Origin of the sequence: Erythrobacter sp. QSSC1-22B (assembly GCF_001678665.1) — a bacterium.
GTDB lineage: Bacteria > Pseudomonadota > Alphaproteobacteria > Sphingomonadales > Sphingomonadaceae > Qipengyuania.
Genome location: NZ_LZRP01000001.1, coordinates 454412 through 565815, shown reverse-complemented (window position 1 = coordinate 565815; position 111404 = coordinate 454412). Strand labels below are relative to the sequence as shown.

116 protein-coding genes and 1 tRNA gene (2 of these 117 running past the window's edge) are annotated in these 111404 nt (G+C 65.3%); 70 read left to right on the top strand and 47 right to left on the bottom strand.

Annotated features, from left to right (window positions below):
- On the top strand, positions 1 to 898 hold the 3' portion of the coding sequence (locus A9995_RS02645; RefSeq protein WP_255360146.1) for a phage portal protein. Its footprint begins 218 nt before the window's first position; only the last 898 of its 1116 coding nucleotides appear in the window; its start codon lies off the left edge, out of view; the stop codon is at positions 896 to 898.
- A 320-nt stretch (positions 899 to 1218) separates the two neighbouring features.
- Positions 1219 to 1356 carry a hypothetical protein gene (locus A9995_RS16935; RefSeq protein WP_168157309.1) on the top strand — a complete coding sequence of 46 codons (138 nt, stop codon included), beginning with the start codon at positions 1219 to 1221 and terminating at the stop codon, positions 1354 to 1356.
- A 224-nt stretch (positions 1357 to 1580) separates the two neighbouring features.
- Here the strand turns inward: A9995_RS16935 and A9995_RS02640 are convergent.
- Positions 1581 to 1655 (bottom strand) — tRNA-Asn (locus tag A9995_RS02640).
- Between the two features lie 85 nt (positions 1656 to 1740).
- Positions 1741 to 2520 carry an NAD kinase gene (locus A9995_RS02635; RefSeq protein ID WP_067608730.1) on the bottom strand — a complete coding sequence of 260 codons (780 nt, stop codon included), beginning with the start codon at positions 2518 to 2520 and terminating at the stop codon, positions 1741 to 1743.
- Between the two features lie 161 nt (positions 2521 to 2681).
- On the opposite strand from A9995_RS02635, the gene A9995_RS02630 reads away from it, so the two are divergent.
- Complete coding sequence (locus A9995_RS02630; RefSeq protein ID WP_067608727.1) at positions 2682 to 4001, top strand: GGDEF domain-containing phosphodiesterase; 1320 nt, start codon at positions 2682 to 2684, stop codon at positions 3999 to 4001.
- Here A9995_RS02630 and mfd read toward each other — a convergent pair.
- Together mfd and A9995_RS02620 are read right to left on the bottom strand one after the other, a co-directional pair.
- Positions 3998 to 7486, bottom strand: a complete 3489-nt coding sequence (mfd, locus tag A9995_RS02625) for a transcription-repair coupling factor (protein ID WP_067609493.1) — start codon at positions 7484 to 7486, stop codon at positions 3998 to 4000. The two genes, A9995_RS02630 and mfd, sit on opposite strands and share 4 nt — an antisense overlap.
- Before the next feature lie 37 nt (positions 7487 to 7523).
- Entirely contained in the window at positions 7524 to 7802 is a 279-nt protein-coding gene (locus A9995_RS02620; RefSeq protein ID WP_067608723.1) for a succinate dehydrogenase assembly factor 2, read from the bottom strand.
- Positions 7803 to 7921: 119 nt separating this feature from the next.
- Between A9995_RS02620 and recG the strand changes: the two genes are divergently transcribed.
- Positions 7922 to 9982 carry an ATP-dependent DNA helicase RecG gene (gene recG, locus A9995_RS02615; RefSeq protein ID WP_067609491.1) on the top strand — a complete coding sequence of 687 codons (2061 nt, stop codon included), beginning with the start codon at positions 7922 to 7924 and terminating at the stop codon, positions 9980 to 9982.
- On the opposite strand, the gene A9995_RS02610 is transcribed toward recG, so the two are convergent.
- Positions 9979 to 10455 (bottom strand): low molecular weight protein-tyrosine-phosphatase, encoded by a 477-nt coding sequence (locus A9995_RS02610; protein WP_067608719.1) that lies wholly within the window; start codon positions 10453 to 10455, stop codon positions 9979 to 9981. The genes recG and A9995_RS02610 overlap by 4 nt on opposite strands.
- A 66-nt stretch (positions 10456 to 10521) precedes the next feature.
- Between A9995_RS02610 and A9995_RS02605 the strand changes: the two genes are divergently transcribed.
- Positions 10522 to 12276: a DUF885 family protein gene (locus A9995_RS02605; protein WP_067608716.1), complete on the top strand. Its 1755-nt coding sequence runs from the start codon at positions 10522 to 10524 to the stop codon at positions 12274 to 12276.
- 297 nt (positions 12277 to 12573) lie between these two features.
- Entirely contained in the window at positions 12574 to 13092 is a 519-nt protein-coding gene (locus A9995_RS02600; protein WP_233998050.1) for a cytochrome c family protein, read from the top strand.
- An 85-nt stretch (positions 13093 to 13177) separates the two neighbouring features.
- Here the strand turns inward: A9995_RS02600 and hemA are convergent, their stop codons facing one another.
- Genes hemA through bchF form a run of 14 tightly spaced genes read right to left on the bottom strand, consistent with a single transcriptional unit; the run spans position 13178 to position 28487 of the window.
- Positions 13178 to 14398 (bottom strand): 5-aminolevulinate synthase, encoded by a 1221-nt coding sequence (gene hemA, locus A9995_RS02595; protein ID WP_067608710.1) that lies wholly within the window; start codon positions 14396 to 14398, stop codon positions 13178 to 13180.
- A 53-nt stretch (positions 14399 to 14451) separates the two neighbouring features.
- Positions 14452 to 15237 carry a putative photosynthetic complex assembly protein PuhE gene (gene puhE / locus A9995_RS02590; protein ID WP_067608707.1) on the bottom strand — a complete coding sequence of 262 codons (786 nt, stop codon included), beginning with the start codon at positions 15235 to 15237 and terminating at the stop codon, positions 14452 to 14454.
- On the bottom strand, positions 15231 to 16307 hold the full coding sequence (acsF, locus tag A9995_RS02585; RefSeq protein ID WP_082992423.1) for a magnesium-protoporphyrin IX monomethyl ester (oxidative) cyclase: 1077 nt from the start codon (positions 16305 to 16307) through the stop codon (positions 15231 to 15233). The genes puhE and acsF overlap by 7 nt, the downstream gene beginning before the upstream one ends.
- Positions 16304 to 16591 (bottom strand): hypothetical protein, encoded by a 288-nt coding sequence (locus tag A9995_RS02580; protein ID WP_067608704.1) that lies wholly within the window; start codon positions 16589 to 16591, stop codon positions 16304 to 16306. The genes acsF and A9995_RS02580 overlap by 4 nt, the downstream gene beginning before the upstream one ends.
- Positions 16588 to 17073 carry a photosynthetic complex assembly protein PuhC gene (gene puhC / locus A9995_RS02575; protein WP_067608702.1) on the bottom strand — a complete coding sequence of 162 codons (486 nt, stop codon included), beginning with the start codon at positions 17071 to 17073 and terminating at the stop codon, positions 16588 to 16590. The genes A9995_RS02580 and puhC overlap by 4 nt, the downstream gene beginning before the upstream one ends.
- On the bottom strand, positions 17070 to 17711 hold the full coding sequence (puhB, locus tag A9995_RS02570; RefSeq protein WP_145916766.1) for a photosynthetic complex putative assembly protein PuhB: 642 nt from the start codon (positions 17709 to 17711) through the stop codon (positions 17070 to 17072). Before puhB ends, puhC begins: the two co-directional genes overlap by 4 nt.
- Complete coding sequence (gene puhA, locus A9995_RS02565) at positions 17702 to 18463, bottom strand: photosynthetic reaction center subunit H (protein WP_067608696.1); 762 nt, start codon at positions 18461 to 18463, stop codon at positions 17702 to 17704. The genes puhB and puhA overlap by 10 nt, the downstream gene beginning before the upstream one ends.
- Before the next feature lie 22 nt (positions 18464 to 18485).
- Complete coding sequence (locus A9995_RS02560) at positions 18486 to 19901, bottom strand: BCD family MFS transporter (RefSeq protein ID WP_067608693.1); 1416 nt, start codon at positions 19899 to 19901, stop codon at positions 18486 to 18488.
- Positions 19901 to 20629 carry a magnesium protoporphyrin IX methyltransferase gene (bchM, locus tag A9995_RS02555; protein WP_067608690.1) on the bottom strand — a complete coding sequence of 243 codons (729 nt, stop codon included), beginning with the start codon at positions 20627 to 20629 and terminating at the stop codon, positions 19901 to 19903. The genes A9995_RS02560 and bchM overlap by 1 nt, the downstream gene beginning before the upstream one ends.
- On the bottom strand, positions 20629 to 21525 hold the full coding sequence (gene bchL, locus A9995_RS02550) for a ferredoxin:protochlorophyllide reductase (ATP-dependent) iron-sulfur ATP-binding protein (protein WP_067608687.1): 897 nt from the start codon (positions 21523 to 21525) through the stop codon (positions 20629 to 20631). Before bchL ends, bchM begins: the two co-directional genes overlap by 1 nt.
- Positions 21526 to 21535: 10 nt before the next feature.
- Entirely contained in the window at positions 21536 to 25132 is a 3597-nt protein-coding gene (locus tag A9995_RS02545) for a magnesium chelatase subunit H (RefSeq protein WP_082992422.1), read from the bottom strand.
- On the bottom strand, positions 25122 to 26675 hold the full coding sequence (bchB, locus tag A9995_RS02540) for a ferredoxin:protochlorophyllide reductase (ATP-dependent) subunit B (RefSeq protein WP_067608682.1): 1554 nt from the start codon (positions 26673 to 26675) through the stop codon (positions 25122 to 25124). The genes A9995_RS02545 and bchB overlap by 11 nt, the downstream gene beginning before the upstream one ends.
- Positions 26676 to 26679: 4 nt before the next feature.
- The gene (locus A9995_RS02535) at positions 26680 to 27960 is read right to left on the bottom strand and encodes a ferredoxin:protochlorophyllide reductase (ATP-dependent) subunit N (RefSeq protein WP_067608679.1); all 1281 of its coding nucleotides are present in this window, start codon (positions 27958 to 27960) and stop codon (positions 26680 to 26682) included.
- Positions 27957 to 28487 (bottom strand): 2-vinyl bacteriochlorophyllide hydratase, encoded by a 531-nt coding sequence (gene bchF, locus A9995_RS02530; RefSeq protein WP_067608677.1) that lies wholly within the window; start codon positions 28485 to 28487, stop codon positions 27957 to 27959. Before bchF ends, A9995_RS02535 begins: the two co-directional genes overlap by 4 nt.
- Positions 28488 to 28892: 405 nt before the next feature.
- Between bchF and A9995_RS02525 the strand changes: the two genes are divergently transcribed.
- The 7 genes from A9995_RS02525 to A9995_RS02495 all read left to right on the top strand — a co-directional run bounded on the left by A9995_RS02525 (position 28893) and on the right by A9995_RS02495 (position 35312).
- Positions 28893 to 29654 (top strand): B12-binding domain-containing protein, encoded by a 762-nt coding sequence (locus A9995_RS02525; RefSeq protein ID WP_168157308.1) that lies wholly within the window; start codon positions 28893 to 28895, stop codon positions 29652 to 29654.
- A gap of 15 nt (positions 29655 to 29669) precedes the next feature.
- Positions 29670 to 31091, top strand: a complete 1422-nt coding sequence (gene ppsR / locus A9995_RS02520) for a transcriptional regulator PpsR (RefSeq protein WP_067608671.1) — start codon at positions 29670 to 29672, stop codon at positions 31089 to 31091.
- A 67-nt stretch (positions 31092 to 31158) separates the two neighbouring features.
- Positions 31159 to 32064 (top strand): chlorophyll synthase ChlG, encoded by a 906-nt coding sequence (gene chlG / locus A9995_RS02515; protein ID WP_067608668.1) that lies wholly within the window; start codon positions 31159 to 31161, stop codon positions 32062 to 32064.
- Positions 32061 to 33374, top strand: a complete 1314-nt coding sequence (locus A9995_RS02510) for a BCD family MFS transporter (RefSeq protein ID WP_067608665.1) — start codon at positions 32061 to 32063, stop codon at positions 33372 to 33374. Before chlG ends, A9995_RS02510 begins: the two co-directional genes overlap by 4 nt.
- Positions 33371 to 34567: a geranylgeranyl diphosphate reductase gene (locus tag A9995_RS02505; protein ID WP_067608662.1), complete on the top strand. Its 1197-nt coding sequence runs from the start codon at positions 33371 to 33373 to the stop codon at positions 34565 to 34567. The genes A9995_RS02510 and A9995_RS02505 overlap by 4 nt, the downstream gene beginning before the upstream one ends.
- On the top strand, positions 34564 to 35046 hold the full coding sequence (locus A9995_RS02500) for a TspO/MBR family protein (protein ID WP_199797197.1): 483 nt from the start codon (positions 34564 to 34566) through the stop codon (positions 35044 to 35046). Before A9995_RS02505 ends, A9995_RS02500 begins: the two co-directional genes overlap by 4 nt.
- 11 nt (positions 35047 to 35057) lie before the next feature.
- Positions 35058 to 35312: a hypothetical protein gene (locus tag A9995_RS02495; protein WP_233998049.1), complete on the top strand. Its 255-nt coding sequence runs from the start codon at positions 35058 to 35060 to the stop codon at positions 35310 to 35312.
- Positions 35313 to 35331: 19 nt separating this feature from the next.
- On the opposite strand, the gene pufC is transcribed toward A9995_RS02495, so the two are convergent.
- The 10 genes from pufC to A9995_RS02450 form a co-directional block, all read right to left on the bottom strand.
- Complete coding sequence (gene pufC, locus A9995_RS02490) at positions 35332 to 36399, bottom strand: photosynthetic reaction center cytochrome PufC (RefSeq protein ID WP_067608659.1); 1068 nt, start codon at positions 36397 to 36399, stop codon at positions 35332 to 35334.
- Positions 36396 to 37370 (bottom strand): photosynthetic reaction center subunit M, encoded by a 975-nt coding sequence (pufM, locus tag A9995_RS02485; RefSeq protein ID WP_067609483.1) that lies wholly within the window; start codon positions 37368 to 37370, stop codon positions 36396 to 36398. The genes pufC and pufM overlap by 4 nt, the downstream gene beginning before the upstream one ends.
- Positions 37371 to 37384: 14 nt before the next feature.
- A complete protein-coding gene (gene pufL / locus A9995_RS02480; protein ID WP_067608656.1) occupies positions 37385 to 38209 on the bottom strand; it encodes a photosynthetic reaction center subunit L in 825 nt (274 codons plus the stop codon).
- Between the two features lie 117 nt (positions 38210 to 38326).
- Positions 38327 to 38509 (bottom strand): light-harvesting antenna LH1, alpha subunit, encoded by a 183-nt coding sequence (gene pufA / locus A9995_RS02475; RefSeq protein WP_067608653.1) that lies wholly within the window; start codon positions 38507 to 38509, stop codon positions 38327 to 38329.
- Between the two features lie 68 nt (positions 38510 to 38577).
- Positions 38578 to 38733, bottom strand: a complete 156-nt coding sequence (gene pufB, locus A9995_RS15870; RefSeq protein WP_082992420.1) for a light-harvesting antenna LH1, beta subunit — start codon at positions 38731 to 38733, stop codon at positions 38578 to 38580.
- Positions 38734 to 38847: 114 nt separating this feature from the next.
- The gene (gene bchZ, locus A9995_RS02470) at positions 38848 to 40290 is read right to left on the bottom strand and encodes a chlorophyllide a reductase subunit Z (RefSeq protein WP_067608649.1); all 1443 of its coding nucleotides are present in this window, start codon (positions 40288 to 40290) and stop codon (positions 38848 to 38850) included.
- A gap of 103 nt (positions 40291 to 40393) precedes the next feature.
- Entirely contained in the window at positions 40394 to 41953 is a 1560-nt protein-coding gene (gene bchY, locus A9995_RS02465) for a chlorophyllide a reductase subunit Y (RefSeq protein ID WP_067608647.1), read from the bottom strand.
- A gap of 3 nt (positions 41954 to 41956) precedes the next feature.
- Positions 41957 to 42943 carry a chlorophyllide a reductase iron protein subunit X gene (locus tag A9995_RS02460; protein WP_067609481.1) on the bottom strand — a complete coding sequence of 329 codons (987 nt, stop codon included), beginning with the start codon at positions 42941 to 42943 and terminating at the stop codon, positions 41957 to 41959.
- Complete coding sequence (bchC, locus tag A9995_RS02455) at positions 42940 to 43875, bottom strand: chlorophyll synthesis pathway protein BchC (protein ID WP_067608644.1); 936 nt, start codon at positions 43873 to 43875, stop codon at positions 42940 to 42942. The genes A9995_RS02460 and bchC overlap by 4 nt, the downstream gene beginning before the upstream one ends.
- Positions 43876 to 43994: 119 nt before the next feature.
- Positions 43995 to 45143: a methyltransferase gene (locus A9995_RS02450; RefSeq protein ID WP_233998048.1), complete on the bottom strand. Its 1149-nt coding sequence runs from the start codon at positions 45141 to 45143 to the stop codon at positions 43995 to 43997.
- A gap of 60 nt (positions 45144 to 45203) precedes the next feature.
- On the opposite strand from A9995_RS02450, the gene crtD reads away from it, so the two are divergent.
- Positions 45204 to 46763, top strand: coding sequence for a 1-hydroxycarotenoid 3,4-desaturase CrtD (crtD, locus tag A9995_RS02445; protein WP_082992418.1), 1560 nt, complete (start codon positions 45204 to 45206; stop codon positions 46761 to 46763).
- Between the two features lie 23 nt (positions 46764 to 46786).
- The gene (locus A9995_RS02440) at positions 46787 to 47599 is read left to right on the top strand and encodes a hydroxyneurosporene dehydrogenase (RefSeq protein WP_067608638.1); all 813 of its coding nucleotides are present in this window, start codon (positions 46787 to 46789) and stop codon (positions 47597 to 47599) included.
- Here the strand turns inward: A9995_RS02440 and A9995_RS02435 are convergent.
- From A9995_RS02435 to A9995_RS02415, 5 genes are read right to left on the bottom strand one after another with little or no spacing between them, the layout of a single operon-like run.
- Entirely contained in the window at positions 47549 to 47749 is a 201-nt protein-coding gene (locus tag A9995_RS02435) for a hypothetical protein (protein ID WP_067608635.1), read from the bottom strand. The two genes, A9995_RS02440 and A9995_RS02435, sit on opposite strands and share 51 nt — an antisense overlap.
- 2 nt (positions 47750 to 47751) lie before the next feature.
- A complete protein-coding gene (gene bchO / locus A9995_RS02430) occupies positions 47752 to 48645 on the bottom strand; it encodes an alpha/beta fold hydrolase BchO (RefSeq protein WP_067608632.1) in 894 nt (297 codons plus the stop codon).
- The gene (locus tag A9995_RS02425) at positions 48642 to 50405 is read right to left on the bottom strand and encodes a magnesium chelatase subunit D (protein ID WP_067608629.1); all 1764 of its coding nucleotides are present in this window, start codon (positions 50403 to 50405) and stop codon (positions 48642 to 48644) included. The genes bchO and A9995_RS02425 overlap by 4 nt, the downstream gene beginning before the upstream one ends.
- Entirely contained in the window at positions 50402 to 51403 is a 1002-nt protein-coding gene (gene bchI, locus A9995_RS02420) for a magnesium chelatase ATPase subunit I (RefSeq protein ID WP_067608626.1), read from the bottom strand. Before bchI ends, A9995_RS02425 begins: the two co-directional genes overlap by 4 nt.
- A gap of 52 nt (positions 51404 to 51455) precedes the next feature.
- Complete coding sequence (locus tag A9995_RS02415) at positions 51456 to 52727, bottom strand: DUF3422 domain-containing protein (RefSeq protein ID WP_067608623.1); 1272 nt, start codon at positions 52725 to 52727, stop codon at positions 51456 to 51458.
- A gap of 286 nt (positions 52728 to 53013) precedes the next feature.
- Here A9995_RS02415 and A9995_RS02410 point away from each other — a divergent pair, with 286 nt between their 5' ends.
- Genes A9995_RS02410 through A9995_RS16930 form a run of 3 tightly spaced genes read left to right on the top strand, consistent with a single transcriptional unit; the run spans position 53014 to position 56665 of the window.
- Complete coding sequence (locus tag A9995_RS02410) at positions 53014 to 54048, top strand: extracellular solute-binding protein (RefSeq protein ID WP_199797195.1); 1035 nt, start codon at positions 53014 to 53016, stop codon at positions 54046 to 54048.
- A 29-nt stretch (positions 54049 to 54077) separates the two neighbouring features.
- Positions 54078 to 55634 carry an iron ABC transporter permease gene (locus A9995_RS02405; RefSeq protein ID WP_067608620.1) on the top strand — a complete coding sequence of 519 codons (1557 nt, stop codon included), beginning with the start codon at positions 54078 to 54080 and terminating at the stop codon, positions 55632 to 55634.
- Positions 55635 to 55645: 11 nt separating this feature from the next.
- Positions 55646 to 56665, top strand: a complete 1020-nt coding sequence (locus A9995_RS16930; RefSeq protein ID WP_067608617.1) for an ABC transporter ATP-binding protein — start codon at positions 55646 to 55648, stop codon at positions 56663 to 56665.
- Positions 56666 to 56720: 55 nt separating this feature from the next.
- On the opposite strand, the gene era is transcribed toward A9995_RS16930, so the two are convergent.
- From era to lepB, 3 genes are read right to left on the bottom strand one after another with little or no spacing between them, the layout of a single operon-like run.
- Positions 56721 to 57683 carry a GTPase Era gene (gene era, locus A9995_RS02395; protein WP_082992416.1) on the bottom strand — a complete coding sequence of 321 codons (963 nt, stop codon included), beginning with the start codon at positions 57681 to 57683 and terminating at the stop codon, positions 56721 to 56723.
- 10 nt (positions 57684 to 57693) lie between these two features.
- Positions 57694 to 58371, bottom strand: coding sequence for a ribonuclease III (rnc, locus tag A9995_RS02390; protein ID WP_067608613.1), 678 nt, complete (start codon positions 58369 to 58371; stop codon positions 57694 to 57696).
- Positions 58368 to 59246: a signal peptidase I gene (gene lepB / locus A9995_RS02385; RefSeq protein WP_082992415.1), complete on the bottom strand. Its 879-nt coding sequence runs from the start codon at positions 59244 to 59246 to the stop codon at positions 58368 to 58370. Before lepB ends, rnc begins: the two co-directional genes overlap by 4 nt.
- A 49-nt stretch (positions 59247 to 59295) precedes the next feature.
- Here lepB and pgi point away from each other — a divergent pair, with 49 nt between their 5' ends.
- From pgi to A9995_RS02335, 11 genes are all read left to right on the top strand, one after another.
- Entirely contained in the window at positions 59296 to 60879 is a 1584-nt protein-coding gene (gene pgi, locus A9995_RS02380) for a glucose-6-phosphate isomerase (RefSeq protein ID WP_067608608.1), read from the top strand.
- A 284-nt stretch (positions 60880 to 61163) separates the two neighbouring features.
- Positions 61164 to 61337: a hypothetical protein gene (locus tag A9995_RS16925; protein WP_168157307.1), complete on the top strand. Its 174-nt coding sequence runs from the start codon at positions 61164 to 61166 to the stop codon at positions 61335 to 61337.
- A gap of 673 nt (positions 61338 to 62010) precedes the next feature.
- Positions 62011 to 62421, top strand: a complete 411-nt coding sequence (locus A9995_RS02375; protein ID WP_199797193.1) for a BLUF domain-containing protein — start codon at positions 62011 to 62013, stop codon at positions 62419 to 62421.
- Positions 62422 to 62661: 240 nt separating this feature from the next.
- Positions 62662 to 64059 (top strand): DEAD/DEAH box helicase, encoded by a 1398-nt coding sequence (locus A9995_RS02370; RefSeq protein ID WP_067608602.1) that lies wholly within the window; start codon positions 62662 to 62664, stop codon positions 64057 to 64059.
- A gap of 118 nt (positions 64060 to 64177) precedes the next feature.
- On the top strand, positions 64178 to 65542 hold the full coding sequence (gene gorA, locus A9995_RS02365) for a glutathione-disulfide reductase (RefSeq protein WP_067608599.1): 1365 nt from the start codon (positions 64178 to 64180) through the stop codon (positions 65540 to 65542).
- A 132-nt stretch (positions 65543 to 65674) separates the two neighbouring features.
- Complete coding sequence (locus tag A9995_RS02360; protein ID WP_067608596.1) at positions 65675 to 66244, top strand: TspO/MBR family protein; 570 nt, start codon at positions 65675 to 65677, stop codon at positions 66242 to 66244.
- A gap of 45 nt (positions 66245 to 66289) precedes the next feature.
- On the top strand, positions 66290 to 66535 hold the full coding sequence (locus A9995_RS02355; protein WP_067608593.1) for an accessory factor UbiK family protein: 246 nt from the start codon (positions 66290 to 66292) through the stop codon (positions 66533 to 66535).
- Between the two features lie 107 nt (positions 66536 to 66642).
- Positions 66643 to 66876 carry a hypothetical protein gene (locus A9995_RS02350; protein ID WP_067608590.1) on the top strand — a complete coding sequence of 78 codons (234 nt, stop codon included), beginning with the start codon at positions 66643 to 66645 and terminating at the stop codon, positions 66874 to 66876.
- Positions 66877 to 66903: 27 nt separating this feature from the next.
- Positions 66904 to 67554: a DNA repair protein RecO gene (locus A9995_RS02345; protein ID WP_067608587.1), complete on the top strand. Its 651-nt coding sequence runs from the start codon at positions 66904 to 66906 to the stop codon at positions 67552 to 67554.
- Positions 67551 to 68621, top strand: a complete 1071-nt coding sequence (leuB, locus tag A9995_RS02340) for a 3-isopropylmalate dehydrogenase (protein WP_067608584.1) — start codon at positions 67551 to 67553, stop codon at positions 68619 to 68621. Before A9995_RS02345 ends, leuB begins: the two co-directional genes overlap by 4 nt.
- Positions 68563 to 69723 carry a glycosyltransferase family 2 protein gene (locus tag A9995_RS02335; RefSeq protein WP_082992414.1) on the top strand — a complete coding sequence of 387 codons (1161 nt, stop codon included), beginning with the start codon at positions 68563 to 68565 and terminating at the stop codon, positions 69721 to 69723. Before leuB ends, A9995_RS02335 begins: the two co-directional genes overlap by 59 nt.
- Positions 69724 to 69738: 15 nt before the next feature.
- Here A9995_RS02335 and A9995_RS02330 read toward each other — a convergent pair whose 3' ends face one another.
- Entirely contained in the window at positions 69739 to 71025 is a 1287-nt protein-coding gene (locus A9995_RS02330; RefSeq protein WP_067608578.1) for a phospholipid carrier-dependent glycosyltransferase, read from the bottom strand.
- Positions 71026 to 71241: 216 nt separating this feature from the next.
- Here A9995_RS02330 and A9995_RS02325 point away from each other — a divergent pair, with 216 nt between their 5' ends.
- The gene (locus tag A9995_RS02325) at positions 71242 to 71457 is read left to right on the top strand and encodes a hypothetical protein (protein WP_067608575.1); all 216 of its coding nucleotides are present in this window, start codon (positions 71242 to 71244) and stop codon (positions 71455 to 71457) included.
- A gap of 133 nt (positions 71458 to 71590) precedes the next feature.
- The gene (locus tag A9995_RS02320; RefSeq protein ID WP_067608572.1) at positions 71591 to 72796 is read left to right on the top strand and encodes a PLP-dependent aspartate aminotransferase family protein; all 1206 of its coding nucleotides are present in this window, start codon (positions 71591 to 71593) and stop codon (positions 72794 to 72796) included.
- A 12-nt stretch (positions 72797 to 72808) separates the two neighbouring features.
- On the opposite strand, the gene A9995_RS02315 is transcribed toward A9995_RS02320, so the two are convergent.
- A complete protein-coding gene (locus tag A9995_RS02315) occupies positions 72809 to 73222 on the bottom strand; it encodes a DUF6628 family protein (protein ID WP_067608569.1) in 414 nt (137 codons plus the stop codon).
- 182 nt (positions 73223 to 73404) lie between these two features.
- Here A9995_RS02315 and apaG point away from each other — a divergent pair, with 182 nt between their 5' ends.
- Positions 73405 to 73803, top strand: coding sequence for a Co2+/Mg2+ efflux protein ApaG (gene apaG / locus A9995_RS02310; protein ID WP_067609471.1), 399 nt, complete (start codon positions 73405 to 73407; stop codon positions 73801 to 73803).
- 43 nt (positions 73804 to 73846) lie between these two features.
- Here apaG and A9995_RS02305 read toward each other — a convergent pair whose 3' ends face one another.
- Together A9995_RS02305 and A9995_RS02300 are read right to left on the bottom strand one after the other, a co-directional pair.
- Entirely contained in the window at positions 73847 to 75361 is a 1515-nt protein-coding gene (locus A9995_RS02305; protein ID WP_082992413.1) for a Ppx/GppA family phosphatase, read from the bottom strand.
- Positions 75358 to 77532: an RNA degradosome polyphosphate kinase gene (locus tag A9995_RS02300; RefSeq protein ID WP_067608566.1), complete on the bottom strand. Its 2175-nt coding sequence runs from the start codon at positions 77530 to 77532 to the stop codon at positions 75358 to 75360. Before A9995_RS02300 ends, A9995_RS02305 begins: the two co-directional genes overlap by 4 nt.
- A 210-nt stretch (positions 77533 to 77742) precedes the next feature.
- On the opposite strand from A9995_RS02300, the gene A9995_RS02295 reads away from it, so the two are divergent.
- Positions 77743 to 78558 (top strand): LysR substrate-binding domain-containing protein, encoded by an 816-nt coding sequence (locus tag A9995_RS02295; RefSeq protein ID WP_067608562.1) that lies wholly within the window; start codon positions 77743 to 77745, stop codon positions 78556 to 78558.
- A gap of 4 nt (positions 78559 to 78562) precedes the next feature.
- Entirely contained in the window at positions 78563 to 78844 is a 282-nt protein-coding gene (locus A9995_RS02290; protein ID WP_067608558.1) for a hypothetical protein, read from the top strand.
- 132 nt (positions 78845 to 78976) lie between these two features.
- Here the strand turns inward: A9995_RS02290 and A9995_RS17180 are convergent, their stop codons facing one another.
- Positions 78977 to 79852: a hypothetical protein gene (locus A9995_RS17180; RefSeq protein ID WP_199797192.1), complete on the bottom strand. Its 876-nt coding sequence runs from the start codon at positions 79850 to 79852 to the stop codon at positions 78977 to 78979.
- A 69-nt stretch (positions 79853 to 79921) separates the two neighbouring features.
- The gene (locus A9995_RS17175) at positions 79922 to 80638 is read right to left on the bottom strand and encodes a hypothetical protein (protein WP_199797191.1); all 717 of its coding nucleotides are present in this window, start codon (positions 80636 to 80638) and stop codon (positions 79922 to 79924) included.
- 479 nt (positions 80639 to 81117) lie between these two features.
- Here A9995_RS17175 and rpsL point away from each other — a divergent pair, with 479 nt between their 5' ends.
- From rpsL to A9995_RS16920, 36 genes are all read left to right on the top strand, one after another.
- Complete coding sequence (rpsL, locus tag A9995_RS02280) at positions 81118 to 81489, top strand: 30S ribosomal protein S12 (RefSeq protein WP_054118152.1); 372 nt, start codon at positions 81118 to 81120, stop codon at positions 81487 to 81489.
- Between the two features lie 214 nt (positions 81490 to 81703).
- On the top strand, positions 81704 to 82174 hold the full coding sequence (rpsG, locus tag A9995_RS02275) for a 30S ribosomal protein S7 (protein WP_067608556.1): 471 nt from the start codon (positions 81704 to 81706) through the stop codon (positions 82172 to 82174).
- 158 nt (positions 82175 to 82332) lie between these two features.
- Entirely contained in the window at positions 82333 to 84426 is a 2094-nt protein-coding gene (fusA, locus tag A9995_RS02270) for an elongation factor G (protein WP_067608553.1), read from the top strand.
- A 90-nt stretch (positions 84427 to 84516) separates the two neighbouring features.
- Positions 84517 to 85707 (top strand): elongation factor Tu, encoded by a 1191-nt coding sequence (gene tuf, locus A9995_RS02265; protein ID WP_067608550.1) that lies wholly within the window; start codon positions 84517 to 84519, stop codon positions 85705 to 85707.
- Between the two features lie 156 nt (positions 85708 to 85863).
- Complete coding sequence (gene rpsJ / locus A9995_RS02260; protein ID WP_061924928.1) at positions 85864 to 86175, top strand: 30S ribosomal protein S10; 312 nt, start codon at positions 85864 to 85866, stop codon at positions 86173 to 86175.
- Positions 86176 to 86516: 341 nt separating this feature from the next.
- The gene (rplC, locus tag A9995_RS02255; protein WP_067608547.1) at positions 86517 to 87404 is read left to right on the top strand and encodes a 50S ribosomal protein L3; all 888 of its coding nucleotides are present in this window, start codon (positions 86517 to 86519) and stop codon (positions 87402 to 87404) included.
- 3 nt (positions 87405 to 87407) lie between these two features.
- Positions 87408 to 88031: a 50S ribosomal protein L4 gene (rplD, locus tag A9995_RS02250; protein WP_067608544.1), complete on the top strand. Its 624-nt coding sequence runs from the start codon at positions 87408 to 87410 to the stop codon at positions 88029 to 88031.
- Positions 88024 to 88332, top strand: a complete 309-nt coding sequence (locus A9995_RS02245) for a 50S ribosomal protein L23 (RefSeq protein ID WP_067608542.1) — start codon at positions 88024 to 88026, stop codon at positions 88330 to 88332. The genes rplD and A9995_RS02245 overlap by 8 nt, the downstream gene beginning before the upstream one ends.
- A gap of 14 nt (positions 88333 to 88346) precedes the next feature.
- Entirely contained in the window at positions 88347 to 89183 is an 837-nt protein-coding gene (rplB, locus tag A9995_RS02240; protein WP_067608539.1) for a 50S ribosomal protein L2, read from the top strand.
- Between the two features lie 6 nt (positions 89184 to 89189).
- Positions 89190 to 89465 carry a 30S ribosomal protein S19 gene (gene rpsS, locus A9995_RS02235; protein WP_067608536.1) on the top strand — a complete coding sequence of 92 codons (276 nt, stop codon included), beginning with the start codon at positions 89190 to 89192 and terminating at the stop codon, positions 89463 to 89465.
- Positions 89465 to 89842: a 50S ribosomal protein L22 gene (rplV, locus tag A9995_RS02230; RefSeq protein WP_067608533.1), complete on the top strand. Its 378-nt coding sequence runs from the start codon at positions 89465 to 89467 to the stop codon at positions 89840 to 89842. Before rpsS ends, rplV begins: the two co-directional genes overlap by 1 nt.
- Before the next feature lies 1 nt (position 89843).
- The gene (rpsC, locus tag A9995_RS02225; RefSeq protein ID WP_067608530.1) at positions 89844 to 90539 is read left to right on the top strand and encodes a 30S ribosomal protein S3; all 696 of its coding nucleotides are present in this window, start codon (positions 89844 to 89846) and stop codon (positions 90537 to 90539) included.
- Between the two features lie 20 nt (positions 90540 to 90559).
- On the top strand, positions 90560 to 90994 hold the full coding sequence (rplP, locus tag A9995_RS02220) for a 50S ribosomal protein L16 (RefSeq protein ID WP_067608527.1): 435 nt from the start codon (positions 90560 to 90562) through the stop codon (positions 90992 to 90994).
- Positions 90994 to 91227, top strand: a complete 234-nt coding sequence (rpmC, locus tag A9995_RS02215; RefSeq protein ID WP_369815792.1) for a 50S ribosomal protein L29 — start codon at positions 90994 to 90996, stop codon at positions 91225 to 91227. The genes rplP and rpmC overlap by 1 nt, the downstream gene beginning before the upstream one ends.
- A gap of 10 nt (positions 91228 to 91237) precedes the next feature.
- Positions 91238 to 91528 (top strand): 30S ribosomal protein S17, encoded by a 291-nt coding sequence (gene rpsQ, locus A9995_RS02210; protein WP_067608520.1) that lies wholly within the window; start codon positions 91238 to 91240, stop codon positions 91526 to 91528.
- 56 nt (positions 91529 to 91584) lie between these two features.
- The gene (rplN, locus tag A9995_RS02205; protein WP_067608516.1) at positions 91585 to 91953 is read left to right on the top strand and encodes a 50S ribosomal protein L14; all 369 of its coding nucleotides are present in this window, start codon (positions 91585 to 91587) and stop codon (positions 91951 to 91953) included.
- Complete coding sequence (gene rplX, locus A9995_RS02200; protein WP_067608513.1) at positions 91953 to 92273, top strand: 50S ribosomal protein L24; 321 nt, start codon at positions 91953 to 91955, stop codon at positions 92271 to 92273. Before rplN ends, rplX begins: the two co-directional genes overlap by 1 nt.
- Entirely contained in the window at positions 92266 to 92844 is a 579-nt protein-coding gene (rplE, locus tag A9995_RS02195; protein WP_067608510.1) for a 50S ribosomal protein L5, read from the top strand. The genes rplX and rplE overlap by 8 nt, the downstream gene beginning before the upstream one ends.
- 28 nt (positions 92845 to 92872) lie before the next feature.
- Positions 92873 to 93178, top strand: coding sequence for a 30S ribosomal protein S14 (gene rpsN / locus A9995_RS02190; RefSeq protein ID WP_067608506.1), 306 nt, complete (start codon positions 92873 to 92875; stop codon positions 93176 to 93178).
- 11 nt (positions 93179 to 93189) lie between these two features.
- On the top strand, positions 93190 to 93585 hold the full coding sequence (gene rpsH / locus A9995_RS02185; RefSeq protein ID WP_067608502.1) for a 30S ribosomal protein S8: 396 nt from the start codon (positions 93190 to 93192) through the stop codon (positions 93583 to 93585).
- Positions 93585 to 94118, top strand: coding sequence for a 50S ribosomal protein L6 (gene rplF, locus A9995_RS02180; RefSeq protein ID WP_067608499.1), 534 nt, complete (start codon positions 93585 to 93587; stop codon positions 94116 to 94118). The genes rpsH and rplF overlap by 1 nt, the downstream gene beginning before the upstream one ends.
- A 1-nt stretch (position 94119) precedes the next feature.
- Positions 94120 to 94464 (top strand): 50S ribosomal protein L18, encoded by a 345-nt coding sequence (rplR, locus tag A9995_RS02175; RefSeq protein ID WP_067608498.1) that lies wholly within the window; start codon positions 94120 to 94122, stop codon positions 94462 to 94464.
- Complete coding sequence (gene rpsE, locus A9995_RS17295) at positions 94464 to 95381, top strand: 30S ribosomal protein S5 (protein WP_233998047.1); 918 nt, start codon at positions 94464 to 94466, stop codon at positions 95379 to 95381. The genes rplR and rpsE overlap by 1 nt, the downstream gene beginning before the upstream one ends.
- A 5-nt stretch (positions 95382 to 95386) precedes the next feature.
- The gene (gene rpmD / locus A9995_RS02165) at positions 95387 to 95581 is read left to right on the top strand and encodes a 50S ribosomal protein L30 (RefSeq protein WP_067608494.1); all 195 of its coding nucleotides are present in this window, start codon (positions 95387 to 95389) and stop codon (positions 95579 to 95581) included.
- A gap of 103 nt (positions 95582 to 95684) precedes the next feature.
- Positions 95685 to 96221, top strand: a complete 537-nt coding sequence (gene rplO, locus A9995_RS02160) for a 50S ribosomal protein L15 (protein WP_067608491.1) — start codon at positions 95685 to 95687, stop codon at positions 96219 to 96221.
- 113 nt (positions 96222 to 96334) lie between these two features.
- Entirely contained in the window at positions 96335 to 97699 is a 1365-nt protein-coding gene (gene secY / locus A9995_RS02155; protein ID WP_067608488.1) for a preprotein translocase subunit SecY, read from the top strand.
- Positions 97700 to 97731: 32 nt separating this feature from the next.
- Positions 97732 to 98382: an adenylate kinase gene (locus A9995_RS02150; RefSeq protein ID WP_067608485.1), complete on the top strand. Its 651-nt coding sequence runs from the start codon at positions 97732 to 97734 to the stop codon at positions 98380 to 98382.
- An 85-nt stretch (positions 98383 to 98467) separates the two neighbouring features.
- Positions 98468 to 99166 (top strand): SRPBCC family protein, encoded by a 699-nt coding sequence (locus A9995_RS02145; protein ID WP_067608482.1) that lies wholly within the window; start codon positions 98468 to 98470, stop codon positions 99164 to 99166.
- A gap of 318 nt (positions 99167 to 99484) precedes the next feature.
- Positions 99485 to 99853: a 30S ribosomal protein S13 gene (gene rpsM, locus A9995_RS02140; RefSeq protein WP_067608479.1), complete on the top strand. Its 369-nt coding sequence runs from the start codon at positions 99485 to 99487 to the stop codon at positions 99851 to 99853.
- Positions 99854 to 99914: 61 nt separating this feature from the next.
- Positions 99915 to 100304 (top strand): 30S ribosomal protein S11, encoded by a 390-nt coding sequence (rpsK, locus tag A9995_RS02135; RefSeq protein ID WP_067608476.1) that lies wholly within the window; start codon positions 99915 to 99917, stop codon positions 100302 to 100304.
- A gap of 122 nt (positions 100305 to 100426) precedes the next feature.
- Complete coding sequence (locus tag A9995_RS02130; RefSeq protein WP_067608472.1) at positions 100427 to 101482, top strand: DNA-directed RNA polymerase subunit alpha; 1056 nt, start codon at positions 100427 to 100429, stop codon at positions 101480 to 101482.
- 114 nt (positions 101483 to 101596) lie between these two features.
- Positions 101597 to 102022 (top strand): 50S ribosomal protein L17, encoded by a 426-nt coding sequence (gene rplQ, locus A9995_RS02125; RefSeq protein ID WP_067608470.1) that lies wholly within the window; start codon positions 101597 to 101599, stop codon positions 102020 to 102022.
- A gap of 90 nt (positions 102023 to 102112) precedes the next feature.
- Positions 102113 to 103504, top strand: a complete 1392-nt coding sequence (locus tag A9995_RS02120; protein ID WP_067608467.1) for a serine hydrolase — start codon at positions 102113 to 102115, stop codon at positions 103502 to 103504.
- A gap of 69 nt (positions 103505 to 103573) precedes the next feature.
- Positions 103574 to 105721: a prolyl oligopeptidase family protein gene (locus tag A9995_RS02115; protein WP_067608464.1), complete on the top strand. Its 2148-nt coding sequence runs from the start codon at positions 103574 to 103576 to the stop codon at positions 105719 to 105721.
- Positions 105722 to 105863: 142 nt separating this feature from the next.
- Positions 105864 to 106463, top strand: a complete 600-nt coding sequence (locus A9995_RS02110; protein WP_067608461.1) for a hypothetical protein — start codon at positions 105864 to 105866, stop codon at positions 106461 to 106463.
- 128 nt (positions 106464 to 106591) lie between these two features.
- A complete protein-coding gene (locus tag A9995_RS16920) occupies positions 106592 to 107488 on the top strand; it encodes a hypothetical protein (RefSeq protein WP_168157297.1) in 897 nt (298 codons plus the stop codon).
- A 3-nt stretch (positions 107489 to 107491) separates the two neighbouring features.
- Here the strand turns inward: A9995_RS16920 and A9995_RS02100 are convergent, their stop codons facing one another.
- The 4 genes in view from A9995_RS02100 to lpdA are tightly spaced (at most 41 nt apart) and all read right to left on the bottom strand, a layout consistent with a single transcriptional unit that may run on beyond the window.
- On the bottom strand, positions 107492 to 108127 hold the full coding sequence (locus tag A9995_RS02100) for a trimeric intracellular cation channel family protein (RefSeq protein WP_067608454.1): 636 nt from the start codon (positions 108125 to 108127) through the stop codon (positions 107492 to 107494).
- Positions 108128 to 108137: 10 nt separating this feature from the next.
- On the bottom strand, positions 108138 to 108833 hold the full coding sequence (locus tag A9995_RS02095; RefSeq protein ID WP_067608451.1) for a PepSY domain-containing protein: 696 nt from the start codon (positions 108831 to 108833) through the stop codon (positions 108138 to 108140).
- Positions 108834 to 108841: 8 nt separating this feature from the next.
- Positions 108842 to 110188, bottom strand: a complete 1347-nt coding sequence (locus A9995_RS02090; RefSeq protein ID WP_067608448.1) for an amidase family protein — start codon at positions 110186 to 110188, stop codon at positions 108842 to 108844.
- Positions 110189 to 110229: 41 nt separating this feature from the next.
- A protein-coding gene (gene lpdA, locus A9995_RS02085) for a dihydrolipoyl dehydrogenase (RefSeq protein WP_067608445.1) crosses the window boundary here: on the bottom strand, positions 110230 to 111404 show its 3' portion. It continues 244 nt past the right edge of the window; only the last 1175 of its 1419 coding nucleotides appear in the window; its start codon lies off the right edge, out of view; the stop codon is at positions 110230 to 110232.

The window sequence follows — 111404 nt, the reverse complement described above, 5'->3', positions numbered from 1 at the left end:
CCCGCTGCGCTCCCTGTTCGCTGGCGGCGTCAACAGCCGCATGACGTGGCCCGAGTTCTTTGAGCATCTTGTAGCCTCGACGCTGCTGACCGGCAACGGGCTGGCGCAGATCGAGCGCGCCGCCAATGGCCGCGTGACCGGCCTTCGCTGGATTCCATGGCAGCAAGTGACTGTTTCGCAGCTTCGCAGCGGGCGGCTGGCCTATGATGTAAACGATGGCCTGCGCACCCGGCGTTTGTTGGAAGGCGAAGTTCTCCACCTGCGCGAGCGTACCGATGATGGCATTGTCGGCAAAAGCCGGATTGCCCGTGCTGGCGAAACTGTGGCGGGCGTTCGCGCGGCGGATGAATGGGCGCGGTCCTTCCTCGCCAATGGCGCAGCACCCAGCGGCGCGCTGCAGTCCGATAGCAAGATCGACCCTGCCAACGTGGCGAGCCTGCGCAGTCAGCTTGCCGAAAAGTTCATGGGCGCCCGTAATGCAGGGCGACCGATCATCCTTGAAAGCGGGATGAAATGGCAGAGCATCAGCATGAGCCCGGAGGATTCCGAGCTACTGGAAACCCGCAAGTTTGGCGTGATCGAAATCTGCCGACTGTATCAGGTGCCACCGCCGATCATTCAAGCATACGAAAACAACACATTCACGAATGCCGCGCAGGCGGGCCTATGGTTCGCGACCTTCTGCCTCGCCCCGTGGGCGCGCAGGATCGAAAGCGAGTTCGCCCGGACGGTTTTCGCCGCTGGCAGCAATCTTGAGCTTGAACTTGATCTATCCGGCTTCCTGCGCGGCGATCCTGAGACCCGCTGGAATGCGCATAAGATCGCGATTGAAGCGGGTGTGCTGGACGCGGACGAGGTGCGCCAGATCGAGGGATGGAACCCGCGAGCAGCGGCTTGAGGCTAAACTATCGTGCGGTTTGGCATGATGTTGTCACAATTGCTGACTAGGTCTCGCCAAGTGAAACCTTGCGACCCGGTTGTCACTCCACGCACCTTGGCCCCCGCTTCGGCGGGGGTTTCTTTTGCCCGAGAGTGCCAGCGCCTCGCCTTATCAATATGGTCGCGGATCGATTCCCGCTCGGCTTTTCTGCGCCCCACTTTAGCGGATTTTGAGAACACTTCGGCAGAGGGCTCCACCTAGGAGCCGAAAATCGCGAAACCAAACCGTGGCTTGTCGCTTGGTTAATTGGGAGGCTAACCAAGAGAGAGGAATCTATCATGGAACAGCAGAACGATACAGACCGCAAGCAAGGCGGAATGAAACAGGATGACCAGCAGTCCGACCAGAAAAAGGGCGGTCAGCAGAGCGGACAGAACAATGACCGCAACCAAGACAAGAACAACCAAGAAAGCTAATTTTAGCCGCTCCTGCAGCTAGAAGGTTAGAGGGCTGTCGCGTAGCGATGGCCCTCTGGCTTGTTCGCTATGCTCCGCTCTACCGCTGCTAGACCTTAGGGCGCGCAATTTAGTGCGGTGGAAAGCGGGGTCCAGCGCCCGGTCCGGATGTGGGAACGAATGTAGGACAAGCTGGCTGCGTTCTGGCTATTATCGAGCAAAATCAACATCTTATATGTGCTGATTGGCTCCCCGAGTTGGATTCGAACCAACGACCAAGTGATTAACAGTCACCTACTCTACCGCTGAGCTATCGGGGAGCAGCCAGATCGGCAGGGCCGCGCTATATGGGGGCTTACCGGGTTTGGCAAGCGGCCCCGACGCGATTTCTCGCGCCGTTCGGGATCAGACGAGAAATTGCTCCGCAACGATGCGTTCGTCGAGCGCATGGCCGGGATCGAACAGCAATTGCAGCTCCTGCTCGCGGGCGATGTGAAGCGAGACCTCGGCGATGTCGCGGACCTCCTTCTGGTCGGCGACGACCGAGACCGGGCGCTTGTTCGATTCGAGCACACGGAAACGGATCGTGCTGCGGTCGGGCAGGAGCGCGCCGCGCCAGCGACGCGGTCGAAAGGGACTGATGGGGGTGAGCGCAAGCAGGCTGGAATCGAGCGGCAGGATCGGTCCGTTGGCCGAGAGGTTGTAGGCGGTCGATCCGGCGGGGGTAGCCACCAGCACGCCGTCGCAGACCAGTTCCTTGATCCGCACCTTGTCGTCCACCGAGACCTCGATCTTGGCGGTCTGGCGGGTTTCGCGCAGCAACGAGACCTCGTTGATAGCGCAAAACTCCTGCGTGCTTCCGTCCTGTCGGACCGCTTCCATGCACAGCGGGGCGACCGCGACGCTGCGTGCGCGCTCGATCCGGCGGAGCAGCTTTTCGGGCGAGCGGTTGTGGTTCATCAGGAAGCCGACCGTGCCCAGATTTACCCCGTAGACCGGCTTGATGATCCCGCAATCGAGCATGGCGTGGAGCGTCTGCAGCATGGCACCGTCGCCGCCGATGACCACGACCGCCTCGGCTTCCTCGAGCGGGACCCAGTCGGCCAGGCCGCGATACATCGGCGCGACCTCGTGCGCGCGGTCGGTGTCCGAGACGATCAGGGCGAGCTTTTCGAAATTGGGCATCGAGCTTTCCCGTGGTGATCGCTTGGGGGTGGACGTCCTGGCCGCAGCGCTTCCGCGTCGTGGAAATGTGCGGATGCACGCGTGTGTATGGGCGGGCGTCCCATTTGGCAACGCGGGGAAACTACTGGCGTATTTCTCCGATCCGACGGATATGGGGGGTCATGGCCAGCCTCGCCTCAGCGACAGACGACGATACGCGCGACCGGCTGACCGGTCTCGGTACGCTCGACCATGCGCGACAGACGCTCGATCGCTGGTGGCACGAATGGCCCGCAGGCGGGGGCGGTTGCCCGATCCATGTCATGTTGATTTCGGTGGGCCGGATCGATCGGGTCAACGTCGCCTTCGGCGAGACCGCCGGCGATGGCGCGCTGATCGAGATCGCCCAGCGGATTCGCCATTTTGCCGGCGACGAACTCGAGAGCGGTGTGTGGATCGCGGCGCGCAGCTCGGGCGACACTTTTCTCCTGGCACTGCGCGAGGAATGCAATCGCGAGCGCTGGCAGTGGCTCGCGGAGGCGCTGGCCGATGCCATTGCCATGCCCATCAGCGACCCCGACACCGGGCACAGCTTGCGGCTGTGGCCGCGGGTGGCGCTGATCCGCGCGGTCGAGGGCGATACCTCCGCGTCGCTGCTCGATACCCTGTCCGAGGCATCCGCGCGGATTCGCTCGTTGCCCGGCCATCGCGTGGTGTGGACCAGCGGCCAGCTCGCCAAGGACGGCCGCTCGAGCCAGCAGCTCGAGGCCGATCTGCTTGCGGCGATCGATCACGATGAAATCTCGATTCGCTTTCAGCCGCAATATGCGCTCGCAACCGACCGTCTGATCGGCGCCGAAGCGCTCGCGCGCTGGGATCATCCCGTGCTCGGGCGGGTCGGCGCCGCGACCTTGTTCACCATCGCCGAACGTGCAGACCACACCGCGCAACTTTCACGCCATATCGCCGGCAAGGCGCTGGAGGCGGCACGTGCCTGGCCGAAGGATTTGCGGCTTTCGATCAACGTCACCCCGGCCGATCTCGCTGCTGGCAGCTTTGCGCGCGAGTTTCTCGCGCTGGTCGAGACTAACGGGATCGATCCGCATTCGCTGACGCTCGAGATCACCGAACAGGTGCTGCTTGCCGATCTCGAGCAAGTCAGCGGGGTCCTCGACCAGCTCAAGGCTACCGGGATCAGCCTCTCGCTCGACGATTTCGGTGCGGGTTTCTGCAATTTCAGATATTTGAAAGTGCTGCCGATCGATCATCTCAAGCTCGATCGCTCGATGATCGAGGGAGTCCTCGATGACGGGCGCGATCTTGCGGTCTTCCGCGCCATCGTTGCCATGGCCAAGGCGCTCGATCTCAAGGTCGTCGTCGAAGGGGTCGAGACCGAAGCCCAGCGCGCACTGATCGCCCGAGAAGGGTGCGAGGTCTATCAGGGGTTCCTGCGCGCCGAGCCGATGCTTGCTGAGGACTTCCTGGCACTGGTTTCGCCCTAGGCGGGCTTTTTAGCCTTGCGCGCCTTGCGTGCGATCCCGCCGAGCCCCTTGGTCAGCTGATAGAGCCCGTTCAGACGGCTCTCGGGTGAATTCCACGCACGACTGATCACCAGTTTCATGTCGGGACGCAGCTTTGCCGTGCCCTTCAACCGGTCGACATAGGCGAGCAGCCCCATCGGATCGGGGAAATCGTCATTGTGGAAAGTGACCAGCGTGCCGGCATTGCCGACATCGATCTTGGCGATGTTCGCCTCGATCGCCTGATGCTTGATTTCGATCAGCCGAACCAGGTTTGCGGTCGCTGCGGGAAGATCGCCGAAGCGGTCGATCATCTCGGCGGCCATCGCCTCGATTTCGCTCTTGTCGCGCGCATCGTTGAGCCGGCGGTAGAGCGCCATCCGCACCGCCAGATCGGGGACGTAATCCTCGGGGATCATAATCGGCGCATCGACGGTGATCTGCGGGCTGACGCTGTCGGGTTTGGCATCGAGCCCGGCCTCGCCGGCCTTGGCGGCCAGAATGGCGTCCTCGAGCATCGACTGGTACAATTCGAACCCGACCTCGCGGATATGCCCCGACTGTTCGTCGCCGAGCAGATTGCCCGCGCCGCGGATATCGAGATCGTGGCTGGCGAGCTGGAAGCCGGCGCCCAGACTGTCGAGATCGCCGAGCACCTTGAGCCGCTTCTCGCCCACTTCCGAAAGCTGCGTATCCCGAGCGTAGGTGAGATAGGCATAGGCCCGCAATTTCGCCCGGCCGACGCGCCCGCGCAGCTGGTAGAGCTGCGCGAGGCCGAAGATATCCGCGCGGTGTATGATGATCGTGTTGGCGCTGGGGATGTCGAGCCCGCTCTCGACGATGGTGGTCGCCAGCAGCACGTCGTACTGCCGGTCGTAGAAGGCGCTCATCCGCTCCTCGACCTCGTTCGGCGCCATCTGGCCGTGCGCGGTGACCGCCTTGATCTCGGGCACCGCCTCGCGCAGCCATTTCTCGAGCTCGGGCATATCGGCGATGCGCGGCACGATGATGAAGCTCTGCCCGCCACGATGGTGTTCGCGCAGCAGCGCCTCGCGCATCACGATCTCGTCCCATTCCATCACATAGGTCCGCACCGCGAGGCGATCGACCGGCGGAGTCTGGATCGTCGAGAGTTCGCGCAGACCCGTCATCGCCATCTGCAGCGTGCGCGGGATGGGCGTGGCCGTGAGGGTGAGCATATGCACATCGGCGCGCAGCTGCTTGAGCTTTTCCTTGTGGGTCACCCCGAAGCGCTGTTCCTCGTCGACGATCACGAGGCCGAGGTCCTTGAAAGCGGTGCTCTTCGACAGGATCGCATGGGTGCCCACGACGATGTCGAGCGCGCCGCTCGCCAGCCGCTCGCGGGTTTCCTTCATCTCCTTGGCAGGAACCAGCCGGCTGAGCCTGCCGACCTCGACCGGAAAACCGGCGAAACGCTCGGAAAAGCCCTGGTAATGCTGGCGTGCAAGCAGTGTGGTGGGGGCGATCACCGCCACCTGCTGCCCGTTCATCGCCGCGACGAAGGCGGCGCGCAGCGCCACCTCGGTCTTGCCGAAGCCGACATCGCCGCAGACCAGCCGGTCCATCGGATGGCCGCTCTCCAGATCGCGCAGCACATCCTCGATGGCGCGCTCCTGATCTTCGGTTTCCTCCCATGGAAAACGGTCGAGGAACTGGTTGAAAGGCCCTGATTCGACTTCGAAAACCGGTGCCTTGCGCAGCGCGCGCGCGGCGGCGGTGCGAAGCAATTCGTGCGCGATCTCGCGGATCCGCTCCTTGAGCTGCGAGCGACGCTTCTGCCACGCCTCGCCCCCGAGCCGGTCGAGCATGACCGCATCCTCGGACGAACCGTAGCGGCTGAGGACATCGATGTTCTCGACCGGGATGAACAGCTTGTCGCCGCCGCGATAGGCCAGCATCACGCAATCGTGCTTGCTCTTGCCGACTGCGATCGCCTCGAGCCCGAGATATTTGCCGATGCCGTGCTCGGTGTGGACGACAAGATCGCCGACCGAGAGTGCCTGCAGTTCGGCGAGGAAGGCGTCGGAACTCTTGCGCTTCTTGCGTCGCCGCACCAGCCGGTCGCCGAGGATGTCCTGCTCGGTCAGGACCTCAAGTTCGTCATTGGCGAAGCTGGTATCGAGCGGGACGATCAACGCCGCGGGCACGCCCTTGGCCGACAGGCCGAGCGCTTCCTGCCAGCTGCTCGCCAGCTGGATGGTGATTCCGGCTTCCTCGAGGATCGAGACCATCCGCGCCCGGCTGCCCTTGGAATAGGTCGCCAGCAGCGGCCTGCGCCCGGCCTTGCCGACCGATTTGAGATGATCGACCAGCAGCGGGTAGACATTCTCGCCGCGCGCGCGATCGGGGCCGAAATCGCGGCCCGAGCGGAACCCGAAATCGACGACCTTGGCGCTTTCGGGCTCGTCGAAGCCGGTGCTGCGGTGGACCGGGTGGGCATCGAGCGCGCGGGTCAGCTCGTCCTTGTCGAGATAGAGCGAAGCGGGTTCAACCGGGCGGTAGCTGCCCTTGGCCTGACCGGTGGCCTGCGTGCGCGCAGCGTAATAATCGGCGATATCGCCCAGCCGCTCCTCGGCCGCCGTCATCGCCGCGCCGTCGATCACGACGATATCGCGGTCGTCGAGATGGTCGAACAGCGTCGCCATCCGTTCCTCGAACAGCGGCAGCCAGTGTTCCATCCCCGCGAGGCGGCGGCCTTCGCTGACCGCCTCGTAGAGTGGGTCCTGGGTCGCGTCGGCGCCGAACAATTCGCGGTAGCGTCCGCGGAATCGCTTGATGCTGTCCTCGTCGAGCAAGGCCTCGCTGGCGGGGAGCAGCAGATGCGATTCGATCCGCGCGGTGGTCATCTGCGTGTTGGGGTCGAACAGCCGCAGGCTTTCCAGCTCGTCGCCGAAGAAATCGAGCCGCAGTCCTTCGTCGAGGCCCGAGGGGAAGACATCGACGATCGAGCCGCGAATCGCGTATTCGCCCTTGTCCGCGACCGTGTCGGTGCGGCTGTAACCCTGCCGCTGGAGCAGCCGCGCGAGGCTGTCGCGGCCGATCTCGCTCCCGATGGCGAATTCGCGCACACCTTCGCGGATGCGGAACGGGGTCAGCACCCGCTGCAGCGCGGCGTTGATGGTGGTGACCAGCAATTGCGCGCCGGACTTGCCGGTCTGCAACCGGTGCAGCGCGGCAAGCCGCTTGGCGCTGACGGTCAGCGCCGGGCTGGAGCGATCGTAAGGCAGCGCATCCCAGGCGGGAAACTCGATCACCTCGAGTTCGGGGGCGAAATAATGCGCAGCATCGCTGACCGCGCGCATGGCGGCATCGTCGGGGGCGATGAACACCGCGCGGCCCGCTCCGGCGCGCGCGAGATCGGCCATGACCAGCGGCTGGCTGCCGCGGGCCACCTGCGCCAGCGTCAGCGGTGTCGTTGCTTCAAGAATGCGGGAGAGATCGGGCATGGTCGTGATCAGCGCGGCATGGGAGGTGGCGTTCCCGTCAGCGAGGAATGTCGACATAGTCGAGCAGCATCATGCTCTCGATCAATTCGCCCTGAAAGCGCGGTGGGACGGGCTGGGTGCCGAGCGCCCAGGCCATTACATCGACATCGTCTTCTTCGAGCAGCGCTTCGAACCAGGCCAGTTCATCGGGCTTCCATTGCTCGTGGTAGCGATCGAAAAAACCGCCGAACATGTAATCCGCTTCGCGCGTGCCGCGGTGCCAGGCGCGGAAACGGGCGCGCTGCAGGCGGCCTTGGAAGGTGAGGGCTTCGGGCATGGCGCGCGCCTATCCTGCGCGCCCTGCCAGCGCAAGCGGGGATCACTGTCCACAGGAGGCGCAAGGCTCCGCGCGATCGTGGCTTTCGCAAGCTATCCCACTGCGGCTAGACGATGGCGATGCGCCCCGATGTCCTCAATCCGCTGTTCGCCGAGACCGATACGCTCGACGGCGTCGGGCCCAAGCTCAAGAAGCCGCTGGAGAAACTCGGGCTGACGAGGGCGCGCGACCTCGTCTACCACCTGCCCGAGCGCTTCGTCACCCGGCGCGCGGTCGGCACGATCGACGAGGCGGGCGAGGGCGAGCAGATCGTGGTCAAGCTGGCGGTGATCGAGCATCGCGGCGGCCGCAATCCGCGCGCACCCTATCGCGTGCTGGCGCAGGACAGTGTGGGCAATGTCCTGTCGCTGACCTATTTCGGCCGCGCGTCCTACACCGCCAAGAAGCAGCTTCCCGTGGGCGAGAACCGCTGGGTGGCCGGCAAGCTCGAACGCTATGGCGACATGATGCAGATCGTCCATCCCGACCATGTGCTGGAAGAAGGCGGCGACACTCTGCAGCGATTGTGCGAGCCGGTCTATCGCCTGTCCGAAGGGCTGACCCAGCCCAAAATGGCGGGGCTGATCGAACAGGCGCTGGCGCGCGCGCCCGAGCTACCCGAATGGTGCGAGGCCGGACAGGTCGAGCGCGAAGGCTGGCCCGGCTGGCGCGAAGCGCTGCGGCTCGCACATGGCGGCGAGGACGCTGCAGCGCGCGACCGGCTCGCCTATGACGAATTGCTCGCCAACGCGCTGGCGCTGATGCTGGTCCGCGCGGACAACCGCCAGCGCAAGGGCCAGCCGCTCAAGGGCGACGGGTCTTTGCGCGACCGGCTGGCCTTGCCATTCCCGCTGACCGGCGCGCAGACCCGCTCGATCGCCGAGATCGAGGGCGATCTGGTTCAGGATACCCCGATGCTAAGGCTGCTCCAGGGCGATGTCGGCGCGGGCAAGACCGTGGTCGCGCTGGCGGGGATGCTGATCGCGGTCGAGGCGGGAGCGCAGGCCGCGCTGCTCGCGCCGACCGAAATCCTCGCCCGCCAGCATTACGAAAGCCTGCGCCGGCTGGCCGAGCCGACCGGGGCGCGGGTCGCGCTGCTGACCGGGCGCGACAAGGGCAAGGCGCGCGAATCCACGCTGATGGGGCTGCTCGACGGCAGCATCGATATCGTGATCGGCACCCATGCGATCTTTCAGGACAAGGTCGCCTATCGCAATCTCGCGATGGTGGTGATCGACGAGCAGCACCGCTTCGGGGTCGGCCAGCGGCTGATGCTGGCGAGCAAGGGCCGCACCGCGCCGCATGTCCTCGCGATGACCGCCACGCCGATCCCGCGCACTTTGACGCTGGCGCAATATGGCGAACTGGATGTCAGCAAGCTCGACGAATTGCCCCCCGGGCGGCAGACGATCGAAACGCGGGTGGTGCCGCTGACGCGGCTCGACGAGGTCGCCGCCGGGGTCGAGCGCCATCTGACCAGCGGTCAGCAGGCCTATTGGGTCTGCCCGATGGTGCGCGAAAACGAGAACGACGACACCGCTGCGGCGGAGGCGCGCTATGCGTCGCTCAAGGAGCGCTTCGGCAAGGATGTGGTGCTGGTCCACGGCCAGCTCACCCCGGAGATGAAGGATGCAGCAATGGAGCGTTTTGCCAGCGGCCAGGCCAAGCTGCTGGTCGCAACCACGGTGATCGAGGTCGGGGTCGATGTCCCCAATGCAACACTGATGGTGATCGAGCAGGCCGAGCGTTTCGGTCTGGCGCAGCTTCACCAATTGCGCGGACGGGTCGGGCGCGGGAGCGAGAAATCGACCTGCCTGCTGCTGCGCGGCGACAAGTTGTCGGAAACCGCGCGCGACCGACTGGCGCTGATGCGCGAAACGCAGGACGGCTTTCGTTTAGCGGAAGAGGACCTGCGGTTGCGCGGCGGGGGCGAATTGCTCGGGACGCGGCAATCGGGCGAGAGCGCGTTCCAGATCGCCGAGCTCGAGCAGATCACCAGGCTTCTGCCCACCGCACACGACGATGCGCGGCTGCTGATGGAGCGCGACGGTGGTCTGGAAGGCAAGCGCGGCGCGGCGGCGCGGGTGCTGCTGTATCTGTTCGAACGGGATTTCGGGGTGAAGACGTTGCGCGGCGGCTAGCTGCGCTGTTCGGAAAGCAGCACCGCGACCAGAGCTTCGGCGGCGGCATCGACTTCCTTCCAGGTGGCGGCGAAGTCGGACTCGCTGCCATGGTAGGGATCGGCGACCGAGCGGCCGCTGGTGCCGGGGACGACATCGAGCAGCAGGCCAATCTTCGCTGTCGATTCTGCCGGAGCGATGGCCCGGACGTCGGCGAGATTGTCCTCGTCCATCACCAGGATATGGTCGAAGCGTGCAAAATCTTCGCGAGAAAGCTGGCGCCCGCAATAGGCGCCGATCTCGATCCCCTGACGCCGCGCCTCGGCGATGGCGCGCGGATCGGGCGGTTCGCCGACATGGTAACCGGCGGTGCCGACGCTGTCGATTTTGAGCTCCAGGCTGGCGGCAGCGGCACGGTGGCGCAGGGCCGCTTCGGCCAGCGGCGAACGGCAGATATTGCCGAGGCAGACGAACAGGATCGAGGGCGTGGTCATGCTACCACCCTACTGGACCCGGGCGGCGCCTCGCAATAGGAAGCTCGCCAACAGGGAGAAACGACCATGAAATACCTCGCCGCCGCATTCGCCTTTGCCAGCGTGGCGCTCGCCCCGCTTCACGCCGCCCCAGCCGATGATTATCGCGACCTGCGCGACGATGTCTGGGAATGGACGCTCGACAATTCGCCGATGACCGCAACGCAGGTCGGCGACCGCCGCGGCGATGGCAAGCTGGTGGACATGTCGCTGGCCCGCTACGAGGCATCGATCGCCGAGACCCGCGCCTTCCTCGCCCGGCTCGAGGCGATCGACGAGGACGCGCTGCCGCAGGACCTGCGGATCGATCACGCGATTCTCAAGCGCAGTTTCGAAGACGAACTGGCGGGCGCGCAATTCGATCACGACCGCTTCGTCGTGTTCACCAATCGCGGCGGCTGGTTCGCCTATTTCGGCTCGCTACCCTATGGATCGCCCCTGTTCACGCTGGCGGATTACCAGAGCTATGTCGGGCGGCTCGAGAGCTTTGCTGCGGTAAACGAGCAGGGCATCGCGCGCAGCCGCGAAGCGGTCGCCCGCGGGCTGACTCAGGCCTGCGAACCGATGGAGGGACTCGAGGCGCGGATCGAGAGCATGATCGTCGAGGATCCTGTCGAATCGCCGCTGTGGCTGCCGTTCAAGGAACGGCCCTCGACCATTACCGAGGCGCAGTGGACGCAATTGAAGGCCCGCGCCCGGACCGCGCTAGAAACCGGGGTGATGCCGGCCTATCGCGATTTTCGTGACTTCTATGTCGAGGAATATTCCCCCGAGTGCCGAACCGGCATGCCGGGGGTGCTCGCCACGCCCCGCGGCGAGGAGTATTACGCCTATCGGGTCAAGAGCTTCACCACTACCGACATGACCCCCGACCAGATCCACCAGCTCGGCCTTTCCGAAGTGGCGCGAATTCGGGCCGAGATGGAAACGGTAGCCGAGGATGCCGGCTTCGCCAGCCGAGAAGCCTTCATCGAACATCTGCGGACCGACCCGCAGTATTATCCCGAGACCCCGGAAGAACTGCTCGAGGCGGCCGGGGCTCTGGCCAAGCAGATCGACGGCTGGATGCCCAAGCTGTTCGGCACGCTGCCGCGCCAGCCCTACACGGTGCTGCCGATCCCCGCAGCGCAGGCACCGGGCAACACCACTGCTTACTACGAAAGCGGCAGCCTCGCGACCGGGCAGCCGGGGATCTACCGGGTCAACACCACCGAGCTCGACCAGCGCCCGCTGTGGGAACTGCCTGCGCTGGGGGTCCACGAGGCGGTGCCCGGGCATCACCACCAGATCGCGCTGCAGCAGGAACTCGATATCCACCCGTTGCGCCAGCACGGCACCTTCTTCACCGCCTTCGTCGAGGGCTGGGGGCTCTATTCGGAGCGGCTCGGGATCGAGATGGGGCTCTACGACACTCCGGCCAAGGAAATGGGCCGGCTGAGCTACGAAATGTGGCGCGCGAGCCGGTTGGTGGTCGACACCGGGATCCATTCCAAGGGCTGGAGCAAGCAGCGCGCGGTCGATTTCATGCTCGACAACACAGCACTGAGCGCGGGCAATATCGACGCAGAGGTCAATCGCTACATCACCTGGCCGGGCCAGGCGCTCGCTTACAAGATCGGCGAGCTCAAGATCCGCGAACTGCGGACACGTGCCGAAACCGCGCTGGGTAGTGAATTCAGCCTGCGCGATTTCCACGATGCGGTGCTGGAGAACGGCGCGGTCCCGCTCGATGTGCTCGAGGCGCATATCGACCGCTGGATCGCCGCGCAGCAGGACAGCTGAACCCGCCGGAGTCCGGGTGTTCGGCGCCGCCTTCCGCGGTACCCACCCGGACCCGTCCGCCCTGAGGCGGAGCGAACCAGTCGCCGCCAAGCATAGCTATGCGACAACCGGCTTTTTCGCTTTGGCATCGCGAAGAAATAGGTTCATACCCGACATCGAATAACGCCGGATCGGGCACCGTTGTAATGCGGAAGCCAGGGGGAAAGACCGCTGACAAAGCGTTATTTGGAAACTGAGGGAGCCCATGGCTGCGACTGGTGCGGCACGAGGGTTGCCCGAGTTGGGAAAGGGTAATCTATGACGAGGACTGCGAAGAGTTTCGCCAAGTATTTTGGAATGGCCGCATCGGTCGCATTGCTGAGTGCCTGCGGCGGCACCGACGAACCGGCGGAGACCGAGACGGCGGCCGCCGATCCGTCCGCATCGGTCGTCGCGCCCGAACCTTCGGCGGAAGCGCCGGCGGCCGACAACACCGAAACCGTCGATGGGACTATGCTGGCATCCTTCACGCCCGATGTCGCCCATGGCGAAGAAGTCTTCATCAAGTGCAGCTCGTGTCACGTGCTCGAGGAAGGCGTGAACCGCATCGGCCCCTCGCTTGCCGGGATCGTCGGTCGCACCGCGGGCACGGTCGAGGGCTACACCTACAGCGAAGCCAACGCCAACAGCGGGATCACCTGGACCAAGGAAAAGCTGTTCCAGTATCTCGAAGACCCGCAACGCGTGATCCCAGGCACCAAGATGGCCTTCGCCGGCCTGCCCAATGGTCAGGATCGGGCCGATATCATCGCCTATCTGGAAACCGGCGGGCAGTAAGCTTCGCCTGAATGAGCAAAAGGGCGCGGACCCAGTGGTCCGCGCCCTTTTTCATGTCCGCGACAGGTAGGCTGCAGCTAGCCGTTCAAGCAGCCATTGCGCCGCGTGCCAGTTCGCATTGCGACCAGATATCGCTCAGCGCCTCGATCAGCCGGTCGATATCGCCATCCGAATGGACCGGCGATGGCGTCAGCCGCAGCCGCTCGGTGCCGCGGGGCACGGTGGGATAGTTGATCGGCTGCACATAGATGCCGTGATTGTCCATCAGCCAGTCGCTGATCATCTTGCACTTGTGCGCATCGCCGACCATCACCGGGATGATATGGCTGGGGTTGGGCAGGTGCGGAATACCCAGCATGTCGAGCTTGCGCCGCACCGTGGCCACGCGGTCCTGCTGCAACTCGCGCTCGGCCGAACTGGCCTTGAGGTGCTTGATGCTGGCGCAGGCGCCCGCCGCTACCGCAGGGGGCAGCGCGGTGCTGAAAATGAAGCCGCTGGCGAAGCTGCGGACGAAATCGACCAGATCGCGCGAACCGGCGATATACCCGCCCATCACCCCGAAGGCCTTGCCCAGCGTACCCTCGATCACGGTGATGCGATCCATCAGCCCTTCGCGTTCGGCGATCCCGCCACCGCGCGGGCCGTAGAGCCCAACCGCGTGGACCTCGTCGATATAGGTCATCGCGCCATGTTTCTCGCAGACATCGAGAATCGCGGCGATCGGGGCGATGTCGCCATCCATCGAATAGACGCTCTCGAAGGCGACCAGCTTGGGCACTTCGGGGCCGAAGTCGGACAGCTTGCGGTCGAGGTCCTCGGGATCGTTGTGCGCCCAGATCTTGTAGGGCGCGCGGCTGTGGCGGATGCCTTCGATCATCGAGGCGTGGTTGAGCGCATCGGAGAAGACGACGCAGTTCGGGATCCGCCCTGCCAGCGTGCCGAGCCCGGCCCAGTTGGAAACATAGCCGCTGGTGAACAGCAGCGCGTCGTCCTTGCCGTGCAGATCGGCCAGCTCGCGTTCGAGCAGGACGTGGTGGTGGTTGGTACCCGAGATGTTGCGGGTGCCCCCGGCGCCTGCGCCGCATTCGTCGAGCACGCGGTGCATGGCATCGATGACCTTGGAATGCTGACCCATCCCGAGATAGTCGTTCGAGCACCACACGGTCACTTCTTGCGTGGCATCGTCGACGTAGCGCGTGGCATGCGGGAAGGCCCCGCGATGCCGCTCGATCTCGGTAAACACCCGGTAGCGGCCTTCCTCGCGGACCGCGTCCAGTTCTCCCTTGAAATAGGCCTGGAAATCCATCGTCGGTACCCCTCTCCGTGCTTGTCCTCGGGTTTGATCTTTTCGTTGCGTCGTCACGATTGCGCTTCTCCCTCGCGCCGTCCGGGCAGCGCCCATGCCCACAGCGCGCCATCGCGAAACGGCAGCGCGAGAAACAGGTGTTCGAGCGCGCCCAGCGCGGCAAGCGCAAACAGCAGGCTGGCGCCCGCCGCCTCGGGGCCCGAGGGCGTGGCCAGCGCGACGCTGCCGAGCCAGCCGGTCAGCGCCAGACTGGCGAAAATCGAAAGCGCCAGCAGCGGGGTGAATCGGCGCGGGCCGAAATAGCTCTTGAGATAGGCGAGGTGCGGCGGGAGGATCTCGGTGCTCATATTGGGGACACCGAGGAAGATGTTGAGCTTGGTGCTCAGCCGCATGGCAAGCAGCAGCGCGAAGACCATGGCCCCGATCTGGTTGGGCGCGTTCCAGGTGAGCGAGACCAGCAGCAGCGCGGTGAGCGCCAGCGCGACCTCATGCCAGGCCATCGCGGCGCTGGCATGGGCGAAGCGCTCCCAGCCGCGCGCGTTCTGGGGGCAGGCTTCGCGCCGGGGCCCAGCGGCCGCGCCGGTGAGGAAGCCGATCTCGTGCCACGCCCAGATCAGCATGGCACCGGCAAAAGCACTGTAGATGCCTGTCAGCGAGACCTGGTGCATCGTGGCGACGATCAGCAGCAGTCCGCCGATCCCGCCGATCCCTGCCAACAGCAGGCTGCGCGGGAAGGTTTCGCGTTCGCGATTGTCCAGCCAGGCGACCAGCCCGGTGGCGAAGAACCACATCGCGATCGTCGCCACCAGCGGGACGATATGGCCGCTCCAGCTTACCATGCGGGTTGCAGCCGGACCTTGGCGGGGAGGGTGTTGCTCCGCGTGCGGTGGAAATAGAGCGCGGCGAAATTGAACGCTACGCCCGCGCCGCCGCGCAGCTTCTGCCACGCTCCGCTCAGCCCGCCGGCCTGCTTGCCATCCTCGATCCGCCGCGTCGCCTGCAGCAGCAGCTCCATCCGGGCGCGGAAAGCGGGATCGTCGGTGGCCAGTTCGACCGGGAAGACCTGGCGGCTGATCTGGTTGCAGATCGAGAAGACGTCGTAGTCGTATTGCGTCGGATCGACGCCCAGCGCCTCGTGGAAGACCGGCCGGGCGTGGTCGCGGACATACATGGTGGCATAGACCGAGAGCAGGAAGAACCGAACCCACAGCTTGTTCATGCCGGTCAGCAGCTTGGGGTCGGCGCGCATCAGCATCGCGAAGGCTTCGCCATGGCGGAACTCGTCGTTGCACCATTCCTCGAACCACTGGAAAATCGGGTGGAACTGCCGCTCGGGGTTGCGCTGGAGATGGCGGAAGATGGTGATGTAGCGCGCGTAACCGATCTTTTCCGAGAGATAGACGGCGTAGAAAATGAACTTCGGTTTGAAGAAGGTGTATTTCTTGGTCCGCGTCAGGAAACCCAGATCGATCCCGACCCCGGCGTCCTTCAACGTGTCGTTGATGAAGCCCGCGTGGCGGCTCTCGTCGCGGGCCAGCAGCTTGAACAGATGTTTGACGTCGGGGTTTCTGGTCCGCTTGGCGATCTCGGCATAGAGGATGCAGCCCGAGAATTCGGCGGTGAGCGAGCTGACGAGGAAGTCGATGAATTCGGCGCGCAGGGCAGGCTCGAGATTCTCGATCACGCCGTCGAAGCTGGCGTCGCGTTTGAAATGGCGTTTGTTGGGATCGCTTTCCATCTCGGCGATCAGCGCATCCCATTCGCAGCGCACCAGGCTCACATCGATCGCGTCAAGCGCGGCGAAATCGGTGGTGTAAAAGCGCGGGCTGAGCACCGTGTCCTCGACCGCCATCGCCATGGTGTCGGGTGGTGCAACGGGCGCTGCGGCCATCTGGCTGTGGGCGTTCATTTCACTCTCCCGGGGTTGAAGCTCACTTCGTAGAGTTCGCGCATGTCGAAATATGCCGCCAGCCGGGTCCAGCAGCGCAGCAGCGGACCGGCGCGGGTGACGGTGGCGGTGCGATCGAAGGCGATGCGCTCGCCAAAGCTTATCCGGATCGGTGCGCCGTGGACGCGGACGCGGTCGCCCGGATAGATGGCGATCCCGTTGTCGAGTTCGACATGCGCGTGGAAATGCTCCTCGCTCTGCTCGATCTCGATGCGGCACGGCGTGGTGAAGCTGCGCGCGCTCATGTGATGTCGCCGCCTTCGAGCAGCACCGCGAAGGCGGCGCGGTTGTCGGGCCCGAAGGCACCGATCTCGACCGAGCGACCGGTGGCCTCATCGACCAGCGACATCGACCCGTCCTGCCACAGCGTGAGGGTGAAGGGCGGCTGCGACCCGACGTCGTACATCCGGCGTTCGCGCGCCAGACCGCGCAGCACCCCGCGGATAAAGCCCCCCTGTTCGCTGCCCGCCTCGATCAGTCCGACTTGCGCTCCGCTGTCGGCCTCGGTGATCAGCACCGACCCGTCGGCGCCATCGGCGAACAGCAGCGAGCGTTGCTCGAGCGGAGCGACCGAGGCCTCGGCACGCTCGGCACTGGGGACTGCCGAGCGCTCGAGCCAGCCGATCTGTACCGCCGCAGTCATCAGCAGCGAGAAGCCCACCATCACCCCCGCGGCGATCAAAGCCGGGCGCGGGACGGTGTTCTCATGCGAATGGGCGTGGCTCATGCGGTTGCCTTTCGCGCGGTTATGGGAGTGGGGGCGACCGGCTGCGTCACAGGGCGGGGGGCGGTTTCGCTGCGCTCGACTTCGACCACCGCGTCGCAGGCGCGCGTCAGGATATCGGCGACCCTTTGCGCCCCGGGCAAAGCGCGCAGCATCGGTTGTGCGCGCGAGAAACGCAGCGGGCGGGCGTGCGGCCAGAGCATGGCGTAACCGATCCGGTGCGGACCGCACGGCACCAGCACCAGATCGCCGAACCCTTCGGCATGCGCGCGAAGCTTCGCCGATCCGATCAGCGCCAGCGGCAGGTTGATACAGGTGTTGAGCGCCACCCCGATCCGCAGAACCACACGGCGATTGGTGATCGTGTAGACCGTGGTTCGCGCGACCAGCGCCGCGAACACCGCCAGCAGGCCGATCACCAGTCCGGCCGAGACGAGCGACGCCACCAGCCCGAACAGGCTGCCGCTCGCCAGAGCCAGCGCCGCGAACAGGGCGAAATAGCCGGCGACCCAACCGGGGTGGAGTGCGGTGCGGCACAGCACCCGCCAGTCGGGCGCACCCTGCCAGAGGATTTCCTCACCCGGGGGAAGGTCGCCGGGCAGGCCCCGGATGGGTTCATGCTCGTATTCGATCACAGCCACGGCTCGTGTCGGTCCTGATTTCCGTAAAGATAGCCGCCGCCGAAATATCCGATCGTGCGCTCTTCTTCGTAGCGGGTGATTTCGACCGGGGAGGCAGGAACGGGAGCCCCGGCAAAATCGGCCGCATTGATTGCGTCGATCGACACATGTTTGCGCGAGACGGTGGCCATCGCCATCGGCGCGAGGACCGTGCCAGCCCCGGTGTCGATCGAGAGATAGCGGATCATGTGTTCGGCGCGGTCGACCCACAGGTCGGTCACCGTGCCAGCGGTCTTGCCATCGGCGGCGATCACCGGGAGCCCGCGCGGGTCGGTGCTGGCCTTGGCGACGGTGATATGGTCGTCGAGCGATATCGGCACGATCCGCGGGCGTCCGTGGGCGTCGATATCGGGCAATTTGTCGCGCTGGGCGTAGGCGGCGGGGCCGATCCCGTCGGTCAGCGGATTGCCGGTCGGCGAATAGGGCGCGCCGCCGAAATTCTCGCGCCGCAGCGCGGCGAACTTGACCGGTTCGCGCCCTTGCGTCGGCGCGGTGACTGTGCCGCGACCGAAGGGCAGGCGGAAGCTCTTGATCGAGCTGGTGTGGAGCGGCCCGCCAACGGTTTCGACCGCGCCGGTCAGCTCGTCCTCGAGGGGATAGCCCTCGCGCCGGTCCTCGCGTCGCAGCCAGAAGACCAGCGCGATGAAGAACAGCACGAAGGCCAGGAAGGCGATTTCCGCGACATCCACGGTTCCGACAATATTTCCGCTCATTGCTCGTTCCTTTGCCGCAGGATCAGGTGGGAAACTCGGTCAGCCCGAAGCGGGCCTGCGCCTGCCCGGGCGTGTTGTTGCGATCGCGTCCGACCAATGGGCCGATCACCGCGAGGGTGAGCAGCAGCAGGGCGATTTCGATGATATAAACGGTGGCATAGCCGGACGCCCGGTCCGCCAGGCCGTCCGCCGCAGCGAAGCTGGCGATGACATCGCGAAGGACGCCCCCGAAGGCGATTGCGAACCCGGCGCAGGAGGCTTGGACCGCGCCCCACGCGCCCAGCGCCAGACCGCTGCTCTTGGTCTTGGCCAGCGCCATAGCGGCAACCAGCGTGCCGACCGAGAACATCCCGACCCCAAAACCTATCCCGCCCGCTCCCAGCGCAAGCATCAGGGGTAGCGCTAGGGGCGCCGCGAACAGCACCAGCATGAAGGCAGCGATCCCCGTCACCACCCCGAAACCGGCGATCCGCAGCGGGTCGGCGCCTTGGTCCAGCCGCCGCGCCGTCAACGCAAAGCCGCCCAGCGCGCCCAGCGCCCACGCCCCGGTCAGCGCGGTGGTCGCGCCGACCGAGAGCCCGAGAACTTCGCCGCCATAGGGTTCGAGCAGCGCGTCCTGCATCGCGAAGGCTCCGGCTCCCAGACCGATCGCCAGCAGCAGGCGCCTGGCATCGCGTCTGGCAGTGAATTCGCGCCACACCTCGGCAAAGGGGACGCGTTCGGCCTGAGGGGCGGCAACCGCGGCGCAGCGTGGCTCCTGCTTCCACAGCGCGACGATGTTGAGCAGCAGCGCCAGCACCGCGCCGCCCTGGATCACGCCCACCAGCAGCGTGGGGGTGAAATCGGCCAGCCTCGTGCCGATCACCAGCGAGGCCAGCATCATCCCCACCAGCAGCATGACATAGAGCAGCGCCACCGCGCGCGGGCGCTTGTCTTCTGGAGCCAGATCGGTGGCCAGCGCGAGCCCGGCCGTCTGGGTGGTGTGCATTCCGCCGCCCGCGAGCAGAAACGCCAGCGCGCTGGCTCCGAGCCCGACCGTGAAGGTCTCGGGCCTGCCCATCAGCAGCAGGGCGAAAGGCATGATTGCAAGCCCACCGAACTGCATCATCGTGCCGAGCCAGATGAACGGCACCCGCCGCCATCCGAGCACCGAGCGATGCGTGTCCGAGCGATGGCCGATTGCTGCGCGGAACGGCGCGACCAGCAGCGGCAGCGCGATCAGCGAGGCGACCAGCCATGCAGGGATCTGCATTTCGACGATCATCACCCGGTTGAGCGTGCCGCTCAAGAGCACCATCGTCATGCCAACGCTGACCTGGAACAGCGCCAGCCGCAGCAGCCGCCCCAGCGGCAGTTCGACGCTCGCCGCATCGGCGAACGGCAGCCAGGTCGTGGCGACCCGGCTCCAGCTCGTCGATAGGCGGGCGAGGCGGTTCATCAGCGGCGCACCAGCTCGAACGCCTGCGAGGTGTAGAACCCGCTCGAAATGCGTTCGCTGCGGCCCACGCGCCAGCCGTGCAGTCCGGCCAATCTGCGGCGCAGGCGCTGCTCGTTGATCGGCACGATCGCCGGCGAACGGTTGCCGCGCGGAAACAGCTTGCCAGCGGCGTGCATCGCCCCGAGCAGCGGCGTGTGCGGGGCGAAGGTGAACAGTATCGAGCCGTGGCAGCGACGTCCCAGCAGTTGGAGCGTGTCGACCAGATCATCGGCGCGATAATGGATCAGCGAATCCATCGCCACGACATGATCAAATTCGCCCAGCGAGGGTTCGAGCATGTCGCCCACGCTCCAGTCGATCCGGCCGTGGCCGAGGAATGACGGCTCCCGCTTGCGGGCGATCTCTACCAGCCCTGCGGCGATATCGATCGCGGCGACGTGTCCGCCGCGGCAGGCGGCGTCGACGCTCAGCGCGCCCGTTCCGCAGCCTGCGTCGAGCAGACGCTTGCGGCGCAGATCCTCGGGCAGCCAGTCGAGCAGGGTGGCGCGCATCCGCTCGCGCCCGGCGCGGACGGTGGCGCGGATGCCGCCGACCTCGGCGTCGGAGGTGAGGTCGATCCACGCCTTGCGCGCGGTGCCGTCGAAATAGGCGGCCAGCTTGTCGCGCTGGGCGTCGTAGCGGGTAGGGGCTGCGACAGAGGCCGCCGTAGGTGCGGGCAGGGTGGCCATCATTCGAACCCCAGGAAATCGAAGATGTCGCGGTCCTTCATCGGGCGCGCCTCGATCGGGTCGACCCCGGCCCAGAGCAGGCTGGCAAGACGCATATATTCATTCTGCGCGGCAGTGACCTCGGGGCTGTCGTCTATTTCGAACAGCGTGCATTTCTTGAGCCGGCTGCGGCGGATGGCGTCGAGATCCTTGAAATGGGCGAGCCGCTTCATCCCGATCGCCTCGCCGAAGCGGTCGATCTCGTCGGTCGCGGCGGAGCGGTTGGCGATCACGCCCGCCAGCCGGACGTCGTAATTCTTGGCCTTGGCGCCGATCGCGGCGACGATGCGGTTCATCGCGAAGATCGAGTCGAAATCATTCGCAGCGACCACCAGCGCGCGGTCGGCATGCTGCAGCGGCGCAGCGAACCCTCCGCAGACGACATCGCCGAGCACGTCGAAGATGACCACATCGGTCTCTTCGAGCAGGTGATGCTGCTTGAGCAATTTGACCGTCTGCCCGACGACATAGCCGCCGCAGCCGGTGCCCGCTGGCGGACCGCCCGCCTCGACGCACATGACCCCGTTATAGCCTTCGAACATATAGTCTTCGGGGCGCAGTTCCTCGGCGTGGAATTCGACCGTCTCGAGCACGTCGATGACCGTGGGCATCAGCTTCTTGGTCAGCGTGAAGGTGCTGTCGTGCTTGGGATCGCAGCCGATCTGCAGCACCCGCTGGCCGAGCTTGGAAAAGGCCGCGGAGAGGTTCGACGAGGTGGTCGACTTGCCGATCCCGCCCTTGCCATAGACCGCGAAGACCTTGGCGTTGCCGATCTTGTCGTTCGGGTCGAGCTGGACCTGTACCGAGCCATCGCCGGCGGGCTGGCTGAATTTCGCTTTGGGATCCATCAGGTTCATCGGATTTCCTTTATTCGGCTGCGATCACGCCCTCGAGGCGGTCTTCGAGTTCGTCGCTGGCTTCGCGCAGTGCGGCGAGCGTTGCGTCGTCGGGTTCCCAGAGCTTGCGGTCGCAGGCTTCGAGCAGGCGGTTGGCGACCCGCGCCGAGCTCTTGGGATTGAGCGTGGCGAGCCGGTCGCGCATTTCGGGATCGAGCACGAAGGTCTCGCTGATCTTCTGATAGACCCAAGGGGCGACCTGCCCGGTCGTGGCCGACCAGCCCATGGTGTTGGTGACATGGCCCTCGATCTGGCGGACGCCCTCGTAGCCGTGGCGCAGCATGCCCTCGAACCATTTGGGGTTGAGTGTGCGGGTGCGGGTCTCGAGGTCGATCTGTTCGGCCAGCGTGCGGACCCGGGCGGGGCCCTGCGTCGCATCGAGGATATAGACCGGCGCATCCTTGCCGCGGGCCCGCGCGACCGAGCGGCTGACCCCACCGAGCCCGTCGACATATTGATCCAGATCGGTGATCCCGACCTCGACGCTTTCGAGGTTTTGATAGGTGAACTCGACCTCGGCCAGAGCGCTGCGCAGCAGCGCGCGCTGCTGCACCGGCGCGCCGCTGACGCCATAGGCATAGCCCTTCTGGACCTCGAAGGAGTTGGCGAGCTCGTCGGGATCGGCCCAGACGCCGCCCTCGATCAGCAGGTTGACGTTGGCGCCATAGGCTCCCTCGGCATTGGAGAAGACCCGCAGCGCCGCGGTTTCGAGATCGCAATCGTGCAATTCGCGATGCGCCAGGCTGTGCTTGCGGACGAAATTGAACTCGAGCGGTTCGTCTGCCTGCGCGGCCAGCAGCGAGGCTTCGGCGAGCATCCGGGCCTGCATCGGGAGCAGGTCGCGGAAGATGCCCGACAGCGTCATCACCACATCGACGCGCGGGCGGCCCAGCTCGGCCAGCGGGATCAGCTCGGCACCGGCCAGCCTGCCATAGCTGTCCAGGCGTGGGCGCGCGCCGATCAGCGTCAGCGCCTGCGCGATCTGGACGCCTTCGCTCTTCATGTTGTCGGTGCCCCACAGCACCATCGCGAGGCTGTGCGGAAAGGGCTCGCCGCTGGCGACATGGCGCGCGATCAGCCCCTCTGCCTGGGTGCGGCCCAGCTCGCAGGCGAAGCGGCTGGGGATGCGGAAGGGGTCGAAGCCGTGGATGTTGCGCCCGGTCGGCAGCACCGCGGGGTTGGCAAGAATATCGCCGCCCGGTGCTGGCGAAACGTAGCAACCGTCGAGCGCGTGAACGAGCGCGCCGATTTCGTCGCAGGAATCGAAGGCGGCATCGAGCGCGGCGGGATCGGAATTCGGATCGCCCTTGGCCATCGCCTCGATCAGCTCGGCGCGTTCCGCACCGATCGGACCCTGCCCCAGGATGTGGAGCCCGTGCGGAATCAGCGTGCGCTCGAGCTCGTAGAGCTGGTCGGTCAGGTCGGCGATTGCGGTCGGCGCGATATCGAGCGTGGCGCATTGCTCGTGGATCAGCGCGGTCAGCGCGTCGCGCTCCTCGCCATCGGGCAGCAGCCGCCAGCGTTCGAGGCTGACCTTCAATTCAGCGAACCCTTGGTAGAGCCCGGCCTTGGTCAGCGAGGGCGTGAGATAGCTCACCAGCGTCGCCCCCGAGCGGCGCTTGGCGAGTATGCCTTCGGAAGGATTGTTCGAGGCGTAGAGATAGTAATTGGGCAGGTCGCCCAACAACCGTTCGGGCCAGCAGTCGCCCGACAGGCCGGACTGCTTGCCGGGCATGAACTCCAGCGCGCCATGGGTGCCGAAATGGAGCACCGCATCGGCGGCGAAATCCTCGCGCAGCCAGCGATAGAATGCGGAGAAGGCGTGGGTCGGGGCGAAGGTGCCATCGAACAGCAGCCGCATCGGGTCGCCCTCGTAGCCGAAGGTGGGCTGGATGCCGATGAAGACATTGCCCAGCTGCAGCCCGAGCACATGGATATGCGAACCGTCGCTCTGGACCTTGCCCGGAGCGGGGCCCCATTGCGCTTCGATCGCCGCCAGATGCGGCTCGCGGCGGACGTGGTCGTCGGCGGGAATGCGCGCCGCGACATTGGCATCGGCGCCATAGCGTTTGGCATTGCCGGTCAGCACCGCCTCGCGCAGCGCGTCGACGCTTTCGGGCACGTCGAGCGTGTAGCCGTCGAGCGCCAGCCGCGTCAGCGTCGCGTGGAGCGATTCCCACACCGCGAGGAAGGCGGCGGTGCCGGTCGCGCCGGCGTTGGGCGGAAAATTGAACAGTGCGATGGCGAGCTTGCGTTCGGCGCGAGCGGCCCGGCGCAGGGCGACGAGCTGGGCCACCTTGCCCGCAAGCGCCTCGGCGCGTTCGGGGCAGCTGTGCATCGCGCGCACCGCGCCGGTGGCCTCGAAAATGCAGCGCCGCGCGCAGCCGACGCAAGGCTCGTCCGAGGCGTTGGAGCGCCCGCCGAACACGGTCGGCAGGATCGCCCCGTCGAGCTCGGGAATGGCGACCATCATGGTGGCTTCGAGCGGCAGCAGCCCCTGCCGCCGTGCGCCCCATTCCTCGAGCGATTGGAACTCGAGCGGATGGGCGGCGATATAGGGCACATCGAGCAATGCCAGCACCGCTACCGCGGCTTCGGAATCATTGTAGGCCGGACCCCCGACCAGCGAAAAGCCGGTGAGATTGACGATCGCATCGACCTGCGCGCGGCCATCCTTGACGAAGAATTTCTCGATCGCCGGGCGCGCATCGAGCCCGCTGGCGAAGACCGGGATGACCTTGAGACCCTGCGCCTCGAGCGCGGCGATCGCGCCGTCGTAATGGCCGGTGTCTTTGCCCAGCAGATAGGAGCGCAGCAGGATCAGTCCGACGGTGCCACTGGGGCCGGCCTTGCGCGGCAGCAGCCGCAGGCTTTCGGAAATCTTCTGCTCGGTGCGCGGGTGATAGACGCCGACCTCGGGATATTCGCGCGGCGCATCGGCCGGAGTCATCCCGCGGCGGGTCAGCCGCTCGCCCGCGGCATAGCGATCCACCAGCGCGCGGACCATCGCCACGACATTGGCTTCCGACCCGGCGAGCCAATATTGCAGCGTGAGGAAATAGGCACGCACATCCTGCGCGGTGCCCGGGATGAAGCGCAGGATCTTGGGCAGGCGGCGCAGCATCCTCATCTGCCCGGCGCCCGAGCTGGCGCCCGGCTTGCCGTCTTTGCCACTCGAGCCGCGCAGCTTCTTGAGCAGCGCCAGCGGACCGCGCGACGGCGCATCCATCCGGTAATTGCCCAGCCGCGTCATCCGGACGACTTCGCCCGCCGACATCATGCACAGCATCGCGTCGCAGCTCTCGCGCCGCGCCTCGATCGTAGGCAGGATCGCGCGAACGTGATCGTCGAGGAACAGCATGGTGGCGATGACGATGTCGGCTTCTTCGATGGCCAGCTTGGCGCGGTCGAGCGCGCCGGCATCGCGGTCCCAGTCGGCAGCGGCGTGGAGCGTGAGGTGGATGTTGTCGCGCCCCAGCTCGGCATCGGCCATCTCGGCAGCGGCCTTGAGGTGGTTGTCGAGCGTCACGATCGCGACGCGAACATGGGGGCGCGAGTTAGCGGGCATGATGGGCCTTTGCATCGTAGAGCGTGGCGAGATCGATCGCGTCGCGGCCCTGCTCGGCGGCATAGAGCTCCGTGTTGCGGCGGGCCTTGCCGCGCACGAAGAAGGGGATTTTCCTGAGCTCGCGCTCGGCCTCGTCGGTCCATTGCGAGCCGGGTTCGGCGGCCTCCGCGATCATCGGTTCGGGGGCAGGGGATGAGGCTGGCGAATGGGCCGAGGGCGAATGAGCGTGCAGGTGCGAGGCACCCGCGCCGTCGGAGAATTCGAAATCCTCGCGGAACATCGTCAGCAGATGCTCTTCCAGCCCCATCACCAGTGGGTGAACCCAGCTGTCGAAGATCACATTGGCGCCCTCGAACCCCATCTGCGGCGAATGGCGCGCGGGGAAATCCTGGACGTGGACCGGCGCCGAGATCACCGCGCAGGGCAGGCCCAGCCGCTTGGCGATATGGCGCTCCATCTGGGTGCCCAGCACCAGTTCGGGCGAGGCCGCGGCGATCGCTTCCTCGACCGCGAGATGGTCGTCGGTGATGAGCGGCTCGACCCCGTAGAGCGCCGCGGCCTCGCGCAGCTCGCGGGCGAATTCGCGGTTGTAGCAACCCAGCCCGCAGACCTCGAAGCCGAGCTCGTCCTGCGCGATCCGTGCAGCGGCAACCGCATGGGTGGCGTCGCCGAAGACGAACACCCGCTTGCCCGTGAGATAGGTCGAATCGACCGAACGGCTCCACCACGGCATGCGCGATGAATTGTCGCCCAGAGCCGGGGCGGGGTCGACACCGGCGAGCGCCGCGATCTCGGCGATGAATTCGCGGGTCGCGCCGACGCCGATCGGCACGCTGCCCACCGTGGGCTGGGCGAAGGTCTTCTCGAGCCAGCACGCCGCTTCGCCGGCGATTTCGGGGTAGAGCACCACGTTGAAATCAGCAGCGCCGATCCGGGCGATGTGGGCGGGCGAGGCCCCCAGGGGCGCGACGCAATTCACCTCGACGTCCAGCGCATCGAGCAGCTTGCGCACTTCGACCAGATCGTCGCGATGGCGGAACCCCAGCGCTGCGGGGCCGAGAATGTTAGCGAGCTTGCGGGCTTGCCCGCGCGGGCGGATGGTCTGGTCGGCGAGACGGCGAACCACCTGGTAGAAGGTCTCCGCCGCGCCCCAGTTCTCCTTGCGCTGGTAACTGGGCAGTTCGAGCGGAATGACCGGGCAATCGAGCTGCATCGCTTCGGCGAGCCCCGCGGGGTCGTCCTGGATCAGTTCGGCGGTGCAGGAGGCACCGACCATGATTGCCTGCGGGTTGAAGCGGGCGATGGCGTCGCGCGCCGCGTCCTGGAACAATTGCGCGGTGTCCTTGCCCAGATCGCGCGCCTGGAAGGTGGTGTAGGTCACCGGCGGGCGCTTGCCGCGGCGCTCGATCATGGTGAACAGGAGGTCGGCATAGGTGTCGCCCTGCGGCGCGTGGAGAATGTAGTGCATCCCTTCCATCGCGGTCGCCACGCGCATCGCGCCGACATGCGGGGGGCCTTCGTAGGTCCAGACCGAGAGCTGCATCGCGCTAGACCTTCAGCATGTCGCGCCGCCGCAGCGGCCGGGCGAAGAGCTCGGCGAGATCGCCCGCCTGCTCGAAGCCGTGGATGGGTGAGAAGACCAGTTCGATCGACCATTTGGTCGTAAAGCCCTCGGCCTCGAGCGGGTTGGCGAGGCCAAGCCCGCAAACGGTGAGATCGGGCCGGTCCGCGCGCAGCCGGTCGAGCTGGCGATCGACATCCTGCCCTTCGCTCAGCCGCACCGTATCGGGCAGCAGTGCCAGTTCCCGGGCGTTGTGCTGGCGGTGCAAATAGGGCGTGCCGACCTCGACCGGGACCATGCCGAGCTCGTTCGAAAGGAACCGGGCCAGCGGCACCTCGAGCTGCGAATCGGGCAGGAAGCTGATCCTTTTGCCCTCGAGCCGCTCGCGGCTGTGCTCGATCGCGCGCTTGGCCCGCTCGCGCCCGGGAGCGACCACGCGTTTGAAATGCATCTCGTCCACATCGAAGGCCTGCGCGGCGGCGTGGAGCCAGTCGGTCGTGCCCTCGGCGCCGAACGGGAACAGCGCGTCGAGCCGCGTGGCGCCACGGTCTTCCAGCGCCAGCGATGTCTCGGTGAGGAAGGGCTGGGCGAGCAGGTAGCGCATATCGGGGCCGATCGCGGGCAGATCGGCGAGATTGCGCGCGGGCAGCACGCCGACCCGCTCGATCCCAAGTTCGGCGAACAGCCGCAGGAACTGGTCCTCGACGATATCGGGCAGCGCACCGACCAGCAGCAGCTGTGTGGGCGAGCCGAATTCGAGCGCCGGCATCTCGGGCACCAGCGCGGCGAGGCAGGCATCCTCGCCCTCGGTGAAGGTGGTTTCGATCCCGCTGCCCGAATAATTGAGGATCCGGACCCGCGGCATGTGCTTGGTGCCGAGCCGCTGCGCCGCCTTGGCAAGGTCGAGCTTGATGACCTCGGACGGGCAGGAGCCGACCAGGAACAGCGTCCGGATTTCCGGGCGCCGTTCGAGCAGGCGATCGACCACCCGGTTGAGCTCGTCCTGGCAATCGACCATTCCGGCGAGGTCGCGTTCCTCGATGATGGCGGTCGCAAACCGCGGCTCGGCGAAGATCATGACCCCGGCGGCGGATTGCAGCAGATGCGCGCAGGTGCGCGAGCCAACCACGAGGAAGAAGGCGTCCTGCATCTTGCGGTGCAACCAGACGATCCCGGTGAGCCCGCAGAACACCTCGCGTCGGCCGCGTTCGCGCAGTACCGGGGCATGGCTGGCACCGCTGGTGAGCGAGGCCGCCGCCGCAGTCATGCCGTGGTCGCCGTCAGGGCGGGCGCCTGGAGCCTTGCGGCCCTGAGCTTGAGCAGGAACTGCCCGGCGTTGATCACATAGGCTGCATAGCCCGCCAACGCGACGAGCATGCGCTCTTCGACCGTGCCGATGCCGCCGAACAGCATCACCAGATAGCCGGTGTGCAACGCCAGCACGAGCATCGAGAAAACGTCTTCCCAGAAGAACGCCTCGGCGAACAGCCAGCGGCCGAAGACCACCTTTTCCCAGATCGAGCCGGTGATCATGATGGTGTAGAGCAGCAGCGTCTTCGCCACGATCGATGCGTCCGCCGCCCAGGCGCCGACGCCGCTGGCGAGATAGCGCAGCAGGAGCGCGACGCTGATCAGGAAGACGAGAAACTGCAGCGGGGCGAGTAGGCCCTGGACCAGCGTCCAGCGCGACTCGTCGCGGCGTTTGCGCTCTGCCGCAGTGTAGAGCGCCTTGGCCGGTTTCGCTGCGCCGGGGCCTTGGGCGCCGGTCGCAGGATATGTTCTATCCCCTACCATCTCGAGCGTTCACCTCCGCTGGATTGCCTTGCAGACTAACCCTGTCCGCAAGGGCGTGTCAATCTATCTTGACGACAATCTGAGTTTACACGCAGGAGGGTCGTTCCGTGCGATTTAGCCGTTTGCTTTGCGAGCCGCTTGGGGTTACGTTCGAGTCGCCGGGGCGGTGAGAATCGCAAAAATCGACCGCTCGGGCATGACGCGATCTGCGCCGGTTCCAGACTGGGAGAGTCCTGGATGGCTTGGGGTAATGAACGCAGCGCATCTGCGCTGGACATGGGGCAATCCGGGCCGAACCCTGGAGCGCGAAGTCACCTTCGCCGCCCGGTTGTGGACACTTCCGGCCAACCACCGATACGAACCATCTCGCTTGGGGGTCTGGTCGAGGCCGAGATCATCCCGCGATTGCTGCTGGCACACTGCGACGCCAGTTGCGGTGATGCCAGTTGCGGCGATGGCCGCGGCGTCGAGAGCGGCGCGCCTGGAAGCAGGTTCCAGCCGGGCGAAGCGGAACGCTTTGCCACTCGACCGCTCGAGCTCGAAGCCGACGATCTGCTGACCGAGGTCGAGGTCTTCGTGGCCCGCGGGGTGAGCGTTGAATCGATCATGGTCGATCTGCTCGCGCCGTCCGCACGCCGGTTGGGCGAATTGTGGGAAGCCGACGAATGCGATTTCGTCGATGTTACCATGGGACTGTGGCGGCTGCAGGAAGTGATGCGCGAGATTGCGTTGCGCTCCCCCAGCCTGGTGCGTTTCTTCTCCGCCGCGCCGACCGTACTGTTCACGCCTATGCCAGGCGACCAGCACAGCTTCGGCGCGCTGATGGTCGAGGAAGTCTTCGCGCGCTCGGGTTGGCAAAGCGAGGTTCTTTTCAAACCGGGACGATCGGAATTGCTGGCGAATGTTGCCGAACGCAGCCTCGATTTGGTGGGATTGACCCTCAGTTGCGATTGTCCTACCGGCACCGTTGCCGAGCTTATCGCGGCAATTCGTGCCGTGTCGCCCAATACGGAGACACGGGTCATTATCGGCGGCCCGAGGGTCAATGCCGATCCGGGCCTTGTGGCCCTGGTCGGTGCGGACGGGACGGCATCCGATGCCCGGTCGGCACTGGCTCTCGCCCAGCGGCTGGTAACCTCGACGAGTTTCTCGCTTGGTTGCGTCTGAATTCCGGAGAAGCTCTTGCTTACTCGCAAGCACAGTATTGAAGGAAGGGCTCCCTTCGGCGACGGCGAGGAAGTCTTCGGCACGCTCGATGCGGAAACTGCCACGCGGCTGGCGATGGTCGCTGGCGATATCACGCTGATCATCGAGGACAGTGGCAAGATCCTCGATGTTTCCGCCAATGGCGACGCCTTTCCCGGCGTTTCCGAATGGGTCGGGCGCAATTGGCTCGACACGGTGAGCGAGGACAGCAAGCACAAGGTTATGGAGATGCTCACCGGCGCGCGTCGGCAGCAGACCCAGCACTGGCGCCAAGTCAACCAGATCGGCAGCGCCGGCGAGATGCCCATCAAATACGTGGTCGTGCCGATCGGCGAGGGCGGACGTCATATCGCGCTGGGGCGCGACGAGCGCGAATCCGCGGTGATCCAGCAGCGGCTGCTCCAGGCGCAACAGGCGCTCGAGCGCGACTATATGCGGATGCGCCGGATCGAATCGCGCTATCGCCTGCTGTTCGATTCTTCCTCCGAACCGGTTCTGATCGTTGCCGCCGACGGTCACCGCATCAAGGAAGCCAATGCCGCGGCGCACCGCATGCTGGGCGCGAAACCAGGCAGCCTCGAAGGCGCCAAGCTGCTGGGGCTGTTCGATCGCGCCGACCGCGAGCGGCTGATCGCCTATCTCGGCTCGGCGTTGAGCGCCGGATCGGTCACTCCGGTCACCGCGTCGGTGGTCGAAGGCGCCGCCGAGGTTACCGTCTCGGCCACCGGTTTCCGCCAGCATGGCGGCCAGTTCCTGATGATGCGGCTGGCTTCGGACAACCAGTCCCAGGCACCCGAAAGCAGCGCCGCGCTCGCGGTGATCGAGGCCATGCCCGATGCCTTCGTCCTGGCCGATGGCGATCGCGCCATCGTCGCCGCCAATCTCGCCTTCGTCGAGCTGGTCGGCGCAGCCAGCCTCGATCAGATCCGCGGCCGCTCGCTGAGCGAGTTCATCGGTCGCCCGGGGATCGATCTCGAGCTGATCGAGGCGCAACTCACCAAGCACGGGTTTGCCCGCAATGTGGCGACCGTCGTCGGCGCGGGCGACAGCTCGAGGGGCGAGGCGGTCGAACTGTCCGCGGTCCAGACCATCGACGGCTCGCCGTACACCGGCTTCGTGATCCGGTCGATCGGTCGCCGGATGCGCAACCTTCCCCAGGCGGCGGACGATGTGCCGCGGTCGGTCGAGCAATTGTCCGAACTGGTCGGGCAGATGTCGCTCAAGGATATCGTCCGCGAGAGCACCGATCTGATCGAGCGGCTGTGCATCGAGGCGGCGCTTTCCTACACCTCGGACAACCGCGCGTCGGCCGCCGAAATCCTCGGCCTCAGCCGCCAGAGCCTCTATTCCAAACTGCACCGCTACGGGCTCGGAAATCTGGTCAACGAGACCAACTGACGGGTCGTCGGGCAAAGGTCTGTCAAAATGATTTGACGCATGGGGGCGTCAGGCATAGCCTCCTTTTATGGAGCGATCTGCTGCAACCACCCCTCGGGCGGCATTTCCCGCACCCCGCGACATTGTCGAACTGCTCAAGCCGATCACCTGGTTTCCTCCGATGTGGGCATTCCTGTGCGGGCTTGTCTCCTCGGGGCTGCCACTCGACGGCCGCTGGCTGTTCCTGATTGCAGGAGTTGCGCTGACCGGCCCGCTGGTCTGCGGCACCAGCCAGGCGGTCAACGACTGGTACGACCGTCATGTCGACGCCATCAACGAGCCCGACCGCCCGATCCCCTCGGGGCGAATCGCCGGCAATTGGGGGCTGCGAATCGCGATCGTCGGCACGCTGTTGTCGCTGCTGGTCGCCTGGGCGGTGGGTCCCTGGGTGCTGGCGGCCACCACGCTCGGGTTGATCTGCGCCTGGATCTACAGCGCGCCGCCGCTGCGCCTCAAGACCAGCGGCTGGACCGGGCCGGCGGTGGTCGCGCTGACCTATGAAGGGCTGACCTGGTTCACCGGTGCCGCCGTGATGGCCGGCGCACTGCCGCGGGGCGAGATCCTGCTCATCCTCGTGCTCTACAGCGTTGGCGCGCATGGCATCATGACGCTCAACGATTTCAAGGCGGTGGAGGGCGACACCCGAACCGGGATCCGCTCGCTCCCGGTCACTCTCGGCATGGTGCCGGCGGCGCGCTTCGCTTGCGCGACCATGGCATTGGCGCAGGTCGCGGTGATCGCGCTGCTGGCCATCTGGCAGATGACCGTCTCGGCGGTCGCGGTGTGCGCATTGCTGGTCGCGCAGCTGGCGCTGATGCCCAGGCTCGTCGCCGACCCCGCCAGTCGCGCGCCCTGGTATGCGGCGCGTGGGGTGACGCTCTATGTGCTGGGGATGCTCGCCGCGGCTTTGGGTCTGGGAGGGCATCTGGGATGACGGTGGGCGCCGGGTTCGGATGGATTGCGATCCTGCGGCTCGGCGCGGTGCAGGCCTCGATCGGGGCGATCGTCATGCTCGCGACCTCGTTGCTCAAACGGCTGATGGTGGTCGAATACGGGCTCGCCGCCGCGATTCCCGCCGGGCTGGTCGCCTGGCATTATGCGGTGCAATTGCTGCGCCCGGTCTGGGGGCAGGGCTCCGATCTCGGGCTGCAACGGACGCCGTGGATTCTCGGCGGGATGGCGTTGCTCGGGCTGGGCGCGCTCGCGGCGGTCAACGCCACCGTCATGCTTGCGACTGCGCCGCTGGGGGGCACGCTGCTCGCCGTGCTCGGCTTCACCATGTTCGGCGGCGGGGTCGGCGCGGCGGGGACCTCGATGCTGGCGCTGCTGGCATCGGGGGTCGCGCCCGAACGCCGTGCGGCCGCAGCGGCGACCACCTGGATCATGATGGTCGCCGGGATCGTTGTCTCTGCCAGCGTTGCGGGTGCGCTGCTCGATCCCTATTCGCCTGCGCGGCTGGCGCTTGTGGCAAGCGGGGTGGTCGCCGTCGCGCTGGTGGTCACCGCGCTGGCGGTGGTCCGGCTCGAGCGGCAGGCAGTACCGGTGGCGCACTCGCGGACCGAGCCGGTGCCCGAATTCCGCGCCGCCATCGCCGAGATCCTGACCGACGGCACCGCGCGCGCCTTCACTCTGTTAATCTTCGTCTCGATGCTCGCCTATTCGATGCAGGATCTGATCCTCGAACCCTTCGCCGGGCTCGTGTTCGATATGACCCCCGGCGAATCGACCAGCCTTGCCGGAATCCAGCATGGCGGGGTGCTGGTCGGAATGGTGGTCACCGGGATTGGCGGAAGCGGGTTTGCCGGACGCATGCCGGGCGAATTGCGCAGCTGGATCGCCACCGGCTGCCTGGGCTCTGCGGCGGCGCTGGCTGCACTGGCGTTCGGGGCGCAGGTCGGACCGGGCTGGCCGCTGACCGCTAACGTGTTCGCGCTCGGTTTTTTTAACGGGCTGTTCGCGGTCGCCGCGATCGGCGCGATGATGGGGCTGGCGGGTGCCGGAAGGCGCACCCGCGAAGGCGTGCGGATGGGTGTGTGGGGCGCGTCTCAGGCGATCGCCTTCGGGCTCGGGGGCCTGATCGGCGCGCTGGGTGTCGATTTCGCCCGTCGTGCCCAGGCGCAGGACGCCGCCGCCTTCCAGCTGATCTTCGCAATCGAGGCTGTTCTGTTCGTGGTCGCCGCGGGGCTCGCGTTGCGGGTGGCTTCACGGGAAGCGCCGCGTTTTTCGGGAGTTGTACCGACATGATCGAGGAATTCTACGATGCCGTCGTCGTCGGCGGCGGACCGGCGGGGGCAACCGCGGCCTGCGATCTGGCGACCGCTGGGCACCGGGTCCTGCTGCTCGACCGTGGCGGTCGCATCAAGCCTTGCGGCGGGGCCGTTCCCCCGCGGCTGCTCGAGGATTTCGAGATTCCCGACAGCCTGCTGGTGGCGCGCGCGCGCTCGGCGCGGATGATCGCCCCCTCGGATCGCGCGGTTGACATGCCGGTGGGCGAGATCGGCTTCGTCGGCATGGTCGATCGCGACCAGTTCGACGAATGGCTGCGGGTGCGCGCCGCCGACGCCGGAGCCACGCGCCGCAAGGGCATGTTCGAGTCCATCGAGCGCGATGAGGAACAGGGCCCACTGGTGGCCTATCGCGAGACCCGCGACGGCCCTTTGCGCAGGGTCCGAACGCGGGTGGTGATCGGCGCCGATGGTGCGCGCTCAGCGGTCGCCAGGCAAGAAATCGGCGGCGCCGAGCGGATGCCCTGCGTCTTCGCCTATCACGAGATCATCCGTTCGCCCGAGCACAGCAGCGACGGTTTCGATGCCGATCGCTGCGATGTCTTCTATCAGGGCAGGCTCTCGCCAGATTTCTACGCCTGGGTGTTCCCGCATGGCGAGACCGCCAGCATCGGGGTGGGTAGCGCCAACAAGGGCTTCTCGCTGCGCGGTGCGGTCAAGACGATGCGCGACGATCTGGGTCTGGCGCAATGCGAGACGGTGCGTTCCGAGGGCGCGCCGATCCCGCTCAAGCCGCTCAAACGCTGGGACAATGGCCGCGACGTGATCGTCACCGGCGATGCCGCCGGCGTGGTCGCCCCTGCTTCGGGCGAGGGGATCTATTACGCGATGACCAGCGGCCGGATCGTCGCCGAGGCGGCTGGCGCCTTCATCGCCAGCGGCGCTCCGGCCACGCTACGCCGCGCGCGCCGCGCCTTCATGCGCGAACACGGCAAGGTGTTCTGGATCCTGCGGATGATGCAATATTTCTGGTATTCGAGCGACAAGCGCCGCGAGCGCTTCGTCGATATGTGCGCCGATCCCGATGTCCAGGAACTGACCTGGCAGGCCTATATGAACAAGCGGCTCGTCCGCGCCAAACCGCTCGCGCATCTGAAGATCTTCCTCAAGGACACCGCGCATCTGCTGGGCCTGAGGCCGGCCGCGCAATGAGCCGCAGCTGGATCATGCCGATCGTCATCGCCGGGCTGGCGGCCGTCGTGGTCGCAATGCTCGGCGGCACCATCACCAATCTCGGCCCCTGGTACGAAGGACTGGCCAAGCCCGACTGGACCCCGCCGCGCCCGGTTTTCCCGATCGTCTGGACCACTATTCTGGCGCTGGCGGCGGTCGCCGCGGTCAGCGCCTGGCGCGCAGCCCCCACCGACAAGGTGTCGGATACGATCGTCGGGCTGTTCGCGCTCAACGGCGTCCTCAACCTGTTGTGGAGCCTGCTGTTCTTCCGGATGCTGCGTCCCGATTGGGCGTTCTTCGAAGTGATCGGGCTGTGGCTCTCGATCCTGGCACTCGTGGTCTATTGCGGGCGCCAGTCGAGGCTCGCCGGCGTGCTGCTGGTGCCCTATCTGGTATGGGTCACCATCGCCGCGGCGCTCAACTGGCAGATCGTCCAGCTCAACAGCCCCTTCGGCTGAGCAGCGGGACCGTGGAAACCTTCTTCGCGAGCGGCCATGCGGTCGATTTCGTCCTGGCCGTGCTCGCGGTGGAACTGATCGTGTTGCTGAGGCGCGGCTGGTCGCTCCGCGATGCTCTGGCCATGCTGCTGCCCGCGGCACTCATGCTGCTGGGTCTGCGCGCGGCGCTGACGGGGGCGGGATGGGTCTGGGTCGCGCTGCCGCTGGCGCTTTCGCTGCCAGTCCATCTGCTCGATCTTGCCCGCCGCAGGGCGCGGCAGAGCTGAGACCCTTGCGGCGGGCTGCCTATTCGGCGGCGACCCCGGTGCGCTCTCTTGCCATGCGGGCGTCGGCCTGGCGCACCGCGGCCGAGAACATCGTCGGCATCAGCGCGGGGTAGTCCCATGCCATGGGAACCCCGCCCATCGGCTTGTTCTGACCCTGGTGGCAGGTGGTGCAGTTGACCTTGAAGGGATCGCCCATCGCCCCCTTGCGGTTGGCTGGGAAGACGTCGGTAAGCGGCGTGATATAGCCGAAATTGATCTGCCGGACCATGTCGAGCCCGAAATAGGCGGTCGAGCGGAACGGGTTGCTGTTTTCCCACGACTGGAACGACTGCGAATTGTGGCAATAGGTGCAATTGACCCCGAGCGCTTGCGATATGTGCATCATGATCGCGTAGGTCTGCTCGGTCTCCATCGTGCTGGTGGTGTTCGCCGGGCTCGGGAATGTCCCTTTGGAGATCACCCGCGCGGTCTGCGGCAAGGGCCCGCCGAGCAGGTAGCGCGCCACCGCCGCATTGGGCAGCGAGGAATATGCCGAGTTCGACACCGGATCGTTCTGGCCGTTCTTGTTGCGCACGATCCCCTCATGCGCGGCGTCCTCGGGGAGCGTCCAATATTCGTTGGGCACCGGCTGCCCGCGGTGGCAGGTCCAGCAAGTCACGCCGGTGTTGCCGACGTGATTGGTCCAGTCCTGGTTGAGCTCGCGCGTCATCTCGAGCATCCGGCGTGAGACCGCCTTGGTGTATTTCACCTCAGACGCCATGTTTGCCGGATCGTGGCAATAGGCGCAGCCTTCCTCGGGCGCCACCCAGGCGGTGATCGCTGCCATGGTGTAATTGAACTGATCGACCGAGACATCGCCGAGGACTTCGACATTCTCATAGACTTCGCCCGCTCGCGGTCCGGCGGTGCCGGGCGGATCGTAGGGCGGGGCGGGAACCTCGTCCTCGATCACCGAGGTCTTGACCACGATCTCGTTCATCCCGGTGCCGCGATAGCCGGTCTGGTAGGATTCCTTCGGAGCCAGTTCGCAGGCGGCCAATGCCAGACCCGAAATCCCGGCGAGCGTCACGGTGAGGACAGGTTTCATTCTCCGACACTCCTGATGCCAGCGGGATCGACGACCCCGGTATCCGGGTAGGCAGGCGCGAACTGGTGCTGCTGCGCCCAGAGGTACCAATTGTCGACCACGGTGCCGGTCAGCAGGATGCCGATCCCCCCGGTCAGCGTGGTCAGCACCGCGAACCACCAGGCCCAGCGATGGATCGATTCCATCGTCGCGTTGAAACCCATGGTCCAGCGCCAGAACAGTGCCGCACGTTCGGAGGCGGTGCCGCGATCGGTGATCTGCTCGATCTCGCGCTCGCCGCCATAGCGTCCGACCGCGAGGATCGTCGCACCGTGCATCGCGAACAGCAGCGTCGAACCGTAGAGAAAGACGATCGAAAGGGCGTGGAACGGATTGTAGAACAGATTGCCGTATCGGATCGAGAAGGCCGCAGTCCAGTCGAGATGCGGAAAGATGCCGAAAGGCACCGCCTCCGCCCACGAACCCATGAATGCCGGGCGGATAAAGCCGAGCACGAGATAGAGCCAGATTGTGGCAAGGAAGGCCCAGGCAACATGCGTGCCCATTCCCAGCGCGCGGGCACGGCGATAGGTACGCACCCACCACAGCATGATCGAGGTGGTGAGGAAGAAGCCGGCCATGATCCACCAGCCGCCCTCGGCCAACGGGACGAACGGATCGAAGCCCCATTCGGGCCCCGGCGGCTCGAGCGCCAGCCAGGGCAGCTGGCGGACCAACTGGATTGGATCCCAGCCGACCGAGGCGAGCATGTTGAGCCCGATGATCTCGAACGCGAGAAAGCCGCAGATCAGCGCGGCGACCCCGGTCCAGCCGAGATAGACCGGACCGATCTGCGCCTGACCGACGAGGCCAAGCCAGTGGTTGAAACTGGTGGCGCGGATGCGCGGTTCTTCGCCGACCGGCAGCGGGACGCCCATTTCGGGGGCGCTGCGCAGCTGTACCTGGGTGAAGATGTTCTGATAGCGGGCCATGGTCGCGTTCCCCCTCAGGACCAGATCGGCAGATTGAGCCACCAGGTCCACCATTCCGGCCAGCCCTTGGTCCACAACGGGCCGGAGATGATGATGCAGATCGCGCTCCAGAAGCCGGCGTTGAGCGCCAGCAGCAGGCCGAGCCGGTGGATCCCCAGCGTACCGATCGAATATCCGATCAGGTCGCGGAAAAAGGTGTCTTCATATTCGGGCGATTTCACTTCCTCGCCCTTGGCGGGATTGACCGCCGAGAGCACCAGCGAGCCGTGTAGCGCGAGCGCGAAGGTGGTGGTGAAGAAGAACGACACCGCCAGCATATGCGCCGGATTGTAGTGGAAATGGAGGTATTGGTAGCCGGTGTTCGAGACCCAGTCCAAATGGCTGAAAATCCCGTAGGGGAAGCCGAAATGCCAGCCGCCCAGCAATATCGGACGGATCACCACCAGCGAGACATAGGCGAAGATCGCCACCCCGAAGGCGATCGGCACGTGATAGGCCATCCCCAGCTTGCGGCAGATTTCCACCTGCCGCAGCGCCCACGAACCGAAGGAGATGATCGCGCAGACCGTGATGACCTGCCAGAACCCGCCTTCACTCAGGGGCGCGAAACCCAGCCCGTGGACCAGGTCCGGCGGCTCGATCGAGATCAGCCACGGGTTCCAGGTCGGTCCCTGTGAAGCCGCGTAGAAGATCAGCGCGGTGCCCAGCGAGGCGAAGATCGCGGTGACGACTCCGAAGAAGCCGACGTAGAAGGGGCCGACCCAGAAATCGAACAGATCCCCGCCGATCAGCGTGCCTCCGCGCACGCGATATTTCCGCTCGAAACTCAGCAGCGCCATAGCCCTATCCTCCACCGCCGCGGTGCGACGGCCATCTTGTTTACCGACACCGAACCCCGGGCCTGATGCCCTCTCGAGGCGGCGACGCTGCGCCGCCGCCTCTCGCACAGGTCCTCGTCAGGTTGCCGGAGGCACGGCGACCAGCAGTGCGGCGCCTTGCGCCGAGTTGGGGCCGTCGAGCCAGTTGAAGGTGTCGGTGCTGAGCAGGATGAAATGGATCACCAGCGCCAGCACGAAGAGGAAGACGAACAGGGCGACGAGTGCCCTGCGCGGATCGAAAATAAGCCAAATTCTCCACATGGTCCTGTTTCCTTGTGCAACAGTGTCAGGTCCCGCGACGCGCTGCGCCGCGAAAGGCCGCTATCGGTTCAGAGCCACGGTCTCCACATCCACACGAGGATGTGCGCGACCACCGCCACGGCGGTAAAACCGAGGAAGCCGCCCATGAACAGCTTGTGGAATTCCTTCGCTTCTTCGGGGGTGAGGTAGGTCCTCAGCCCGAGACGATCTTCGGGATCAGTCATAGCCCTGTCTCCAGTTCTGCTTGGTGTGCGAGAGGCGATAAACCTCCGGTGTCCGCGCAGGGGCTCCCGCGTGGATGGAATGGCCCGGCATCCGGGCGATCTGGGTGCGGCGGCTCACGCGGGCTGCCCTTCGAGCAGCGCGTCGGCCAGCCGGGTTTCGGTGACGCGGGCCCCGCCAGCGGCGCGCGCGGCGCGCTCGGCGGCATCGCGGTAGCGCTTGGCGGCGGAAATGCGGATCAGCACCGGCTGCGCTTCGACCATAAGGTCGAGCCGCGCCTTGGCCGCGTCGTCCCACTGCAGTTCGGGCTGCAGCCGCGCCGGGGTGGGATCCACCTCGTCGAGCTGGGTGGCGAGCGGGAGGATATGAAACAGCGCGTCGAACAGCGCGTTGCACAATTCCTGCATCAGATAGGTTGCGCCCGAATAGCCCATGAAGGGGGTGCCGGTGTGCCGGCGGATCGCCGCTCCGGGGAAGCTGGCGGGGATGTAGATCCCGCGCCCGCCGGCCTCGGCCATATACATCCGCTCGTTGTAGCTGCCGAATACCACCAGCGGCGGCGCGGCATGGATCGCGGCGCGCACCGCGGCGTTGTCGGGTTTGACCCCGGCGGTGCGCGAGAAGGCGAAGCTGCAGGGCAGCCCCATATCGTCTTCGAGGAATTTGCGGATCCCGCGGGCGTACGTCTCGGTCGCCACGATGCCGAAGCTGGCGGTGCCGAAGAAATCCTGAGTCACCGAGCGCCACAGATCCCACAAAGGCTTGATCGTGGTGTGCTTCTCGCGGGTGATGAACGGTTCGGGGTCGAGCCCCAGTTCGGCGGCCAGCGCGCGCAGGAACAGCGTGGTGCTGTCGAGCCCGATCGGGGCCTGGAAAAACGGCCGCTCGAGCAGCTCGCACAGATTGCGACCGAATTCGCGATAGAGGCAGACATTGGCCTGCGCATCGGCGAGCCGGCGGACATCGGCGAGATGGCTGCCGAGCGGGAAGGCCATGTTGACCTCCGCGCCGATGCCCTCGATCAGCCGGCGGATCTCGGCCAGATCGCTCGCCATGTTGAACATGCCATAGGCGGGGCCGATGATGTTGACCTTCGGCTTTGCACCCTCCTTTACGGGCTTGGCCGCGGGCACTTTCTTGGGGCCGAATTCGGTCCACAGCCAGCTCAGCGCGCGGTCGGCGCATTGCCACTGGTCCTCGTCGATGGTGCGCGGCAGGAAGCGCTTGATATTGGTGCCCTCGGGGGTGACCCCGCCGCCGATCATCTCGGCGATCGAACCGGTGACCACCACTGCGGGCAATTCGGGGTCGAGCGTCTTCCAGGCGCGTTTCATCGCGCCTTCGGTGCCGGTCTTGCCGAGTTCCTCCTCGCCCAGCCCGGTGACGACGATCGGCAATTCGTGCGGCGGCAGGCCGTCGGTGTAATGCAGCACCGAAGTGACCGGCAGGTTCTCGCAGCCGACCGGGCCGTCGATGATGACCTGCAGCCCCTTTATCGCGGTGAAGACATAGACCGCGCCCCAATAGCCGCCTGCGCGATCGTGATCGAAGATCAGCATGGCAGTTCTCGCGACCGATATCCGTTCTTGTCGAGCACAGTCGAGACACGGGGCGCGGCGTATCTCGACTTCGCTCGATACGAACGAGGAAGGGCTGTTTCGTTCACGATCCCACCGCCTCGGCCGCCTTGCGCGCCGCCTCGTTGAGCGCGGCGTATTTCTTCTTGAACAGCGGCCGGTCTTGCGGGGTGTCTTCCCAGATGCCCGTGCGGTGATCGGTGCCGACGCCTTCGAAGAAGGCGCTCATCCGGTCCATCCGCGCTTTGTTAGCCATCGCAGTGTTGACCACTTGCGCCAGGCTGCCAGCGCCCGCGGGGCCCATCAGCGGGCGCGCGGAGATGAGGTTGGTGAAATAGAGCGACGGGATCGCCCGCTGCTTGGCGTGCTGGACCACCGGGGTGGTGCCGATGGCGAGATCGGGGCCGTATTCCTCGACCGCGGCGATATCCTGTTCGAGGCTGGCGCGGTACTGGATCCGTACGCCCCTGGCCTCGAGCCATTCGCGGTCCGGATCGGACCATCGCGTCCGGGGGCAGGCGGTGCCGACATAGGGCACATCCGCCCCGCTTTCGACCAGCAGCCGCGCAACCAGCAGTTCCGAACCCTCGTAGCCCGAGACGGTGATCCGCCCGGTGACCGGATTGGCGGCCAGCGCGCCGCGGATCGCGGCGACGAACCGGTCCTTGGCCGCATCGACCTTGTCGCGCGCGATCCCGCAGGTCTCGCCGATCGCCTCGAGCCAGGCGGCGGTGCCATCCGCGCCAACGGGCGCCGAGCCGATGACCGGACGTCCGGCGTGTTCGAACTCGCGGACGCTAGCGGTGTAGAAGGGATGGATTGCAGCGACGACCGCGCAATCCAGCGCGGAGTAAAGCTCGCGCCATTCCCGCGTGGGGACCACCGGCCCGGCGGCCAGGCCAAGCGGTTCGAGCAGCTGCCCGATACCGACCGGGTCGACGGGGAACATTTCGCCCAGCAGCGTTACCGTGGGCCGGTCGGAGCGGGTTTTGGGCGCGGCGACGGGGCCCGCCTCCACTTCCTTGCGAGCGTAGGCGAGCATGGCGCCTGCCAGCACGTCCTTGGCCTCGGCATGGGTGGGGATGCCGAAACCGGGCACGTCGATACCGATGATCCGGACCCCGTTGATCTCGTCCTTGAGCAGCCGCAGCGGCACCCCGCTGGCGGTGGGAACGCACAGATTGGTGACGATGATGGTGTCGTATTTTTCCGGATCGGCGAGACCCTCGACCGCTTCCTTGATGTCCTCGAACAATTTGCCGGTGACCAGCGTCTCGGAGCTGAAGGGGACATAGCCGACGGTGCGGCGCGCGCCGTAGAAATGCGAGGTGAAGGTCAGCCCGTAGACGCAGCAGGCCGAACCCGAGAGCACGGTGGCGGTGCGCCGCATCCGCAGACCGACCCGCAGCGAGCCGAAGGCGGGGCACATGCTCTGCGGTTGATCGTGCGGGCCTTGCGTTGGCTCGACCGGATAGTCTGCGGCGTAGCGGTTGAGGATCTCGCTGTTGCCTGCGGAACGCGCCGCTTCGCGCATTGTGTTAGCACCCGCATGGCAACCACCGGTGGAACCTGCCGACTCGGGCTCAACCGGCGCGAGGTCGAGCCGGTCGGGTCGGCGATCCGTGGAGGCTGCCAGTTCGTTCATTCCTCAGACCTCGTCATAGACCACCTCGAGCGAGGGCCGGATCTCGTAGGTGCCGCCGCGCATGTCCGCCTGACTCGCGGGGACCAGGTGGACATTGCCGCCGGTCTCTTCGGGCGAGAACAGCCCGAGCAGCCCGTCCTGGTCGAGCGGGTTGGGCTGGAGCGGCGGCGCGCCGTCGATATTAAGCGCGAGCTCCTCGAACAGGCTGCCCCATTCGCTGCCGGGGCGGCCGATGATCTGGTAGTTCGCCGATTTGCGGCGGATATCCTCGTTTGCGGGGATCGCGGTCAGAACCGGGATACCGACCGCATCGGCAAAGGCCTGCGCCTCGCCGGTGCCGTCGTCCTTGTTGATCAGGATTCCCGCGACGCCGACATTGCCGCCCATCTTGCGGAAATATTCGACCGCCTTGCAGACATTGTTGGCGACATAGAGCGACTGCATGTCGTTCGAGCCGACGACGATGACCTTCTGGCACATGTCGCGCGCGATCGGCAGGCCGAAGCCGCCGCAGACCACGTCGCCGAGGAAATCGAGCAGGACGTAATCGAAGCCCCAGTCGTGGAAGCCCAGCTTCTCGAGCAGTTCGAACCCGTGGATGATGCCGCGTCCGCCGCAGCCGCGACCCACTTCGGGGCCGCCCAGCTCCATCGCGAACACCCCGTCGCGCTGGAAGCAGACATCCTCGATGCGGACTTCCTCGCCAGCGAGCTTCTTGGCCGAGGAGGTTTCGATGATGGTCGGGCAGCTCTTGCCGCCGAACAGCAGGCTGGTGGTGTCGCTCTTGGGATCGCAGCCGATCAGCAGCACGCGCTTGCCCTGCTGCGCCATCATGTAGGAGAGGTTGGATAGCGCGAAGCTCTTGCCCGAACCGCCCTTGCCGTAGATCGCGATGATCTGAGTTTCCTTGGTCACCTCGCCGGTGTGGACCGGATCGGGCTCGATCCCCGCCTCCTCGCGCAGCGCCATGTCTTGATCGAACATCGTCATGCGCATTCGCTCCAGTCGAGAACCATTTTCAGGCATTCGGGATCGGTCAGCGCGGTGGGGTAGGCCTTCCTGGCTTCCTCCGCGGGGCGGACGTGCGAGATCAGCCCGCCCAGATCGAGCGCGCCCGATGCGATCAAGGCGCCGGTCGCGGCGAGATCTTCGGGCTGCCATTCCGCGGCGACGCGCAGCCGGGCTTCGGCCTGGAAGGCGGGGGCGAAAGCGAGATCGAGCCGGTTGGCGTAGAACCCTGCGAGCACGATCTCGCCGCCCCTGACGAGCTTGCCGATCAGCGTGTCGAGCCCGTCGGCAAAGCCGCTGACGTCGTAGATCGCGCGATAGTCGCCCCGGGTGTCGTCCTTGGGGGCGATCACCTCATAGCCTTGTGCGCCGGTGCGGCGGCAGGCCTGATTGTCCCACACCGTCGGGACGGGCGCGCCCATGGCGATGGTCAGCCGTGCGAGCAGCCGACCGAGCACGCCGTGACCGACGATCAGATCGGGCGGGTCGCCTCCGGCCAGCGCATGGCGCGCGGTGGCGGCGAGCGCGAACAGCACCCCGTCGACACCCAGCGTTTCGGAAATGGGGAAGGCGCGGGCGGAGGGGACCACCAGCCGCTGCGCGGTGCCGCCGAACAGACCGCGGGCCTCGGTGTAGCAATTGGCGCCCGGCACGAAGACCCAGTCGCCGATGCGGCCGGTGACATCCGCCCCGGCATCGACCACCCGGCCGACCGATTCGTAGCCTGGCACCAGCGGGTAGCCCATTCCAGGGAAACGTGGCATCTCGCCGGTCCACAGCAGCTTCTCGGTGCCGCTGCTGATCCCGCTCCAATGGGTTTCGATGACGACGTCGGATGGGCCGGGATCGGTCAGGGCCAGCGTCCGCAGCGCCAACCGCCGCGGTGCGTCCACAATTAGAGCCAGTGCATCCATCCCTCAGGCCCATCCCTTCTATGGTCGGTTAACCTGGCACCGGAGCAAGGATTGCTTCGCTGCAATGTCACCTTAGACGAACAGCATTGACTGTCAATCTAGATGGACATCACAATGTGTCAGGCTGTTGCGACAATCAGGGAAGTTATCACCGGGAGATCGGTGGCGACCCGGCGCCAGTCGCGGAAACCCGCCCGGTTCAGCATGGCGCCGATCTCGTCCGCGCGACGCGGACGGCCCGAGCGCATAGCCCAAAGATAGAGCCCGAAATAAGCGTCCCCCATCTTCCGTGCACCACGAGTCCCGGCCATCGGTTCGGCGATCAACAGCGTGGCGCCGTGCTCCAGCGACTCGTGGATGGCGGATAGCAGGTCCGCTGCCGGTGCATCGTCGTGGTCGTGCAGGATCCTGACCAGCGATATGCAGTCGTAACCGGTTGGGATCGGATCGCGGAAGAAGTCGCCGGGATGCAGCGTGGGGGCTTGCCGACTTACAGGCGTAGACTCGCCAGCATGATGGCGTAGCACGTCGGGCAGGTCGAAAATGCCCGTATTCAGAGCCGGATAAGCCGCGGCTACCGCCGTCGCAAAGACGCCGTAGCCCCCGCCGACATCGAGCAGCGAGCGGTGCCGGTCGAAGCGATAGGCGGCCAGAACCTGCTCCACGACCATGGCCTGCGAGCTCGCCATCAATTCGCTGTAGGCCCTTGTGTTGCAATCGTCCCGGGCCGCCGGATCTGGCTCCCCGGCATAAGTCCAGAAGTCCGAAAGCGCGGTCGGCGAAGACCGTTCGCGCCGCAGCAGTGCCAGCGGATCGGCAAGGTCGGCATAGAGCAGGCGGTGATGGCGGATCATCGCCAGAACCCCGGCATTCCCGCGCAATGCCGCGCCCTGTTGTCCGAGCATCCACACCCCCGGTTCGACCTCCTGCGCCAGATCGATCGCCGCCGAGGCGCGCAGCAGCAGCGCGGCGGCCTCTTCGCTAAGCCCGCAGCGCTTGCCAGCATCCGCCAGGCTCACCGGCCCCGCTGCCAGCAGTTCGATCACCCCGCTCTCGACCGCCGCCGAAAGCGTCTGGCTGTAGGTGAAACCGGCAACCAGATCGAACAGCCCGCCCGCGCGCCGCTGCGCGATTGTGCGGGTCAGCGGATTGGCCGCCGCCCAGCGCTGGAATCGCGAATTGCCGATCACCCCGTTTCGCCAGCCGATCCAGCGGCGCTTCCACCCGGCAAGCATGGAACCCGGTGGTGGGGGTTGGTCGGGTTGCATTGTCAAAAACATTGGACAGATGCTTTGTAAACGTCAATTCTAATCGGCGAGGAGGCGGCGTTGGCATCACGCGTGGTGATCATCGGAGCGGGAATGGGCGGGCTGGCCTGCGCGGTCCGCCTCGCCGCGAGCGGACACGATATCACCGTGATCGAAAAGGAAAGCCATGTCGGGGGCAAGGCGCGGCGGGTCGCGGTCGATGGCACGCCGATCGACGCGGGCCCGACGGTCTTCACCCTGCGCGACGTGTTCGACGAGGTGTTCGAACTCGCCGGTCGTTCGCTCGACGATTGTGTCTCGGTGCGCCCGGCCCACGTTCTCGCCCGCCACGCCTGGGACGCCACTGGCCATCTCGATCTCTACGCCGATCCTGCACGCAGCGAGGACGCTATCGGCGATTTCGCCGGGGCCGATGCGGCGCGCGGCTATCGCAGCTTCCGCACCGAGGCCGCGCGGATCTACGGCATTCTCGAGCACAGCATGCTGCGCGCCGACAAGGTCTCGTGGCCGCTCCCGCTGATGCGCCGCATCGGCCTCGCACGCATCGGCGATCTGCTGGCGATCCGCCCCTGTGAGAGCCTGTGGAAGGTGCTGGGCGAACACTTCGCCGACCCGCGGCTGCGCCAGCTGTTCGGGCGCTATTCGACCTATTGCGGGTCATCGCCCTTCGACACCCCCGCCACGCTGATGCTGATCGCGCATGTCGAGGCGCAGGGGGTCTGGCTGATCGACGGCGGGATGAGCGCGCTGGCCGAAGCCCTGCGGGGGGTGGCCGAGGAACACGGCGCGCGCTTCCGCACCGGCACAGCGGTCGAGGGTGTCGAATTCCACAATGGCAGGGCGTGCGGAGTGTCGGTCGAATCCGGCGAATTCATCGCCGCCGATGCGGTCGTGGTCAATGCCGATCCCTCCGCGTTGGCAAGCGGCGCGCTGGGCCGCAACGCCGCCCGCGCGGTTGCACCGATCAAGCCGGGCAAACGCTCGCTTTCGGCCATGGTCTGGCTCGCCCATGCGCGCAGCGATGGATTTCCGCTGTCGCGACACAACGTCTTCTTCTCGCCCGATTATGTGCGCGAGTTCGCCGACATTTCGCGCGGCGCAGTGCCGGGCGATCCCAGCGTCTATGTCTGCGCGCTCGATCGCGGGGCGGGCTCCGGCGCCGCGCTGACCGGCCGGGAGCGGTTCCAGATCATCGTCAACGCGCCGGCCAATGGCGACACATTCGATTTCACTGCACAGGAGGAAGAGCGATGCACTCGGGCCATGAGGCGAACCCTGGAGCGCTGCAGTTTGCAGCTGGAGGACCCGCTGCCGCACCGGCTGCTGACGCCGAACGACTTCGAGAGATTTTCGCCCTCGACGGGGGGAGCGATCTATGGACGGGCCTCGCACGGCTGGGCGGCGTCCTTCCTCCGGCAGGGCGCGCGGACGCGGATCCCTGGGCTCTATTGCGCGGGTGGAAGCACCCACCCGGGAGCCGGGGTGCCGATGGCCGCCTTGTCCGGGCGCCTCGCAGCGCAACAGGTGGCGCAGGACCTCGCTTCGATGCGCCGGTTCCACCTGGTGGCTACGCCTGGTGGTATGTCGATGCGCTCAGCGAAGACGGGCGGCACGGTCTGACGATCATCGCCTTTCTGGGCAGCGTGTTTTCACCCTACTACAAGAAGAGCGGGCGCAGCGCCCCGACCGACCACAGCGCGCTCAACGTTGCGCTCTACGGCCCGGGCGCGCGCTGGACCATGACCGAACGCGGGCAGGATGCGGTGGTGCAGGAGGCCGCAACGCTTGCGATCGGGCCGAGCTCGCTGCGCTGGACCGGCGAGGCGCTGGAGATCGATATCGTCGAACGCGACAAGCGGCTCGGCATCCCGTGGCAACGCGCAGTGCGGGGGAAAATCCGGGTCATCCCCGAGGCGCTCAACGCGACCGCCTTCGCGCTCGATCCGGCGGGGCGGCACAGCTGGCACTGCCTTGCGCCGCGCGCGCGGATCGAGGTGGAGATGGACAAGCCGGCCTTGCGCTGGAGCGGCAGCGCCTATCTCGATTCAAACAGCGGAAGCGAGTCGCTCGAGGAGGGATTCCGCGTCTGGCACTGGTCGCGCGCGCACACCCGCTGCGGTTCGGTGGTCAGCTACGAGGGAATCCGCCGAGACGGTTCGCCTTTCGCCAGCGCGCTGCGCTTCGCTGCCGATGGCACACCGCACAAGGCCGAACTGCCCCCGGTTGCGCCGCTTGCCAACACAGTGTGGCAGATGGAACGCCAGACGCGTGCCGATGGCGGCTATGCGCGGGTGCTCAAGACCTGGGAGGATGCGCCCTTTTACGCGCGTTCCACACTGGCATCGCGGCTCTATGGCGAACCGGTGACCGCGGTGCAGGAAAGCCTCGACCTCGACCGCTTCTCCTCACCGATCGTCCAGTTCATGCTCCCCTACCGGATGCCCCGGCGAGTCTGACTCGGGGGTTCCCTCCTCGCGCTCCTTCGCCGCCTTGTCGCGGGCGATTTCGCGACTGACCGACCATAGCTGGTAGAACCCGAAACCCAGCGCCACCGTCGCGGTGAAAAGGATTTCGATCCAGCCGAAGTTTTGCGCCATCCGCTCCATGCTCAGGCTCCTTCGCCCGGCACTATAGCATGGCGCGCGGCAAACCGCCGGATCAGCGCGGCGGCGTCCGCGCTGCGCTCCTCATGCGCCAGATGGCCGAGCCCTGCGAGCACCTCCAGTTCGCATCGCGGCAAAGCGGCGCAGGCCTGCCTGGCCGAGGAAAGCGGGACCGCCCGGTCCCGGTCGCCATGCGCCAGCAGGACAGGCACGTCGATTGCGGGCAGCGTGGCCTCGAGCGCGGCCAGATCCCAGTTCGCCATCATCGCCAGCGCGCCCCGGCAGTGCTCGCTATTGCCCAACAGCATCTCGTAGCAGCGCATGCCCCCGGCATCGATCCGTGACGCGGTGGCGCGCTCGATGAAGCGGCCGGTCTCCCCGGAACCGCGCGCTATGCGGGCGAAGATCGACGGGACCAGCGGATTGACGAACAGCAGCTTCGCCAAGGCCGGGAAAAGCCGCGCGGCGAGGCCGGGGAAGGGCATCAGGGCCGGGCTCATCCCGACGACGGGCACGCGCATTCCGTCCTGCACCAGCTGGAGCGCGATGGCCGCACCCGCGGAATGGCCGACCAGCAGCGCCGGCTCGAGGGCGAGGCTTTGCAGCAGGCGGGCAATTGCTGCGGAGACGCGGGGGAGTGTCGGGCCGCCAGCGATACGCCCGCTGGTGAAGGCGTGGCCGGGCAGGTCGGGTGCGACGATCGTGAAATGCTCGGCGAGCAGCAGGAGCATTCCCCGCCAGCTGTGGCTCGATCCACCGGTGCCGTGGAGCATCAGCAGCACCGGTCCGCTGCCCGCCTGCTGGACATGCCAGCGCAGCCCGCCCGCCTCGACGAAGCGGCTGGTCTCGCGATGCGGCCACTCGCGGCCCTCGAAATCCCAGCGCAAGGGTGCGCTCATGACATCTGCCGGCTTGGTCTGGCCGCTTCGACCGCGCGCTGAAGCCCGGCGGCATCCGCCAGCGGCAGCGGCAGGTAGCGGGCCCGCATCGCCCGCGCGAGCGCTTCGGCCTCGGGCCGTGGTCGCGGCGCAATATCGACCACCAGCGCAGCGTTGCCATCGGCTGCGACACCACTGGCGGCGGCGGTGGCATCGTCACGAGCCCGGGTGCGGCCGGGAGTGCCATCGGCGGCGATATTGGCGCTGCCATCGGTCAGGAAAACGAGGAAAGGGGTGGCCCCGCGCGAAGCGATGCTGGCGGCCAGCCGTCGTGCCGCGACGATGCCCGCCGCCAGCGGCGTCCCGCCACCGCCGGGTAGCTGGGCGAGCGCTCGCCGCGCGCGGGTCAGCGAGCGGGTCGGGGGCAGCAGCAGCTCCGCACCGGCCCCGCGAAAGGCGATCAGCGCCACCTCGCTGCGGGTCACATAGGCTTGCGCCAGCATCAGCTCGACCGCGCCCTTGGCTTCGCCCAGCCTCGCCATCGCCGCAGACCCCGAGGCATCGACGCAGAAGATCGTCACCGCCAGCGCACGTTCCTCGAAGCGGCGGATGTGCAGATCGAATTTGCGGATAATGAGCGCGCGCGAATCGCTATCGCCACGCTCCCGGCGGCGCAGCGGCTGCCACGGTACGGCGGCGCGCAGCGTGTCGATGAGCGCCAGCCGGGCGCCGCCGCCGGGCATTCCCGGGCGGGCGCCGAGCGGGCGCCCGCGCAGCTTCGATTTGGCGCGCTGGCCGCCGCCGCTGCCATGGCCCTTGCGCTGCATGGCACCCTGCGCCAGCCGCGCCAGCAGATCGGGCGGGATCGCTGCCAGCGCCGCTTCGAGCACGCTGTCCTCGGGCGGGGTGGCATCGCCCGCATCATCGACGCCGGCATCGCTATCGCTGGCGGGTTCCTGGTCTGGCGGTGGCGTCTCGTCGTCTGGTTCGGTCCCCTCTTCCTGGTCGTTCTGCGGCACCCGGGTGGCGCGCGGGGCAAGCACGAGCCGCGCGGCCAATTGCAGATCGGCCTCCGAGAGTTCGCGGCGCCCTTCGAGCGCGGCATGCGCCCGCGCGGCCGCCAACGCTAACAGCAGCGCCCGCACCGAATCCACGCCCAGCGCCATCGCTGTCCCCGCGAGCGCCGTCAGCGCCGCGCTATCGCCGGGCTCCACCGCCTCGATTGGAAGCGCCTCCCGATGGTCCGATTCTTCGATTTCCAGCGTCCGGATCGGCGAGAGATCGATCCGGAAGGCAACGCGTTCGGCCAGAGCGACGGGCGGGGCTTCCTCGGCAGTCACGCCATCGTCGAACAGCAGGAGCCCGAAGCTGGTCCCGCTGCTGGCATCCATCGCCTGCGCCAGCCGTCCCGCGAGATCCGGGCGCAACCGCTCGGCCATCGGCACCAATACGACCCCACCGGCCACCTCTTCGAGCAGGCCGGTCTGGCGCACGCTGCGGCCCAGTGCGAGGCTCGCCGCCATGTCGATCCCGCCCAGCAGGCGCTCGTCGTCGATATGCGCGGGCAAGCGTCGGAGGGGGGCCTCGCTCGGCAACAGCGCCTGCAGGCGTTCGACCAGCAAGCCGCGCGCCGGGCCAGCGGCGCGCAGACACAACCCGCCCAACTGGCGCGGCGCGATTGCGAACAGCCGGAGCGCGAGCAGCGCGTCGGCGAGCGGGTTGCCGAGCGGGTTGCCGAGTGTGCGGGCACCGGTATCCTGCACGGACCCGGCGGCGTTCATCCGAACAGTTCGCCGATGGCGCGCTCGATCCGCACCGTGGATCCGGTTTCGTCGAGCACATCGCGGCGCAGGCGATGGCGCAGCGCCATCGGCGCGATTGCCAGCAGATGGTCGCGCCGCACCGCATCGGCGCCGTTGAGTGCCGCTAGCCCGCGGGCGGCGCGCATCAGCGTCAGTTCGCCGCGCAACCCGTCGGCGCCGACCGCGCGGCACAGCTCGGCCATATCGGTCATGACCGCATCGGGTACCGTCAGGCTGGCGAGCTTCTTCTGGCCGCGCGCGATTCGGCGCAGCACCTTGCCATCTTCCGCCTCCCAATCAGCGGCGAAGGCGGCGGAATCGGCATCCCTTGCGGCGCAGCGACGCATGATCTCGACCCGCTGTTCGATTTCGTCGGGGGTGCGGACCTCGACCGAAAGGCCGAAGCGATCGAGCAGTTGCGGGCGCAATTCGCCTTCCTCGGGATTGCCGCTGCCGATCAGCACGAATTGCGCACGGTGGCGGACCGAGAGGCCCTCGCGCTCGACGAGGTTTTCGCCCGAGGCGGCGACATCGAGCAACAGGTCAACGAGGTGATCCTCGAGCAGGTTGATCTCGTCGATATAGAGAAAGCCGCGATGGGCCCTGGCCAACAGCCCGGGTTCGAACGCCTTTTCGCCCGAGCGCAGCGCGCGTTCCAGATCGAGCGCGCCGATCACCCGGTCCTCGGTCGCGCCCAGCGGCATGTCGACGAAGGGCACCGCCGCCTTGCGGCTGCGCTTGGACGTGCAGGGGTCGGGGCAGGTGCCAAGCTCCTCGGGCCGGCAGTGGAAGCGGCAGCCTTCGACCATCATGATCGGCGGGAGCAGCGCGGCGAGCGCGCGCGCGGCGGTGGATTTGCCCGTTCCGCGGTCGCCGAACACCATCACCCCCCCGATGGCGGGATTGACCGCGGCGACCAGCAGCGCCAGTTTCATCTCGTCCTGGGCGACTATCGCCGAAAAGGGAAATCTGGCCATGTGTCAGGCAGTGTGGACAAGGTAGCGCGTCAGGACAAGAGCGAAATCGCGGCTATTGCCTGCTGCTCGCAAGCGCTCGCCGTTTGAGCAGCCGCATGATCAGCCAGACCCCGAGGACAACGGGGATCACGAGCCAGCCGACGATTTCGTCGATCGACAGCGCCAGCCGTTCGGGCGGGATGCCTTCGAAAAAGAACCGCACGAGCCCGAGCAGGTAATAGCTCAGCGCCACTACCGAGAGCCCCTCGACCAATTGCTGCAACCGCACCTGCATCGCGATGCTGCGCTCCATCGAATGGAGCAGCGCGGCATTCTGGTTCTCGATCCGCGTGTCGATCCGCGCGCGCAGCAGCGAGGAGAGCTGTTCGGCGCGCACCGCCAGCTCGCGCACTCGTTCGGTGGTTGCGGTGCAGGTGTTCATCGCCGGGCGAAACCGCCGCTGGGTGAAATCGTCGAGCGAGGCGAAACCGGGGACCGGTTCGGCCTTGAGCTGCAGCAGCCGCGCCTCGACGAGTTGCGCGTAGGCCTTGGTCGCATCCATGCGAAAGCCGATTGCGGTCGTAATGCCGGCAAGATCGAGCGACAGGTCGGAGAGCGCTTCCAGCAACACGTCGTCGCGTTCGTCGCTGTTGGCGACCCGGTCGGCCAGATCGCGCAGCCGCCGCTCGGCTTCGTCGAGCTTGGGCCAGCATTCGCGTGCCACCGGCAAGCCCAGCAGCGCCCGGTTGCGGTAATTGCCGAGCTCCTGCAGCCGCTGCACTGCGCGGGTCAGGTCGCCGGTATCCGCGCCATTGGCTGCGACCACCAGCCGTCCGAAGCCATCCTCGCGGAGGCGGAAGTCGGACCAGATCCGGATCGCTCCGTCGATCCTACCCGAAACCAACTCGTCGCTCTGCAGCTCCATCCGCTCTAGCAGCCGCTTGGCGTCGGCATCGTTGTGGGCAATCCAGATCCGCGTCGAACGCACGATCTTGCCGGGCAACTCGCGCGCCCATTCAAGCGCCGCTCGCAGCTCGGCATCCGTATCCGGGGTCAGGAACGTTTCGGCTGTCGCGCCCGGAACCAGCAGGGTCAGGCTGCTGCCCTCGCTGTGTTGTTCCCAAGAAAAGCGGATTGTAGCGGTCAGGCTGCCCGAACGATGCGAGGGGTTCTCGACCGGGTGGATTTCGGCGGCGTGTGCCTCGATTGCTTCCAGCTCGGTAGTCGCTGCGGCATCGTCGACCATCAGCACCCACTGGACGATCAGGCAGGGCACCGGAATCGCGGGCCAGCGCCGCAGATGCATCTCCGCAACGGCCTTTTTTCTCAGTTCATGGTCGTCCATTCGCAGCCTCGTTCCCGATCGCGTTGCGGACCCTAAGGGCAGTGACGCGGACGCCGCCCCCATGGCAGGTTTTATGACCCGATTGCGCCGCGCGCACAATGCAGCGTTGCAGCGACGCAGCGCGGGCGACGATTGTGCCACCAATGCAGATGCGAACCAATTGCAATTCGAACATTGCGAATTGTTCGCAAACTTGCGTCGGGGCGGGTCAGCGGCTATCGCGCGGATCGAAAACGGCGCTGGATCCGGCGAGATCGACAGCGCCTGCAAATCGAGGAGTTGCGTTGTGCGTTTGAAGAACATGATGATCGCCCTGGCAGGACTGGCCACGCTCGGCGGGTGTTCGAGCGGCGATGAGGCCGGTGATGCCGGGGTCGTCAACCTCTACTCGGCGCGGCATTACGACAGCGACCAGGCGCTCTACGATCGCTTCACCGAGGAAACCGGGATTGCGATCAATGTGATGGAAGGTCGGCCTGACGAGCTGGTGGCGCGGATGACCAGCGAGGGCGAAAACAGTCCGGCCGATCTGTTCATCGCCGCCGATGCCGGCGCGCTGTGGCGCGCCCAGCAGGCGGGGCTGTTCCAGCCGGTGGCTTCCGACACTCTCGACCAGCGCATCCCGGCCAATCTGCGCGAGCCGGGCGGCAATTGGTATGGTTTCATGCGTCGTGCGCGCGTGGTCGCCTACGACCCGGCGCGCGTGCAGCCCGAAGAGATCGACGATTACGCCAAGCTCGCGACGCCGCGCTTTCGCGGGCGGATCTGCGTCCGGTCGTCGGACAGCGTCTACAACCTCTCGCTGGTCGGGGCGCTGATCGAGGCCTGGGGCGAGGAACGCGCCGAGCAATGGGTGCGCGGCGTGGTTGCCAACATGGCGCGCCAGCCCGAGGGTGGCGACCGCGACCAGATCCGCGCGGTCGGCGCGGGCGTGTGCGAAGTCGCGCTGACCAACAGCTATTACTACATCCGCATGGCGAGCGGCGACGATGCCGCCGATCGGGCGGTGACGGACAAGGTTGCGCTCGGCTTCCCGAGCCTCGACGGACAGGGCGCGCATGTGAACATCTCGGGCGGCGGCGTGGCCCGCAACGCGCCCAATCGCGACAACGCCTTGCGGCTGCTTGAATTCTTCGCCTCGGCAGATTCGCAGCGGCACATCTCGGCCAACAATAACGAGTACCCGGCTTCGCCCGATGTCCCGGCGCCGGCTCCGGTCGATGCCTATGCCGATTTCACCGCGCATCCGATGAGCGTGGCAGCCTTCGCAGCGCGGCAACCGCAGGCGCAGTCGCTGATGAGCGCGGCGGGCTGGCGCTGACGACAGCCGCCGTCCCGCGCGCCCGGCATTTGTCTCTGCCCTCGCCGCTGGCGGTGGTAGCGGCGCTGGCGGGGCTGATCGTCCTGCTGCCGCTGGCGGGGGTGCTGCTGGCTGCGCTGGGCACCGACAGCGCCGATATCGCCGGGCGCGACATCGCCCGCTACGCGCTGACATCGGCCTGGCTGGCGCTGCTGGTCGGGGTATTCATCGCCGTCTCGGGCACCGTCGCAGCCTGGCTGGTGGCGATGCACCGCTTCCCCGGTCGCGGGGTGTTCGCCTGGGCACTGGCACTGCCGCTGGCGGTACCCGCTTTTGCGCTGGCCTACAGCTATGCCGATCTGTTCGATGTCGCAGGGCCGTTGCGGATGGGCTTGCGCCTCTATCTCGGCTTCGATCTGCCGTTCTCGATGCGCAGCACCGGCGGTGCGGTCTTCATCCTCTCGGCGGCGTTCTACCCTTACGTCTATCTCGCGATGCGCGCCGCGTTCCTCAACCAGTCGGTCAACGTGCTCGAGGCCGCAGCGATGCTGGGCTGCAACGGGCGCCAGGCGTTGTGGCGCGTGGCCCTGCCGATGGCGCGCCCCGCGCTGGCGGCGGGGGTCGCGCTGGGAATGATGGAGGTTCTGGCCGATTACGGTGCGGTGCAATTCCTCAGCGTTCAGACGCTGACCACCGGCATCGTCCGCGCCTGGTCGGTCTATGGCTCGACCGCCAGCGCCGCGCGCTTCGCGCTCCCGCTGCTCGCCGCCGCTGCGCTGCTGCTGTGGCTAGAACGCTCGGGGCGCAAGGGCCGTACGCACGAGACCGGGCGCGGTCGCTGGCGCCAGTTCGAACCGCAGCCGATGTCCAAGCTCGGCGGCTGGCTGGCGAGCGCCTATTGCCTGGTGCTGCTCACTGCCGGATTGCTGCTGCCGGTCGGCTGGCTGATCTGGAACCTCGGCGCGAGCGCCCCCGACTGGGGTCGACTGGCGGGAGCGATGCAGAACAGCCTGGGACTGGCGCTCGCGGGGGCGGTACTCACCGTCCTGCTCGCGACCATGCTGGCGCTGGGGACGCGGCGGCTGCCGCTTGCCGGCAGGATCGCGAGCCTTGGCTACGCCACGCCCGGGGCAGTTATGGCGATCGGCCTGCTCGCACCCGCCGGGGTGATCTGGTCGCTCAACCCGGGTTCGGGTGCGGCCATAGCGATCGTCCTGCTGCTGCTCGCCTATGCCGCCCGGTTGATGGCCGCCGCGCTGGAACCGATCGACGCCGGGCTTGCCCGGGTCACCCCCTCGATGATCCATGCCGCCCGCACTATGGGGCGCACCGAAAGCTCGGCGGCGCTGGCGGTGGACCTGCCGGTGGCGCGTGGCGCCATGCTGACCGCGGGGCTGATCGTCTTCGTCGACATCCTCAAGGAACTGCCTGCCACGCTGATCCTGCGGCCGTTCAATTTCGACACGCTGGCGGTGATCGCCAACAATTACGCCATCGACGAGCGGCTCAATCAGGCCGGGCCGCCCTCGCTGCTCATCCTGGTGCTGTCGCTGCCCACAGTGATCTGGCTGACACATCGAATTGCGCTGGCGCGCCCCGGCTCCTAGACACCCGTCCCGTGGACACCGACCCGATCCTGACCCTGCGCGGCGTGACGCGCCGCTATGGCCAGCGCGCAATCGTGAGCGAGGCGGGGTTCGCGCTGCACAAGGGGCGGATCGCTTGCCTGCTGGGCCCCTCGGGCTGCGGCAAGAGCACCATCCTGCGGCTGATCGCCGGCCTCGAGCCGGTCGATGCGGGCCAGATTGCCATCCACGCGGACACCGTTTCCGCTCCGGGCCTCACGATTGCGCCCGAGGAACGCGGCGTGGGACTGGTGTTCCAGGACAACGCGCTGTTTCCGCATCTCGACGTCAGCGACAATGTCGGTTTCGGGGTGCGCCACCTCAAGCCTGCCGCCCGCAGCGCGCTGGTGCGCGAACTGCTTGTCCGCTTCCAGATCGACCATCTGGCAAAGGCCTGGCCGCACACCCTTTCGGGCGGTGAACAGCAACGGGTCGCGATCGCGCGGGCGCTGGCGCGCGAACCGGTGCTGCTGTTGCTCGACGAGCCTTTCTCCGGCCTCGACGGCCATTTGCGCAGCCAGATCAGGAATTCGCTGATCGAGGACTTGCGCGATGTCGGCGCGACCGTGCTGGTGGTCACCCACGATCCCCAAGAAGCGATGACCATCGCCGACGACCTGATCCTGATGGCAGATGGCCAGATCCTCCAGACCGGAAGCCCGGAAGAGTGCTACGACGATCCCGTGTCCTCGGTCGCCGCGAGATTGCTGGGGGAGGCCATCATGCTCCCCGTCAGCGTAGCGGACCAGATAGCTGACACCCCGTTCGGCCCCGCGCTGGCGCGGGGAGTCGCCGACGGCGCTGCCACCGTGATGATCCGTCCGGGCGATGTGCGCGTGGCGTCGCAGGGCGCGCCCGCAATCGTGCTGTCGGCGCGCCGGTTTGGGAGCGAAACATTGGCCATGGTCGCCTGCGCCGATACCGAGTTCCGGATCCGGACCGCCGCCAAAGGGCTGTCGGCAGGAACTGCCATTCACCTTGAGGCCGATCCTGCAGCTTTGCGCATCCTGTGAAGCCACGAGACGCGGATCGCCATCGCCGCCTCGCGAGCGCGAGGTCAGCTAGGCCCTAGCCCACCCAGTCGAGCCCCATTTCCTCGTAGATTTCCTTGTCCTCGGCCCAGTTCTCGGTGGCCTTGACGTGCAGGAACAGGTGCACCTTCTGGCCGAGCAACTCGCTCAGCTCCTGCCGCGCGGCGGCGCCGATCGACTTGATCATGCTGCCACCCTTGCCAAGCACGATCATGCGCTGGTTGTCGCGCGCGACCACGATCTGCTGGTGGATCTCGAGGCTGCCGTCCTTGCGCTGGATGTACTTCTCGGGGCGCACCGCGCTGTCGTAGGGTAACTCCTCGTGGAGCTGCTTGTAGAGCTGTTCGCGGGTGATCTCGGTGGCAAGCAGCCGTTCGGAGGCGTCGCTGACCTGATCCTCGGGGTACATCCACTCGCGTTCGGGCATCAGCGCGGCGAGCACATCCTTGAGTTCGGCCACACCGTCGCCGGTGAGCGCGGAGATGAAATAGATCTCGGCGAAATCGCCCAGCTCACCCAGTTCCTGCGCCAGCGCCAGCAGCGGTTCCTTTTTCGCGCGGTCGACCTTGTTGAGGACCAGGAACTTGCGCTCGGGGCAGCCCTTGAGCTGTTCGAGCATCGGCAACAGCTCGTGGCGGCGCTGCTTGAGCGGATCGACCATCAGCAACACCGCATCGGCGGCCTCGGCGCCTTCCCAGGCGGCGCTGACCATCGCGCGGTCGAGCCGGCGCTTGGGCGCGAAGATGCCCGGCGTGTCGACCAGCACCATCTGGGTGGCAAAGCCGTCGTGCTCGTGCAGCGCGATCCCGAGCATCCGCGCGCGGGTGGTCTGCGCCTTGGCGCTGGTGATCGCTACCTTCTGGCCGACCAGCTGATTGACCAGCGTCGACTTGCCCGCATTGGGCGCGCCCAGCACCGCGACCACGCCGCAGCGGGTGGGGAGGGCGGGGCCGGTGTCGGCGGAACTCGTCTCTGCTTCGTTCGTCGCTTCGTCGGTCATGCCGGGGTACTCATCCGTATTTCTCCATGAACAGTCTGGCGGCCTCGCGCTCGGCCTCGGACTTGCTGCCCGCGGTCGCTTCGGCCTCGCCGACCTTGAATATGCTCACCTTGACGGTGAATTGCGCGGCGTGGTCGGGACCGCTGCGGTCGGTGACCTCGTATTGCGGCGGGCGGCGCTGGTTGCCCGCGGCCCATTCCTGCAGCGCGCTCTTGGGATGCTTGCGCTGGCCGGCGCCGCTGTCGAGCGCGGTGCGCCACAGCTCCTGCACCAGATCGCGTGCCAAAGCGAAGCCGTTCTCGATAAATTGCGCGCCGAGCAGCGATTCCATCACATCGCCGAGAATGTTTTCGCTGTCGCGCCCGCCATCGGCGCTGGCCTGTTTGGAGATGCGGATATGCTCGGCGAGTCCCAGTTCGCGCGCGACCGTGGCGCACATCTCGCGGCTGACCAGTGCGTTGAGCCGCTGCGACAATCGGCCCTCGGGCGCCTCGCTCTGGCGGTATAGCCAGTCGGCCACCGCGAGCCCGAGTACCCGGTCGCCGAGGAATTCCAGCCGCTCGTAATCCTTGGTCTCGCCCAGGCTGCCATGCGTCAGCGCGGCGTGCCACAGCGCCTCGTCGCCCACCGCGAAGCCGGTCTGTTCGAGCCAGAGCCGCGCTTCGGGATCGAGCGCTCCGGCACTCACAAGCCTTCCCCGATCCGGTCCCAGCGCGCCGCGGTGAACCAGGTCCAGGGCTTGATCCATTCGGCGCTGCCATCGGTCGACCACAGCACCATGCTCGCACGGCCCACCAGCCGGTCGGTCGGGACCAGCCCGACCCCGCCCTGCGGCTGCGCATCGAAACGGCTGTCCTGTGAATTGTCGCGATTGTCGCCCATCACGAACAGGCGATCGCGGGGCACGAGCACCGGGCCGAAATCGTCCTGCGGGGTGGCTCCGAAATCGAGCACCGTATAGCTGCGCCCCGAGGGCAGCGTTTCGCGCGCCATGCGATAGCGGCAGGCGGTCCCGCGCGGGGTCTCGATCTCGAACCCGCCGCGCACGCACTGGGTGTTGGCCGACAACGGCAGATCGAATTCGCGCACCACCTGCTGCTCGACCGGCTGGCCGTTGAGGACCACGCGCCCGCCGCGCATCTCCACCGTGTCGCCCGGCAGGCCGATTACCCGCTTGATATAGTCGGTGCCGTCGATCGGATGCTTGAAGATCGCGACATCGCCGCGCCCGGGCAGGTCCTCGAGCACCCGGCCCGGGACCAGCGGTGCCTGGAACGGCATCGAGAGGTTGGAATAGCCATAGGGCCATTTGGCCGCGACCAGATAATCGCCCTTCCACAGCGCGGGCAGCATGCTCTCGCTGGGGATGGTAAAGGGCGCGAACAGGAAGGTGCGGAACACCAGCACCACCAGCACCACCTTGAGGACGAATTTGGTGAAGCTCCACCAGTCCTCGCCCTCTTCGGCTTCGGATGCGGTTTCCACTTCCGATGCGGGCACGGACCGCCCGTCCTGCGGCCGCTGTGGGGCGGTGGTCGCGCCGATAGGGGGTTTGCCATTCATGGGGCGTTTCCCTAGGCGCGCAGGGCCGGCCATAAAAGGACTTTTGCGCATGACTTCGCCTTCCGATCTGTGGACCCGCCTCGAAGCCCTGCCACGCCCGACCTTGCGCGAATTGTTCAGCGCCACCCGCGATGGCGGCGAAGGCTCCGACGAACCCGGCGATGCGGCGCGCGTCGCCATGCTCTCGGGCCGGATCGAGCTGGGGAGCGAAACCGAGGGCGAAAGCGCGATTCTCGATGCCGGGGGAATCTTCTTCGACTGGTCGAAGACCCATCTCGACCGTGCGGTGCTCGCCGCCTTCGAGGAACTCGCCGAGGCGATGGATTTCGCCGGCATGCGCGCCAAGCTGTTCGCGGGCGAGGTGGTCAACCCGACCGAGGACCGCGCCGCCGACCATGCCACCCTGCGCGGCGTTGGCGATCCCGCGAAGGTCGAGGAGGCTGAGGCGCTGCTCGAGCGGATGGCGCTGCTGGTCGAGGCGATCCACGAGGGCGCGCTGGGCGATATCGACCATCTGATCCATATCGGCATCGGCGGCTCGGCGCTGGGCCCCGCGCTGGGGGTCGATGCGCTCAGCCGCGAGCTCGCCTATTGCGACGTCCATGTTGTTTCCAACATCGACGGGGTCGCGCTCGAGGCGGCCTTCTCCGCCTGCGATCCCGCCAAGACGCTGGTCGCGGTCGCCAGCAAGACTTTCACCACCATCGAGACCATGACCAACGCCACCTCCGCGCTCAAATGGCTCTCGGACAACGGCATCGCCGACCCCTACGGCCGAGTGGTCGCGCTCACCGCCAGCCCCGAAAAGGCGGTCGAATGGGGGGTCGACGAAACCCGCATCCTGCCGTTCCCCGAAAGCGTCGGCGGGCGCTATTCGCTCTGGTCGAGCATCGGCTTCCCGATCGCCATGGCTGCGGGCATGGAGGATTTCCGCGCCTTCCTCGCCGGGGCGAAGGCGATGGACGAGCATTTCCGCGACACCGATGGCAGCGCCAACCTCGTGCTGCGCGCCGCCTTCGCCGATCTCTATTACAACCGTGTGCGCGGCTGCCAGACCCGCGCGGTGTTCGCCTATGACGAACGGCTGGGGCTGTTCCCGGCCTATCTCCAGCAGCTCGAGATGGAGAGCAACGGCAAGCGCGTCACCGCCGATATGCGCCCCGTCGACGGCCCGACCGCGCCGGTGACCTGGGGCGGGGTGGGCACCGATGCGCAGCACGCGGTGTTCCAGCTGCTCCACCAGGGCACGCATCTGGTCCCGGTCGATTTCATCGCCAGCGTGGCACCGGGCGACGCGCTCGACCCTGCGCATCACCGCATCCTTTTGACCAATTGCTTTGCGCAGGCTGCGGCGCTGATGGCGGGCGACAAGGGCGATGACCCCGCACGCCACTTCCCCGGCGACCGCCCCAGCGCCACCATCCTCGCCGACGATTTCGACGCCGCGACGCTGGGCGCGCTGATCGCCTTCCACGAGCACCGCACCTTCGCCAGCGCGGTGCTGATGGGGATCAACCCCTTCGATCAGTTCGGGGTCGAACTCGGCAAGCAGATGGCCAAGGCGATCGAGGTGGGCGGCGGGAGCTTCGATGCGAGCACGGCGGGGTTGCTGGAGCGTGCGGGGCTGGGGTGAGGGGGGGCTGGAGGCTCGATTGCCCTGCGGCGGACCTCGGTTTGGCGATCGCCTGAACTCCGGCACTTAGCGCTGGTTGAAGGGCAGCCTTGGCACCGGACCCGCTCATAGCGGACGGGCAGCTTTCGGGGTGCGATCCATCAGGCGCGAACGTCCGATATTGGGGTGGAAAGCAGACGATAGGCGTGACAGGTTTGAGGATGATTGTTTCACGGCAGATCTTTGCAGCCCTTCTCGTAGGATGCACTGCGCTTGTGGCTTCTTGCGACCGAGCCATTCCCAAGATGGAAGATCCCGAACTTCGCGAGATGCAAACCCGGCTTCCAGGGATGACTGACGAGTGTGTCGATAGGGCACACTATGGCGGCATCGCCGCTATCTCTAGCTTGGCCGTGGACGAGTGTTTTAAAAATGTCGCCACCCCAAAAGTTTCGCGGGATATGGCGCAACGATTTTGAGGGTTCTCGATTTTGCCCTGAGCCCGCAACGGAATGCGGTTACGATGCCCCAGGTGACAATATCTGGCTTAGTTATTCTCAGACCTTGATGGGTCGACAAAAGCCTGAGGAGGGAGATGGGGGCTACTACGAAGTCGAGTTTGTAGGCAGAATGACTGCCGAGCGCGGGCATCATGCTCACTTCGGCATGTTCGACCACGATGTGATCGTTGACCGAATGGTGACGCTCGATCCTCTACCTAGTGCATCCCAGACCATGTAGGCGGACTGTCCGCTGGTGGGTCGTTTGCCGACGGTCCGGTTTCAGGTCCGAGTCCCGACTTGGCTCCCCTTTGTCTGCCGGGAACGCACCCTCGGTCCGGGTTGGCCACTCCGGGCTCTCGCTCTCGTCATTGCGAGGAGCGCAGCGACGCGGCAATCCATGGCGTGAAGCCACCGGGCCTTCGCTGCCGTCGGTGTTGTTGGCGGGCGTCCACCATGGATTGCCACGCCGCCTGCGGCGGCTCGCAATGACGAGGGGAGACCTTGGCCTCGCAGCCGGACTGCTCGTAGGAGGCGGGGACGCCGCGATCGCGTGATCCGGACCGGCAGCAGGGTCGCACAAGGTCGATGGCTATCGACAGCGAAGCAAATGAAGTATTCTGTTGTGCGAGTACCCGCAGGAGGCATGCAAATGAAGCAGCTGATCTACCGCTCGCAGCCGTTCGGGTTCGACAATTCGACGCTTGCCGGCATATTGATCCAGGCCCGCCGCAACAACCGGCGCGACGACATAACCGGCGCGCTGATCTGTCGGCACGACGTCTATGTCCAGCTGATCGAAGGGCCCGCCGGCGCGATCGATGCCCTCTATGCGCGTATCCTTGAGGACGACCGCCATGCCGAGGTCTGCCTGGCGCTGTCCGAAACGGTCGAGGAGCGAATGTTTCCGGAGTGGGAGATGCTCGACGACGAGCTGCCGACCCTGACCTGGTCGCCAGCCGAAATTGCAGATGGCGCTATCGAGAAGGCCAGCCCCGAAGAATTGCGCGCGGTGTTCCACCGGATTGCGGACAAGGCCAGGGCGGGTGCGTCCGGCCCGTGATTCACTTGCGGTCCCATAGGACCCCGTCCGCGAAACAAATTGACTTTCCCGCGCAACTTCCCCACATGCACACAATCGAAACGCGCGACCTCGCGTGAAGCGGCGTGCCCATAGGCCCGCCCCGGCCGCATTTCGGTTCATTCCATGAAGACTTCCCTTTTCACGCGGGCGGTTTGAAACCACCGCGACCGCGCGACGATTCCGTCTGCGCGCCGCATCTTTTGCGAGTTCAATACACACATGACACAGACTTCCGACCAGCCCGTCCAGTTCTCCGATCTGGGGCTGTCGCAGCCCGTTCTCCAGGCCCTCGACCTGCAGGGCTACACCACTCCCACCCCGATCCAGGCGCAGGCGATCCCCGCCGTGCTCGCCGGGCGCGACCTGATGGGTATCGCCCAGACCGGCACCGGCAAGACCGCCGCCTTCATGCTTCCCAGCATCGACCGGTTGCGCGCCGCCGACAACCAGACGCCGTTCAAATCCTGCCGCATGCTGATCCTCGCGCCGACGCGCGAGCTGGCCGGGCAGATCGCCCAGTCCGCCAAGGATTACGGCGCGCTTGCCGGGCTCAAGGTCCATTCCATCGTCGGCGGGACCTCGGTCAACAAGGACCGCAACAAGCTCCACCGCGGCACCGACATCCTCGTCGCCACCCCGGGCCGATTGCTCGATTTGATCGACCAGAAGGCGATCGGGCTTGGCAGCGTGGAAATCCTCATCCTCGACGAGGCCGACCAGATGCTCGACCTCGGCTTCATCCATGCGCTGCGCAAGATCAGCGAGCTGGTCCCCAAGGAACGCCAGACGCTGTTCTTCTCGGCCACCATGCCCAAGGCGATCAAGGAACTGGTCGGCAAATATTGCCGCAACCCGGTCCAGGTCTCAGTGACCCCCGAGAGCACCACCGCCGAGCGGATCGACCAGTATCTCTACATGGTCCAGCAGGAAGAGAAGCAGTCGCTGCTCGAGCTGATCCTGTCGGGTCGCCATCAGATCCCCGGCAAGATGGAACGCGTGCTGATCTTCGCGCGCACCAAGCATGGCTGTGACCGGGTGGTGAAGAAGCTGGCGCAGGTCGGCATCCACGCCAATGCGATCCACGGCAACAAGAGCCAGCCGCAGCGGGAACGCGCGCTCGACGAGTTCAAGCGCGCCAAGACCCCGGTGCTGATCGCGACCGATGTCGCCGCGCGCGGGATCGACATTCCCGGTGTCAGCCACGTGATCAATTACGAGCTGCCCAACGTGCCCGAGCAATATGTCCACCGCATCGGCCGCACCGCGCGCGCCGGAGCCGAGGGCATCGCGATCGCGATGTGCGCCGAGGACGAGCGCGCCTATCTGAAAGATATCCGCAAGCTCACCGATGCCGAATTCGAACGGCTCGACCTGCCGGAGAATTTCCGTGCGGTGGTCGAGGGCGTCGGTCCGACCAAGCGCGAGCACCAGCAGAAGCAGGGCCGCGCGCAGGTCACCCCGTCGCGCGGCGGCCAGGCCGGCAAGAAGCATCCCTCGCGCACCGGCAAGCCGCGTCGCGACGGTGATGGTGGCGGCCAGGGCCGTTCGGGCGGAAGCTCGGGTGGCGGCCAGAACCGCAACCGCAGCCGTGGCGGCCGCAGCCAGTCTGCACGCTAACGGCTAGGGCGACCCCTGCACGGGCCCATACGTTGGGCTACACGCGGGGCCACACGCGGGGTTGCCGACCCGCCGCATGAAAGCCATAGCGCGCGCTCCCCCTTCAAGGAGCGCGCGCGTGGTTTTTCAGACCTCCGACGAATACGACTACGACCTCTTCACCATCGGCGCCGGTTCGGGCGGCGTGCGCGCCAGCCGGGTCGCGGCGGCGCATGGCGCCAAGGTCGCGATCGCCGAGGAGCACCGCGTCGGCGGGACCTGCGTCATCCGCGGCTGCGTGCCCAAGAAGATGCTCGTCTACGGCGCGCATTTCGCCGAAGATCTCGAGGACTGCCAGCGGTTCGGCTGGGAAATCGAGGGCAAGCGCTTCAACTGGAAGACGCTGCGCGACAATGTGCTGGACGACGTCACCCGGATCGAAGGCGCCTATACGGATACGCTTGAAAACCACGATGTGACGATCTTCAAGGAGCGCGCCGAGATCACCGGCCCGCACGAGATCACCCTCGCCAGCGGCAAGGTGGTGACCGCGAACCATATCCTGATCGCCACGGGCGCCCGCCCGCGCATGCCCGAATGCCAGGGCGCCGAGCATGCGATCAGTTCGAACGAGGCGTTTCACCTCGACGAATTGCCCAAGAAGATCATCATCGCGGGTGGCGGCTATATCGCCAATGAGTTTGCAGGCATCTTCAACGAGTTTGGCTGCGAGGTGCACATCGTCAATCGCGGCGACCGCTTGCTGCGCAGCTATGACGAGGCGGTGCGCGACCGGCTGCTGCAGATCTCGACGATGAAGGGGATCGCGTTCCGTTTCAACACCACCTTCGAATATATCAAGCCCTGCGACGAAGGCGGTTTTTTCGTCAAGCTGTCCGACTGCGATGAAGAGAAGGCCGATCTGGTGATGTTCGCCGTCGGACGCATTCCGAACACCGAAGGCCTCGGGCTCGACAAGGCGGGTGTTGAACTGGGCGAGAGCGGCGAGGTCGTGGTTGATCGCTTCAGCAAGACCAGTGTCGACCATATCTATGCGGTCGGCGATGTTACCGACCGCGTCCAGTTGACCCCGGTCGCCATCCGCGAGGGGCAGGCTTTCGCCGACACCGTTTTCGGCGGGCACGATCCCGTCGCGGTGGACCATTCCTGCATCCCCAGCGCGGTCTTCAGCCATCCGCCGATCGCCGCGGTGGGCATGACCGAAGGCGAGGCCAAGAACAAGCTGGGCAGCGTCAAGGTCTACCTGTCCGACTTCCGCCCGATGAAGAACGTGCTGGCGGGTCGCAACGAACGCAGCCTGATAAAGATGGTCTGCGACGGCGACAGCGGCAAGATCGTCGGCATCCACATGATCGCCCCCGATGCGCCCGAGATGATGCAGGCGGCGGCGATCGCGGTGAAGGCGGGTCTGACCAAGGCCGATTTCGACGCCACCACCGCGATCCACCCGACCATGGCCGAGGAACTGGTGCTGTTGCGTTGAGTACCCGCGCACCATCGGTCGACCGATGATCACGCCGTCCCGGCGCGCGACGCATTCGCGTGGCCCGATTGCCTTGCGCGCCCGCGCATGCCTAAACGCAAGGCAACGAATCGGGATATCGGGGAAAATTGCATGAACATGCTGGCTTCGCGCGGACAATTGCGCGCGAGTTTCATCCGCTGGGCGCTGTTTACCGTACCCCTGATCGTGCTGCTCGGCTTCCTCGCGGGGCAATCGAGCGGCCCCGATACCGCCTGGTTCGCCAATTTGACCAAGCCCGGCATCTATCCGCCGCCCGCCGCTTTCGGGATCGTCTGGACGATCCTCTATGTCGTCATCGGTCTCGCGCTGGCGCTGGTCTGCGCCGCCTGGGGCGCGCGCGGGCGGACGCTGGCGCTGGCGGTGTTTGCGGTGCATTTCGCCTTCAACCTGGCCTGGACCCCGGTGTTCTTCGGGATGCAGCAGATCGCCGGGGGGCTGCTGGTGATCGGGCTGGTTGCGGTGACGCTGGTTGCGGTGATCGTGCTGTTCTGGCGGGTGCGGCGGCTCGCGGGCGCGCTGCTGCTGCCCTATCTCGCCTGGGTGCTGTTCGCCTTCGCGCTCAATTACCAGTTCCTCCAGCTCAACCCCGAGGGGGAGGGGACCGCTGGCAATGGGGAGACCCGCGACGGCGCGGTCGAACGGGTGCGGATCGGCGGCTGATTTCAGCCTCTGGACAATCCGCACCTCCGCGCCCATCTCAGCGCCATGCAAAGCCAGAACCCGCTCATCGCCGATTTCGTCAAACTGGCCAATTCGGCCGCCGGGACCTTTGCGGGGATGACCCGCGAAGCGCGCGAATCCGCTCGCGAACGCGCCAAGGAAGCCTTCGGGGGGATGGATTTCGTCACCCGCGAGGAATTCGACGCGGTCAAGGCCATGGCCAGCACGGCGCGCGAGGAGAACGAGAAACTCGCCGCGCGCATCGCCGCGCTGGAAGCCAAGGCCAAGTGAGCCTTTCCCTGCGCGGGCAGGGTAAGCGGGGAGGGTAACGCGATTTTCTCTGGGGCTCGGAACTGAATTCCTGTTGGCGCGTCGCGCTTGGCGAAAGGTCTTGCGCCATGTTCACGCAACTCGATCCCCCAATTCCTCTCCACGTCCTCGGAAAGGGCGACGGTTATGCCCTCGGCGTGATCGACTACGGGCAGGAGCATAATCTGATCTGGGTCACCGCGATCAGCAAATCCGGCGAAATCTGGTGCGCGCCCAATCCCGAAGTGCGGATGCAGGACAATTGGACGATGGGACGCGCTGCGAACCTCGCGGCGAAGGAATCGAAAGAGGCGTTGGCCTGACCCGCACGCAGCGCTAGGCGGACAGGGATGCACCTGCGCGCCCCCGCCATCCTCGTCGCCGCGCGCCCGCAGGGCGAAACCGCGGTCATCGCCCGGCTGCTGACCGTCGAGGCCGGGCTGGTTGCCGCCTATGTCGCGGGCGGACGCGGGCGCCAGCTGCGCCCGGTGGTCATACCGGGTAATCAGGTGATGGCCGACATTCGCTCCAAATCCGAAGGCCAGTTGCCGTTCGCGCGGCTCGAACTCACCGCCAGCCGCGGCCCGTGGCTGGGCGAACCGCTTCCCGCCGCGGCGATAGCCTGGACCTGTGCGCTGACCGCCACCGCGCTTCCCGAACGCCAGCCCTATCCGCAGGTCCATTCCGCGCTCGCAGGCCTGCTCGATGCGATCTGCTCGGCGCCCTCGGCGCGCGGCTGGGTCGAGGGGCTGGTGGTGTACGAGATGCTGCTGCTGCGCGAGATGGGGTACGCCGGACCGGAGAACGAAGGCGGGGCGCGTCCGGAGATAGCGGATCTTGCGGCGGGGCTGGAAATTCTGGGCCGGCTCGAGCGCCCGGTTGCCGAATACCTGATTGCCGATACCCGCGCCGACGTTATGGCGGCCCGCAGGCAGCTGTGCGAACGGCTGGCCAGAATTGACGGCCCGATCGACGATAATAGCGGAGAGCTCAAACCATGAAGATCGCGCTATTGCCCGGCGACGGGATCGGCCCAGAGGTGATCGCTGCCGCGCGGCTCGTGCTCGATGCGCTGTCGCTGCCGGGCCTCGTGCTGTTCGAAGGCGATGTCGGCATGGCGGCCTTTCGCCGCCACGGCCACCCGCTCCCCGCCGAGACGCTGGCAATGGCCCGCGCCGCCGATGCGGTGCTGTTCGGCGCGGTGGGCGACCTTGAGGGCGACTCACTGGTCCGGGAGCATCGCCCCGAGGCGGCGATACTGGGCCTTCGCGCCGAGCTCGGCCTATTCGCCAATCTGCGCCCCGCCGCGGGCTGGCCGGGTCTGGAAAACCTCTCGCCGCTGCGACCCGAGCTGGCACGCGGGATCGACCTGCTGGTGGTCCGCGAATTGAACGGCGATGTCTATTTCGGCGCCAAGGGCGAGCGCACCACAGATGCCGGCGAGCGCGAGGGCTGGGATTCGATGTCCTATTGCGAGAGCGAAGTCCGCCGCATCGCCCACATCGCCTTCGAGGCTGCGGGCAAGCGCCGCGGCCGGGTGACCAGCGTCGACAAGGCGAATGTCCTCGAGACCAGCCGCATCTGGCGCGAGACCGTGGTCGAGGTCGCGCGCGATTATCCCGACATCCGCCTCGACCATCTCTATGTCGACAACGCCGCGATGCAGATGGTGCGCGCGCCGGGCCAGTTCGATGTGATCCTGACCGGCAATCTGTTCGGCGATATCCTGTCCGACCAGGCGAGTGCGGTGGTCGGCTCGATCGGGCTGCTCCCCAGCGCCAGCCTCGGCGAGCGCACCACGCAATACGGCACCTTCGGCTTGTACGAACCGATCCACGGCAGCGCGCCCGATATTGCCGGGCAGGGCAAGGCCAACCCGCTCGCGGCGATCCTCAGCCTCGCCATGCTGCTGCGCCATTCGCTGGGCCGCGAGGCAGATGCCGGGCGGGTGGAGCGCGCGGTGGCGCAGACGCTGACCGACGGCGTGCTGGGCGCAGATCTGGGGGGCGATGCCTCGACCGAAGACATCACCGCCGCAGTTCTCCGCCATCTCGCGCACGGCGCCTGATTCCGGCGTGGCCGGGCTCGAACTCGCGATCATCCTGCCCACGCTCGACGAGCGCGACAATCTTGCGCCGCTGCTTGCGCGGATTGCCGAAGCGCTTGGCCCGACCGGCTGGGAAGTGCTGGTCGTCGACGACAATTCCGCCGACGGCACCGCCGAGGAGGCGCGGCGGCTGGCGCTCGGCGACAGCCGCATCCGGGTGCTCCAGCGAATCGGCCGCCGCGGGCTGTCCTCCGCCGCGATCGAGGGGCTTTGCGCCACCGCCGCGCCGTTTGCGGCGGTGATGGATGCCGACCACCAGCACGATCCGCGCCTGCTCGTCCCCATGCTCGCGGCGGTTCGTTCGGGTGAGGCGGATGTGGCGGTGGCGAGCCGCTTTGCTGAGGGGGCGAGCATGGCAGACTGGGGGAGGCCCGACCGCGAGCGGCTCTCGGGTTTCGCCAATAGGCTCGCGCGCAGGCTCACCGGGGTGGCACTAAGCGATCCGATGAGTGGTTATTTCCTGCTGCGGACCGAGACCGCGCGGACATTGGCGCCGCGGCTCTCGGCGATCGGCTTCAAGATATTGCTCGACCTGCTCGCCACCAGCGAGAAAACGCTGAAAATCAGCGAGTTCCCGCTCGATTTCGCCGCGCGGCGTTCGGGCGAATCCAAGCTCGACCGGGCGGTGGCCTTCGATTTTCTCGCCGGGCTCTACGACAAGAGCTTCGGGCGCCTGATCCCGACCCGCTTCGCCATGTTCGGCACCGTCGGCGCGCTGGGCGTGCTGGTGCATATGGCGGTGCTCTATCTGTTCCTGCTAACCGCGGGGACCGCGTTCCCATGGGCGCAGGCCATTGCCACTTTCGGGGCGATGACCTTCAATTTCTGGCTCAACAATTTCCTCACCTATCGCGACCGGCGGCTGACCCGGCCGGGCGCGGTGCTGCGCGGCTGGCTCAGCTTCATCGCCGCCTGTTCGGTGGGCGCCTTCGCCAATGTCGCGGTGGCGACCACGCTCTATGACCGGGGGCTGCACGAAGTGGCCGCGGCGCTGGTCGGGATCGGGATCGGCTCGGTGTGGAACTTCGCGCTGTCGAGCCGCTTCGTCTGGGGTCGGTACTGAGGTTCGCGCGGCGGTTCAGCGCCAGCCCGGCAGCCACGCCCATTGCAGGAACGCCATTTCGCCCGCCAACGGGGCGGCGCTGAGGATCGGGTAGAAATAGACGAAGAAGCCGAGGCTTCCCACCAGGGGCAAAACCGCGAGCCAGCGCCGCCCCGATTGCCACAGCGCATCGAGTGTCAGCGCCAGCGCCGCGAGCAGGAACATGCTCGGCAGCAGGTAATGGTAATAGAACTGCACCGGCTTGTCGGCGACAGCCCAGAACCCCAGCGTCAGCGCGTAGAGCCCGACCAGCGCCAGCGGCACGCCCTCGCGCTTCGCGATACCGCGCCACGCCGCCCAGCCCAGAGCGGGCAGGCCGAGCAGCATGGTCAGCGGGTTGCCGATGAGCAGGATTCCGCGTTGTACCTCGTCGATGGGTTCGTAGAGGAACCAGATGCCGCGGGCGTTGAGCAGCCATTGCAGCCATTGGCTCGAATAGGGATGGGGCTGGGTGACGCCCGATTGCATCCCCAGCATCGCGGCATGATGTTCGATCAAACCCGCTGCCCCCTCGGCGCTGCCGATCGCCCCGCGCTCGAACCAGAAACCGGGCAGATAGCTCGCGGCATAGACCAGCAGCGGCACCAGCCCGAGCCACAGCGCCGCCTCGACCAGCGTGATGCCCGGCACCGGCGCGCCGCGGCGGCTGAGCAGCAGCCGGCGCCGCCCGGCCATTGCGCGCATCGCGAGGAAGACCAGCCCCGGAACCGGCGCCAGCACCAGCGCGTTCCACTTGGCCGCCATCGCCAGCCCGATCACCACCCCCGCCAGCGCCAGCCGCCGCCGCCCGGTCTCGGGCTCGCGCATCGCGCCCGCGCCCTGCCAGAAGGCGAGCGCGAGGAAGGCGATATAGAACACGTCGAGCATCGCGATGCGCGCGTGGACGAACAGCAGGAAGCCGGTCGCCAGCAGCGCGCCATAGGTGAGCGTGGCGAAACGGCTCTGGGTCGCGTGCCACAGCGCGCGCATCGCGGCGTAGAGCGCCAGCGCCCCAAACAGGCTGGGCACCAGTCGCCAGCCCCAGGGGTTGTCGCCCAGCAGCGCGATCCCCAACGCGAGCAATTGCTTGCCCAGCAGCGGATGCTCGCGATTGGTGAACTCGCCCAGCGCCAGCAGCTCGCGCGCCGCGGGAAGATAGTGCACCTCGTCGAAATAGGGGATGCTCGGGATGGCGAGGCGGATCAGGCAGACCAGCCAGAAGACCAGTGTCAGCGCCTGGCACCAGGCGCGCGGATCGTGGTCGGGCCTGACGGAGCTATTCATCGCGGAGGGGATTAAATGCCTCGCCGTCGGCGTTCAAGTGGCGAAAGAACCACAGGTTTCGTCCTGTCTGCGGGCCGCCTTGCAGAAACAAAGTTTCGCCACGAGCCTGTCATGCTATGGTTTCATTAAATCGCCATGGCTGAGGCGGGGGGCCGAGCGATGCGAGTCGCGACCGTTAAGCACCGTCATTTTGAATGCAATGCGTGGAGTTCCAATATGAAGAAGACTGCAACAGTTCTTGGTGCCGCCGCCGCCGCTGCGATGATCGCTGCGCCGGTTGCTGCCGCCGAGCGTTATTCGGCTCCGGTCGATGGCGAAAGTGAAATGGGCCTCGGGGGCTCCGGCCTGATCATCGGCCTGCTGGCCGCTGCGGCCGTGATCGTCGGCATCATCCTCATCGCGGATGACGACGACGACGCCGTCAGCCCGTAAGATTTCGGGCCGCAAGATTTCGGTTTTGCGAAAAACGGGGGCGGAGAGGCAACTCTCCGCCCCTTTTTCGTGAGCGCGTGCTGTTGCGAGAGCCGCTTGCGGCCGGGCCACACGCTGCCTAGACAGGCGCGCGATGAAACAGACCACCGGAACCGACCGCTCGATCACCCGCAACTGGCGTCCCGCGACGCAGGCCGTGCGCGGCGGCACCTGGCGCTCGGAACATGGCGAGACCAGCGAGGCGCTTTTCCTCACCTCGGGGTACACCTACGACGATGCCGCCACCCCCGCCGCGCGCTTTGCCGGCGAGGCGCAGGGCATGACCTATTCGCGGCTCCAGAACCCCACCGTCGCCATGCTCGAGGAGCGGATCGCGCTGATGGAAGGCGCCGAGGCCTGCCGCGCGCAGGCTAGCGGGATGGCAGCGATGACCACGGCGCTGCTGTGCCAGCTCGAGACCGGCGATCATGTCGTCGCCGCGCGCGCCGCCTTTGGATCGTGCCGCTGGCTGGTCGACAACCTGCTGCCCAAGTTCGGGATCGAGACCACGGTGATCGACAGCGCGGTCGATGCAGAATGGGAGCGCGCGATCCGCCCCAACACCAAGGTGTTCTTCTTTGAGACCCCCGCCAATCCCACGCTCGACATTGTCGATCTGGAATACGTCTGCGGGCTGGCAACGGCGCATGGCATCACCAGCGTGGTCGACAACGCTTTCGCGACCAGCGCGCTGCAGCGGCCGATGGAATTCGGCGCCGATGTCGTGGCCTACAGCGCCACCAAGCTGATGGACGGACAGGGCAGGGTGCTCGCTGGCGCGGTCTGCTCCAGCGCCGAGTGGATCGAGGAAGTGCTGCTCCCGTTCCAGCGCAATACCGGCCCCAATTGCGCACCCTTCAACGCCTGGGTGGTGCTCAAGGGGCTCGAGACGCTGGGTCTGCGCGCGCATCGCCAGAGCGAGAACGCGCTCGAGCTGGGCCGCTTCATCGAGGCTCGGGGGCCGCGCATGCTTCACCCCGGCCTCTCCAGCCACCCGCGCCACGAACTCGCCGCGCGCCAGATGGATGCCTTCGGGCCGATCTTCGCCTTCGATGTCGGGATCCGCGAAAAGGCCTTCGCGCTGCTCGATGCGCTCGAACTGGTCGATATCTCGAACAATATCGGCGATGCGCGCAGCCTGATGTGCCACCCCGCCAGCACCACACATGCCGGGATGAGCGCGGATGCGCGCGAGGAAATGGGGGTCACCGAGGGCCTGCTGCGGATCAATGTCGGGCTGGAGGATATCGCCGATATCACCGAGGATATCGACCGCGCCCTGACCGCTGCAGGGTTCTAGCGCCGCCGGTTCCTAGCGCCGCCAGCCGTTGCGCAGCGCCACCCGCTCGAGCTCACGGCCAAGCGCCCGCGCGGTCGAGAGCGCGGTGGTGCAGGGCGCGTCGTCGGTCAGCGCGGCGTGCAGTTCGAGGCCGCCGCCCGAGATCATGTCGATCAGCAGTCCCTCGTCACGAGTCATGCCAGCGGCGCAGCAGGGTGCGAGCAGGATTCGCCGCCGCGAGGTCCGCGCCAGTTCCAGCACCAGCGCGCGCGCTACCACCAGCAGCTTGGGGAACCCCGGACCGGCGGCGTCCATCGCCAGCATTGTGGCGCGTGAATCATTGAGTCCGTGCCCCGCCATCCTGCGGATCAGCACGAGCCCGAGGGTTTTCTCCCGGCGGGCGGGAAGCGGCAGGTCGAGAGTGGTCGAATCATGCGAATGGGCCATGCGATCTCCTTGCGGCCATCCTATGCTAATGAAAATCATTCGCAAGCGACAATTGCTGGCCCGGGAGCGCTTCGGGCGTAATCCGGATGGGTTCGATCCATCGCGAGGCAGAGTTTGTCGCGCGCGATCGAAACCGCCTCGCCCCTTGTCGCGCGCGCCACAAACGCTACCTTGGGCAGGTGATTAAAGCGCTCTTCCCCCATGCCGCGATGTCCCACGGGATTACCGTGCGCGTCACCGCCAGCTTCCTCCCCGAACAGTCGCAGCCCGAATCCGCGCGCTGGTTCTGGATCTATCATGTGCGGATCGAGAACGGTTCGGACGAGACCGTCCAATTGCGCAGCCGCCACTGGCGGATTACCGACGGGCGCGGCGGGGTGAGCATCGTCGATGGCGAGGGCGTGGTCGGCGAACAGCCGGTGCTGGTCCCCGGTCAGGCGCATGACTATGTCTCGGGCTGCCCGCTCGACACTCCGCATGGCTCGATGGAAGGTTTCTACACCTTCGAGAGCGAGGATGGCTCGCCGCTCGAAGTGCGCATTCCGTTCTTCCCGCTCGCCGCTCCCGCGACTGCCAACTGACGCCAGCGCTAACCGGGTTGGCTGGGTAAACCCCGCGCGTGGCTCAGTCCTCCGGTTCGACCTTACCGATCTTCACCTTGGGCTCCAGCTCGAGAAAATTGGCAAGGATCTCGAGATCCTTGGTTACCGGATAATTCCCCAGCGGCGCGCGGCTGGGGTCGAGCCGCAGGATCAGCCGCTTCTTCTTGCGAATGAGCGCGCTGCTGAGCATCGAGACCCGCGAGGCCGCACCCAGCCGCCGTGCGAGCTTGAAACCCAGCCCCCAGGTCACCGCCTCGCGCAGGTCGTCGTCGCTGGCGAGGCTGCGCAGCCGGTCGGGAATGGAACTGCGGCCCATGCTGCCGATCAGGGCGCCACACAGCATCGCCCGGTCGCGCGCGTCGCAACCGATCCAGCGCTTGTCGAGCGCCCATTCGAGCGCGTGATTGTAACGCAGATTGGGTTCGACGCGGTGAAGCGCGGCGGCCAGTTGTGCGCTGGCGAGCCGCAACCGCTCGTTACCCTCGCTGCGACGTTTGCCATCGGCCAGCTCGACGCTCCATCCAGCAAGCATCGCGGCATGGGTGATCGAGGCGCCGTGCATCTCGGCGAAATCGGCGACACCGGCCAGCAGCGGATCCTTGGTCCGCTGCAACTCGTCGAGCCGTGAGAACAGCAGCCCTTCGCGCAGGCCCCACGAAGAGAAGATCAGCCCGTCGGGCTGCAGTTCGTCTAGCAGCGGGCGCAGCATGGCGGCGGCATCGGGAAGATAGCCCGCGCGCATAGCGCTGATGCCCGACATTTCGGCCAGCTTTTCGGGCGATGCGCTCATTGCCTCGGCGGCAAGCTCGTCCGCGGTTTCGATGTCGAGCACATAGCCGTGCGGATCGGTCAGCGGGAAATCGCGCTTGCGCATCGCATAGGCGGCAAAGGCGCGCCAGGTGCCGCCGACCATGTAGAGCGGGCCGGGATGTTCCGCGGCCCAGCCGGCCTCGGCGATCTCGGCGCGCACGGATTTGTCGAATTTCCTGTCCGATCCGGCGCGCAACGCCGGCAGCCGAAGCGTGCCCAGCGGCAGGCTGGTCGCGTGATGGCTCTTGCCCTCGGCTATCGAAACCAGCTCGAGGCTACCGCCCCCCAGATCGGCGACCACACCATGCGCGCCGGGGAAGGCGCCGATCGCGCCCATGGCCGAGGCTTCGGCCTCATCCGCGCCCGAGAGCAGGCGGGGTTCGAGCCCGAGATCGGCGACCTTGGCAAGAAACTCCGGGCCATTGATCGCATCGCGGGCTGCGGCGGTGGCGACTATCTGGACATCGTCGATATCGAGATCCTCGATCAGCAGCGCGAAACGCGCCAACGCGCCCAGCGCCTCCTCGGCGGCCTCATCGGGGATATTTCCGGTGGTGGACAGGTCGCGGCCCAGCCGCGCGGCGACCTTCTCGTTCCACACCACTCGCGGCGCGCGCGGGGATCCCTCGTAGATAACCAGACGCACGGTGTTGGAACCGATGTCGATCACCGCGCTCGGGGCGTGGACGATGCGCCGCTCGCGGCGGATTTTTCCATTCTTGCTCACGCTCTATCCTGATCCTTCAGTTTGAGCCGGGGTACCGCACCCGCCTCCAGTGCCGCACCGCGGCCCGAAAGCGAAGGGTTGCTCATGAAATAATGGTGGCAGTTGAAGCCGTTCGCATCCTCGGGGCCATCATCGCGCATCCGCTCGTACTGGCCGTTGGGGTACAATTCCCAGCTTTGCTCGGTGTCGAGCATATTGGCCAGCATCACCTGGCCCAGCACCTGATCGTGGACGGTCTTGTTGGTCACCGGCACCAGCACCTCGACGCGGCGATCGAGATTGCGGCTCATCGCATCGGCGGAGGTGATAAAGACCTCGGCCTGGCGGCTGGGCAGATCCTTGCCGTTGGCAAAGCACCAGATGCGGCTGTGTTCGAGGAAGCGGCCGATGATCGATTTGACCTGGATGTTCTCCGACAGGCCCGGGAGCCCGGCGCGTAGCGAACATATCCCGCGAATCACCATCCGGATTTCCACCCCCGCCTGGCTCGCCTCGTAGAGCTTGTCGATCATCGGCCGGTTGGTGAGCGAGTTGAGCTTGACCCAGATGCCAGCCGGCTTGCCCGCGCGCGCATGGGCGATTTCGCGATCGATCAGTTCGAACAGGCGTTCGCTCAGATTGAGCGGTGAGACCGCGATCTTCTCGACTCCCCTGGGTTCGACATAGCCGGTGACATAGTTGAACAGCTTGGCGGCATCGCGCCCCAGCGCCGGATCGGCGGTGAAGAAGCTCAGATCGGTGTATATCTTGGCGTTGATCGGGTGGTAGTTTCCGGTCCCGAAGTGGCAGTAGGTGCGGTAGCCATCCTCCTCGCGCCGGACCACCAGGCTGACCTTCGCGTGCGTCTTCAACTCCATGAACCCATAGATCACCTGCACGCCGGCGCGTTCCAGCTCGCTTGCCCAGCGGATGTTGCGCTCCTCGTCGAAGCGCGCCTTCAGCTCGACCACCGCGGTCACCGCCTTGCCGTTTTGCGCCGCATCGATCAGCGCCGCGATCACTGGCGACTGGTCGCCCGCGCGATAGAGCGTCTGCTTGATCGAGACGACGTTGGGATCGGTTGCCGCCTGGCGCAGGAAATCGACCACCACCTCGAAGCTCTCGTAGGGGTGGTGGATGACGATATCCTTGGCCTTGATCGCCGAGAAACAATCGCCGTCATGCTCGAGGATGCGCTCGGGGAAGCGCGGGCTGAAGGGCGGGAATTTGAGGTCGGGGCGCGGTTCGCGGCAGATCGCGCTCAGCTCGCGCAGCCCCAGCATCCCGCCCGACTTGATCACCATCGCGCTGTCGACGTTGAATTCTTCGCGCAGCAGCGCCTCGGCCTGCGCGTCGCATTCGTCGTCGAGCTCGAGCAGCACCGCGCGGCCGCGGCGGCGGCGCTGGATCGCGCTGCGGTAGTAGCGCACCAGATCCTCGGCCTCGTCCTCGACCTCGATATCGCTGTCGCGCAGCACGCGGAACATCCCGTCGCCCAGGATCTTGAACCCGGGAAAGATCTCGCGCGCATAATGCACGATCAGCTTTTCGATCGCGACATAGACCGCCTGCTCGCCCGGCACGCGGACGAACCGCGGTGCGGCGCTGGGGATCAGTACCATCTCCATCAGATCGAGCTTGGGCTTGGCGCGTTTCAGGCGGAACAGCGCGCCCATCCCCATGTTCTGGACGAAGGGGAAGGGGTGCGCCGGATCGATCGCCTGCGGGGTGATCAGCGGCATGATGTCGGTGGTGAAATAGGTTTCGAGCCAGGCCTGCTGGTCTTCGTCCAGCTCGGCGATATCGGCGATGAGGATGCCTTCCTCGCGCAGCAGCCCGCGCAACTCCTGGAGGCTGGCCTGCTGGCGCTCCTCGACCGCAATCACCTGTTCGCGGATCGCGTCGAGCTGCTGGCGCGGCGAGCGGCCGTCGATCCCGGTGGTCTCGATCCCGCGCTGCATCTGGCCTTCCAGCCCGGCGATGCGGACCATGGTGAACTCGTCCAGATTGCTCGCCGAGATCGACAGGAACCGCAGCCGCTCGAGCAGCGGATAGCGCGTGTTCTCGCTCTCCGCGAGCACCCGGCGGTTGAAGCTCAGCCAGCTCAGCTCGCGGTTGACGTAGCGCTCCGCGGGCGAATCGCAACTGGGCGCCGAGCTTGCGCCGGGCGCGATCTTTTCGGGCGCGTTCATCGCTGGTCTCGGGCTCCTCTCGTTTCGGCGGCGCTGGTAACGCTCGCCGCACCGCCGCGCCAGTATGGTAACGCAGCGGTCAAGAACCGGTTACACTAGGCGCAAGGCCGCAGGAAGGCAGAGCCGCTTGTGCTCGCTCCGCCTGTGCTGGCCTCGCCTGTGCTGCCCCCGCTTGTGCTGAACAGCGCCACTGCCTAGACGGGCCGCACCATGAAGCGCACCCATCTGCCCCTCAACGCCCTGCGCGTTTACGATGCCGCCGCGCGGCACCTCAGCTTCACCCGCGCCGCGGACGAGCTGGCGGTCACCCCCGCCGCGGTCGGCCAGCAGATCCGCGCGCTCGAGGATCACCTCGGCACCGTCCTGTTCCGCCGCACCAGCAAGGGGCTCGAGCTGACCGAGGAAGGCGGCGCGGGGCTCGATGCCTTGCGCGAGGGCTTCCTCAAGTTCGAGGAGAGCGTCCAGGCGATGCAGGCCGGGCAGGCGAGCGACCGCTACACCATCGCCGCGCCGCGCGAGTTCTACGCGCAATGGCTCGCCCCGCGGCTGGCCGCCTTCGCGAGCGAATACCCCGATGTCCGCTTTTCCTTCGTCGCCGACGAGCTGGCCGATTTCACCGAGGCGAACCTCGATTGCGCGGTGCGGCTGGTCGATGGCCCGGGCGAGCTGGAGGGGGTCGAGCTGGCCCCCGCCGCGCGCGTCACGGTTGCCAAGCCCGCCGAAGGGAAGGGGAAGGCGAAGGGCAAGCCGCCCGAGCGCTGGATCGACTGGGGCGCAGGGCTGCCCGAGGGTGCCGAGCCGCATGTCGCGGTCTCCAACGCCGGGCAGGCGCTGTCGAGCGCGCTCGCCGGGCTGGGCCGCGCGGTGCTCCCCGAACTGCTGGTTAAGGACGCGATCGCCGATGGCCGGCTCGAAGTGCTCGAAGGCCCCGAGCCCGGCCGCCGCGCCTACTGGCTGGTCGCCCCGCTCCCGCAATGGCGCACCCGCAAGGTGAAGAACCTGGTGGATTTCCTCAAGGCGGAGTGAGCGCTTGGCGGATACCGGACCCGAGACGCTCTACCTCCTCTGGCACGACCCCGCCGCGCAGGTGCCCGCGGGTTTCACACTCCACGGCGACGCGCATCCGCTGGCCGAGGGGCTGTGGCTGGTCCGCTCGGCTCTGACCCGCTCGAAGCTCTACCACCGCATCAAATGGCAATTGCCCGAAGGCACCGCGCTGCTCTGCGCGCCGCTTGAGGACGAGCCCGAGGGCTGGCCCAAGTTCAAGGGGCTGAGCAGCGGCGCGGGGAAGTGGCTGAAGGCGGAAGTTTAGGGAAGTTTAGGCCAAGGTGCGGTGTGGGCGGCGGGTTCACGCTTCATTGAACGGGCTCTTTGGTCTAGCGCAGGAACGACGCCGATGGCGTTGCACGGCAACACGCAGCGTCTATATTGGACCCACCAAGGATTACATCGTCTCGAGAATATCGGCGACCAATGCGTTCATAACTGAACCATTCTTGAAATATCCTAAGAGATAATTTCGGGCGTCTTTGCCTAGCGCCAGCGAACCAACGGCAGATGACCAAGCTAGCCAATCAGATCGACCTTCGCGAAGGAACCCCTCTCGAAATTCCGGCAGTCCGAAACGATTGTCCTGAATCTCCAAAATCTTCGCTCTGGTAATATCGGTGGCATTGGCATGGTCATAAAGCAAAGAAGTGATATCTTTAGCTTTCGAAGTATCGAGTAGATATCTGTCTAACATCATTCCGAACCAAAAAAGCTGATATTCTCCGACGAAGCTATCTGAAACGAGAAGGTCCCTTACGACATCTGCGACATGTTCTTTGTCGTCAGCCTCACCGCAAAGCAAATAGAAATTCTTAGCGAGGTGTGGAAATCTCTCCGCAAAGAGATTTAAGTGACCCTTAATCCGATTAACGTGGTCTTTCATAACGATAAGGACTAATTCGGCGTCCTCCTCAGTCACGTGGTCGCTAGCAAGGAGGCTTGTAGCAAATTCGATTTCCTGCTCAGTGAGGGGAGGTAAATCCTCGCCTTGTTCAGATGTTTCGTCCTCTGGTTCATCGATCTCATCATAGTGAGAAATGATAACTTCTCGGCGCCGCTGAAGTAGCTTTTTCTTAAGCTCGTTAATGTCCTCATCTGCTGAATCGAACTCGTCCGGTTTGCCGCTAGATGTTTTGGCCGAGTTTATGGACAAGCCCTTTTGACCTAAAAGCCTCTGTATTAAATCGAAGTCTCGATTTAATATCGCCTGAGATTCATCTACAAGGCAAATATCATCCATAAACCGATAAATATGTTCGGATTTCAGCAAGCAGTTTTCCTCAATAAATCGAAGAAAGTCGTTTCCGATCATTTTCGCAGGATACAAGCCTTGGGGCAATCAATCTAAAGATCTCCCCGCATTAATCTCCCTTAGATACTTACCAAAGTTTATAGAGTCTTGAGGGTCATTCAGGCCAAGAGCTGAGAACCACGCGTTCAGGTCGTGATGGTATAAATTGTTGAAGTAGGAGGCAATATCGAAGCTTAAATACTTTCTATTCTCTTCAAATATTCCCTCAACCCAAACGGTTTCTTTGAACTTGCGATAGCTTGACGAAGAGTGCTGGGGCTTGCCTCCTTCAAATCTGTAGCCAAAGTGCTTTTTCTTTTCTGAATGCGGTTTGCGGAACCTACTTCTATTACGAAATACAATGTCGTATAAGTAGTATTCTGCCACTGGATCGAGCTTAGCCGTCCTTCGGAGATGATACCTGTCTTTGTTCGCATGGACAGTTCTTTGAGGAAGGAAATGCCTATTTTCGGATATCATTTCGTTAATGAATTCAGATATTTTTTTCGAACCGTTCTCAATTAGGATTTTATTTGTATCTAGAGGGAACAGGGTTCTAGGGTGGTCGTCGAGATAGAACTGCTTAAGTGTATAAGCGGGGGCGCTCACCGGCGCGATGGCCTTTTTGGTAGCGGGTTTCTTCTTCGTTGCAGCTCTTACCATGTTGCCCCTCATGTTCTTTAATCTAAGACATTCCGCCGGACTTAAGGGTCCGTCAACCCTCTCGCTAGATGACGCACGCCCAACCCACACCTTGACCCCCACCCCGAATCCCCCTAAGCGCGCCCCATCCACGACAGGCCCCGCGTCCGCGCGAAACCTGTGGTGGTCAGATAGAGCTGAACATTGCCGGTTCGTCCCGGGGCCTTGTCGCTAGCAAGCGCGAGGCTCTTTTCTATTGCGGCGGTCGCCTCCTTGCGGGGGTGGGTCGCCCGGGGCAGCCGGTAAAGTAACCCGGTGGCTTTTGCGGGCCGCGGGTGGAGTGTTTCAGGTCCAGTCGTCGTTCCGGCCCCGCGCCGGAATTCGCGTTCCGCGCGCCTCGAGCTTGCGGAACCATATTCCGGCTTTCGCCGGGATGACGGACTGGCCGATAACCCTTCATCCCTGTCCCGCCCAATCCATCAGTCCTGACTGGCATGGACCGAGCCCCTTCAGCGAAAGTGGGCACCGGTTTCGCGCCCGGAAGGGGCGTCCCCGGTCATGCACTACCGCATGACCGGAAAACGAAGGTGAAGTGAGAAATCATGCCGACGATCAACCAGCTGGTCCGCAAGGGCCGCGTTCCGCAGAAGGCCAAGTCCAAGGTCCCTGCGATGGAGCAGAACCCGCAGAAGCGCGGCGTTTGCACCCGTGTTTATACCACGACCCCGAAGAAGCCGAACTCGGCATTGCGCAAGGTGGCCAAGGTTCGCCTGACCAACCAGCGCGAGGTCATCTCCTACATCCCCGGCGAGGGCCACAACCTCCAGGAGCACAGCGTCGTGCTGATCCGCGGCGGTCGTGTCCGCGATCTTCCCGGCGTGCGCTACCACGTGCTGCGCGGCGTGCTCGATACGCAGGGCGTCAAGGATCGCCGCAAGTCGCGTTCCAAGTACGGGGCCAAGCGGCCGAAGTAAGGAACGTGCCGCGAGCGCGAGCTTTGCGGTGAGGTTTTAGTTTTTTGTGGGTGTGTTGGTTTTTGTTGCGTGCGGTCGGGACATCCGTCCCTCCCTATGCGGCACCGGCCCTCTCCCCCGCCCAGCCACCCGATTATAACCCGATACGGTATCGGGTGGCTGGGCGGGGGAGAGGGCCGGACCCGAGGCCCAAACTCCAAGGGAGTTTAGAAATATGTCACGTCGTCGTCGTCCCGAAAAGCGGGTCATCCTGCCCGATCCCAAGTTCGGGGATCAGACCCTGTCGAAGTTCATGAACAACCTCATGCTCGACGGCAAGAAAGCGGTCGCGGAAGGGATCGTCTACACCGCGCTCGCCTCCGTCGAGGAAAAGGCCAAGGCCAACCCGATCGAGCTGTTCCACACCGCGCTCGAGAACGTGAAGCCGCAGGTCGAGGTGCGTTCGCGCCGCGTCGGCGGTGCCACCTATCAGGTGCCGGTCGAGGTGCGCCCCGAGCGCGCCCAGGCGCTCGCGATGCGCTGGGTCATCTCGGCGGCCCGCGGCCGTCCCGAGACCACCATGTCGGCGCGCCTTTCCGGCGAGCTGATGGATGCCGCCAACAACCGCGGCAACGCGGTCAAGAAGCGCGAAGACGCCCACCGCATGGCGGACGCCAACCGCGCCTTCTCGCACTACCGCTGGTAATGCGGGCCTGAAGACCGGACCCCGCGTTCCGTTCGTGCCGAGCCTGTCGCAAGACGAGCCGAGACGAACGGGCGCGGGGCGGTCTTCATAAGGTCACACGAAGCACCATATGGGGGGCGACCCGATCCGGGCCCCCGACACGAACCGAGGAATTAGACATGGCCCGCGAGTATCCGCTCGAGCGTTACCGCAACATCGGCATCATGGCGCACATCGATGCCGGCAAGACCACCACGACCGAACGCATCCTGTATTACACCGGCAAGTCCTACAAGATCGGCGAAGTCCACGACGGCGCCGCGACCATGGACTGGATGGAGCAGGAGCAGGAACGCGGGATCACCATCACCTCGGCGGCGACGACCACCTTCTGGGCGGCCGAAGACGGCAAGGGCCCCAAGCACCGCATCAACATCATCGACACCCCCGGACACGTCGACTTCACCATCGAGGTCGAGCGTAGCCTGCGCGTGCTCGACGGCGCGGTTGCAGTGTTCGACGGCGTCGCGGGCGTGGAGCCGCAGTCCGAGACCGTCTGGCGCCAGGCCGACAAGTACGGCGTCCCCCGGATGTGCTTCATCAACAAGCTCGACCGCACCGGCGCCGATTTCTACTATTGCGTCCAGTCGATCATCGACCGCCTCGGTGCGGTGCCGCTGGTGCTGTACCTGCCGATCGGCATGGAAGGCGGCCTCAAGGGCGTCGTCGATCTGGTCAACAACCGCGGCATCGTCTGGGAAGACGAGAGCCTCGGTGCCGAGTTCAACTACGTCGATATCCCCGAAGATCTGGTCGAGAAGGCTGCGGAATACCGCGAGCGGCTGATCGAGCTGGTCGTCGACCAGGACGATGCGGTGATGGAAGCCTATCTCGAAGGCGAAATGCCCGATGTCGCCACCATCAAGAAGCTGATCCGCAAGGGCACGCTGGCGCGCGCCTTCGTTCCCGTCGTGTGCGGCTCGGCGTTCAAGAACAAGGGCGTCCAGCCCCTGCTCGACGCGGTGGTCGACTACATGCCGTCGCCGACCGACGTTCCCGCGATCGAGGGGATCATCCCCAACAGCGAAGAGACCGCGAGCCGCGCCTCGTCGGACGACGCGCCGTTCAGCGCATTGGCGTTCAAGATCATGAACGATCCCTTCGTCGGCTCGCTCACCTTCACCCGCATCTATTCGGGCAAGCTGGTCAAGGGCCAGGTGCTCAACTCGGTGAAGGAGAAGAAGGAAAAGATCGGCCGCATGCTGCTGATGCACTCGAACAACCGCGAGGACATCGATGAGGCGTTCGCTGGCGACATCGTCGCCATTGCCGGGATGAAGGACACCACGACCGGCGACACGCTGTGCGACACGGCGCATCCGATCATCCTCGAGCGGATGGAATTCCCCGAGCCGGTCATCGAACTGTCGGTGGAACCCAAGACCAAGGCCGACCAGGAAAAGATGGGCGTCGCGCTCAATCGCCTGGCTGCCGAGGATCCCTCGTTCCGCGTCTCGACCGACCACGAATCGGGCCAGACGATCATCAAGGGCATGGGCGAGCTTCACCTCGACATCCTGGTCGATCGCATGAAGCGCGAATTCAAGGTCGAAGCCAATGTCGGCGCGCCGCAGGTTGCGTACCGGGAATCGCTCGGCCGCACGATCGACGTCGATTACACCCACAAGAAGCAATCCGGCGGTACCGGGCAGTTCGCCCGTGCCAAGGCAACCTTCACACCGGGTGAGCGCGGTCAGGGCATTGTGTTCGAGGACAGCATCAAGGGCGGTAACATTCCCAAGGAATATATCCCGTCGCTTGAAAAGGGGATCCGCGAGCAAGCTGCGAGCGGCTATCTGATCGGCTTCCCGATCATCGATTTCACCGTCCATCTGACCGACGGCGCCTATCACGATGTCGACTCCTCGACCGTGGCGTTCGAGATCTGCGGGAAGGGTGCAATGCGTGAAGCGGCGGAACGTGGCGGTATCAAGCTGCTCGAGCCGGTGATGAAGGTTGAAGTCATTACCCCGGACGATTATCTTGGCGATGTTATTGGCGATCTTAATTCGCGCCGTGGCCAGATCCAGGGCACCGACACGCGCGGCAATGCCCAGGCAGTCGAAGCCATGGTGCCTCTCGCCAACATGTTCGGTTACGTGAACGAGCTGCGTTCGTTCAGCCAGGGCCGTGCAAATTACTCGATGCAGTTCTCTCATTATGAAGAAGTGCCCGCGAGCGTTGCACAGGACGTCAAGGAGAAGCTTGCCTAACCGCAAGCGAGCGTTTAGGGGCGGCGCCTGTTTCGGCGGGTGCCGCATTTCCCCGCACAGATTCAATTTTTGAACAGAGGTTAGAGTAAAATGGCGAAGGAAAAATTCCAGCGGAACAAGCCGCATTGCAACATCGGCACCATCGGTCACGTCGATCACGGCAAGACCACGCTGACTGCGGCGATCACCAAGGTGATGGCGGAAACATTCGGCGGCGCTGCCGTCGATTTCGCCAACATCGACAAGGCTCCCGAAGAGCGCGAGCGCGGCATCACGATTTCGACCGCACACGTCGAATATGAAACCGCCGCGCGCCACTATGCGCACGTCGATTGCCCGGGCCACGCCGACTATGTGAAGAACATGATCACCGGTGCGGCGCAGATGGACGGCGCGATCCTGGTTGTGAACGCCGCCGACGGCCCCATGCCCCAGACCCGCGAGCACATCCTGCTCGCCCGTCAGGTCGGCGTGCCGCAGCTGGTGGTTTATCTCAACAAGGTCGACCAGGTCGACGACGAGGAACTGCTCGAGCTCGTCGAACTGGAAGTTCGCGAACTGCTTTCGGCCTATGATTTCGACGGCGACAACATTCCGATCATCAAGGGTTCGGCTCTGGCCGCTCTGGAAGGTCGCGATGAGGAAATCGGCGAGAAGTCGATCAAGGCCCTGATGGAAGCGGTCGATTCCTACATCCCGCAGCCCGATCGCCCGATCGACAAGCCCTTCCTGATGCCGATCGAGGACGTGTTCTCGATCTCGGGTCGCGGCACGGTCGTCACCGGCCGTATCGAGACCGGTATCGTCAACGTGGGCGACGAATGCGAAATCGTCGGCATCAAGGACACGACCAAGACCGTTGTCACCGGTGTCGAAATGTTCCGCAAGCTGCTCGATCGCGGCGAAGCCGGCGACAACGTCGGTGCCCTGATCCGCGGTATCGCGCGTGAAGACGTCGAGCGTGGCCAGGTTCTGGCCAAGCCCGGTTCGGTCAACCCGCACACCGAGTTCAGCGCCGAGGTCTACGTGCTGTCGAAGGACGAGGGTGGCCGTCACACGCCGTTCTTTGCCAACTACCGTCCGCAGTTCTACTTCCGCACCACCGACGTCACCGGCGAGGTTATCCTCCCCGAGGGCACCGAGATGGTGATGCCTGGTGATAACGTGACGATCGGCGTCAAGCTGATTGCTCCGATCGCTATGGACGAAGGTCTGCGTTTCGCCATCCGTGAAGGTGGCCGGACCGTCGGTTCTGGGGTTGTCAGCGACATTACGAAGTAATATAGAGCGCGCGTCGCGACGGGAGATTCGTCTCCCCCGGCGCGCGCTCTAAAGTTTGAGGAGGGCCGCCCCTCACCGGTTTATCGGTTGGGTGGGGCGGTTCTCTTTTTTTGGAAGCTTCCGGGCTTCCTTGGCTCTTTCGCATCGGTATAGGTAATGGAAGCACAGAATATCCGCATTCGCCTCAAGGCGTTCGACCACCGCGTTCTCGACCAGGCTACTGGCGAAATCGCCGAAACCGCGCGTCGCACGGGTGCTCTTATTCGTGGCCCCATTCCCATGCCGACGCGTATCGAGAAGTTCACCGTGAACCGCGGCCCGCACATCGACAAGAAGTCGCGCGAGCAGTTCGAGGTGCGCACTTACAAGCGACTGCTGGACATTGTGCAGCCGAACGCCCAGACGGTCGACGCGCTGATGAAGCTCGACCTTGCTGCCGGCGTTAACGTCGAAATCAAGCTCGCCTGAGCGAGCTTCTGAGGGGCCCCGGATCTACCCGGCGCCCGGTCCTCCCGGTGGGACCTTAAACGACCGGGGAATTTCAAGCCCGCCCCATCGGCGGCACGAGTTTTCCGCTAGCGTGGAAATATCGTTCGAAGAGCGAAGTTGCTCTTTGAGGTAAGGGATACCGCCGGATTTATCTGGGTCTGCGTCCCCCGTCTCGCTCCCACGGCCATCCGGCCCGACGGGGCACTCGGCCCGGACGGGGCTCGCATCGCATTAATGGGCTGAATTGGACCGCCGGGGTTGAACCCGGTTGTTCGCAAGCACCCGGATGGGCCGGGTGCCTCTGTTTAGGAGTTCTGACGATGCGCACAGGCGTTATCGCGAAAAAAGTCGGGATGACCCGCCTCTTCCAGGAGGACGGTCGGCACGTGCCGGTTACCGTTCTGTCGCTGGAAGGCTGCCAGGTTACATTGCATCGCACCGCCGATCGTGATGGCTATTTTGCCGTCCAGCTCGGTGCCGGCGAAGCCAAGCACAAGAACGTCAACAAGCCGCAGCGCGAAGCTTTCGCCAAGGCTGAAGTCGGCCTCAAGATGAAGGTCGCCGAATTCCGCGTGGATGGCGAAGACGCCCTCCTGCCGGTCGGCGCCCGGATCTCCGCCGAGCATTTCATTGCCGGCCAGAAGGTCGACATCACCGGACATACGCAGGGCAAGGGCTTCGCCGGCGCCATGAAGCGCTGGAACTTCGGTGGTCTGCGCGCCACCCACGGCGTCTCACTCTCGCACCGTTCGCACGGTTCGACGGGTCAGCGCCAGGATCCTGGCAAGGTGTTCAAGGGCAAGAAGATGGCCGGCCACATGGGCGACCGTCAGCGCACCCAGCAGAACCTCGAGATCGTGCGCACCGACGCCGAACGCGGCCTGCTCTTCGTCAAGGGCTCGGTCCCGGGCGCGAAGAACGGCTGGATGCTGGTTCGCGATTCCGTCAAGATCAAGCACTCCGAAGATCTGCCGTTCCCCGGTGTGATGTTCCGTAATCAGGACGAGTTCGCTCACGACGAGGCCGATGCCGGCCTGATCGAGAGCAGTGCCGATCACGCCGTGAACCCGGAAGTTTCGGTCGAGCAGCAGGAAAAGCTGATGCAGCAGCAGAGTGCCGGCGCCGATGCCGAAACTGGCGCTGCTGACGAGAACACCAGCACCACGCCGAGCGTCGACAAAGACGCCGGCGAGAACAAGGAGGGCTGACCCATGAAGGTGAAGGTCCAGAATATCGACGGCAAAGCGTCGGGCGATATCGAACTTGACGATGCCGTGTTCGGGGTCGAGCCGCGTGCCGACATCCTGCACCGGGTCGTTACCTGGCAGCTCGAGAACCGCCGCGGTACTGCCCGCGCGGCACGCGAGCGGTCCGATGTGAACCGCACGGGTAAGAAGTTTGTCCGCCAGAAAGGCACCGGCGGCGCCCGTCACGGCGATCGTGGCGCTCCGATCTTCATCGGCGGCGGCAAGGCCCATGGCCCGCGTCGGCGCGAGTTCGAGCAGTCGCTCAACAAGAAGGTCCGTGCGCTCGGTCTCAAGATGGCGCTGTCGAGCAAGGCCAAGGACAGCCTGATCGTCATCGACAACCTCGATCTCACCGAAGCCAAGACCAAGGCGCTCAAGGGCCAGTTCGACAAGAACGGCTGGAGCGGCAAGGTCCTGTTTATCGACGGTGAGACCGTGAACGACGGCTTCCAGAAGGCGGCACGCAACCTGCCGGGCATCAACATGCTCCCGGCGGTCGGTGCCAATGTCTACGACATCCTGAAGCACGACACGCTGATCCTCACTAAGGATGCGGTCGCAAAGCTGGAGGCCCGGTTCAATGGCTAAGAAGCAGGAAGTGGACGCGCGTCACTACGATGTGATTCTCGCGCCCCACATCACCGAGAAGTCGACGATGGCGTCCGAGCACAATGCGGTCGTCTTCAAGGTCGCGAACGATGCAACCAAGCCGCAGATCAAGGAAGCGATCGAGGCAATCTACGACAAGAAGGTCGTAGGGGTGAACACCATCGTGACCAAGGGCAAGACCAAACGCTGGAAGGGCAGGCCCTACAAGCGTTCCGACGTGAAGAAGGCGATCGTCACCCTCGCCGAGGGTGAAATGATCGACATCACGAGCGGTATCTGAGGGGCTAGGAACCAATGGCACTCAAAAATTATAAACCGACGAGCCCCGCACGCCGTGGCTTGATCCTGGTCGACAAGTCGGGGCTCCACAAGGGTGGCCCGATCAAGTCTCTGACCGAGGGCAAGCACAAGACGGGCGGCCGCAACAACAAAGGTCATGTGACCTCGCGCGGAATCGCGGGCGGTCACAAGCAGAAGTACCGCTATATCGACTTCAAGCGTCGCAAGTGGGATGTCGAGGGCACCGTGGAGCGGATCGAATACGATCCCAACCGCACGGCCTTCATCGCGCTGATCAAATATGCCGATGAAGAACTGGCTTACATCATCGCGCCGCAGCGGCTTGCCGTGGGCGACAAGGTGATTTCCGGCGAACGCGTCGACACCAAGCCTGGCAATGCGATGTTGCTCGGCCAGATGCCCATCGGCACCATTTGCCACAATGTGGAGATGAAGCCGGAGAAGGGCGGGCAGATCGCCCGTTCTGCCGGTGCCTACGTCCAGCTGGTCGGCCGTGATCGGGGGATGGTGATCGTCAGGCTCAATTCAGGCGAGCAGCGTTATCTGCGTGCGGATTGCATGGGCACCGTCGGTGCCGTGTCCAACCCGGACAACCAGAACCAGAACTTCGGCAAGGCGGGACGTACCCGCTGGAAGGGCCGTCGCCCGCTTACCCGCGGTGTCGCCAAGAACCCGGTCGATCACCCGCATGGCGGCGGCGAAGGCCGCACCAGCGGTGGCCGTCATCCGGTTACGCCGTGGGGCAAGCCTACCAAGGGCGCCCGCACCCGCAACAACAAGCAGACGGACAAAATGATCATCCGTTCGCGCCACGCCAAGAAGAAGAGGTAAGGACCAATGGCTCGTTCCGTCTGGAAAGGTCCGTTCGTCGAACTCAGCCTTTTGAAAAAGGCCGAAGACGCGCAGGACATCAGTGGCTCCAAGCCCATCAAGACCTGGTCGCGTCGTTCGACGATCCTGCCGCAGTTCGTCGGTCTGACGTTCAGCGTCTACAATGGCCACAAGTTCATCCCGGTCTCCGTCTCGGAAGAGATGGTCGGCCACAAGCTCGGCGAATTCGCGCCGACGCGGACATTTCCGGGGCACGCCTCGGACAAGAAGGGTAAGCGCTGATGGGCAAGGCCAAGTCTCCCCGCCGCGTGGCCGATAACGAGGCTCTTGCTGTCGGCACCACCATCCGTGGTTCCGCGCAGAAGCTGAACCTTGTCGCGGAACTGATCCGCGGCAAGAAGGCCGAAGAGGCGCTGAACATCCTCTCCTTCTCCAAGAAGGCGATGGCCCGTGATGCCAGCAAGGTGCTCGCTTCGGCGATCGCCAATGCGGAAAACAATCACGATCTCGATGTCGATGCGCTGGTGGTTGCGGAAGCTTCCGTCGGCAAGTCGATCACCATGAAGCGTTTCCACACGCGCGGTCGTGGCAAGTCCACCCGTATCCTGAAGCCGTTCAGCAAGCTGCGGATCGTGGTGCGCGAAGAGGAAGAGGCGTAAGATGGGCCAGAAGAGCAATCCGATCGGTCTGCGTCTGCAGATCAACCGCACCTGGGACAGCCGCTGGTACGCCGAAGGGCGGAACTACGCACAGCTGCTCAAAGAAGACATCATGATCCGCAAGTTCATCATGGAGTCGCTGCCGCAGGCTGCGATCTCCAAGGTGGTGATCGAGCGTCCGGCCAAGCTGTGCCGCATTTCGATCTACGCTGCCCGTCCCGGTGTCATCATCGGCAAGAAGGGTGCGGACATCGAGAAGCTGCGCGTCAAGCTGGCATCGATGACCGCCAGCGACGTGAAGCTCAACATCGTCGAGATCCGCAAGCCGGAAGTCGATGCCAAGCTCGTGGCTCAGGGGATCGCCGATCAGCTGATCCGCCGGATCGCGTTCCGTCGTGCGATGAAGCGCGCCATGCAGTCTGCCATGCGTCTGGGTGCCGAAGGCATCAAGATCGTTTGTGGTGGTCGTCTTGGCGGCGCCGAAATCGCGCGTGTCGAACAGTACCGCGAAGGCCGGGTGCCGTTGCACACGCTCCGCGCCAACATCGACTATGCCGAAGCCGAGGCGCTGACCGCCTATGGCATCATCGGCATCAAGGTGTGGGTCTTCAAGGGCGAGATCCTCGGCCACGATCCGACTGCGCAAGACCGTCTGATGATGGAATCGCAGACCTCCGGCGTGCGACCGGCTCGCTGATTGCAGGATAGGTAGAAAAAATGCTGCAACCGAAAAAAACCAAGTTCCGCAAGGCCTTCAAGGGCCGGATCAAGGGTGAAGCCAAGGGCGGAACCACGCTGAACTTCGGCTCCTACGGCCTCAAGGCCCTGGAGCCCGAGCGTATCACCGCGCGCCAGATCGAGGCCGCGCGTCGTGCGATCACGCGCCACATCAAGCGTCAGGGACGCCTGTGGATCCGCGTGTTCCCCGATGTGCCGGTTTCGAAGAAGCCCGCCGAAGTGCGTCAGGGTAAGGGCAAGGGCTCGGTCGAATATTGGGCCGCCCGCGTCAAGCCGGGCCGGATCCTGTTCGAGCTCGACGGCGTTGCCGGCCCGCTGGCTGCCGAAGCCTTCGAACGCGCAGCGATGAAGCTGCCGATCAAGACGAAGGTTATCGCCCGCTTTGGCGACACCTCGCACCTGGGAGGCGAATGATGGCCCAGAATTCGACCAAGACCGACGATCTGCGCCAGAAGAGCGACGATCAGCTTTCGGAAGAGCTCACCACGCTCAAGCGCGAGCAGTTCAACCTGCGCTTTCAGGCTGCCACCAACCAGCTCGAAGCGCCGGCGCGCATCCGCGAAGTCCGTCGCACGATCGCCAAGATCAAGACGCTTCAGACCGAGCGCTCCAAGCGCTCCGATGCTGACGCCAAAGCGAAAGCCTGAGGAGTAGGCCATGCCCAAACGTATCCTGATCGGGACCGTCACTTCCGACAAGACCGACAAGACCGTGACCGTGAAGGTCGAACGCAAGGTGAAGCACCCGCTCTATGGGAAGATCATCCGTCGTTCGAAGAAGTATCACGCTCACGACGAGACGAATGAATACACGCTCGGCGACGTCGTCCGTATCGAGGAGACCAAGCCGATTTCGAAGACCAAGACCTGGCTCGTGAAGGATCGCGTAACCGCGGGCGGCACCCAGGCGGTCGAGGCGGATCTCGAGGTCGAGGCCGCCAGTAACTGACGTTTTAGGAACTGCCGGACTGGTTCCGGCAAGCCAATGAGAAGGAAGACGGATCGATGATCCAGATGCAATCCAATCTCGACGTCGCGGACAACAGCGGCGCCAAGCGCGTCCAGTGCATCAAGGTGCTGGGCGGGTCGAAGCGTCGTACCGCGAGCGTCGGCGATGTCATTGTGGTTTCCGTCAAGGAAGCCCAGCCGCGCGCCAAGGTGAAGAAGGGCGACGTCCATCGCGCCGTGATCGTGCGGACCCGCAAGGACGTCCGCCGTCCCGATGGCAGCGTCATTCGCTTTGACAGCAATGCCGCGGTGCTCGTTAACAAGAGCGAAGAGCCGATCGGCACCCGTATCTTCGGCCCGGTGGTGCGCGAACTGCGCGGCCGCGGCTTCATGAAGATCATCTCGCTCGCGCCGGAGGTGCTGTAATGGCCGCCGCAAAGATCAGGAAGGGCGACAAGGTCGTGGTATTGTCCGGCAAGGACAAGGGCCAGACCGGCACCGTCTCCAAGGTAATGCCCAAGGAAGGCAAGGTGATCGTGGATGGCGTCAACATCGCCACCCGTCACCGCAAGCCCGACCAGGCCAACCCGCAGGGCGGGATCGACCGCTTCGCCGCGGCGATGCCGATCTGCAAGGTGGCCGTGGCCGATCCCAAGGACGGCAAGCCCACCCGCGTCCGTTTCGAAGAGAAGGACGGCAAGAAGGTGCGCGTCGCCGTCAAGTCCGGGGAGACCATCGATGGCTGATTATACCCCTCGCATGAGGCAGCGCTACGACGACGAGATCGTCAAGGCGATGACCGAGAAATTCGGTTACAAGAACCGTCTCGAAGTTCCGCGTCTGGACAAGATCACACTCAACATGGGTGTGGGCGAAGCCAGTCAGGACAAGAAGAAGGTCCAGACCGCCGCCGATGAAATGGCGCTGATCGCCGGCCAGAAGCCGGTCATCACCATCGCCAAGAAGTCGATCGCCCAGTTCAAGCTGCGCGAAGGCATGCCGATCGGCTGCAAGGTGACCTTGCGTCGCGAGCGGATGTTCGAATTCGTCGACCGTCTGGTGACGATCGCTATGCCTCGCATCCGAGATTTTCGTGGTCTCAACCCGAAGAGTTTCGACGGGCGCGGCAATTACGCGATGGGCCTGAAGGAACAGATCGTTTTCCCCGAGATCAGCTACGACAAGATCGAGAAGGTCCGGGGCATGGACATCATCGTAACCACCACGGCGAAGACCGACGACGAAGCGCGCGAATTGCTGCGCCTGTTCGGCTTCCCGTTCATTGGCCACATGGCCGAGCAGAAAGAAGCCGCCTGAGGGCCGCTAGCAGAGGAACTTAAGTCCAATGGCGAAACTGAGTTCGATCAACAAGAACGAGCGTCGCAAGAAGCTCGTGAAGCAATATGCCGCTAAGTATGAAAAGCTTAAGGCAATTGCAGACGACTCCTCGCTCGACGAGAGCGATAGGCTGATGGCGCGCCTGAAGATGGCCGAGATTCCGCGTAATGCGAATCCGACCCGCGTGCGCAATCGCTGTGCGACCACCGGCCGCCCCCGCGGCTATTACCGCAAGTTCGGCGTCAACCGGATCGAGCTGCGGAATCTGGGCAATAAGGGCCTGATTCCCGGCCTGACCAAGTCGAGCTGGTGAGGAACTAGACGATGGCAATGACCGATCCCCTGGGTGACATGCTCACCCGTATCCGCAACGGCCAGCAGGCGAAGAAGGACTCCGTGCTTTCGCCGGCGTCCAAGCTGCGCGCGAACGTCCTGGAAGTGCTCCAGCGCGAGGGCTACATTCGTGGCTTCTCCGAGGACTCCAGCGGCAAGCACAAGGCGCTGCGGATCGAACTGAAATATTTCGAAGGCGAGCCTGCTATCAAGCACGTCTCGCGCGTTTCGAAGCCCGGCCGCCGCGTCTACTCGGGTTCCAAGGAACTTCCGACGGTGCGCAACGGCCTCGGCATCACCATCGTCTCGACGCCTCGTGGCGTGCTTTCCGATGCGGAAGCCCGCACCGAGAACGTCGGTGGCGAAGTGCTGGCGGAGGTGTACTGATGAGCCGCATCGGTAAACGACCGGTCGCGATCCCCAATGGGGTTAGCGCCAATATCGATGGCAACGTGCTGAGCGTCAAAGGGCCCAAGGGCACTCTGACCCTGCATCTGTCGGATCACATCGCCTACAAGGTCGAGGGCGACGAGATTCAGGTCAATCCGGCCAATGAAACCAAGGAGGCTCGTTCCTTCTGGGGTCTGCAGCGCACTCTGGTTTCCAACCTTGTCGAGGGCGTCACCGACGGTTTCGCCAAGACGCTGTTGATCACGGGTGTCGGCTATCGTGCCGCGTCGCAGGGCCGGAAGCTCAAGCTTCAGCTCGGCTACAGCCACGATGTCGATCTCGACATTCCCGAAGGCCTCGATGTCGCCACCCCCGATCAGACGACCGTGATCATCTCGGGTATCGACAAGCAGGCCGTTGGCCAGTTCGCCGCAGAAATCCGCCGCTGGCGCAAGCCCGAACCCTACAAGGGCAAGGGTATCAAGTATCAGGGCGAGTACGTCTTCCGCAAGGAAGGGAAGAAGAAGTAACATGGCCAAACTTTCCCTTTTCGAACGCCGCCGCCAGCGTGTCCGCACTGCGCTCAAGAGCCGTGCGGGCGGCAAGCCGCGACTGTCCGTGCACCGCACCGGCAAGCACATCTACGCGCAGATCATCGATGACGCCGCCGGCAAGACCGTCGCCGCCGCATCGACGCTCGGCGCGGAGAATTCCGGTGCCAATATCGATGCCGCCAAATCGGTTGGCAAGGACATCGCCGCCGCCGCCAAGAAGGCCGGCGTCACTACCGTCGTGTTCGATCGCGGCGGCTTCCTGTTCCACGGCCGCGTGAAAGCGCTGGCCGACGCCGCCCGCGAAGGCGGGCTGGAGTTCTGATGATGGCTGACGACAACAAATCCGCAGAGACCCCCGACACCAAGGCTCCCGAAGCCGAGGCCACGGCGACGGAATCCAAGTCCGAAGCCAAGCCGGTCGAGATCGACCAGCCTGCCAAGGCCGAAACCGAGCATGCGGTCACCAAGGAAGAACCGGCAATCGCCGACACGCCTTCCGAGGCTGCTGCCAACCAGTCGCCTGCCCAGGCTTCCGAAGGCCAGCCCCGCGATCGCCAGAATGCCGGTCGTGGACGCGGCGGGCCCGGTGGCGGCGGCGGTGGTCGCGGCGGCCCGGGTGGCCCCGGCGGCGGCAATCGCGGTCGTGGCGGCCCCGGTGGAGGTCGTGACAACAACCGTCGTGGCGGTGGACGCCAGGAAGAAGACGACGGCATCATCGAGAAGCTGGTCCACATCAACCGCGTCTCCAAGACCGTGAAGGGTGGTAAGCGCTTCGGCTTCGCCGCTCTGGTCGTGGTCGGCGACGGCTCGGGCCGGGTCGGCTTCGGTCACGGCAAGGCGCGCGAAGTGCCGGAAGCCATTTCCAAGGCAACCGCTGCTGCACGCAAGAAGATGATCCGCGTTCCGCTCAAGGAAGGCCGCACGCTTCACCATGACGGCAAGGGCCGGTTCGGTGCGGGCAAGGTCAATGTTCGTTCGGCACCTGCGGGTACCGGGATCATTGCCGGTGGTCCGATGCGTGCCGTGTTCGAAAGCCTGGGCGTTGCCGACGTGGTGACCAAGTCGGTCGGTTCGTCCAACCCCTACAACATGATCCGCGCCACCTTCGACGCGCTGGTGAACCAGACTTCGCCGAAGTCTGTGGCCCAGCGTCGCGGCAAGAAGGTCTCCGACCTGCTCGGCCGCGGTGGCGCCAGCGAACCCGAGGCGCAAGTCGACGCCGCAGCGGTCGCGGAGTAAGACAGATGGTCAAGAACAAGAAAACGAACGACACGATCACCATCCGGCAGATCGGTTCGCCGATCCGGCGTCCCGAGAGCCAGAAGAAGATCCTCACCGGTCTGGGCCTTGGCAAGATGCACAAGACCGTCGAGATCGAGGACACCCCCGAGGTGCGCGGCGCGATTGCAAAATTGCCGCACATGGTCGAGGTGATCTAAGAGACATCGAGCCCCCCGCCGACGCGGGGGGCCGATCCTTGTTTCCGCACCCGGCGGAAATCGAGACACAATCAGCGCGAACAAAGCGAAAGCGAGTGCACCCATGACTTTCAAACTCAACGAAATCCGCGACAATCCCGGCGCTCGCAAGAGCCGTATGCGCGTTGGACGCGGCATCGGTTCGGGCAAGGGCAAGACCGCGGGCCGTGGCCAGAAGGGCCAGAAGAGCCGTTCGGGCGTCGCCGTGAAGGGCTTCGAGGGCGGCCAGATGCCGCTCCACATGCGGCTCCCGAAGCGCGGGTTCAACAACCCCTTCGCCAAGGACTTTTCCGAAGTGAACATCGGGATGATCCAGAAGTTCATCGATGCCGGCAAGCTCGACGCCAAGGGCACGATCGACCACGAAGCGCTCAAGGCCGCTGGCCTCGCGCGCGGCGGCAAGGACGGTCTGCGCCTGCTCGGCAAGGGCGAACTGACCAGCAAGCTCAAGCTGACCGTTGCCGGCGCCTCCAAGGGTGCCATCGAAGCGGTCGAGAAGGCAGGCGGTTCGGTCGACGTCGTCAAGGTCAAGAAGGTCAGCGGCAAGCCCAACGAGAACAAGACCGGCAAGCACGCTGCAGCCAAGACTGCTTCCGAATAATCGGAAAAATCGGGAGCGGGGTTCGACATTGCGGACCCTGCTCCCTATCTGTCCTGTCTGCCGGGACGGGCCGGCGCCCATCATACGCAGACGCTAGGATCGACATTTAAGCCATGGCATCACGCGCCGACAATATTGCGAGCCAGATGAGCCTCGCGAATTTCTCCAAGGCCACCGAGCTGCGCCAGCGTATCTGGTTCACCATCGGCGCGCTGATCGTGTTCCGCTTTCTCAGCTTTGTGCCGCTCCCGGGTATCAACCCGCGGGTCCTCGCCCAGCTGGCCGAGACCACCCAGGGTGGCATTCTCGACATGTTCAACATGTTCACCGGCGGCAGTCTGGAGCGGATGAGCCTGATCGCGCTCGGCGTGATGCCCTATATTACTGCCTCGATCGTGGTCCAGCTCGCCAGTGCGCTGCATCCCACGCTCGCCGCGCTCAAGAAAGAGGGCAGCACCGGTCGCCAGAAGCTCAATCAGTACACCCGCTACGGCACCGTGTTCCTGTGCTCGATCCAGGGCTGGTTCCTGGCCGCCGGGCTCGAGAGCTTCGGCGCATCGAACGGCCTCAACGCGGTCATAGATCCGGGCATGGCGTTCCGCATTGGCGTGGTCATTTCGCTGGTCGGCGGGACGATGTTCCTGCTGTGGCTGGGCGAGCAGATCACCAGTCGCGGCATCGGCAACGGCGTCTCGCTGATCATCATGGCGGGCATCGTCGCCCAGTTCCCCGGATTCGCCTCGAACCTGTTCGAAGGCGGGAGGACGGGTTCGATCTCGCCGGGGATCATCATCGGCTTCATCATAATGGTGGTGGTGCTGATCCTGATCATCTCCTTCGTCGAGCGTGCGCAGCGGCGGTTGCTGATCCAGTATCCCAAACGCGCGACGCAGCGCGGAATGATGCAGGCCGATCGCTCGCACCTGCCGCTCAAGCTGAACACCGCTGGCGTTATCCCGCCGATCTTCGCGAGTTCTTTGCTGCTGCTGCCGCTCACCATCAGCCAGTTCGCCGGCAGTTCGGTCGATACCGACAGCGGGTTCGGCGGTACGATCGTGGCGCTCAACCAGTATCTGGCTCACGGCCAGCCGCTCTACATGACGCTTTATGCGGCCGGCATCATCTTCTTCGCGTTCTTCTACACCGCGGTGGTCTTCAATCCCGAGGAAACCGCTGACAACCTCAAGAAGAACGGCGGCTTCATTCCGGGCATCCGTCCGGGCAAGCGGACCGAGGAATATCTCGATTACGTGCTTACGCGGATCACCGTGGTTGGCGCGATCTATCTGGCGCTGGTCTGCGTGATCCCGGAATACATGATTGCCCAGACTGGCATTCCGCTGTTCCTTGGCGGTACGAGCCTGCTGATCGTCGTGAACGTCACGGTCGATACGATCAGCCAGATCCAGTCGCATCTGCTGGCGCACCAGTACGGCGATCTCATCAAGAAGGCCAAGTTGAAGGGCCGCAATCGCTAGCATACCCGAGGGGGCGAAGGGGACTTTACGGAATGGACATAATCCTTCTGGGGCCTCCGGGCGCAGGCAAGGGCACGCAGTCGCAGCGCCTGGTCGAGCATCATGGCATGCGCCAGCTCTCGACCGGAGACATGCTGCGCGGTGCGGTAAAGGCGGGCACGCCGGTCGGACTCAAGGCGAAGGCGGTCATGGAGCGAGGCGAACTCGTCAATGATGATATCGTCTCCGACCTGATCGATGCCGAGCTCACCGAGATGGGTCCCGAGACCGGCGCCATCTTCGACGGCTATCCACGCACCGACGCACAGGCGGCGATGCTCGATGAAATCCTCGAGCGTCACGGTCGCAAGCTCGATCATGTGATCGAACTGGGTGTCGATGAGGATGCCCTGGTCGAACGGATCATCGGGCGATTTACCTGTGCCGAATGCGGGGCAGGGTATCACGACATCTTCAAGCTCCCGAAAGTGCCCGGAACCTGCGACAAATGCGGTTCGACCGAGTTCAAGCGTCGGCCGGACGACAATGAAGAGACCGTGCGCAAGCGCATGGCGCTCTATCGTGCCGAGACCGCGCCGATCTTGCCCGGTTACGAAAGCCGCGGCATCGTCAGCCGGGTGGATGGCATGGCCAGCATCGAGGATGTGACCCACACGATCGACACCATCCTCGCTGCGAGCTGACGGCGCGCGACGTGGGTTCCGACAAGACAGCATCATCTTTCCATAGCCTTCGCGCTGGCCTAACGCCGGGGCAAAGGAGTGATGGATGCGTACACCGTTTATCTTCGCTGCCGCTCTCGCGGTCGCCATGTCTGTGTTCCCCGCCTCGGCAGAGGTGGTTTCGACCACCGATGACGGCTTCGTCACCCGCGCCACCGCAGAGGTCGCGGCGGAACCGCTCGCCGTCTGGCTGGCGCTGACCAAGCCCGGCCAATGGTGGAACTCCGAACACACCTGGTCGGGCGGCGCCGCGAATATGACGCTGACCCCGCAGGCGGGCGGATGCCTTTGCGAAAAGCTCCCCGGAGACGATGGCAAGGAGGGGTTCGCCATGGATGGCAGCGCGCACCACGCCACCGTCGTGCAGGCATTCCCCTTGCGGGTGTTGCGATTGCGCGGTGGGCTGGGGCCGCTGCAGGGCGAACCAGCGACCGGCATCCTCACCATAACGCTCAAGGAGATAGATGGCGGGACCCGTGTGTTGTGGGAGTACAATGTCGGCGGGCCGATGCGCTACGAGATCGGGCAGATTTCCGGCGCCGTCGATGCGGTGATGACGCAGCAGCTGGTGGGACTGCGCGATCATCTCGGCGTTCTCGGGGGCGCTGCGCCGCAGAATGAGGTGGCGGCTGACGCGGGCGATGGCGATGGCGAGGGGCCGGACGAAGGGTCGGTACCGGCGCCGCAGATCGAACCTGAGGCGACGCTCGAAGACCAGATCGACGCGCTGGGTAGGGTCGAATAGGATCAGGCACGGGTTGGTGCGTTTTGACGGCCGCCCTGCTTCGGGTTATACCGTCACCTTAAAGCGCCGCTCAGCCCTCCGCTCCTCCCTGGGGTAGGGGATGTCGCATGGTCTCGCTCGTGCTTGCCGGTTGACGCGCTGGTCGAATCGACGTAAGCGCGCCCTTCATTCGACAGTATCGGACGGGTCCGGCAGGCGGCAGCCTTTGGATGCGCGCTATCCGGAACCCTTTCGCAATTGTCGGTGGATTTAGCGATGAGATAGGGGGCGGCCCGTCAATCGGACCGCAAACCCCTGTGGAGCATGGAGAAGTATTAAGTGGCACGTATTGCCGGGATCAACATCCCCACCAACAAGCGCGTGATTATCGCGCTTACCTATATTCACGGAATCGGTCGTACGACGGCGGTCAAGATCGCCGAAAAGCTGGGTATCGACCAGTCGCGCCGGGTGCAGGACCTCACCGACGAGGAATTGCTGCGAATCCGCGAGACCATCGATTCGGATCATCAGGTCGAGGGCGATCTTCGCCGCGACACCGCGATGAACATCAAGCGTTTGATGGATCTGCGGACCTATCGCGGTCTGCGTCATCGTACCGGCCTGCCCGTTCGCGGACAGCGCACCCACACCAACGCCCGCACCCGCAAGGGCAAGGCCAAGCCGATCGCCGGCAAGAAGAAGTAAGCCACGGAGGCTTTATGTCTCCGGAGCTTTTCCCTTCTCGTGAATATAGAGGAATACACAAATGGCACGCGAACCCGGCCGAGTTAAACGTCGCGACAAGAAGAATATCACCAGCGGCGTGGCGCACATCAACGCCAGCTTCAACAACACGATGATCACCATCACCGACGCCCAGGGCAATGCGATCAGCTGGTCCAGCGCCGGCACGATGGGCTTCAAGGGCAGCCGCAAGTCGACCCCCTACGCCGCCCAGGTCGCCGCTGACGATGCCGGCAAGAAGGCTGTCGAACACGGCGTCCGGACGCTGGAAGTCGAAGTGAAGGGTCCGGGCTCGGGCCGCGAGAGCGCATTGCGCGGTCTTGCTGCGGTGGGCTTCACCATCACCTCGATCCGCGACGTTACGCCGATCCCGCACAACGGCGTCCGGCCGTCCAAGCGTCGCCGCGTCTGATCCGTGCCTGCCTGGCGGGACCATTCGGGTCCCGCCGACAATCTCTCACGGACCGGGCGCTCTACCAGAGCTTCCGGTCCTGCCCATATCCGAACCCGCCCAGCGCGAAATAGGGGAAATCCATGTCCGTCAACACCAAGAACTGGCAGGAACTCAAGAAACCCAGCAGCCTCGAAATCAAGGACGGCGGCGAAAAGAACCGCAAGACGACCTTCGTCGCTGAACCTCTCGAGCGCGGCTTCGGCCTGACGCTCGGCAACGCGCTGCGCCGCGTGCTGCTCTCCTCGCTTCAGGGCGCGGCGATCACCTCGATCAAGATCGAGAACGTGCTCCACGAATTCTCCTCGCTCGCCGGCGTGCGCGAGGACATCACCGACATCGTCCTCAACGTGAAGCAGATCGCGCTGCGGATGGAAGGCGAAGGCCCCAAGCGGCTCCAGCTTTCGATGACCGGTCCGGCGCAGGTCAAGGCCGGCGACATCGCGGTTTCGGGCGATATCGAGGTGATGAACAAGAACCTCGTGATCTGCCATCTCGACGAAGGTGCCACGCTCAACATGGAGCTGACCGCCGATATCGGTAAGGGCTATTCGCCCGCGGTCCAGAACCGTCCGGCCGATGCGCCGATCGGTCTGATCCCCGTCGACAGCCTCTATTCGCCGGTTCGCCAGGTGAGCTACAAGGTCGAGGCCGCCCGCGTCGGGCAGGAGCTCGATTACGACAAGCTCTCGCTGACCGTCGAGACCGACGGCACCGTCACCCCGGAAGACGCCGTGGCCTATGCCGCGCGCATCCTCCAGGACCAGCTGACGCTGTTCGTCCACTTCGAGGACGGCGTGCCGCAGCCCAGCTCGGCGATGATCGGTCAGGCTGCAGAGCCGCAGGAAAGCGACACCAACCAGCTCAACCGTTACCTGCTCAAGAAGGTCGACGAGCTGGAACTGTCGGTGCGCAGCGCCAATTGCCTCAAGAACGACAACATCATCTACATCGGCGATCTGGTCCAGAAGACCGAAGCCGAGATGCTGCGGACGCCGAACTTCGGCCGCAAGTCGCTCAACGAGATCAAGGAAGTGCTTTCCAGCATGGGTCTGCGTCTCGGGATGGATATCCCGGGCTGGCCGCCGGAGAACATCGAGGAAATGGCCAAGAAGCTCGAGCAGGAACTGCTCGGCTGATGCCGTCCCCCGCCTCGTGCGGGGGATAGTTTCGACGGGCGATGGTGACGGCCCCTGACGGTCACCGGCTACGGGCTACCTGGTACGGGCCCCTAACGAACCAAGGAATGAATAATGCGTCATGGTATTTCGCAGCGCAAGCTGAGCCGGAAATCGGGCCACCGCAAGGCCCTGTTCCGTAATATGAGCGCGGCACTGATCAAGCACGAGCAGATCCTCACCACGCTGCCCAAGGCAAAGGAACTGCGCCCCTATGTCGAGAAGCTGATCACGCTGGCCAAGCGCGGCGGGCTTTCGAACCGCCGCCTCGCCCATGCGCGGATGCTCGACGACGCCCAGCTCAAGAAGCTGTTCGACATTCTGGCCGACCGCTATTCGGATCGTGAAGGCGGCTACACCCGCATCATCAAGGCCGGCTATCGCGGCAGCGACGCCGCGCAGATGGCGATCATCGAACTGGTCGACCGCGACGTCGACGCCAAGGGCAAGGACAGCGGCCCGGTGATGAACCACGACGAGGAAGAGCTCGAGGACGCCTGAGTCTCCGAACTTTCCAAAGAATTCCGAAAGGGCCGCCCGGGAAACCGCGCGGCCCTTTTCTTTTGCGCAGAGCGTGGCACAAGGTGGCGCATGATCCGCCAGACCCTTGCAGCCGCCGCGCTGTTCTCCACCGCCGCCATCGCCACACCGGGGTTCGCCCAAAGCGCGCAGGAGCAGCTCGACACCCGTTACGACCGCGCGCTGGCGGCCGGGTACAAGGCGCTGATGCTGTGCGGGGCGATCGCAAATGCCGAGAGAAACGGTGCGACGCGGACGCCCGAGAGCGTCGCGCAATGGGAGATGGCGGGCATCCAGGACCCGCTCGACGGAATCGTCGGGGATTTGCCCTATAGCATTCAGAGGTTCGGTAGCGAATCCGACTGGATGGCTGGCAAGCTGCAGCGGGTTTCGGTCCAATGGGCCGATGATATGCCTGCACGCATTGCGGTTCATCACTACCCGCGAGGCTGTGCTCTTCAGCCGATCGGCAAAGGGGCAGTTGGAGTCTTTTTTGAAGAAATGGCTGCACTAGAGGCTCTGCCCCTCATCCACGGGTTTGGAGATGAGCCTACATGGCGATCGGCTGTCGATGGGTTCAGCGAACGGTACGGGGCGGGCTCGCGGACGACCGCGACGTTGGTGATCCAGAACAGCCGAGTTGTGGCCGAAGAATATCGCGCGCCTTTCGCTCCGAACATCCCGCAACGTACTTGGTCGGTAGCCAAAAGCGTCGCTGCTACCTTGATCGGTGCAGCCCATCACAGGGGAGAAGCGGAAACGGGTTATCCGATCGATTATCCGGGTTGGGAGGGCGGGGATCCGCGCAATCCGAACATCCTTCTCGACAATCTGTTGCGTATGGCCTCGGGTCGTTATTCCGATACGCCCGGCAATCGCACCGATCCGCTCTATTGGGGCGGTTCGACTGTGGATGAAACGGCAGCGCATTGGCCGTTGATCCACCGGCCCGCCACCGTGTTCCGCTACGCCAACAACGACACGCTGATGGCGGTAAAGGCGATCGAGGACACTTTCGAGGATCACCCGCCTGCGGCTTTCTTCGCCAAGCTCGGCATGGATCATACGGTGGCCGAAACCGACTGGCAGGGCAATTACATCTTCTCCAGCCAGGTCTGGTCCACTGCGCGCGATCTGGCGAAATTCGGCCAGCTGTATCTCGACGATGGCCTGCTGCCCGATGGCCAGCGCATCCTCCCTGAAGGCTGGGTCAAATACGTCTCCGCCGCTTCGGGCCCGCAACCCGAGGGGCGCTCCATGGGCTATGGCGCGGGCTTCTGGCTGTTCAACCAGACCGAGGGCATTCCCGCCGACACCTTCGCCGCCATGGGCAATCGCGGGCAATATGTCGTGATCGTCCCCAGCCGCGTTGTGGTGATCGTCCGGCGCGGCGAGGATCCGGTGGGCGAGAGCTTCGATATCCTCGGCTTCACCCGCGATGTGCTGGCCGCACTGGCTGAATGATTGCGCCGTTCGGGCCGCGCAGCTAGTCCTGTCCCAACGAAATTCCCCATGAATACCGGAGAGAACCCCATGTCCCGTATCATCGCTCTTGCGTTGGCAGGCGCCGCCACCATCGCGCTCGCTGCAACCCCCGGAACCGCCCAGACCGTGACCCCCGATTATCCCGAGACCCGCGCCACCGATACCAGCGAGGTCCTGTTCGGCCAGACCGTGGCCGATCCCTATCGCTGGCTCGAGAACGACGTTCGCACCGACGCGCAGGTCGCAGAATGGGTCGAGGCGCAGAACGTCGTCACCGACGCCTATCTCGAGACGCTGCCCGGCACCGCCTGGTTCAAGGAGCGGCTCGCCGAGCTGATCGATTACGAACGCTACGGCATCCCCAGCAAGGCGGGCGAGCGCTATTTCTACAGCTACAATTCGGGGCTGATGAACCAGTCGCAATATTTCGTCCGCGACGGATGGGATGGCGAGGCGCGGCTGCTGCTCGATCCCAACGAATGGTCCGCCGACAACGCCACCGCGCTGGCCGACACCGCGGCTTCCAAGAGCGGGCGCTATCTCGCCTATGCGATCCAGGACGGCGGCAGCGACTGGCGCACGATCAAGGTCCTCGATGCCGACACCGGCGAGGAGATGGCAGACGCAATCGAATGGGCCAAGTTCACCGGCATTTCCTGGATCGGCGACGAGGGCTTCTTCTATTCGCGCTTCCCCGCCACCGAGGAAGGCCAGGATTTCCAGTCGCTCAACTACAACCAGACAGTCTATTTCCACCGTCTCGGCACTCCGCAGAGCGCGGACGAGCTGGTCTACGAGACCCCCGATGCCCGCGAACAGGGCCACGGTGCCGGGGTCAGCCATGACGGGCGCTGGGCCTTCGTCTCCAGCTCGACCGGCACCGACGACCGCAATGAATTGCGTGTAATCGATCTGACCAGCCGCGCGAGCGAGGGCTGGACACCGCGCCCGCTGATCACGGGCTTCGACAACAGCTGGAGCCCGATCGCCTCGACCGGCGACACGGTCTATTTCATGACCAACAAGGACGCACCGCGCTATCGCATCGTCCGCGCCGATCTCACCGCTGACACGCTCGAATGGGAAGAGGTCGTGGCGCAGAGCGACGAGCCGATCGCGGGCGCCGCGATCATCGGCGACAGGCTGGTGGTCGAATATATGAAGGATGCCAGCAGCCGCGCGGTCTATCACGACCTCGATGGCAAGCCGACCGGCACGCTCGACCTGCCCGGCATCGGCTCGATCGGCGGTCTCAACGGCGACTCCGGTGACGCGGAGACCTTCTACAGCTTCACCAGCTTCAACCAGCCCGGCGCGATCTATCGCCTCGATGTCGCCACCGGCGAACGCAGCACCTTCGCCGAACCCGAAGTCGCCTTCGAACCCGACGATTACCGCGTCGAGCAGGTGTTCTACAATTCCAAGGACGGCACTCGCGTCCCGATGTTCGTGGTCCGCCACAAGGACAGCACCGGGCCTTCGCCCACGCTGCTCTACGCCTATGGCGGGTTCAATATCTCGCTGACGCCGAGCTTCTCGCCGACCCGGCTCGCCTGGCTCGAGGCCGGCGGCACCTTCGCGCTCGCCAATATCCGCGGCGGCGGCGAATACGGCAAGGAATGGCACGACGGCGGACGGCTGAACAACAAGCAGAACGTGTTCGACGATTTCATCGCCGCGGGCGAGTTCCTCAAGGCCAACGGCTACACCTCCGAGCACGGGCTGGCGATCCAGGGCGGCTCCAACGGCGGCTTGCTGGTGGGCGCGGTGGTCAACCAGCGGCCCGACCTGTTCGACGCGGGCAATGCCGCAGTGGGCGTGATGGACATGCTGCGCTTCGACCGCTGGACCGCGGGGCGCTACTGGGTCGACGATTACGGCTATCCCGACCGCGAGGCCGATTTCGCGGTCCTGCGGTCCTATTCGCCGCTGCACAATATACAGAGCGGGGTGGACTATCCCGCGCTGCTGGTGACCACCGCCGACACCGACGACCGCGTGGTCCCGGGCCACAGCTTCAAATACACCGCCGCGCTGCAGGCGGCCGATCTGGGAGACCAGCCGCAATTGATCCGGATCGAGACCCGCGCGGGCCATGGTTCGGGCAAGCCGACCGACAAGGTGATCGACGAATATGGCGATATCCTCGCCTTCCTCGCGCAGCACACCGGGCTGGAAGTGCCTCCCGCCGAGTAGAACCACAGCCACCGTTCAGGCAAGTGTCGCTTTATCTGAACGGTGGCTGTCGGGCGAATTCAGGCTCGCCTCAGTGCAGCACGCCTAGAACCTCATGTGAAGCCAAAGCACTCTCGCCCCGGCCGAGCATGAGGATCGACCCATGAAGACCATCACCAAAGCACTCGCCAAGGGAAGCATGGCGACCATCGCGGCAGGCGCGATGGCGATGACTTCCGCAACCCCGGCCTTTGCGCAGTCGCGCGACCGCGACAACGGCATTGGCGCCGGCGAGATCATCGCCGGTGCGGTGATCCTCGGCGGTATCGCCATTGCTGCCGGCGCGCTGGGAGGTTCGCGCGATCGCTATGACGATCGTCGATATCAGGACCCGCGCTATCAGGACCCGCGCTATCAGGACCCGCGCTATCAGGACCGGCGCTATCAGAACAATCGCTACCAGAACAATCGCTATGCCCGACAGGTCGATCCGCGAACCGCGGTGCAACGCTGCGTCGCCGCGGCCGAGAACGACGCCCGCCGCTACGGCTATCGCTACGCCAATGTGACTCAGATCCGCGACGTCAGGGACAACCGCAACGGGTTCCGCGTCCGCGGCGATCTGGTGGTCGATGGCCAGCGCAACTCGCGTTACGACCGCCGGGGCAATCAGCGTGCCGATCAGGGCCGCTTCAATTGCCAGGTCGACTATCGCGGCCAGATTCAGAACCTCAATTACAACGGCATCCGCGGCCTTCGTTAGGTCAGGGCTCGAATACGCTGAATGAGTTCCCACGAGGGCGGTTCAGGCTCGATATAGCCTGGACCGCCTAGCTCATCGACCAGACTTTCGCGGCTCCGGAGTGGGGCGGACCGCATGGGGACCATGATATGATCAGATTTGCCCGCCTTGCCGCTGCTCCCGCCATGCTGGCGGCGCTTTCGCTGACCGCCGCGCCTGTGTTGGCAGCCGATTTGCCTGCTTCCAGCAGCCGCAGCGCCATCGCTTCCCAGTTGGCCTGGGATGCAGGCGAGGGCCAGACCTACCAGCAATACCGCACCTATCGCCACGACCGGCGTTATGATCGTCGGTACGACCGCCGTTATGACCGGCGCCACGGGCGTGGCGGCGTCGATGCCGGCGATATCGTCACCGGAGTGCTGATCCTCGGCGCGATCGCCGCAGTCGCGAGTGCGGCAAACCGCGGCAACGAGCGCCAGACGCGCTACCCCGACTCCCGCTACCCCGACTCCCGTTACCCCGACTCCCGTTACCCCGACTCCCGTTACCCCGATTCCCGCTATCCGGACGCCCGATATCCGGCGCAGAATTCCTCCTATCGCAGCGCCGACACCGGCGGGCTCGATCGCGCGGTTTCGATGTGCGTCGAGAGTATCGAGCGCGACACCCGCGTCGAGAGCGTCGATTCGGTGAATCGCGACGCCTCGGGCTGGCGCGTTACCGGTCGGCTCTACGATGGCGCTGGCTTCAGCTGCTCGATCGGCGCCGATGGCCGCATCCAGGCGATCGATCTCGGCAGCGGCACTGCCGGTTATGGTAACTCCCCCTATGAGGCGAGCAGCAGCGCGCCTGCCTATGCCGCTCCCGGCAGCGACGATCGGCAATACGACGACGACAGCTATCGTTCGGCATGGGCGAATGTCGATGCGCAGCCCGCACGCCCCGCTGCGGCGACATCCGAAGGGCCCCTCCCGGCCTATCCCGGTGGTCCGCTGCCCGGCGATCTCGAACAGGACGAGATCGGTACCGGATACCCCGGCTCTTAGTCGCTATTCCTTGCGCACCAGCGGGTCACGATAGGCGGGCAGCGACAATTTCCAGTGGATCGCCGCCGAGCGCAGGGTGTAGCCCGCAGTTACCGCCCCGATCCAGACCCACTCGCGCTGGATCGCGATCAGCTCGCCTACCACGGCGAGCGCGGCAGACAGTGCGGCTGCGGTCACGTAAAGCTCGGGGCGCATGATGATCGAAGGGCGCCCCGCGATCATGTCGCGGATGATCCCGCCCACCGTGCCGGTCACCACCCCCATCAGGATCGCCGGGATTGGCGGAACGCCATAGCTCAGCGCCTTGGCCGCGCCGATTACCGCATAGGCCGTCAGCCCGAGCCCGTCGGCGAAATCGAGCAGCTTGCCATCCCACCAGCGCGTCGGGGTGAACCAGGTGAGCAGCGCGGTCGCGAGGCACACCGCCGCGACCCAAGGGTGACCGATCCAGAACACCGGTGCGCCGATCAGGAGATCGCGCACCGTGCCGCCCCCGACACCCGTCACCAGCGCGAAGAACGCCATGGTGACGAAAGTCTGCTGTTCGCGGGCCGCGACCAGCGCGCCTGTCAGCGCGAAGATGCCGATCCCGATCAGGTCAAGCCAGTCGAGCACGGGAGTGAGGATTTCGGCGTTCATGTGCGCGGACTCACGAAACGGGCCTGCTCCGGCGCCGACGGAACAGCAGCGCCGTCCCGATGAGCGTGCCGAGCAGTGCCAGCGCTGCGAACAGGATCAGCACCGGATGGCTGGTGTCCTCGCGGGCTTCCAGATCCATGATATGGAGGCCCCACATCAGGTCGAACACCCGCCAGAACCGCGTGCGCACCGCCTCGATCTCGCCGCTCTCGGTGCCGACGTAGACATGCGTTCCGTCCTCAAGAGCGACCTGCCAGACAGGGAGCTCGCGGCGGAAATCGAACGGCGTCTCATCCGCCTCGAACCGCGTCACCGCAGCGACGGCCTTGCCGCCGACGATCCGCTCGGCCACCAGCAGCCGCGCCTCGACATCGGTCAGCCGCGCCATCGCGCTGCCATCGGCGCGGAAGCGCTCGCTACTGCCGTCGAGATAGGTGATCCGGGTGACGGTGGTCCGGCGTTCGACCTGCGTAGTGACCGATCTGACCGGGCGGGTGGTATCGGCCGGCAGCGCGACCGCGATCTGGACGTCGGATGGCAGCGCCTGCTCCTCGACCGGCAGCCGCAGGTGCTCGCCGCGCACTTCCTCGATCGGGCGGGCAACCATGACCAGCCCGGTCAGCGTCCACATCACCAAGGGGACCGCGATTCCCCAGCCGAGCCAGATGTGCCAGCGGGCGAAGCGCTGCATGAGTTTGGCGTTCATCGCAGACCCTAACCGTGCAGTATCTGGCCGATGCCACGCGCGGCGGCGATGCAGTCGAGATCGCCCCATGCGGGCCCGATGACCTGCATGCCGCAGGGCAGGCCCGCGCTCTCGCCCACCGGAAGGACGGTGGCGGGCAGGTTGGGGAAAGTGGCAAGGCCCGCCCAGGCCAGCCCATCAGCCGCGCGCCGACTGGTGCCGTCGATCGTCTCGGCGCCCTGGAAATAGGCTTCGTCGCGGTGGCTGAAGGCCAGCGTCGGTGCGGGCGGGGCGAGCACGAAATCATAGCGCTCGAACACCGCGTTCCATGCCGCTGCATTGACCGCCTGCGCATCGAGCAGGGCGAACCAGTCGCTGGCGCTCGCGCGCTTGCCATCGGGCGAAGCAGCGCCGCGCGCCATCGCGATGTTGAGCGTCTTCATATAGTCGCCATGCTGGCGCGCCAGATCGGGGACCAGCTCGCTCGACCGGTCGAGCCGGATGCCGGCCTGCTCCAGTTCCTTCGCCGCCGCCTCGATCGGCGCGCGCACCGAAACATCCACTGGGCTTGCCGGATGATCGAGCAGCAACAGCATGCGGCATTCGCGCAGCGGCTTGCAACGTGACGCGAGCGGCCGCTCGGTGGTGATCCGGACCAGCGCCTCGAGATCTTCTCCATTGCGCGCCAGTGGCCCGACGACCCCGAGCGGGCCATCATGCGCGCCGGAGAAACCCGGGCTGCTGGAGAGCGAAGGGTGGTAATGCCCGCGCAGGCTGATCAGGCCCCAGCTGGCCTTGTGGCCCCAGACGCCGCAGAAATGCGCAGGCACGCGGATCGAACCGCCGATATCGCTGCCAAATTCGCAAGGCACCATGCCGCTTGCCACCGCCGCCGCCGCGCCGCCCGAGGAGCCGCCGGGCGAGCGCGCGGGATCGTGCGGGTTGCTGGTGCGGCCATAGACCGGGTTGTTCGACTGCCAGTCGGCCAGATCAGGAGGAATGTTGGTCTTGCCGAGGAAGAGCGCGCCCGCGCGCTTCAGCCGCTGCACCACCTCGGCATCGCGGCTGGCGATGTTGCCGGCGTAGCGCTCGTGGCCCCAGCTGCTGGGCAGTCCCGCGATGTCGAAGCTTTCCTTGATGGTCATTGGAACGCCGAACAGCGGCTGGTCCTCGCGCGGGGCCTGGCCATCGAGCGCGCTGGCCGCTTCGCGGGCGCGATCGAAATCGCACACCACCACGGCGTTGACCTTGGCGTCGAGCTTCTCGATCCGGGCGATAGCGTGCCCAACCGCCTCGCGCGGCGACAGCTCGCCCGCTCGGATCGCCGCAGCCGTTTCCAGCGCACCGGGTTTGTCGGTCAGTGTCGGATAGGCCATGCCGCTCGCTCCTTTTCCGCCCGTCTAGGCGGGCAGGTCGATCAAATGTGAATCGGCTTGCCCTGTACGGCCATGGCCGCTTCCTTGATCGCTTCCGAATGCGTCGGGTGAGCATGACAGGTGTAGGCGATATCCTCGCTGGTCGCGCCGAATTCCATCGCCTGTGTGGCCTGCTGGATCATCGTGCCCGCAACGCTGGCGATCGCCCAGACGCCCAGCACCCGGTCGCTTTCGGCCTCCGCGATGATCTTCACCAGGCCGTCGGGCTCGTGATTGGTCTTGGCGCGGCTATTGGCCATCATCGGGAATTTCCCGACCTTAATCTTGCTCTTGTCGCCGCCCATCTTCTCAATCGCCTCCTCGGTGGTGAGGCCGACACCGGCGATTTCGGGCCAGGTGTAGACGACGTTGGGGATCAGCGCGTGGTTCACGATCCCTGTCTGGCCGGCGAGGTTCTCCGCTACCGCGATGCCCTCGTCCTCGGCCTTGTGCGCCAGCATCGGGCCGGGGACGACATCGCCGATCGCCCAGACACCCTCAACCACGGTGCGGAACTCATGGTCGATCTCGATCTGGCCGCGCTTGTTGGTCTCGAGCCCGATCGCCTCGAGACCGAGGCCCTCGGTGTTGGGCCTACGCCCGATCGAAACCAGCACGCAATCGGCTTCCATCGTCTCGGGCTCGCCGCCCCCGGAGGGCTCGAGCGTGAGCGTGGCGGTCTTGCCCTTCACCGTAACTCCGGTGACCTTGCTCGACAGCTTGAAATCGATGCCCTGCTTCTTGAAAATCTTGCGTGATTCCTTGCGGATATCGCCATCCAGCCCGGGCAGGATTTCGTCGAGGAATTCCACGCAGACCACCTCGGCACCCAGCCGGCGCCAGACCGAACCCAGTTCGAGCCCGATCACACCGCCGCCGATCACGACCATCTTCTTGGGGACCTGCGCGAGTTCGAGCGCGCCGGTTGAGTCCACCACCACACCCTTGTCGTTGTCGACCTCGACACCGGGCAGCGGCGTCACGGACGAGCCGGTGGCGATGACGATATCCTTGGCGGTGACCGTTTCGTCGCCGATCTTGACGGTGTGTGCGTCCTGGAAGGTGGCGAAGCCCTTCTTCCAGTCGATCTTGTTCTTCTTGAACAGGAACTCGATCCCGCCGGTGAGCGAGGTCACCGCGTCGCGGCGCTGGGCGTGCATGGTGTCGAGGTTGAGCT

What these genes read in the sequence shown, in the direction of transcription:
- A9995_RS16935 (WP_168157309.1), top strand. Translation starts at nt 1,219, where the DNA reads ATGGAACAGCAGAACGATACAGACCGCAAGCAAGGCGGAATGAAACAG.
- A9995_RS02635 (WP_067608730.1), bottom strand. Translation starts at nt 2,520, where the DNA reads ATGCCCAATTTCGAAAAGCTCGCCCTGATCGTCTCGGACACCGACCGC.
- A9995_RS02630 (WP_067608727.1), top strand. Translation starts at nt 2,682, where the DNA reads ATGGCCAGCCTCGCCTCAGCGACAGACGACGATACGCGCGACCGGCTG.
- mfd (WP_067609493.1), bottom strand. Translation starts at nt 7,486, where the DNA reads ATGCCCGATCTCTCCCGCATTCTTGAAGCAACGACACCGCTGACGCTG.
- A9995_RS02620 (WP_067608723.1), bottom strand. Translation starts at nt 7,802, where the DNA reads ATGCCCGAAGCCCTCACCTTCCAAGGCCGCCTGCAGCGCGCCCGTTTC.
- recG (WP_067609491.1), top strand. Translation starts at nt 7,922, where the DNA reads ATGCGCCCCGATGTCCTCAATCCGCTGTTCGCCGAGACCGATACGCTC.
- A9995_RS02610 (WP_067608719.1), bottom strand. Translation starts at nt 10,455, where the DNA reads ATGACCACGCCCTCGATCCTGTTCGTCTGCCTCGGCAATATCTGCCGT.
- A9995_RS02605 (WP_067608716.1), top strand. Translation starts at nt 10,522, where the DNA reads ATGAAATACCTCGCCGCCGCATTCGCCTTTGCCAGCGTGGCGCTCGCC.
- A9995_RS02600 (WP_233998050.1), top strand. Translation starts at nt 12,574, where the DNA reads ATGACGAGGACTGCGAAGAGTTTCGCCAAGTATTTTGGAATGGCCGCA.
- hemA (WP_067608710.1), bottom strand. Translation starts at nt 14,398, where the DNA reads ATGGATTTCCAGGCCTATTTCAAGGGAGAACTGGACGCGGTCCGCGAG.
- puhE (WP_067608707.1), bottom strand. Translation starts at nt 15,237, where the DNA reads ATGGTAAGCTGGAGCGGCCATATCGTCCCGCTGGTGGCGACGATCGCG.
- acsF (WP_082992423.1), bottom strand. Translation starts at nt 16,307, where the DNA reads ATGAACGCCCACAGCCAGATGGCCGCAGCGCCCGTTGCACCACCCGAC.
- A9995_RS02580 (WP_067608704.1), bottom strand. Translation starts at nt 16,591, where the DNA reads ATGAGCGCGCGCAGCTTCACCACGCCGTGCCGCATCGAGATCGAGCAG.
- puhC (WP_067608702.1), bottom strand. Translation starts at nt 17,073, where the DNA reads ATGAGCCACGCCCATTCGCATGAGAACACCGTCCCGCGCCCGGCTTTG.
- puhA (WP_067608696.1), bottom strand. Translation starts at nt 18,463, where the DNA reads ATGAGCGGAAATATTGTCGGAACCGTGGATGTCGCGGAAATCGCCTTC.
- A9995_RS02560 (WP_067608693.1), bottom strand. Translation starts at nt 19,901, where the DNA reads ATGAACCGCCTCGCCCGCCTATCGACGAGCTGGAGCCGGGTCGCCACG.
- bchM (WP_067608690.1), bottom strand. Translation starts at nt 20,629, where the DNA reads ATGGCCACCCTGCCCGCACCTACGGCGGCCTCTGTCGCAGCCCCTACC.
- bchL (WP_067608687.1), bottom strand. Translation starts at nt 21,525, where the DNA reads ATGAACCTGATGGATCCCAAAGCGAAATTCAGCCAGCCCGCCGGCGAT.
- A9995_RS02545 (WP_082992422.1), bottom strand. Translation starts at nt 25,132, where the DNA reads ATGCCCGCTAACTCGCGCCCCCATGTTCGCGTCGCGATCGTGACGCTC.
- bchB (WP_067608682.1), bottom strand. Translation starts at nt 26,675, where the DNA reads ATGCAGCTCTCGGTCTGGACCTACGAAGGCCCCCCGCATGTCGGCGCG.
- A9995_RS02535 (WP_067608679.1), bottom strand. Translation starts at nt 27,960, where the DNA reads ATGACTGCGGCGGCGGCCTCGCTCACCAGCGGTGCCAGCCATGCCCCG.
- bchF (WP_067608677.1), bottom strand. Translation starts at nt 28,487, where the DNA reads ATGGTAGGGGATAGAACATATCCTGCGACCGGCGCCCAAGGCCCCGGC.
- chlG (WP_067608668.1), top strand. Translation starts at nt 31,159, where the DNA reads ATGGAGCGATCTGCTGCAACCACCCCTCGGGCGGCATTTCCCGCACCC.
- A9995_RS02510 (WP_067608665.1), top strand. Translation starts at nt 32,061, where the DNA reads ATGACGGTGGGCGCCGGGTTCGGATGGATTGCGATCCTGCGGCTCGGC.
- A9995_RS02505 (WP_067608662.1), top strand. Translation starts at nt 33,371, where the DNA reads ATGATCGAGGAATTCTACGATGCCGTCGTCGTCGGCGGCGGACCGGCG.
- A9995_RS02500 (WP_199797197.1), top strand. Translation starts at nt 34,564, where the DNA reads ATGAGCCGCAGCTGGATCATGCCGATCGTCATCGCCGGGCTGGCGGCC.
- pufC (WP_067608659.1), bottom strand. Translation starts at nt 36,399, where the DNA reads ATGAAACCTGTCCTCACCGTGACGCTCGCCGGGATTTCGGGTCTGGCA.
- pufM (WP_067609483.1), bottom strand. Translation starts at nt 37,370, where the DNA reads ATGGCCCGCTATCAGAACATCTTCACCCAGGTACAGCTGCGCAGCGCC.
- pufL (WP_067608656.1), bottom strand. Translation starts at nt 38,209, where the DNA reads ATGGCGCTGCTGAGTTTCGAGCGGAAATATCGCGTGCGCGGAGGCACG.
- pufA (WP_067608653.1), bottom strand. Translation starts at nt 38,509, where the DNA reads ATGTGGAGAATTTGGCTTATTTTCGATCCGCGCAGGGCACTCGTCGCC.
- pufB (WP_082992420.1), bottom strand. Translation starts at nt 38,733, where the DNA reads ATGACTGATCCCGAAGATCGTCTCGGGCTGAGGACCTACCTCACCCCC.
- bchZ (WP_067608649.1), bottom strand. Translation starts at nt 40,290, where the DNA reads ATGCTGATCTTCGATCACGATCGCGCAGGCGGCTATTGGGGCGCGGTC.
- bchY (WP_067608647.1), bottom strand. Translation starts at nt 41,953, where the DNA reads ATGAACGAACTGGCAGCCTCCACGGATCGCCGACCCGACCGGCTCGAC.
- A9995_RS02460 (WP_067609481.1), bottom strand. Translation starts at nt 42,943, where the DNA reads ATGACGATGTTCGATCAAGACATGGCGCTGCGCGAGGAGGCGGGGATC.
- bchC (WP_067608644.1), bottom strand. Translation starts at nt 43,875, where the DNA reads ATGGATGCACTGGCTCTAATTGTGGACGCACCGCGGCGGTTGGCGCTG.
- A9995_RS02450 (WP_233998048.1), bottom strand. Translation starts at nt 45,143, where the DNA reads ATGCAACCCGACCAACCCCCACCACCGGGTTCCATGCTTGCCGGGTGG.
- A9995_RS02435 (WP_067608635.1), bottom strand. Translation starts at nt 47,749, where the DNA reads ATGGAGCGGATGGCGCAAAACTTCGGCTGGATCGAAATCCTTTTCACC.
- bchO (WP_067608632.1), bottom strand. Translation starts at nt 48,645, where the DNA reads ATGAGCGCACCCTTGCGCTGGGATTTCGAGGGCCGCGAGTGGCCGCAT.
- A9995_RS02425 (WP_067608629.1), bottom strand. Translation starts at nt 50,405, where the DNA reads ATGAACGCCGCCGGGTCCGTGCAGGATACCGGTGCCCGCACACTCGGC.
- bchI (WP_067608626.1), bottom strand. Translation starts at nt 51,403, where the DNA reads ATGGCCAGATTTCCCTTTTCGGCGATAGTCGCCCAGGACGAGATGAAA.
- A9995_RS02415 (WP_067608623.1), bottom strand. Translation starts at nt 52,727, where the DNA reads ATGGACGACCATGAACTGAGAAAAAAGGCCGTTGCGGAGATGCATCTG.
- era (WP_082992416.1), bottom strand. Translation starts at nt 57,683, where the DNA reads ATGACCGACGAAGCGACGAACGAAGCAGAGACGAGTTCCGCCGACACC.
- lepB (WP_082992415.1), bottom strand. Translation starts at nt 59,246, where the DNA reads ATGAATGGCAAACCCCCTATCGGCGCGACCACCGCCCCACAGCGGCCG.
- pgi (WP_067608608.1), top strand. Translation starts at nt 59,296, where the DNA reads ATGACTTCGCCTTCCGATCTGTGGACCCGCCTCGAAGCCCTGCCACGC.
- A9995_RS16925 (WP_168157307.1), top strand. Translation starts at nt 61,164, where the DNA reads ATGGAAGATCCCGAACTTCGCGAGATGCAAACCCGGCTTCCAGGGATG.
- A9995_RS02375 (WP_199797193.1), top strand. Translation starts at nt 62,011, where the DNA reads ATGAAGCAGCTGATCTACCGCTCGCAGCCGTTCGGGTTCGACAATTCG.
- A9995_RS02370 (WP_067608602.1), top strand. Translation starts at nt 62,662, where the DNA reads ATGACACAGACTTCCGACCAGCCCGTCCAGTTCTCCGATCTGGGGCTG.
- A9995_RS02360 (WP_067608596.1), top strand. Translation starts at nt 65,675, where the DNA reads ATGAACATGCTGGCTTCGCGCGGACAATTGCGCGCGAGTTTCATCCGC.
- A9995_RS02355 (WP_067608593.1), top strand. Translation starts at nt 66,290, where the DNA reads ATGCAAAGCCAGAACCCGCTCATCGCCGATTTCGTCAAACTGGCCAAT.
- A9995_RS02350 (WP_067608590.1), top strand. Translation starts at nt 66,643, where the DNA reads ATGTTCACGCAACTCGATCCCCCAATTCCTCTCCACGTCCTCGGAAAG.
- A9995_RS02345 (WP_067608587.1), top strand. Translation starts at nt 66,904, where the DNA reads ATGCACCTGCGCGCCCCCGCCATCCTCGTCGCCGCGCGCCCGCAGGGC.
- leuB (WP_067608584.1), top strand. Translation starts at nt 67,551, where the DNA reads ATGAAGATCGCGCTATTGCCCGGCGACGGGATCGGCCCAGAGGTGATC.
- A9995_RS02335 (WP_082992414.1), top strand. Translation starts at nt 68,563, where the DNA reads ATGCCTCGACCGAAGACATCACCGCCGCAGTTCTCCGCCATCTCGCGC.
- A9995_RS02330 (WP_067608578.1), bottom strand. Translation starts at nt 71,025, where the DNA reads ATGAATAGCTCCGTCAGGCCCGACCACGATCCGCGCGCCTGGTGCCAG.
- A9995_RS02325 (WP_067608575.1), top strand. Translation starts at nt 71,242, where the DNA reads ATGAAGAAGACTGCAACAGTTCTTGGTGCCGCCGCCGCCGCTGCGATG.
- A9995_RS02320 (WP_067608572.1), top strand. Translation starts at nt 71,591, where the DNA reads ATGAAACAGACCACCGGAACCGACCGCTCGATCACCCGCAACTGGCGT.
- A9995_RS02315 (WP_067608569.1), bottom strand. Translation starts at nt 73,222, where the DNA reads ATGGCCCATTCGCATGATTCGACCACTCTCGACCTGCCGCTTCCCGCC.
- A9995_RS02300 (WP_067608566.1), bottom strand. Translation starts at nt 77,532, where the DNA reads ATGAACGCGCCCGAAAAGATCGCGCCCGGCGCAAGCTCGGCGCCCAGT.
- A9995_RS02295 (WP_067608562.1), top strand. Translation starts at nt 77,743, where the DNA reads ATGAAGCGCACCCATCTGCCCCTCAACGCCCTGCGCGTTTACGATGCC.
- rpsL (WP_054118152.1), top strand. Translation starts at nt 81,118, where the DNA reads ATGCCGACGATCAACCAGCTGGTCCGCAAGGGCCGCGTTCCGCAGAAG.
- rpsG (WP_067608556.1), top strand. Translation starts at nt 81,704, where the DNA reads ATGTCACGTCGTCGTCGTCCCGAAAAGCGGGTCATCCTGCCCGATCCC.
- fusA (WP_067608553.1), top strand. Translation starts at nt 82,333, where the DNA reads ATGGCCCGCGAGTATCCGCTCGAGCGTTACCGCAACATCGGCATCATG.
- tuf (WP_067608550.1), top strand. Translation starts at nt 84,517, where the DNA reads ATGGCGAAGGAAAAATTCCAGCGGAACAAGCCGCATTGCAACATCGGC.
- rpsJ (WP_061924928.1), top strand. Translation starts at nt 85,864, where the DNA reads ATGGAAGCACAGAATATCCGCATTCGCCTCAAGGCGTTCGACCACCGC.
- rplC (WP_067608547.1), top strand. Translation starts at nt 86,517, where the DNA reads ATGCGCACAGGCGTTATCGCGAAAAAAGTCGGGATGACCCGCCTCTTC.
- rplD (WP_067608544.1), top strand. Translation starts at nt 87,408, where the DNA reads ATGAAGGTGAAGGTCCAGAATATCGACGGCAAAGCGTCGGGCGATATC.
- A9995_RS02245 (WP_067608542.1), top strand. Translation starts at nt 88,024, where the DNA reads ATGGCTAAGAAGCAGGAAGTGGACGCGCGTCACTACGATGTGATTCTC.
- rplB (WP_067608539.1), top strand. Translation starts at nt 88,347, where the DNA reads ATGGCACTCAAAAATTATAAACCGACGAGCCCCGCACGCCGTGGCTTG.
- rpsS (WP_067608536.1), top strand. Translation starts at nt 89,190, where the DNA reads ATGGCTCGTTCCGTCTGGAAAGGTCCGTTCGTCGAACTCAGCCTTTTG.
- rplV (WP_067608533.1), top strand. Translation starts at nt 89,465, where the DNA reads ATGGGCAAGGCCAAGTCTCCCCGCCGCGTGGCCGATAACGAGGCTCTT.
- rpsC (WP_067608530.1), top strand. Translation starts at nt 89,844, where the DNA reads ATGGGCCAGAAGAGCAATCCGATCGGTCTGCGTCTGCAGATCAACCGC.
- rplP (WP_067608527.1), top strand. Translation starts at nt 90,560, where the DNA reads ATGCTGCAACCGAAAAAAACCAAGTTCCGCAAGGCCTTCAAGGGCCGG.
- rpmC (WP_369815792.1), top strand. Translation starts at nt 90,994, where the DNA reads ATGGCCCAGAATTCGACCAAGACCGACGATCTGCGCCAGAAGAGCGAC.
- rpsQ (WP_067608520.1), top strand. Translation starts at nt 91,238, where the DNA reads ATGCCCAAACGTATCCTGATCGGGACCGTCACTTCCGACAAGACCGAC.
- rplN (WP_067608516.1), top strand. Translation starts at nt 91,585, where the DNA reads ATGATCCAGATGCAATCCAATCTCGACGTCGCGGACAACAGCGGCGCC.
- rplX (WP_067608513.1), top strand. Translation starts at nt 91,953, where the DNA reads ATGGCCGCCGCAAAGATCAGGAAGGGCGACAAGGTCGTGGTATTGTCC.
- rplE (WP_067608510.1), top strand. Translation starts at nt 92,266, where the DNA reads ATGGCTGATTATACCCCTCGCATGAGGCAGCGCTACGACGACGAGATC.
- rpsN (WP_067608506.1), top strand. Translation starts at nt 92,873, where the DNA reads ATGGCGAAACTGAGTTCGATCAACAAGAACGAGCGTCGCAAGAAGCTC.
- rpsH (WP_067608502.1), top strand. Translation starts at nt 93,190, where the DNA reads ATGGCAATGACCGATCCCCTGGGTGACATGCTCACCCGTATCCGCAAC.
- rplF (WP_067608499.1), top strand. Translation starts at nt 93,585, where the DNA reads ATGAGCCGCATCGGTAAACGACCGGTCGCGATCCCCAATGGGGTTAGC.
- rplR (WP_067608498.1), top strand. Translation starts at nt 94,120, where the DNA reads ATGGCCAAACTTTCCCTTTTCGAACGCCGCCGCCAGCGTGTCCGCACT.
- rpsE (WP_233998047.1), top strand. Translation starts at nt 94,464, where the DNA reads ATGATGGCTGACGACAACAAATCCGCAGAGACCCCCGACACCAAGGCT.
- rpmD (WP_067608494.1), top strand. Translation starts at nt 95,387, where the DNA reads ATGGTCAAGAACAAGAAAACGAACGACACGATCACCATCCGGCAGATC.
- rplO (WP_067608491.1), top strand. Translation starts at nt 95,685, where the DNA reads ATGACTTTCAAACTCAACGAAATCCGCGACAATCCCGGCGCTCGCAAG.
- secY (WP_067608488.1), top strand. Translation starts at nt 96,335, where the DNA reads ATGGCATCACGCGCCGACAATATTGCGAGCCAGATGAGCCTCGCGAAT.
- A9995_RS02150 (WP_067608485.1), top strand. Translation starts at nt 97,732, where the DNA reads ATGGACATAATCCTTCTGGGGCCTCCGGGCGCAGGCAAGGGCACGCAG.
- A9995_RS02145 (WP_067608482.1), top strand. Translation starts at nt 98,468, where the DNA reads ATGCGTACACCGTTTATCTTCGCTGCCGCTCTCGCGGTCGCCATGTCT.
- rpsK (WP_067608476.1), top strand. Translation starts at nt 99,915, where the DNA reads ATGGCACGCGAACCCGGCCGAGTTAAACGTCGCGACAAGAAGAATATC.
- A9995_RS02130 (WP_067608472.1), top strand. Translation starts at nt 100,427, where the DNA reads ATGTCCGTCAACACCAAGAACTGGCAGGAACTCAAGAAACCCAGCAGC.
- rplQ (WP_067608470.1), top strand. Translation starts at nt 101,597, where the DNA reads ATGCGTCATGGTATTTCGCAGCGCAAGCTGAGCCGGAAATCGGGCCAC.
- A9995_RS02120 (WP_067608467.1), top strand. Translation starts at nt 102,113, where the DNA reads ATGATCCGCCAGACCCTTGCAGCCGCCGCGCTGTTCTCCACCGCCGCC.
- A9995_RS02115 (WP_067608464.1), top strand. Translation starts at nt 103,574, where the DNA reads ATGTCCCGTATCATCGCTCTTGCGTTGGCAGGCGCCGCCACCATCGCG.
- A9995_RS02110 (WP_067608461.1), top strand. Translation starts at nt 105,864, where the DNA reads ATGAAGACCATCACCAAAGCACTCGCCAAGGGAAGCATGGCGACCATC.
- A9995_RS16920 (WP_168157297.1), top strand. Translation starts at nt 106,592, where the DNA reads ATGATCAGATTTGCCCGCCTTGCCGCTGCTCCCGCCATGCTGGCGGCG.
- A9995_RS02100 (WP_067608454.1), bottom strand. Translation starts at nt 108,127, where the DNA reads ATGAACGCCGAAATCCTCACTCCCGTGCTCGACTGGCTTGACCTGATC.
- A9995_RS02095 (WP_067608451.1), bottom strand. Translation starts at nt 108,833, where the DNA reads ATGAACGCCAAACTCATGCAGCGCTTCGCCCGCTGGCACATCTGGCTC.
- A9995_RS02090 (WP_067608448.1), bottom strand. Translation starts at nt 110,188, where the DNA reads ATGGCCTATCCGACACTGACCGACAAACCCGGTGCGCTGGAAACGGCT.